The organism is Maritalea mediterranea, assembly GCF_021568695.1.
GTDB lineage: Bacteria > Pseudomonadota > Alphaproteobacteria > Rhizobiales > Devosiaceae > Maritalea > Maritalea mediterranea.
This window is the reverse complement of record NZ_JAKGTI010000002.1, coordinates 1-112,406: the sequence shown is the minus strand read 5'-3', so window position 1 is coordinate 112,406 and position 112,406 is coordinate 1. Positions and strand designations below refer to the sequence as shown.

The following is a 112,406-nucleotide window of genomic DNA, read 5'->3' as shown; positions in this document are numbered from 1 at the left end:
ACTGGATGCATTTAACTTTTAACATGCTTTGGCTCGCTGTTTTCGGCACGCCGATCTCGCGTCGTTATGGGCCACTCGGCTTTGCAGTTGTGTTCGGACTGGGCCTGATTGGCGGGGTCATCGGGTATATGCTGGTGCATCATAACACTACGGGCATATTGATTGGCGCGTCCGGTGCGGTTTCTGCGCTGATGGGGGGCGCGCTGCGCTTTATGTACCAACCGCTTTTAAAGGAAATAGATGAGGAAACCGGTGAGGTGCGCATTCTCGGTCGAAGATTGGCCTCACCATCGGAATTGGTGAAAGACCAGCGGGCTGTAGGGTTCACTGTCGTTTGGATGGGGGTGAACCTGCTGTTCGGTCTGTTCCCACAGCTCATGGGCATGGAAGGCGCGAATGTCGCGTGGGAAGCACATATAGCTGGCTTCGTTGCAGGGTTCTTCGCGGTCGCTTGGCTGGAGCGGCGGTTGTTTTAACCGTTATTTGTATTTTTCTGCCGGGTCGAACAGCGGGTCGATCCCGAGGTTATCGACCACATATCCATCCGCCGTTTTTTCAACCGTCCGGTAGAAGCAGGTTTTGCGGCCCGTGTGGCAGGTGGCGCCTGCGCCGGCAGGGGTGGCGCGAACTTGCAATATGTCCTGGTCGCAATCGACTCTCATCTCCACGAATTCCAGGAGTTCGCCTGATGATTCGCCTTTTTTCCATAAGCTGTTGCGCGAGCGAGAGAAAAAGTGAACGTAGCCGGTCTCGAAAGTCAGGTTGAGCGCTTCTTCGTTCATATAGGCGGCCATTAGAAGGGCATCTGATTCCGCGTCAGTCACAACGGCAAGAATCAGCCCATTTGCGTCCAAACGGGGTGCAAAGGCGGGGCCGGTTTCAAGTTCGGTTTTCGATAGGGATTTGGGATCGGTCATTTTGCTCATAGGCGCTTTATAGGATGCGCCTATGAGGAATTCTATATCGATTTTGATTATTTTTGCAGGGCCAGCAGCTGGAAGAAGCGATCTTGTTCCTTCGGTTCTTCTGCGAATACGCCGGTAAACCGCTGGGTCAACGTTATGGCGCCGTGCTTTTTCACGCCCCGCAGCGACATACACATATGTTCTGCTTCAAGCATAACCGCCGCGCCGCGCGGATTAAGACTGTCATTGATCGCGTCAATAATCTGTTGGGTGAGGTTTTCCTGCGTCTGGAAACGCTTGGCAAACACGTCTGTTACGCGACCAAGCTTGGACAGGCCCACCACACTGTCGGTCGGCAAATAAGCGATGTGTGCCTTGCCGACAAAGGGCACCATATGGTGTTCGCAATGTGAAAAGAACGGAATGTCCTTCACGAGCACGATATCATCATAACCGCCGACATCGCGGAAGGTTTTGTTGAGCACTTCCTCAGCATCGAGGCGATAGCCCTCAAAGAATTCTTCATAGGCTTTAACCACCCGTTTCGGGGTTTCTTGCAACCCTTCGCGGGACACATCTTCGCCAGCCCATGCCAACAATGTGCGCACGGCCTGTTCTGCCTCTTCGCGGGAAGGGCGAACAATTGTTTTGGGCTCAGATATTTCTTTTTTTAGGGGTTTGATGGTCGCATCCATAATCATCTCCTGATGGCGTCGACCTTTTATACGGAGCCAGCGACTGAACGGATTGCCATTTCACACGCCAAAGTGAAATTCCGGGCACTGGCTTGGTTTTGCTTGACCTGCACTATATGATGCTTACCTAAAAAGAAACAAGTAGTCTGGCGCTTAGGCAGGTTCACAATGTCGTTTGGCGATATTTATAATCAAAAAATTCTTGAATATGCGGGCAATCTGCCCGATCTGCCGCGTTTGGATGCACCAGATGCGAGCGCTCGGCGGCATTCGCGGGTGTGTGGTTCGACAATCGAAATTGATATGATTCTGAAAAAGGGCGTGGTTGCCGCCTATGGCCATGAGGTGGCAACCTGTGCGCTGGGCCAAACCGCAGCGTCGATCATGGCGCAGCATATTATTGGTGCGACCCCGGATGAGCTGCGCCTGGTGCGCACACAAATGCAGGCGATGCTGAAGAGCAACGGACCCCCGCCAACGGGCCGGTTTGAAGATTTGAAATATTTGGAGCCGGTGAGAGATTTTCCGCAACGCCATGCATCTGTAATGCTGGTGTTTGAAGCGATCTGCGATGCGCTGGACCAAATTGAGCAGCAAGCCAAAAGCGCATGAAGCTGTTGCATTGGATCGGGCGTATCCTAGATTTTCCCTTTCGCTGGAGTGCTATCGGATTGATCACTCTATACCGTTATACCTTGTCGGCCTTTATGGGGCGCACCTGTCGGCACGCGCCAAGTTGCTCCGAGTTTACCTTGCTCGCAATCAAACAACATGGCTTTTGGCCCGGCGGGTGGATGGGGGCAGCGCGCATCTATCGATGCCGGCCCGGTGGCACGGATGGATTTGATCCTGTACCTGACAATTTGCCAAAAAAGGCAAAATGGTATGCCCCTTGGCGGTTTGGGCGCTGGAAATAATTTCAAAACATGCTAAAGCAAGCCCTTTGACGGACCACAGCGCAATAGTGCGCGTGGCGATTGACGAGATGAAATGGAGAAAGATCATGGTCAATGTGTCGTTTCCTGATGGTGCAATTCGAGAATATCCTCGGGGTACCACCGGCACCACCATCGTTGAGTCCATTTCCAAGTCGTTGGCCAAGAAAACTGTGGCCATGCGTATCGATGGCGAATTGTCCGATTTGTCCGACCCGTTGAATGAAGATTGCGCCATTGAGTTTGTGCAGCGTGATGACGAGGCGGCATTGGAGCTGATCCGTCACGATTGTGCGCACGTGCTGGCGGAAGCGGTGCAGGAATTGTGGCCAGACACTCAGGTGACCATTGGCCCCGTAATCGAGAATGGCTTTTATTACGACTTTGCCCGCGATCAGCATTTTACCGAGCAGGATTTTGAGGCCATTGAGAAAAAGATGGCTCAAATCATAGAGCGCGGCGCTGAGTTCACCAAGGAAGTTTGGGATCGAGAAGAAGCCAAACGGGTTTTTGCGGCCAAGGGCGAAGATTACAAAGTTGAATTGATCGACGCCATTCCCGGCGATGAAGATTTGAAGATTTATAAGCAAGGTCAATGGTTTGACTTGTGCCGTGGTCCACACATGCGCAGCACTAAAGATGTGGGCATGGCGTTTAAGCTGACCAAGGTGGCCGGAGCCTATTGGCGCGGGGACAGCAACAATAAGATGTTGTCGCGCATTTATGGCACCGCCTGGGCCAACCCAAAGCAGCTTAAAGCCTATTTGCACATGATCGAGGAAGCGGAAAAGCGTGACCACCGGAAGTTGGGCAAAGAGCTGGACCTGTTCCATTTGCAGGAAGAGGCGCAGGGCTCAGTGTTCTGGCATCCAAAGGGTTTTAACATCTATAATCAGATGGAAAGCTATATTCGCCGCAAGGTGAACGCTGCAGGCTATAAAGAGATTAAAACCCCGCAGCTGATGGACAGCAAACTTTGGGAAAAGTCAGGCCACTGGAGTAAATTCCGTGAGGACATGTTTGTGGTGCCGGATCTTGAGTTTTCATCTGACGCCGACCAGCTGGAAGTAGACCCCGAAGCCAAATTGATGGCGTTGAAGCCCATGAACTGTCCGGCGCACATTCAGGTGTTCAATCAGGGCATCAAATCCTATCGCGATCTGCCGCTGCGCTTCGCTGAGTTTGGCTGTTGTCACCGGAATGAGGCGCATGGGGCGTTGCACGGGCTGATGCGCGTGCGTCAAATGACTCAGGATGATGGGCACGTATTCTGTCGGGAAGATCAAATCACTTCAGAAACCGAGGCCTTTTGTGCATTGCTCGATTCCATTTATGAGGACATGGGCTTTACCGAGGTGAAAATCCTTTTGGCGACACGCCCTGATACGCGTGCAGGCACCGATGAAACTTGGGATCAGGCTGAGAAAGGGCTAGGTGACGCCCTGCGCCAGACTGGTCGAGAGTTCGAAATCGCCGAGGGTGAGGGCGCCTTTTATGGGCCAAAACTGGAGTTCCATTTGAAGGATGCTATTGGCCGCTCCTGGCAGTGCGGCACCTTGCAGCTCGACTTTGTTTTGCCCGAGCGTTTGGATGCGTCTTACATCGCGGAGGATGGCTCTCGCCAACGGCCCGTGATGCTTCACCGCGCTATTTTGGGTTCGCTTGAGCGCTTTATCGGCATTTTGATCGAGAACCATGCGGGCCGGATGCCCATGTGGCTGGCGCCAGTACAGGCGGTGGTTGCAACCATCATTTCTGACGTTGATCCAGCGGCCATGAAGGTCGTGGAAAAGCTGAAAGCGGCTGGCTTGCGGGTCGAGACGGATTTCCGCAACGAAAAGATCAACTATAAGGTGCGGGAACACTCCACCCAGAAAGTGCCCGCCATTCTGGTGCTTGGCGAGCGGGAAGCCGAAGAGGGGACCGTTTCCATTCGTCGCCTTGGCGAAAAAGGCCAGAAGGTCGTGAGCGTTGATGAAGCGGTTGCTTCTTTAGCGGCGGAAGCCACACCTCCTGACTTGAAATAGATTAAAGAGCGGCGCGTATTTGATTGGCTTTGGCTGATGAATATGCGCCGCTTTGCACGGCCAATACGCGGCCTTGCCGGTCAATGACCACAGCATAGATTTGATTTTTTCCACCTAGTCCTAAATTTTTGCGAAAACGCGTTACATTGGTGTAAAGCGTGAGGGTTTTCGCGCGGGTCGCCTGAGACGGGATGCCCGACCGCATGCCGTTTTCAATTGCACCACCAATCAAGCGCAACGCTGAAGGCAGAACGGGAAGTTCGTAGAATTTGGCTTGCCCCGCATTTTCCAGCTGCTGGGCAAAGGGCAGCCACGTGTTCACCTGAGCCTGTTGTTCCTGTTCGAATGCGATAAACAGGAGCGAGCGGTTGGCATTAAAATCTGCAGGTAGATTGACGCTGCGCCCATTCAGATCTTTGGCGCTGATATTTGGGAACTGCTGAGCAAGAGCGGTATTGGCTGTGATAAATAGCGACAAAAGGGCTGCAAAAGTTAGCGATAAGGTGCGCATAGGTAACTCCATTGTGTTGGGTTATCTACGCGCTTGCTCCTCAATTAGATTAGTTAATTGCGCGGGCCTATTCGGTGATGATCTCGATTTCGCGCGGCAATCCGGGCAATACTTCAAATTCTCGGTTGAAAACGCGATCGCCAAGTTTCGCCAACAAAATATATTCGCCTTGCGCCAACACAGTTGCCGGGAAAGCTGTTGCTTCCTCATAAACGGTTTCACCCGCTAGGGATTTGACAATCCAGCTGGTGTCGGCAATGGCTTCGCCACCCGGCTCGGAGACCAGTTTGAAAGTGACTTGCGCGGCCTTGTGATAGAGAGTGGCTTCTGTGAGTTGCCCGGGGCTAACTTGCAGGTCTGCTTTTGCCGTGGCGTTTACATTGCCGAAATAGGAGGTGACAGAATAGGTGCCTGAGTTGAGGTGCAATGTTTGGTCAGGCTGAACGGCGCGGGCGACCAGCACAGATTGTCCCTCGGCATCGCGGGTGTGCACATTAAAACGGACAAACCGATCCGGGATGTCGATATCGCCTGAGATCGCGGCGTTTAGTTTTAACCCGCCAACATCCAAAATGATGTCCAATTGATTCGGGCCGGGTTCCACGGTGACTGTGTCGGATGCCTGCGCCAGGCCATAGGCAGCATGGACCACATATTGTCCCGGTGAAAGGCTGAAAACAGCTGGGGTTTCGTCCGTTTTGTCGAGCAATTCCAACTCACCCTGTTCGTTGGGTGTTGTGCTAAAGATTCGCCAAATAATGCCTTGCGGGATGATGTCGCCATCCTCGGCCACTTTGGCGGCGATTGTTACCGGCTGTGGTTTGCCAGGGGTCGGCGGTGTGCGGGTTATTGCTGGCGTCGCTTCCTCCGGGTCAACCGAAGTCGCGGGCGCGTTTTCGGGGTTGCCGCCTTGCTCTGGGGGCCGCGGTGGTGGCACGGGGGCGCTTTCCTGCGCGTAAGCGGCAATGCCACCAAGGCTGAGCGAGAGGGCAATAAAAGCTGCCAATAAACGAGACGGGCGATTTGTGATGACCATAGGTGCACTTTAGCTTAGATTTGGTTCAAATTTTGGCAATGCGTATTCAGAATGTGCATTAGCTATGACATAAGTGCAATTGGTTAAATTGGTTAGAAAAAATGCACAATAAAGGACTGACTGATGACGCAACACGACTCGCTCATTGAGTATCTGAAAACCCGCCGTTCTGTAACAGCTCCTTTTCTGTCCAGTCCGGGCCCGACAGTGGCAGAGCTGGATCAGATTATGGAAATTGGTATCCGCGTCCCAGATCACGGCAAAATCGCGCCCTGGCGGATGGTGGTTTATCAGGGTGCAATGCGTGAAACTGTTGGTGAGAAGCTGGCGAAAATTTGGCAGGCCAAACATCCTGAAGCGGATGCAGAAATGCTGGATGTCGAGCGGAAACGCTTTTTGCCCGCACCAGTGACCATCGGCGTGTTGGCGCGGCCTCAGTCCCATCCGAAAGTGCCGGAGCTTGAACAGCTTCTTTCTGCGGGCTGCGTGTGCTTTAACCTGGTACATGCAGCGCACGCGCACGGCTATGCCGCCCATTGGGTTACTCGTTGGTTCAGCTTTGATCACGAGGCGGCAACCATGCTTGGCGCACACGAAGGGGAGCAGTTTGTGGGCTTTGTCCATATCGGTACGCCAGAGGTGCCGCCGCAAGAGCGCGACAGGCCGAAACTGCGCGATGTGGTGAGCTACTGGCATGAATAGTTGGGCAAACGCGTCAAAATTTGCTACTCTAACACCTTAACAATCAAAAAGTTGCGAGGGTTTTGTGCCCACCATCGACCCGAATAGCCTTTCGCCAGAATTGACCCGAGCGCTGACCCGCGCGGGGGACAAAAATGGTGTGGATTTTGGTTATTTGCTGCAAACGGCGATGCGCGAAAGCTCACTAGATCCTGAGGCCAAGGCAGCAACCTCCTCAGCGGTTGGTCTGTTCCAGTTTTTGGAAGGCACCTGGCTGGAGGTGATCAAAGAAGAGGGGCCGAAGTTGGGTTATGGTGATCTGGCCAATAAGATCAGGCGTTCTGATCGTGGCTATGAGGTGATCAACCCGCAGGAAAAATCCCGTATTCTTGCGTTGCGCGAAGACCCGGAGATGGCTGCCGATCTTGCGGCCGCCTTCACCCGCCGCAATGGCGACTATTTAAAGGACAAGTTTGGTCGTATGCCCAGCCCTGGTGAGCTTTATATTGCGCACTTTTTGGGGGCAGGCGGCGCGGAAAAACTGTTTGAATTAGGGCTGGAGCAGCCCAACGCCATAGCCGCAGATCATTTTGGCCCGCAGGCGCGCGCCAATCGATCGATTTTTTATAAAGGGGATCAGCCCCGAACGATTAAAGAGGTGTATCAGGTGTTGGTGCGTCATCATGCGCCGGAAAATGCGGATCAGGCTGCGGCAACCCAGTTCGCGGCGCAACAAATGGCGCTGGATAATAAAGGGCCATTTGCCGTGCGCCAGCCCGCGAGCTTGGTGAATCCATTTGAATCGCTTTATCGGCCGACCGGTGTTCCTTCCAACAGCTATCAAACGGATGACGCGGATAGCGGCGCTAAGAAACAGAGTTTTTTCAGTTCTTTATATAAGAAATGAGTTCGGTCACTCGCCACCCGATTTATGGTGAACGCTTCTTTAATTCTTGCACGCTAGGTTGGTCTCAAGATTTGAGTCACAAGGGTAAATCGCGTGCTTGCTTATCAAGATTATCTTGATCTTTCACAGTCTCCCCATGCTGAAGAGCGCGGGCAGGCGGCGCGTATTGCTGCGCGGGCCTATTTGGATCATGACGGGCCAGCCGATGAACATGCAGCGCTATATGCGGCGGTGTTGAGTTTTCTGGATGATACCAGCGTCAAGGTGCGGGCCGCCCTTGCTTATGAATTGCTGCGCTCGGTGCACGCGCCACGTCCGGTAATGTTTGCTTTGGTGCAGGATGATCCGATAATCGCAACAGCTGTGGTGCAATATTCGCCTGTTTTGCGCGAGGCGGATTTGAACGTTTTGGCGAAGGCCGCGGATGAGCCCGTATTGCTATCAATTGCAGGTCGTCAGGATTTATCGCCAAAACTCACGGCTGCATTGTTGGCCAAGCAGAATAAACAAGTGGATCGGCGTTTGATCGAAAGCCAAGATGCGCATTTGTCTGAAGCAAGTCTGCTGGAACTGTGTGATCGCTGGGCGGATGATTCAGAAATGCGTGGCTTATTGTTGGCCCAACCAGTTCTGCCTGCCGCAGGTCGTTATTTGCTGACTGAGCAGATTGCAGAGGATCTGGCTCGGACACGGTTTGTTAAGGGGGCCATACAACCGGCGCGTTTAAAGCGCATGATGCGAGATTTGGTGGATGATGCCACCACACATATCGGCAACGATTCGCAGGGCCAAAGTGCCCACGCCTATATTGAAGCGCTGATCGAAAGCGAGCGGTTGACGCCGCGCTTGTTGATCAATGCCTATTTGTATGGGCGTCACAGTTTTTTTGCCGCGTGTTTGGGGCAGTTGGCCAAAGTGCCGCAGGTTCGTGTCGCCGCCACGCTGGGCAAAGGCTCTCGCCGGGGCATGCATGCGCTTTTCCACAAAGCCGGATTCGATGCGCCTATCGGCAACCTTATGTGTCGCCTGGTGCTTTTGGCGCGCCCTCATAATCTCGCCATAGATCAAGCGGCACGGCATTTCGTTGTGTCGCAATTGATCTCAGCGCTTATTGATGAGTATGACGGGGATGTGCCTGAGGCGCTGGAGGCGATTTTCGCCTATTTGAATGAAATGAATGTCACTCTCGCCCGCAACGCGGCGAGGGGCGTTATGGCAACGTTCTGCGATCAAGTGCCTCAAGAGGCTCGGTTGTCGGTTACGCAATTGCGCGGTGAAGCACTCGCGTTGCCTGCAGCTTAAATAAAAAAGGCCTAATAGCCGAATTGTTCGTTGAGCACGCGCTCATCCAGGCTGTGACCGGGATCGAATAGCAGTGTGACCTTGTGGGTGCGGTCTTCTTTGATCGAAACTTTCGTGATTTTCTTGAAAGGCTTGCTGTCGGCCACCGCATTTACGGGGCGTTTGTCGACCTCGTGCGGTATAAGCGTCACTTCGGCCCTGTTTGGCAAGATGGCCCCGCGCCAGCGCCGGGGTCGAAAGGGCGAAATGGGCGTGAGGGCAAGAAGCGGTGAATCGATAGGTAGGATAGGGCCGTGCGCTGACAAATTGTAGGCGGTGGATCCAGCAGGCGTCGCTACCAATATGCCATCGCACACCAGTTCATCGAGACGCGTTTTGCCGTCAATTAGAATTTGCAGCTTGGCCGCCTGATAGGATGCACGCAGCAGGGAGACTTCGTTGAGTGCCAGGGCCTCATGTGTTGCCCCGTCCTTATCGACAACCCGCATCCGCAAAGGGTGTATGTCGCTTTGTTCGGCGGCATGTAACCGGTCGCGCAAATCTTCCACGCGATATTCGTTCATCAAAAAACCGATGGAGCCGAAATTCATGCCATAGACCGGTATGCCGCGATCCATCACACGGTGCAGCGTTTCCAGCATTAACCCATCACCGCCAAGGGCAACGATAATGTCGGCCTCATCGAATTCGCAATTGCCATAAAGCACCACAAGCTCTTGCAGCGCTGCCTTGGACTGGTCAGAGCCATTGGAGATAAAGCAAATTTTCTCGAACTTTTTTTGCGGCACGCTTGTTATCCTTGCCAATGCGGTTGGGTATAGATTGCACACTCGGGGCGGGATGTGAAAGCCTCATTCAGAGAAAAAGCCAAGGTTTGTTCAGGTGGTCGGAAATTTTGGGAAATTTTTCAAAAATCAGGCTTGCGCAAAACAAAATTGGGTGCTAGCAAGCGCGCGGAGCCGGCTTAGCTCAGTTGGTAGAGCAACTGATTTGTAATCAGTGGGTCGGGAGTTCAAGTCTCTCAGCCGGCACCAGTTTTTCCCCCTTTAAATGTCCTGCAGTAGTTGAGTGAATCCACTCAGGGATTGCTTGCGATCCGTCGCAACATTGTTGGATTAAGTCCTCAAAAAAAGCTTTTATTGTCAGGCAATTAAGGTGCGCAATTTGGGGTGGCTCCCTCTTAACCTTAACAATCAACTTTTAATGCGTTTCTCGTCATGAAGGTGTAGTTTGTAACTGTGTTATGACACCGACGTGCCTGCATTACGCCACGCTGGAAACCAATTCATTTTTAAATTTGTAATTTGTTTAACCAAATTGTGGCTTAGGTGAAAGTGCGAAAGGTAAGGTGTGCGGGACGTGACAAAGCAAGTATCAAACAATGAGGCCCAGACTCATCGGCGAGTGCTGCTGATTGGCGACGACATGCGTGCCTTTTTGGCTTGCGCCCGATCTTTGGGGCGGCAGGGTGTTGAAGTTCATGCCGCACCATTTGATTGGCACGCGCCAGCTTTGACCTCCAAGTATATTCGAAAAGTCCATTACTTGCCCCGTGTCGGGAGTTGGACGAAGAGCTGGCTCAGCTCGATGCGCGGCCTCAACAAGGCGCATAATTTTGATCTTGTGATCCCGTGTTGCGAACGGTCATTGCTGCCGTTATTTGCCCAGCGTGATCAACTGGAAGGCTTTAAAGTGGCCCATCCCGGTGAAATGGCGATGGCACGTTTTTTCGATAAGATTGAAACCCGTAGCTTGGCCACTGAGCTGGAGGTGGCTGTTGCGCCTGGTGAGGCGGTTGCTCCGGGGGCGGATGCAGACGAATTGATCGCGCGGTATGGATTGCCGCTTATGTTGAAGGCGCGCAGATCATATTCTGTCCAGAGCCTGGAGGTGCGTGGCGATGTTGTGGCGATTGCCACCCGCGAAGCGCTGATCGAAGCTCTGGCCGCTATTGAAGATGAGGACGTCTATTTTGTCGAGCAGGTCTTTCCACAGCAGGGGGCAGCCGAGGGCCTAGGTGTTTCAGTTGCCGCGCGCAATGGTAGCATTCTTGCAGCTTTTCAACATAAACGGCTTACCGAGAAGCCGGGTGGCGGATCGAGCTCAGTCCGTATTAGTGAAGAGCTGGACGAAAAAATGCTTACGGCCGTCACTCGCCTCACGGAGGCTGTGAAGCTAAATGGCGTGGCCATGTATGAATTCCGGCGGTCAGCGGACACCGGCAAATGGGTGCTCTTGGAAGTCAATGCGCGCCCTTGGGGATCAATGCCTTTGCCGCTTGCCTTGGGTGTAGATTTTCCAGCCATGTTGCTCGATGTCCATCTGCCGTCTGGGCGCGGCAGCTTCAAACGTGAATATCGCACAGGTGTTGTGGGCCGAAATCTCATGTTGTCTATGATCCACTATATCGAAGACGACAGTCGGCCTAACCGGTTTTTGCCCTTTTTCGCCATTGGCGAAACGGTCCAGCATTTGGTGCGGTGCATGCGCGGTGTTGAGGTGTCAGACAGTTTTGTTTGGGATGATTTGAAACCGGCATTCCTTGAGTATTTTGCCCTAGGCGGGCGGTTTTTGCGGCGCAATAAATGGTTTAAGCAGGGCAAGCCTGAGCGGCGTGTGCTGCCTTCGCAGCGCGATGACCAACAATATGTCGGGGCGGGAAATGAGCGCGAGCTTGATTCGCAATTTGATCAACGGAACTCAAATGACCGTAAGGTGAGTTAAAGGGCAATTTCTTGGCAATCACGCGCGCCTTCTCGAAGTATAAATCGACGGCTGGTTTTGCCTCCATCGCCACCTTGGCGGTGCGTTTGGGTGGTGCGGGTATCGGCTTTTTGTCACATGTCGTATTGGCGCGTCTGGTTGATCCAGCCCAATATGGCGTTTATGTTTTTGCTTGGACAGTGATCGTGCTTTTGGGCACGTTCTCCGGAATCGGTTTGCCGGTGGCGGCGACGAAGTTTGTGTCCACCTATCAGGATCAGCAAAAGCAGTCTCTATTGCGTCGTTTCATTCTTTATGCCGGCATTGTTGGTTTGCTGGTGGCGTTTGGTGCAGCTTGTGCCATGTTCGCCGTAAGCTTTTTCGCACCTGAATATATTGTGGAACCAATTTTTCGGCCGGCATTGCTTATCGGAGCGTTTTGCATTCCACTGTTCACGCTAACTGAGGTGGGCAAGGGCATTGCGCGGGGCTTTGGCCGAAATGTTGTTGCTTATGCGCCTGCCTTTTTGTTTCGTCCCATCCTCTTGCTCGCAGGCGTCGGTCTCTATCTCATTATGGGATGGACGCTGACAGCGGTGCATATTGTTTATATCACTTTGGTCGCCTTGGTGCTGCCGCTGCTTTGGCAATGGTCTTTTATGCGTGCACCGTTGCGCGCCGGGCAAGAAAATACTGAAGAATCGCCGCGCATGGGCCGGGTCTGGCTGTTTACCGCTTTGCCGTTGACCGCTGTGGAAGCCTACAATTTGTTGTTGGCGAATACGGATATATTGGTGCTCAAGTTTTTCACCAGTCCTGCTGAACTGGCCATTTATTTTGTCGGGACCAAGATCGCGGCTTTACTGAGTTTTGTGACCTTCGCCATCAGCGCAAGCGCCGGCAAACCCATAGCGGCAGCTCATGGCCGGGGTGATGTGGATAAGGTGCGGCGGTTAACTCACCATTTCTCCAATTTGGCTTTTTGGCCAACTCTGGCCGGGTTTGTGGTGTTGTTGCTGGGCGGCACGCTGTTGTTGTCACTTTTTGGCAGCGTTTATCTTGCCGCCTATTTGCCGATGATGATTTTGGCCTTTGGTGTGCTTTTGCAAAGCTATACCGCGGCGGCAAAATTTTGCCTCGCTATGACAGGGGGACAAAAACAGATGTCTGTGGTGCTGTTGGCGACTGTTGTGATCAATGCTGGCCTCAATTTGGTCCTCGTGCCGACATTTGGCATTGTTGGGGCGGCAAGCGCGACGGTTTTGGCCACCATTCTTTCTATCGTGGCTCTGTTGTGGTTGATCAAAAAACAAATGGGGTTTTGGGCCATTGCGACCGGCATTCCCCGGCAGCTCAATCTAAGTGAGCAGGACCCCAATTGACCAATCTTATTCAATATATGAAGATATTCATATAAATGATTGTTAACTCAATTATATTTCTTTTCGGGCGAGATATACGGTTTGGTGAAAAGCTTGACCTGAAATTGGATTGTTGAACTGCACCGGCTCGGCCCAGGCGGCGGCAAAGGTTGTACCGAGGCGGTCGAGAAAGCGTTGGTCCGTTGTCTCGTTTGACCAGAGTCCAAAAATGCCGCCGGGCTTTAGAAATCTTGCCAATTTACCTAAGCCGTCGGGTTGATAAAAGCTATCACTGCGCGCGTCCAGCAGATTGTCTGGCGCATGATCAATGTCGGCCAGGATAGCATCAAATGTGCGTCCATTGTGTGCTGGGTCGAACCCGTCGCCCTTGGCCATGGCGAAGAAATCACCTTCAATCAGGCGGGTGCGCGGATCATTGGCGACCGTGGTGCCCATGGGCAGAATGCCGGATTGATGCCACTCGATGACTGGGGCGAGATAATCGACAACCAACAGATTGGCGACCTTTTGTGCCGCCAAAACAGCCTCTGCGGTATAGCCCAGACCCAACCCGCCGACCACGATATCAAGTTTGTCGCCATTGCAAGCCTTCACGCCCTCTTTGCCCAATGCCACCTCGGAATCGGTGAATAGGCTGGTCATCAGGTAATCGTCGCCGAGCAAGATTTCATAAACATCCTGCTTGAGGGCAGGGTCCAGCCGACGGCGCAGGCTGAGCGGACCGATGGGGGTGGGGCAATAATCGAGTTCTTCAAATAGTTTGTGCATAATGAGGCCGCACTATTCGCGGCCGCCTTTCACTTTGTCGTTACCCTGTTGAGGACCTTATGGTGCGGAAAACAATATTTTTGCCGCTCTGTCTAAAAAATTGCCATCTTGTGCCGGATTGCCGTTTAAGAGGATAACCAGTGTTGCGCGTCGTTCGGGATAATGGCGCTCAAAGGCTTCAAACCCGTCATAGGCACCTGAATGACCATACCAAGTGCCCCACTCATCAGATTGGACACCGACGCCCAATCCATAGGTGGGTTCGTGTCGCGAACCTTGGAGCATTAGGGATAGCATATCCGGTTCCAATATGGAATTTTCCTGAAAAAGCGCGCGCAAAAAGCGACCCAAATCTCCAGCTGTGGTTACCACGGGACCATCACCCAACGTGCTGGCCCATGCCAGCGCGCTGGCATCTTCGCCATCGCGATCATAGCCGCGGGCCAGGTTGGGCGCATTAGCGTTCGCGCCCACAGTGCTCTGTGTCATGTTGGCGGGGGTGAAGATGTGACGGTCAAGAGACTGTGCTAAAGAACCATCGAGTTGCGCCAGCATATGTCCAAGCAAAACATAGTTGGTGTTGGTGTATTCATAGTCCGTGCCTGGCGGGAAAGCGGCAGGCTCGTCATATGCAAAGGAGAGGGCCTCAGCGACCGCCCATTGATGGGTTGGGTCGTCCCAACTGGCAGTATCAAATTCGTCGGACAGATATTCAGCGAGGCCGGAGGTGTGCTGCAGCAATTGTCTTATGGTCACCCGGTCCGCGTTTTCGAGGCGGTCAATGCCCTCAATATTGTTGATGTGCGGCCACGCCAACTCGTCAAGCTCAAGCTGTCCCGAAGCAACGTGATGCAGGATTGCGGCCGCCACCATCATTTTACCGGACGAGGCGATATAAAAGCGGTGCTGAGATGTTGTGGCCATAAATGGGTCACGCTGGACTTGGCCCGCTGCCAACTCAATTTGCTCTCCGTCAAGATCCGCCCAAAACACAGCACCATCGACGTCTGGCACGTTTAGAAACTGCGTGAGCTCGCGCGTGAGGGCATCCGTTTGCGCAAAAGAGGGGACGATGAACAACAAAGGCATCAATAGATACAAAAGTGTTTTGAATCGCATCAGATGCCCCTTTTGTCGCCGATCAGGTGCCCGAAGTCGCCGCGAACAAGGCAATGGCCGCGGCGTTGGAGACGTTGAGCGATTTTATGGGGCCTTTCATCTCCAGTTTGACCATTTGATTGCACAATTCGCGCGTGCGTTGGCGCAAGCCTTTATGTTCGGCCCCCAGCACAATCGCCAGTTTGTCAGATTGCATATGGGCGGTGAGGGCGGTTTCTGCCTCCGAATCAAAGCCTAAGCAGGTGAATCCGTGATTCTTAAGCTCTTCGATGGCGTTGCCGAGATTTTTCACTTCGATCAGCGATGTATAGTCCAGCGCCCCAGAGGCGGATTTGGCCAGAACGCCAGTTTCCTGTGGCGCAAAGCGCATGGTGGTGATCACCGCATCGGCGCCAAAGGCACAGGCTGTGCGCAGAATTGCGCCCACATTGTGCGGGTCGGTGACTTGGTCCAGCACCACAACCAGTGATTTTTCGTGCAAATCCCTTAGTGCGTCTCGCTCAATCGGCTTCACATGCAGGGCTACGCCTTGATGGACGGCATCTGTCCCCAGCATTTCATCCAGTTTTTTTGGCGTGACGTCTTTGACTTTCACACAAATATCTGCGCCGGCGGCTTCCAGTTTTGCCAGCGCATTGGGTGTCGCAAAGAGCGTGTGTTTGAACCGTTGTTTGTTGGCCAGCGCAGCGATAACGGGATGGAGCCCATAGATATAGAGCTGCCCATCGTCAGCGGGTAGGCGCTTGTTGGGACGTTTTTTATAGGTTTTGGGGTCGAAGCGTTTTTTCTGGTTCATAAATATGGCGTAGCGATTTTGTGGCTTTGGGTCCAGCAACAATCGCATAGATTGGGCAGGGGGAAGAAGAAAACTTCACATAAGTGGAAAGAACCACAAAAAAACAACAGATTGGGTGTTGACAGAAGCGGGCTTGGTGACCATAAATCGCGCCGTTGGTTTCGTCACGAAATCGACAAGACTCTTCTTCAAGAGTGCTGAAATGCTTGGAGGGGTGGGTGAGTGGTTAATACCACCAGACTGTAAATCTGGCGCCTTAGGCTACACTGGTTCGAATCCAGTCCCCTCCACCATTCAGCTTGCGTTGCGGGTATAGCACAATGGTAGTGCAGCAGCCTTCCAAGCTGAATATGCGGGTTCGATTCCCGCTACCCGCTCCAACTCCTCCACAGGCCTCTCTTTCCGTTTTGTTGCTGCATGAGTTGCCGCAGATGTGCGCCAAAATCTGTGATAATCCTGCCCTGCATCGTGTGCGCCTCAATCACCTGTGATGCGGCGAGGCTGATGGGACCCTGATCGCGGTTTGAGGCGTGGAACAGGGTTTGGGTTAGGCCATCCTCGTCCGGTTCGACACGAATATTGTGCAACCGCACATGGGCCCGCACCATACAATGATTGCAGTCTTGATAGATGATTCTTGCCCAATCATCGTTGATGTTTGGTGCAGGTAGAAGGTTGAGTTGTTGCAGTATGTGCTTGAGTTGTTGTTTCAACGACAGGTTGTGCCGATGTTGCCAGTTCGTCTCTGATTGAAATTTCATTTTTCCCCCCTGAACTCGCCAACTTTATAAATAGCTATTTGTTAACTCTGTATTTATTTAAGTTACATCTGAGATGGTTGGAAAATACTGCGGCTAAACACTTGTGGGCATCAGTTTCATTAATGCTTTGACAACCAGTTTGCTTAGGTAAAGATCAAGGTTCCCTGCCTATAGTGCGTGCAATTCCGGCTTTGGGGGGGTGACATGAAGCTAAGTAAATTGGTGCATAAAATCAATTTGGCGGTTGGTATCTATGCCATCAGCATTTTGATCGTCATGGCGTTTGCGTTTTCAAATTTTTACATTCTTCACGTTGCAGGTAATGCGGCCAACAATGTGCAATGGGAAGGCGAAAGCAACCTGGTGCGCAATGAGGTGGTGCTGCAAATCCAGCAGAGCGCCTCAGTCCAGTCGGAAGTATCATATTGGGATGAAAGCGTGATCGAGCTTTACGGCGCCGATCCAGACCCGGAATTCATTGAATATGAAATGGCTGATTGGTTCTGGGAAGACAATTTTGTCCGTCATGCGACCGTGATCGACGAAGATGGGGCGCCGCAAATTTCCATTTTTGAAGGAGAGCAGGTTGCGGCAGGCGATATGCAATCTTTTGTTGATGCGCATGCGGATCTTGTTAAAGCAGCAACAGCAAATTATTTCGATCTGCGCAAAGCGCGGGGCGTGGGCTATGCGACTTTTGGAGATCCGATCTATCATCAACAGCCGCTTTATGCTGCTGATTTCAGAACGTTTGAGGGAGAAACCGGTATTGTGGTGGCACAAGCGATTGTGCCGGACTTTGAACTGTCGATACCGGACGGCAACCCTAAAACTCTGTTGACCTTTCATATGTTGGATCAAGAGCTGTTTACGGCTATTTCCGAGCAACTGGGGCTGAAAAATTTCCAGATTTTGCCGTCTAGCGCTGTACCAGACGGTGCGACGACAATGAATGTTGGCGGCACCGCGAATGAGCCCATTTCTGCAAGTTGGACTGTCGCGCAGCCTTCGCAGAATATCTGGGATCAGGTGCTGCCGGTGTTTACACTGATATTTGGCGCCATCGCATTTGGGCTGCTGGTGATTGCCCTATTATATGGCCGGGTTGCAAATCAGGTGCAAAAAAGCGAGGAAAAGAACCGTTTTCTTGCCCAGCATGACGCGCTAACGGGATTGCCCAACCGACTGCAATTCGACAATGAACTCGATAAAATCATCGCCGAGGGCGCGTTGGATCGATGCGCGATCCTGTGCATGGATTTGGACAAGTTCAAGGCCGTCAACGACACCTATGGCCATCAGGCTGGGGATGCGGTGATCCGCACGGTTGCCCAGCGTGTGGCCAAGATTATCGATGATAAGGGCATGGCCGCACGGGTAGGCGGCGACGAATTTATCATTCTATTGCGAGATGGTCTGGACGAAGCAAGTGTGATGATGCTTTGCGACACCATTATCGAAAGCGTGTGTGAGGATGTGGTGTTCGACAATGGTCGTGCCGCAGTGGGTGCAAGCATCGGTGTGGCATGGTGGCCGGACGATGCCATGACTGCCAAAACAGTGATCCGCAGTGCGGACGAAGCACTTTATCGTGCCAAAACCGGTGGGCGCGGGCAAGCATGTCAGGCGATCCCTGAAGTGGACACAAAGGCGGCTTCTGCCTGATCTGGTTCTACTTTAAAGGCTTTGTAACGCGGAAATCACTGCCGGTTTGGTCCGATGGTAGAGCAAACATATTCGACTTGCGGTCAAAAGAAATTGAGCTTGAACGGCTTTTCGATGCTGGCTGCAAATGTGTTAGATTTTATCGATTGGATTTACCCTTAATCGATGAAGTTCGCCTATCCCATGGAGCGCTTTTTGGGGAGATGCTTGGTCGCTTCTGGTTTAAGCGATTGTTTATCGATATGCGATATTTTCCGGGGACGTAGTGGGAGTGGTGTTTCATGAATGCTAAAAATTCGACTCAGATTGAGATCGATACGATCCTTTCCCAAGCTTTGGAACTCGGACAAACAGGTGACTTCAGACAAGCGCTTTCACTTTCGGAACGCGCGTTTGCGCTAGCGGCAGATGGGGCACATGAAGATGCCTTCTGTGATGCTGGCATTCAATGCGGCGCGGCGCTGGGCTGGCTTGGCCGTTCTGAAGAAGCAATTGAATATGTGCAGCGTATTCTACAACGGGTCGTCAAGCGCAACGATCAAGTTCGCGAGGCACGTGCGCGTGCCGTGTATGCCAATATTCTGTTGGAAGTCGGGTTGGACACAGAGTGCTATGAGGAGGCCTCTCGCGCGGCCTCAATGGCGACAAGTCCCGAGCAGGCAGATGTTTTGCTTAAAGCAATGGACCTTCAGGCACTCGTGATGATTTTTGCCGACGATTTTCGTTCTGCCGCTCCTTTGTTGGATGAGGCCGTCATGATTGCCGATCAACATGGCTTCGACCGGGTTTCCGCCATGTTGCTCATGCATATCGGATTGTTGAACACCCGAATTGCTGAAGGCAAGCTGGAGGAAGGGGATCAAAAGAGTCACGACGAATATCTTGAGATCGCGTTGCATCAAACTGAGCAGGCCATTCAAATGGCGCGCGAGTCCGGCAATCGGCGCATCGAATTGGTGGGGTCGGCAAATCTTGCGGAATTTATGTCCGATTTTGGTCGCTTCGATGAGGCATTGGCTTGGCTCGAAAACTGGCAAAAGATGCAGGATATCGCCACGCCTGGCAATTGGGTTCATTATTATTATACGCTTTGTGACTTTGAACTTGAGCGCGGCAATATCGATGCAGCGTTAAAAGCAGGGCACCAAGCGATTGATGCTGCAAAGAATATTTCGTCTGCTGACAATTATGCCAATGCTGTGCGGCGCCTCGGACGCGCTTATGAAGTGGCGGGGGACTATAAGTCAGCACTTGAAATGCATAAATTGTTCCACAATGAATTTCGGCGCCGTACTGCAGAAAAGGGGCGTTGGAAGGGCAAGGTGGACGAACTCAATCAGGAGATGGAGCGCGTCAAAGCGCTCTTGCAGGATGCGTCAAGCGACATGGAGCGGTTGAAAGAAGAGGCTCTGACCGACCCGTTGACCGGGTTGGCCAACCGGCGGGCCTTTGATCAGCATATGGAGCAATTATACCTGCAATGCGGCCATAAATATGCGATCGCAGTGCTGGACCTAGATCATTTTAAGGCCGTGAATGATGCGTTCTCGCATGTTTTGGGAGATAAGGTCTTGCGCAAGGTGGCGGATCAATTAACGAATGGTTGCCGTGGAACAGACTTGATATGTCGTATCGGTGGTGAAGAATTCGCGCTGATATTTAGCGGATCGACGCCAAAGCAAATCCATCAGGTGTGTGAACGGCTACGCACATCAATCGAAATGTATAATTGGACAACGTTGGCTGAAGGGTTGGAAATGACCGCAAGCATTGGCGTGGCTCATGCGACGCCGGGGCACACACCCGCTGAGGTGTTTGCTAAGGCGGACAATCGTTTGTTTTATGCCAAAGCAAAGGGTCGAAACCGGGTCGTGACCGGTATTTCGACGTTCGAACAAGACGAAAGCAAGCTGGCCTCGGTGAAATAAGCGCGATAGCCTTTTTATGATGGTTGATGTTTGACCTTGGATTGATAGGATCGGCGCGTACGATCCCGCAAACCAAGGTTTTTTTATGCCCTATAACAAGACCACGCCAGACGGCAGCTTTTTCCGTCTTACACTTCAATCCAAGGCTTTGGCTGAAAATATGATCGGCGACGCGGATCGTCGTGACGTGCTCGTTTATGTGCCGTTTGGGCATGATGGTAAGGACTTGCCCTTGCTGGTCGATTTGGCCGGGTTCACCGGCAGCGGGCTGGCCCACGCCAATTGGCGCAATTTTGGCGAAAGCCTGCCGCATCGGCTCGACCGCCTGATTGCCGAAGGCACCTTGCCGCCGGTGGTGGTGGCGATGCCTGATGGTTTCACGGGCCTGGGCGGCAATCAATATATCAACTCGATCGCCATGGGGCGGTGGGAAGATTTTCTGATTGAAGACATGTTGCCCGCGATTGAGGAGAAGATCGGCTGTGGGGGTGCCGGACGACGCGGCGTGTTTGGCCGCTCCTCCGGTGGATATGGTGCCATGTATCATGCGTTGAAATATCCGAAAGTCTGGTCTGCGGCCGGGGTGCATTCGGCGGATATGGGCTTTGAATGGGTGTTTTTGCCCGACATGCCAAAAGTGCTTCGCGCCTTGGCACCGCATGATATGAGCTTCGAAAAATTTCTGAAAGCATTTGATGAAGGGCCGCACTATAAGGGCGACGATATACACGCACTGATGCTGTTGGCGATGGGGGCGAGTTTTGATCCAGACCCTGACGCTTATTGCGGGGTGAGCTTGCCCGTTGATCTGCACACCTGCGAGCTGAATGAGGCCAAATGGGCCGCCTGGAAGGCCTATGATCCGATTGTGATGCTGGATCAGTATGGCGACAATCTGAAAAAGCTAAAAATGCTGTGGATTGAGTGTGGGGACAAGGACCGGTTTAATATGGTCTATCCCGCCCGACAAATGCACCAGCAATTGGAAAAACGTGGCATTGAGCATGTGTATGAGGAATTTCCGGACGATCATTTCTCGCTGGATTACAGATATGATCAATCGCTGCCAGCCTTGGTGAATGCGCTAAATAACTAAAATATATGAGATATTTAAAAAGAAGGTCGCGAAAGCGGCCTTCTTTTTTGCATTTTAAAATTTTACCCGGGTAATATTGACTCTTTTAAATTACCCGGGTAAAACCTGTGGACAATGAAAGGAATTGGCTATGTATTATTCGCCTGAACAGCTTTGCGCCGCTTTTGTCGGTCCGCAGCTCATCGCTACTGGACCGCTTGTCGAGGTGGTGAATGAGGTCAAGCGCCATCATGATGCGCATCCGAATGACATGATTTTGATTTTCGACCATGCGCAATCGCGGCCCATTGAGGTGGATTTGCGCGGCAGCATGGAAGATGTGTTTGAGCGGCTGGAGAAACAGCAAAAGCCGCCCGAATCCAAAACCAAGGTCAAAAAGCCGGGTCGCCCCAAATTAGGCGTGGTGAGCAAGGAAGTGACCTTGCTGCCCAAACATTGGGAATGGTTGGCGCAGCAGCGGGGCGGGGCGTCCGTTACGCTACGTCGTCTGGTGGGTGAAGCGATGAAGGCGGCTGATCCGTTGGCGGCCCAACGCACCGCGCAGCAATCCACCTATCGTTTGATGACGGCGGTGGCGGGCGATTTGCCCAATTATGAAGATGCGATCCGAGCGCTTTTCGCTGCGGAAGAAGAGGAATTTATCAATGTTATTGCCGACTGGCCCGAGGGGTTGCGCGCACACATTATTCAGATTTCTGCCGTGGCGTTTGACCCTTCTCTGGTGCCAGAGACTGAGGAAAGTGATTCCAGATGACCGCACAAGTTGTTGAAGGTAATAAATATTTGACCCAGCCGATGGGGAAGCTGTTCCTGTCGACCGCGGCGCCGATCGTGATGATCATGGCGGTGAATGGCCTGTTTAATCTGGTGGATGCCTATTTTCTCGGTGTCTATGTGGGGGCGGCGGCGTTAACCGCTGTCACCATGATGTTTCCGATTCAGATGTTGATCATTGCTTTGAGCAATATGATCTCAAACGGTTTTGCGTCAATTGTCGCCCGGCGCTTTGGGGCGCATGATCTGCATGGGGCAGCGCAAAGCTTTGCTGTCGCCATTTTGCTAGGGATCGGGCTTGCTGCCATCCTTATGGTGTTCTTTATCTTTGGGGGCGCGCAGCTTGTGGCCTGGGTGACCGAAGGCAATGATGAGCTGGCGCGCATGGCGTGGACCTATATGTCCATTCTGATGTTCACGTCGCCCTGGATGTTCCTGCTGTCGATCCAGTTCGATGCCTTGCGCAGCGAGGGCAAGATGGCGGCCATGGCGATTATGTCCACCAGCGTGACCCTGTTTAATATCGGTTTCAATTATGTCTTTATCGGCGTGTTGGGCTGGGGCGTGGCTGGCTCAGCCTGGGGTACGGTTGCGGCGCAATTGCTGGCGCTGGCCCTGTTGATGGGCTATCGGATGCGTGGGCATTCCAAACTGGGCTTTTCTGTGCCACCACGCGGCACCTTTATTGCTCTGGCGAAGGAGAATCTGGCGCTTGGGGCACCTTTGAGCTTGAACTATTTGTTGATCTCGCTGGTCGCGGGCATGGTGGTGGCGACGCTCAAAATGGTCGATGCCAGCCAATATGAGGCCACGGTAGAGGGGCCTATGGCATCATCACCCGCTTGATGACCTTCACCTTTATGCCGCTCTTGGGCGTGTCCATGGCGTTTCAGTCAATTGTGGGCAACAATTATGGTGGCCAATTGCCTTTGCGGGTGAACACCAGCATTCGGGTGGCACTCGGGGTGGCATTTGCCTATGCGCTTTTGATGGAGATTATCTTTGTAACCCAAGCCCGTGCCATTGCCGATATATTCGTGGACGATGCCGAGATGATTGCAGAGACGGCGCGGATTTTACCGGTCCTGGTGATCTTTTTCTTTCTCGGGGCGCCGATCAATGTGATGGCTGGGTATTTTCAGGCCATTGGCGATGCAAAACGGGCAGCAATTCTCAGCCTGTCGCGGAACTATTTGTTCGGTTTGCCCCTGTTGCTGATTGTGCCGCAATTTTTTGGCGAATGGGGAATATGGTTTGCTTCACCACTCGGTGATTTGCTCATGTTTGGTCTGACGGTGATTGTGCTTTTTTCGGTTCAGCGGTCCCGTGGTCTGCGGTTTGGACTGTTCCTACCTGTCGCTGCGCCATAAGCTTTTGACTTGCGCCAGATCAATTTGGCGCAAGGCGTTTGATGCAATATAATAGAGAACCAAATCAGAGGTGATCTATGCGAGATATTGAGACCTACAAACAACGCTTGTTGGACCGGCAAAAGGAATTAGATGTCCGGTTGCACAATATTGAAGACCAATTGGACGATGAGCCGAACCCAGACACAGAAGAGCGTGCGGTTGAGCGCGAGGATGATGAGATGCTGGAGGGCCTAGGCAATGCGGGCAAAGCTGAGTTGCAGCAGATCGAGCACGCCTTGACCCGCATCAAAAACGGCACCTTTGGCACTTGCGTGGAATGTGGTGAAGATATTTCGGATGAACGGCTGAACGCCATACCCTATGCCACAAAGTGCAAGAACTGTATGTGACCGCACATTTTTGTTCACTTGGTCAAATATGAGATTGCGTCATCGTGACCGCTGTCTATGATGGCGCCATCTTTTATTCTCATTGAGTGACATTATGTGTGCTGCAGTTTTAGATAAACGTCCCGTAATTATCGATTGTGATCCTGGTCAAGACGATGCCTTGATGCTGTTTTTGGCCTTGAATGCGCCCGAGCTTGATGTGCTCGGCGTGGTGGCCGTTGGTGGCAATGTGCCGCTTGCTCGCACGGAAATAAACTGTCGCATTCTGGTGGAAATGGCGGGCCGCGGCGATGTGCCGGTTTTTGCTGGCTGTTTAGGGCCGATGGTGGAGCCATTGTTCACCGCTGAATATGTGCATGGCGAAACCGGGATTGACGGGATCGCGTTTTTTGAACCGAGCCTGCCTGAACAGGCACAGCACGGTGTCGACTTTATAATCGAGACCTTGCGGGCCGCGGCCGATGACAGTGTGGAAATGGTGATCACCGGGCCAATGACCAATCTGGGGATGGCGCTGAAAAAGGCGCCGGATATTGCCGGTAAGATCAAGCAGATTGCCATTATGGGCGGGGCCTCCTTTGAGGCGGGCAACGTGACGCCCTCGGCTGAGTTCAACATCTATGTGGATCCGCAAGCGGCCGATATCGTGATGAAATGTGGTCGGCCGATTGCCATGTTTGGGCTGGACGTCACCCACAAGGTGATGACCAGTCCCGAAATTGTTGATCGCCTTAATGCATTGGGCAGTGATGTCGCCAAATCCTGCGCGGGGATGCTTGAGTTTTTCGGCCAGTATGATGCGGCAAAATATAGCGCGGAAGGGGGGCCTTTGCATGATCCATGTACCGTGGCGTGGATGCTGAAGCCGGAGCTGTTTCAACTCAAGCCCTGCCATATTGAAATTGAGACCCGCAGTGAGCTGACGCGGGGGCACACGGCGGTTGATTTTTGGGGGGTGACCGGCAAGCAGGCGAACGCCCAATGGGCCTACGGTGTTGATCGGGATATGTTCTTTGATTTCTTAATTGAGCGGATTGGTCGATACAACTAACAGCAGCAAATTTACCCAAAGTCGGCCGAATAGAAGTTTGCAATGAATAAGATGCAAATTAGGGCTTTTGTCTTTGGAAAATTTGGGTTAATAGACGCATCGAATTCCGGCAGGGGACCTGTCCCGTGTTTAAATAATTAGCCGGATGCTAAGCGAACGGAGATTATACGCATGGCGAAGGAAAAGTTTGAGCGGACGAAACCGCACGTAAACATTGGGACGATTGGTCACGTTGACCATGGTAAGACCACATTGACCGCAGCGATTACGAAAGTATTGTCTGAGGCGACTGGTGGTAAGGGCACAGCTTTTGACGAAATCGACAAGGCGCCTGAAGAGAAAGCCCGCGGCATTACCATTTCAACAGCGCACGTTGAGTATGAGACAGAGAACCGTCACTACGCACACGTTGACTGCCCAGGCCACGCTGACTATGTGAAAAACATGATCACTGGTGCGGCGCAGATGGATGGCGGCATTTTGGTTGTGAACGCAGCTGATGGCCCAATGCCACAGACCCGTGAGCACATTTTGTTGGCCCGTCAGGTTGGTGTGCCAGCGCTTGTTGTGTTCTTGAACAAAGTTGACCAGGTTGACGACGAAGAGTTGTTGGAATTGGTTGAGATGGAAGTGCGTGAGCTTCTTTCTTCTTACGAATTCCCAGGCGACGATATTCCGATTGTAGCCGGTTCTGCTTTGGCGGCGTTGGAAGGCCGTGATGACGAAATTGGCAAGAACAAGATTCTTGAGCTGATGGCTGCTGTTGACGATTATGTGCCAACTCCAGCGCGTCCTAAGGACCAGCCTTTCTTGATGCCAATTGAAGACGTGTTCTCAATTTCTGGCCGTGGTACAGTTGTGACCGGTCGTGTTGAGCGTGGCGTGATCAATGTTGGCGAAGAAGTTGAGATCGTTGGCATTAAAGACACACAGAAAACCACTGTGACTGGCGTTGAAATGTTCCGCAAGCTGCTGGATAGCGGTGAAGCTGGTGACAATATTGGTGCCTTGATCCGTGGTATTGACCGTGAGCAAGTTGAGCGTGGTCAGGTTTTGTGTAAGCCCGGTTCAGTTACCCCGCACACCAAATTTGTTGGTGAGGCGTACATTTTGACCAAAGACGAAGGTGGTCGTCACACACCATTCTTCACCAACTACCGTCCACAGTTCTACTTCCGTACAACTGACGTGACCGGCGTTGTGACTTTGCCAGAAGGTACAGAAATGGTGATGCCTGGTGACCGTGTTGAGGTCAATGTTGAGTTGATCGTGCCGATCGCGATGGAAGAGCAGTTGCGCTTTGCGATCCGCGAAGGCGGCCGCACCGTGGGCGCCGGCGTTGTTGCCAAAATCATCGAGTAGTCTTTTTTAAGAAGACGAATGAAATTAAGGCGGTCCTTTGGGGCCGCCTTTTTTGTTGGTGATCATTGAATGGTGCGTGCGCCAATGCCCCACAAAAAATCTGCACCGGCCTTGCACACATGCGCGTCTCGATCACGTTGAAGGCCAACTGAGAATTGGATGATGAGGTTGAGGGTGAGGCGCACCCCACAAACCATCACGATGATATTCAAACGCGGCTGTTCGCCCATAGCAATCTTAAAACCAAACCTTCTTTGGTTCTCCAGTCAGTCGTCATCCGGAGATTTGCTTCATTTTTTGCAACAGTATGTCATTCTGGGTGGGGCGAAATCGGGGCTTCAGGTAACACATTTTTCACGCCGCACAGGCATCTTTATACCAAATATAACAAATTCTGAATTTAACCGGGAATGCAAAAATGAATGTAGAAGAGCTGCGCGTTAGAGGAACGATTGCGATTTCAGTTGCCTCCATCCTCTTGTTTTTATGCGTTTCAGCGACAGAGTTTCTGGTGCAAGGGGCTTTGGGCATGGGCGCAGGACTTGCCCTTGTCGGGCTGGTGTTTTTGGCAGGTATGTTTTTCTGGAATCGTCGGTCGTCTGCTTTTCGCTATTTGGCGGTGACGGTAATGATGGCGCAAGTGATTGCCTTGTTGATCGCAGCTCAGGGGCATCCGTACCAAATTGATATGCACATGACGTTCTTTGCCGCGCTGGCTCTTTGCGCATTGCTTTATGATTTTCGGGCCATTCTGGTGGGGGCGGCTGTTGTGGCAGTGCACCATTTGGGATTGGGGCTGACCCTGGATTCTCTGGTGTTTTACGGCGGTGGTTCATTTGGCCGGGTCTTGTTGCATGCGGTTGTGCTGATTTTTGAAGCCTTGGCCCTGGTATGGATGACCTGGAACACAACGCGCTTGCTGGACTTTGCGGATACCAAATCTGAAGAAGCGGCGGCGCAGGCAGATCAGGTGCGGGTGATGAGCGAAGAGGATGCACGCAAATCTGAGGCTAACCGGGCAGAGCGCGCGCGGATGCTGGAAGATTTGCAAGAAGAGTTTGGCCGCGTGGTGGCAGCGGCGAGCAAGGGCGACTTTTCTCGCCGTGTTGACCGGGATTTCAATAATGAGGCGCTCAACAATCTTGCACATGACATCAATGCGTTGGTGCAGGAGGTCGATCGCGGTGTGAGCGAAACGGGTCGTGTTTTGTCTGCATTGGCGGATGCGGACCTGACACAACGCATGTCCGGCAACTATCATGGCGCATTCGACCAATTGAAAACCGACACCAACCGGGTGGCCGAAAAACTGACAGATGTGATTGGGCAGCTCAAGCAGACATCTGGCACATTGCGCACGGCGACAAGTGATATTTTGTCTGGCGTGGTCGATTTGAATGCGCGTACGTCGAAGCAAGCGTCGACTTTGGAAGAAACGTCAAATGCCATGTATCAGCTTTCCGAAACCGTTGCTGAAAACTCGAAACGCGCTCAGAATGCGCGGGCTTCGGCGCGGCAGGCCCAGCATACCGCAAATGAAGGGGCTACTGTGATGGCGGATGCCAACGATGCGATGGCCCGCATCACCGAAGCATCTGGCAAGATTTCGGATATTATCTCGCTTATCGATGACATTGCGTTTCAAACCAATTTGCTGGCGTTGAATGCTTCGGTTGAAGCGGCTCGCGCTGGTGAAGCAGGGCAAGGCTTTGCCGTGGTTGCAGTGGAAGTGCGGCGGCTTGCGCAATCTGCGGCGGAGGCCTCTTCAGATGTGAAAAATCTGGTTGAGCAATCCTCCAGCGAAGTGAAAGGTGGCACGCAATTGGTGTCGCAGGCGTCTGAGAGTTTGACCGGGATTGTAAGCGCTGTGCGGGAGATGACCGAACTTATGGAGGCTATTGCCGAGCAAAGTGAAGCTCAGGCCAGTTCAATCGACGGGGTAACCCACTCCATGAAGACATTGGAAGAAATGACCCAGCATAATGCGGCGCTGGTGGAGGAAACCAATGCGGCAATCGAGCAGACGGAAGGTCAAACGGCCGAGCTGGATCAAATTGTTGAGGTCTTCCGGTTGAATGGTTCGACCCAGCGGCAGCAGGGCAGTGCATTCTCTAAAGCATCCTGATGATGTTGCGCACGCTATGAGCGGTCACCAACCAGCTACAAATAAGCGAGCCCATCCCTCGAACAAGGAGGGATGGGTGTTTTTTATCCCGATGGTTGCCTTGATGGTGATCATGATGGGATTTGCGGTTGTCGGTTTGGCCAAAGCACCTGACACCGGTGAAATGGCGGTGGTTTTTTCGCCGTTTGAATCTGAAGAGCGGCAGCTCGCGCGGATCGTATCAGCCGGTGCCTATTATGTTGGTCCTAGTCGCCTTGGGAATGTGCAGGTGGTCATAATCGACAATGCGGATGGGCGCGAAAAGCTGAAGGCGCTGGGAGCTTGGTTTTTTGTTGCCGCCGATGGGTTATGCGCGCCGATTGAGGCAGGTGTGAGAATATAGAAGAAAAAGGCGATCATCACCGATCGCCTTTTTCGTTTTCAGTGTCTATCGCACGCCCAAAAAGACGGGCACCGGACGATATTGGTGGGTTCCGCCCTGAGCATTATCACTGCCCACGGATTTGAAGGTGACACTGCCGTTTGTGAAGATCAGCTGTGATGAGCCTGAACCGTCCAGGGTCAGTGCTGAATAGGCGCCTTTTGAAATGAGGAGATCTGCCAGCCCTTTCAGCGTTGTGCCCCCATCGGGGTAGGAGCCGCCATCATGGCCATTGTTCACGACCGCTATGATCAGCGTTTTGCCATCCCGTGTCAGGCCGATTGCCGCCCGGGCGCGATTGGTCGTCGGCGAGATGCCCTTGGATTGGTCATTATACTGGCCATCAGAGACCAGAGTGAAACCGGACACGGCATTCTGGATGTTGTCACGTTGGGCCGACACGGCGTTGTTGCCCAAAATTTCGGCATATGTGCCCGTGGATTGGGCGTGGGCCGGTGTGAAAAACGCCATGGTTTGCGTGGCGCCATCATGCACTGTTGCATAAGTTGATATTGTTTGTGTGTTGCCGAGGGTCCAGCCAAGTGCCGTTGTACAGGGCGTTACATATGGATTGCCAGCGCCGATGTCGAAGAAATTGGCGTTGATGAACAGCCGGGCTGAATATTGATTGCTCCACGGGCCATAGCCGGTGGCGTTTGCCACAATCGGTTCCACGGGGTTTTTGTAGGTCGGGTTGGTTTCGCAGGTGTCGGGATTATTGGGCGCGTTTAGCACCAGTTGTGCCCGCGGCAGATATGTGCGTCCAATCCAAGCTCCATTTACCTGCTGATTGGGTGGGGTGGAGCCAGTGTCGAGAAAATCAATCTTATCGCAGCAATATAGTGAAGCTGATGGGGAAACATAGACACCGTAATAGCCGTAGCCCGCTGGTTCTGGCCGGCCGTCGCCGTTCACATCCACCAAAAAGCGGGGGCTTTCGCCAACCACCCAGGCCTGATCGGAGCCGAAATCGTTCACCCATTGGGCCGCGCTTGTGTAAGTGACGTCTTGTCCCTGACCTTGGGCGAGGGCAACTTGCATCCCAGGTGCGTTAAATCCAACAATGTCGGCCTTGCGGTCACCATTGATATCGGTCACAAAACGCAAGGTACCGTCAATTGTCCAACCGGAACCATGGCTAAATTGGTTGGTCAGCGTGGCGAATGTCCACGAATTTGCAGTGTTGGTGCCATTCGAATATCCCACATAGGTGGCGCTGTCGCCAAAGCCGACAAGGTCGGCATAACCATCGCCGTTTACGTCGGCCGCGGTGCGAAGATGGGTGGTGTTGTTCCACATTTGGTCAGAGCCGAAATTGGCCACAACAAGGCCGGCGGCATTAAAGGTGTTGTTGGGCTGGGCTAAAGAGACATAGGTGCCCTGAATGCCATAGCCGACAATATCGTCTTTGCCATCGCCATTTACATCCGCGAGCAGCCTGGTGTAGTCCGTCGTGTTCCAAGCTTGGTCTGTGCCATAATTCTGGATCCAGCGGGTGGCATCATCAAATTTGCTGCTCGAGGGATTGCCTAACCCGACATAGACCCCGTCGCTACCAAAGCCGACGGCGTCGGGATGGCCATCGCCATTTACATCGCCGAGCGTGCGGATCCAGTTGCTGTTCGGCCAGACTGAGCTGGCAAATTGGTTTGTCCATTGTGTCGCGGCATTAAATGATGTGCCGGTAGAAAGTGCGACATAGACGCCATCGCTGCCAAAGCCGACCAGATCGTCTTTGCCATCGCCATTCATATCCGCTGTAAAGCGCGGATCGGTATCCACGCGCCAACCATCGCCATATCCAAAATCGGAGACCCAGACACTGGAGTCATGCACGAACGAAGTGCCGTTCGAAATGCCGATATAAACACCGGTTTGCCCAAAGGCCACCACATCTTGCATGCCATCGCCATTCACGTCACCGAACATTCGAGGATATTTAGATGAGACCCAGCCGCCATCTGTGTAGCGACCATAATGATTGAGCCAGACCGCATTTTGCGACCAATTATCATATCGCGAACCATTTGGATCAGCGGCGCTAGCGGCTCCAACAGATCCGGCTAGGAGTAGGGCGGTGCAAAGGCAGCCCCGGGTAAGTATTGGAAGTTTCATTATGTTTCCTAATAATTGTTTGAATTAAAATTTAAAAAATCGGATTTAATATGCAGGCGGATGGTACAGCATGGCCGATCAGATTAATATGTGTTCCTCCCTCTCTATTGATTGCTTGATTCACGGTGCTGGGTAATTGGATGAATTATCTATGTAATCGAGCGGACTCAGTTTAGGTTGGCGCCGTTAAATACGATCTGGGAGGACATAATGGCGACGATCTTGCTTGCTGTGCTGGCGCTTTATTTGGTGCAACTCTTTACACCGGCACTTTTTCGCTTTTCTCAAATCGGGTTACAGCGATATGTCGGCAGTCGGGACGATTTGCCCGAGTTGCCGGTTTCGGGGCAGCGTGCATCGCGCGCCTTGAACAATTTGAAAGAGAGCCTATTTCTCTTCTTGCCGCTGGCGATCCTTGCGATTGTAAACGGCAATGAGGCTGAAGCGATGTTGGGGGCACAGATTTTTCTTGTGGCACGGATTGTTTATGCCGTGTGTTATTTGCTGGCGGTGCCTTGGCTGCGCTCTGTGGTTTGGATCATCGGATTTGTCGGCCTTGTGATGATGGCGCTGCCACTTTTTGGATAAAAAAGTGAAAAAAGCGCATAAATACACTTGAAAGAAAACGCCGTTGGCATTAGACCATGCCAGCGGTATTTATGCCGATTTGCAGGGGTGTAGCTCAGTTGGTAGAGCATCGGTCTCCAAAACCGAGGGTCGTGAGTTCGAGTCTCTCCGCCCCTGCCATTTTTCAACACATCGATAAACCGTTGGTGTAGCGGGTGCAATTGTGGTGGTCGCCGATGTGGCGCACTCAATGCATAGCTAGGATTTTCGGCTTCGGTTTTGCCTCAATAAGGGGTTGCGTTTTGATGGGGATAAAGCTATGTAGGCGCAACCAGCCGTGCGGGACTTTCGCGCGGCTATTTGGTTATGGGTATCTGAATATGTGAAGAAACGCCGATAAGGCATTGATTCTTCACGGTTTGAACAGTCAGGATTAAATATGGCACGGACGAATCCTTTTACATTTTTGCAGCAAGTGCGCTCAGAGGTTGCAAAGGTTGTGTGGCCAACCCGTAACGAGACATTGATTTCGACAGTTATGGTTTTGATTATGATCACGCTGGCCAGCCTGTTTTTTCTGGCGGCGGATCAGATTAATTCATGGATTGTAGGACTTTTGCTCAGCTTGGGCTGAGGTTTAACAAAAAGCGGTAAGGTTTAAACGCATGGCAAAGCGCTGGTACATTGTCCAGGCCTACTCAAATTTTGAGCGTAAGGTAGCGGAATCCATCAAAGAAAAAGTGGCGAGCTCCGGGCTTGACCATTTGTTTGATGAGGTTTTGGTGCCCACGGAAAAAGTGGTGGAAGTGCGCCGCGGACGCAAAGTCGATGCAGAGCGCAAGTTCTTCCCTGGCTATGTTTTGGTCAAAATGGAATTGACCGACGAAACATTTCACCTGATCAAGAACCAGCCTAAAGTCACCGGCTTTTTGGGGTCTGATCACAAGCCGATCCCGATTTCTGAGTCAGAAGCGCAAGCCATTTTGACGCAGGTTCAAGAAGGTGTGGATCGTCCGAAGCCTTCTGTGAGCTTTGAAGTAGGTGAACAGGTTCGCGTGTCCGATGGTCCTTTCGCCAGCTTTAACGGCTTGGTGGAAGAAGTCGATGAAGAACGCGCACGGCTTAAAGTTGAAGTTTCTATTTTCGGTCGGGCTACGCCGGTTGAATTGGAATATGGTCAGGTTGAAAAGCTCTGATCATTTAATGGTGCGGGAGAGGGTGTTGATGTTGCCACATCGATGCACTGAACCTCGTGACCGCACTGTCGTTAAATCGGCCCTGAGATTTCAGGGCCAACTAAATAAAGGCACGACAAATGGCAAAAAAGATTGATGGCTATCTCAAGCTTCAAGTGCCGGCGGGCAGCGCCACGCCGTCACCTCCAATCGGCCCCGCTCTTGGTCAGCGCGGCTTGAACATCATGGAATTCTGTAAGGCGTTCAACGCAGCGTCTCAGGAAATGGATAAAGGCGCACCGGTTCCGGTCGTGATCACCATTTTTGCGGATAAGAGCTTCACTTTCGAGATGAAGATGCCGCCGGTGAGCTATTTCTTGAAGCAAGCATTGAACATCAAGAGCGGTTCACAAACACCTGGACACGCTTCTGCGGGCACGATCTCTCAAGATCAGTTGCGCGACATTGCAGAAAAGAAAATGAAAGACCTGAATGCGGACACAGTTGAAGCGGCAATGGCACAAATTGCTGGTTCTGCCCGTTCAATGGGTCTGGAAGTAGCGGAGTAAGCGAGATGGCCAAACTTGGTAAACGGACTAAAGCTGCCCGCGAAGCAGTTGATCGTAAGAAATTGTACGAATTGGGCGAAGCTGTTGCTTTGGTGAAAAGCAATGCCAGCGCTAAGTTCGACGAAACCATCGAAGTGGCGATGAATTTGGGTGTGGACCCACGTCACGCTGACCAAATGGTGCGTGGTGTTGTGGCATTGCCTAATGGTACAGGCCGTGACGTACGCGTCGCTGTGTTTGCCCGCGATGCGAAGGCTGAAGAAGCCAAGGCTGCGGGTGCAGACATTGTTGGTGCAGAAGACCTTGTTGAAGAAGTTCAAAAAGGCAATATCGACTTTGATCGCTGCATTGCGACACCAGACATGATGCCTTTGGTAGGACGTTTGGGTAAAGTTTTGGGTCCTCGTAACCTGATGCCAAACCCAAAAGTGGGCACAGTGACACCCGACGTGAAAACTGCTGTTGAAGCTGCTAAAGCCGGTTCAGTTGAATTCCGCGTTGAAAAAGCTGGTATTTTGCATGCTGGTGTAGGCAAAGCCTCATTTGATGAAGCCAAATTGGTTGAGAACATCAAGGCCTTTGCTGACGCCGTTTCAAAAGCGAAACCCGCTGGTGCAAAAGGCACTTATATCCGTCGTGTGGCGTTGTCTTCGACAATGGGCCCAGGCGTGCATATTGACGTTTCAAGCGTTCAAGGCTAATTGAACGCGCAATAAAGTTTCAGGCGAAAGTCTGATCATGGGAACCCGAGCAATTGGGTTCCTAAAAGTCCTGTCCGAGACTGTAGGTGCACCATTGGTGCTTAATCAGCGAAAAGCCTGCAATAGATGGGGTGAGAATGAAACAGATTTGGCGCAAGCCATATGTGTTTGGTTCGAACCGGATTGGTTTGGCGTTAAAGCCGCTAATCTACAGGCATTTCACCGTTGCTTGGGGAAGGCTGGTTTCAACCAGCTCTTAAACAAGCAGCAAATCTGCAAAATGTTCGGAAATTTTTCCGGGCTTTATAGTGGAGAGAAGCAGTGGATAAAGCGGAAAAGCGTGAGCTGGTCTCGTCATTGCAGGATGCGTTCAACGCATCGGGCTCTGTCGTAGTCGCTCATTACTCGGGCTTGTCAGTTGCCAAAATGGAAGATCTGCGCGTGCAGATGAAACAGGCAGGTGGTCAGGTCAAGGTTGCAAAAAACCGCCTTGCCAAGCGCGCTCTTGAAAATGCAGAGATTGCGGACTTTAGTGAGTTTCTCACTGGTCCGACTGTTCTGACCTATGCGGAAGACCCTATCACGGCAGCGAAAATCTCTGCCAAATTTGCCAAAGCAAATGACAAATATGTCATTTTGGGCGGCGCGATGGGCGAAACCAAATTGGATGCAGCTGCTGTTGCTGCATTGTCAGAATTGCCATCTCTTGATGAACTTCGTGCGAAAATCGCCGGCATGCTTACACAGCCTGCTGCGAAAATTGCGTCTGTTCTTCAAGCTCCAGGCGGTCAAGTTGCCCGCGTGGTCTCGGCATATTCAGAAAAGGGCGAAGCGGCATAAGGCGCTTCGCAACCACCCACGGTTCGAAACATTTAAACACAAAAGAGGAATACAATGGCTGATCTAGAAAAGCTCGTTGAAGACCTATCTGCCCTTACAGTTCTTGAAGCTTCAGAATTGTCAAAAATGCTTGAAGAAAAATGGGGCGTTTCAGCTGCTGCACCTGTTGCAGTTGCTGCTGCTGCTGGCGGTGACGCTGGTGGTGCTGCTGCAGAAGAAAAAGACGAATTTGACGTCATTCTTGCTGGTGCAGGCGACAAGAAAATCAACGTGATTAAAGAAGTACGCGCAATCACCGGTCTTGGCTTGAAAGAAGCTAAAGACCTGGTTGAAGGTGCACCTAAAGCCGTTAAAGAAGGCGTTGCTAAAGCTGAAGCTGAAGAAATCAAAGCTAAGCTTGAAGCAGCTGGCGCTTCTGTTGAGCTTAAGTAGTTCTTTTTGGGTGGCGGTCCTTGCGGGTCGCCACTCAATTTTGCTGGCGTAATTCAGCATATAGGTCTGATTTTATCAACCAAATCAGACGAAGTTGCGGAAACCTAAAGTAGGGCAGATATCCCGAGCACCGTCGGCTGATTGTCGGTGTTCTGGATACTTGCCCTTCAGGCATTTTAAAAACATAGGAGCGGGCATGGCCACCACCTATAACGGTCGACGTAAGGTACGGAAGTCCTTCGGCAGCATTCGTGAAGTCACGGAGATGCCAAATCTCATTGAAGTTCAAAAAGCTTCGTATGATCAATTTTTGTTGGTAGATCAACCAGAAGGCGGGCGTGCCGATGAAGGTTTGCAATCTGTGTTTAAATCGGTATTTCCGATCACAGATTTTGCCAACACAGCGTCATTGGACTTTGTGTCCTATGACTTTGAACAGCCTAAATATGATGTTGATGAGTGTCGCCAGCGCGACATGACATACGCAGCGCCCCTTAAGGTGACGTTGCGTTTGATCGTGTTTGAAGTTGACGAAGAAACCGGCGCGCGCTCAGTTAAAGACATTAAAGAGCAAGATGTTTATATGGGCGATATGCCGTTCATGACATCTAACGGCACCTTTGTGGTGAACGGCACCGAGCGGGTGATCGTTTCACAAATGCACCGTTCGCCTGGCGTGTTCTTTGACCATGATAAAGGCAAATCTCACTCTTCAGGCAAGTTGCTGTTTGCGGCACGGATCATTCCTTATCGCGGTTCTTGGCTCGATATTGAATTTGATGCCAAGGATATTGTTTACGCCCGCATCGACCGTCGGCGTAAAATTCCAGTGACCTCATTGCTCAAAGCTTTGGGCATGGACGCTGAAGAGATTTTGAACACTTATTACAACACGATCTCTTTTGAACGTACCAAAGGTGGCTGGCGTCAGCCATTTGAGTGGGAGAAATTCCGCGGCACCAAACCTGCTTTTGACTTGGTGGATGCTGACAGCGGCGACGTCGTGCATGAAGCGGGCAAGAAATTGTCTGCACGTGCAGCGAAAAAGCTGGCTGAAGGCGGCATGACCCACATTTTGGTGGATGATGCAGAACTGTTCGGCAGCTATATCGCTGAAGATCTGCTCAATATGGACACGGGCGAAATCTACGCAGAAGCTGGCGATGAGATTGATGCGGATTCGTTGACCAAGCTGGTCGAAGCCGGCCTCACCGAAATTCCGATCTTGGATATTGACCATGTGAATATCGGCGCTTATTTGCGCAACACTTTGGCAATCGACAAGAACGAGAGCCGCGAAGATGCATTGTTCGATATTTATCGTGTGATGCGTCCGGGTGAGCCGCCCACCATCGAAACTGCAGAAGCGATGTTTGAGTCATTGTTCTTTGATTCAGAGCGCTATGATCTGTCGGCCGTTGGTCGTGTGAAAATGAACATGCGCTTGAATGTAGAGTGTGAAGACACTGTACGGACATTGCGCAAAGACGACATTGTTGAAGTTGTTCGCACCTTGGTTGATCTGCGCGATGGTCGCGGTGAGATCGACGATATCGACAATCTAGGCAACCGTCGTGTGCGTTCAGTTGGCGAATTGATGGAAAACCACTACCGTCTTGGTTTGTTGCGCATGGAGCGCGCGATCAAGGAGCGGATGTCTTCTGTCGAGATCGACACTGTGATGCCACAGGATTTGATCAACGCGAAGCCTGCGGCGGCTGCGGTACGAGAGTTCTTTGGCTCGTCACAATTGTCTCAGTTTATGGACCAGACAAACCCATTGTCTGAAATCACCCACAAGCGTCGCTTGTCTGCGCTTGGGCCAGGTGGTTTGACCCGTGAGCGTGCTGGCTTTGAAGTGCGTGACGTGCACCCGACCCACTATGGTCGAATTTGCCCGATTGAAACGCCTGAGGGGCCAAACATTGGTTTGATCAACTCTTTGGCCACATTTGCACGCGTCAACAAATATGGCTTTATCGAAACCCCTTATCGCAAGGTGGAAGACGGTAAAGTGACAGACGATGTTGTTTATCTCTCCGCCATGGAAGAGGCGCGGTACAATATTGCGCAGGCCAACGCTAAGCTGACTGACGACAATGAATTCCAGAATGATCTGGTGACCGGTCGTCGGGCAGGTGAGGTGATGTTGATCCCGCGCGAAAATATCGACCTGATGGACGTTAACCCGAAACAGGTGATTTCAGTTGCGGCGTCGCTTATTCCATTCTTGGAAAATGACGATGCGAACCGCGCCTTGATGGGCTCTAACATGCAGCGTCAGGCTGTGCCATTGCTGCGGTCTCAAGCGCCATTTGTGGGCACAGGCATGGAGCCTGTCGTGGCCCGCGACTCTGGTGCCGCGATTGTGGCAAAGCGTACTGGTATCGTTGATCAAGTGGATGCGACACGTATCGTTATTCGGGCGACTGAAGAAACAGACGCATCGAAAACCGGCGTGGATATCTATACCCTGATGAAGTTCCAACGCTCCAACCAGTCTACCTGCATTAACCAGCGTCCTTTGGTTGTGGTGGGTGACCATGTTGAAGCTGGCGATATTATTGCCGACGGTCCTTCAACCGATCTAGGTGATTTGGCGCTTGGCCGGAACGTGCTCGTCGCGTTTATGCCTTGGAATGGTTACAACTACGAAGACTCTATTCTTCTTTCCGAAAATATCGTGAAGGATGACGTGTTCACCTCAATTCACATTGAGGAATTTGAAGTGATGGCGCGGGACACCAAATTGGGTCCTGAAGAAATCACACGCGACATTCCAAACGTTTCAGAAGAAGCACTGAAGAATTTGGACGAGGCGGGCATTGTGCACATTGGTGCCGATGTTGAAGCTGGTGACATTTTGGTGGGTAAAATCACACCAAAAGGCGAAAGCCCAATGACACCGGAAGAAAAGCTGCTGCGTGCGATCTTTGGTGAGAAAGCGTCTGACGTGCGTGACACATCTTTGCGTGTGCCGCCAGGTGATGCGGGTACTGTTGTTGAAGTACGTGTGTTTAACCGTCACGGCATCGACAAAGATGAACGTGCGATGGCCATTGAGCGTGAAGAAATTGAACGCTTGGCAAAAGACCGCGACGACGAACAGTCAATTCTCGACCGAAACGTGTTTGCACGTTTGAAAGAGATGTTGTTCGGCAAAGAAGCAACTGCAGGGCCAAAAGGCTATGTTGCTGGCACCAAATTGAATGATGCAATTTTTGAAGCGCATCCACGTTCAAAATGGTGGCAGTTTGCGGTTGATGACGACAAGGTCATGTCTGAAATTGAAGCCCTTCAAGGCCAATATGAAGACAGCCGTAAACAGCTTGAGCAGCGCTTTATTGACAAGGTTGATAAGCTACAGCGTGGTGATGAATTGCCACCGGGCGTGATGAAGATGGTGAAAGTCTTTGTTGCGACCAAGCGCAAGATTCAGTCAGGCGATAAAATGGCTGGCCGTCACGGGAACAAGGGTGTGGTGTCCCGCATCATGCCCATCGAGGATATGCCTCACTTGGCCGATGGTACGCCAGTTGATATCGTTTTGAACCCTCTTGGCGTGCCAAGCCGGATGAACGTTGGTCAAATTCTTGAAACGCACCTTGGCTGGGCTTGTGCCGGCATGGGCAAGCGCATTGGTGAAATGTATGACACTTATCGTCGTGCAGAGACCAAAGATGTGACCCCGCTGCGTGAAGAGTTGAACCACGTTTATAAAGGCGATGACTACGTTGAAAATCTTGATGATGACAGCGTTGTTCGCTTGGCAGACTACTTGCAAAACGGCGTCTCCATTTCCACCCCGGTATTTGACGGGGCGAAAGAGCCAGACATCGTGGATATGCTGGAACGGGCAGGGCTTGAAGGCTCTGGTCAGTCCCGCTTGATCGACGGCCGGACCGGTGAAGAATTCCACCGTGACGTGACTGTTGGCTACATCTACATGCTGAAATTGCACCACTTGGTGGACGATAAGATCCACGCGCGGTCAATTGGACCATACTCACTTGTGACTCAGCAGCCATTGGGCGGTAAGGCACAGTTTGGTGGTCAGCGCTTTGGTGAGATGGAAGTTTGGGCGCTTGAGGCTTATGGTGCGGCGTACACCTTGCAAGAAATGCTGACAGTTAAGTCAGACGATGTTGCAGGGCGCACAAAGGTCTATGAAGCGATTGTACGGGGCGATGACACGTTTGAAGCTGGAGTTCCAGAAAGCTTTAACGTGTTGGTCAAAGAAATCCGGTCTCTTGGCCTCAATGTTGAATTGAGCTCAAGCGAAGACGAGGGTGACGATGACGGGGATACGTTGGAGGCCATTGAAGGCTCTTCACAGGATGCTGCGGAATAGCACGTCATTAAACGTAACCTAATCGCTTAATTTTTAGCAGCGGGTTTAGGGATGAGCGGCGATTTCATCCCACCCCTGCATTAAAGGAGACAGGAAAATGAACCATCAAGTTATGGATCTTTTCAATCCGCAGGCCCAGGCCCAAGTGTTTGATCAGGTAAAGATCAACATTGCGAGCCCCGAGAAAATCTTGTCATGGTCCTTTGGTGAAATCAAAAAGCCAGAGACCATCAATTACCGTACGTTTAAGCCTGAGCGGGACGGTTTGTTCTGTGCGCGCACCTTTGGTCCGCAAAAGGACTATGAGTGCTTGTGCGGCAAATATAAGCGCATGAAGTTTAAAGGCGTGATCTGTGAGAAGTGTGGCGTTGAAGTCACCTTGTCTCGCGTGCGCCGTGAACGCATGGGCCATATCGAACTGGCTGCGCCCGTTGCCCACATCTGGTTCTTGAAATCATTGCCATCCCGTATCGCGCTGTTGCTCGATATGACATTGAAAGATGTCGAGCGGATTTTGTATTTCGAAAACTATGTGGTGATCGAGCCGGGGCTCAGCCCGTTTGCTGTGAACCAGTTGATCACGGAAGAAGAATATATCGACGCCCAGGATGAGTATGGTGCCGATGCCTTCACCGCGATGATTGGTGCGGAAGCGGTGCGCGAAATGCTGGCGGCGCTTGATCTTGAAAAGCTGGCCGCTGAGTTGCGCGTTGAGATTGCTGAAGCCACAACCGAATTGAAGCCGAAAAAACTTGGCAAGCGGTTGAAAGTGGTTGAGCACTTCATCGTTTCAGGCAACCGTCCTGAATGGATGATCATGACCGTTATTCCGGTTATCCCGCCTGAACTGCGCCCCTTGGTGCCGCTGGACGGTGGTCGCTTTGCGACATCTGATCTGAACGATCTTTATCGTCGTGTGATCAACCGGAACAACCGGTTGAAGCGGTTGATGGAGCTGCGCGCACCGGACATCATTATCCGGAACGAAAAGCGTATGCTGCAAGAGTCAGTTGATGCGCTGTTCGATAATGGTCGTCGTGGCCGCACCATTACTGGTGCGAACAAGCGTCCGCTGAAATCCTTGTCAGATATGCTCAAGGGTAAGCAAGGCCGTTTCCGTCAGAACTTGCTGGGTAAGCGGGTTGACTATTCCGGCCGTTCGGTGATCACCGTTGGTCCCGAATTGAAGCTGCACCAGTGTGGCTTGCCCAAGAAGATGGCTTTGGAATTGTTCAAGCCGTTCATCTACTCACGTCTTGAAGCCAAAGGTTTGTCTTCAACCGTGAAGCAGGCGAAAAAGCTGGTAGAGAAAGAGCGTCCCGAAGTTTGGGATATTTTGGATGAAGTGATCCGTGAGCACCCGGTTATGCTTAACCGTGCGCCAACACTTCACCGTTTGGGTATCCAAGCTTTCGAACCGACGTTGATCGAAGGTAAAGCTATTCAGCTTCACCCGCTGGTCTGTGCGGCCTTTAACGCTGACTTTGACGGTGACCAAATGGCGGTACACGTGCCATTGTCGCTCGAAGCACAGCTCGAAGCGCGCGTATTGATGATGTCCACCAACAACATCTTGCACCCGGCCAACGGTTCACCCGTGATCGTGCCATCGCAGGATATTGTTCTGGGGCTTTATTACCTCTCATTGATGAATGAAAATGAGCCAGGTGAGGGCATGGCCTTCGGCAATATGGGCGAGATTGAATATGCGCTCGAAAACAAGGTCATCACCTTGCACACCAAAATCAAAGGTCGGTTCAAGACCATTGATGAGGATGGCAATGAGGTAAGCCAGATTCATGAGACCACACCTGGTCGCATGATGATTGCGCAATTGCTGCCGAAAAACCATGCGGTGCCGTTTGAGGCGTGCAACCAGCTGATGACCAAGAAAATGATCTCGAAACTGATCGACACGGTTTACCGTGCGTGCGGTCAGAAGGACACAGTGATCTTCTGTGACCAGATCATGGATCTTGGTTTCCGCTATGCCTGTAAGGCCGGTATTTCCTTTGGTAAGGATGACATGGTTATCCCGGACACCAAAGTGGGTATCGTTGAAACCACCCGCAAGCAGGTTGAAGAGTTTGAACAGCAATATAATGACGGCTTGATCACCCGCGGCGAGAAGTACAACAAAGTTGTTGATGCTTGGGCCAAGTGTGGTGACAAGGTGGCCGACGAGATGATGAGCCGGATTTCTTCGGTTCAGATCGATGAGGAAACCAAACGTCAGACACCGATTAACTCGGTTTATATGATGTCTCACTCAGGTGCGCGTGGTTCGCCAGCGCAGATGAAACAGCTTGCTGGTATGCGTGGTTTGATGGCGCGTCCGGATGGTGGCATCATTGAAACGCCAATTATCTCAAACTTTAAAGAAGGTTTGACCGTGAACGAGTACTTTAACTCGACCCACGGTGCCCGTAAGGGCTTGGCGGATACCGCGATGAAGACAGCGAACTCAGGTTATCTGACTCGTCGTCTGGTTGACGTGGCGCAAGATTGTATCATCACTGGCAAAGATTGCGGTTCAGAAGAAGGCCTGACAATGACCCCTATCATTGATAGTGGTAACGTCATTGCGTCTTTGGGCAGCCGTGTGTTGGGTCGGACCACTGCTGAAGATGTGCTGGATCCGAAAACCGATGAAGTCATCGTTGCAAATGGCGTGATGGTTGAAGAAGCTGACGTCGAGCGCATCGAAGCGGCGAAAGTTCAGTCCATCAAGATCCGTTCAGTGTTGACTTGTAAGCAACGTCAGGGCGTTTGCGGCACATGTTATGGCCGTGACCTTGCCCGCGGTACACCGGTGAATATGGGTGAAGCGGTTGGTGTTATCGCCGCGCAATCCATTGGTGAACCGGGCACACAGTTGACCATGCGGACCTTCCACATTGGCGGTACAGCGCAGGTCGTGGACAGCTCCTTTATTGAAGCGAACCACGAAGGTGTTGTGTCTGTGAAGTCGGGTCAGGTGGCCGAAGACAGTGACGGGCGTACGGTGAATATGAGCCGGAACCTGGTGCTGGCCATTTCTGATGAAGACGGCAATGAGCGCGGGACCCACAAAGTGCCATATGGCGCGTTGTTGCGGGTCAAGATTGGCGAAACCGTCAAGGCCGGTCAGCGGATTGCTGAATGGGACCCATATGTACGTCCTGTTCTGGCAGAAGTTGAAGGTGAGATCGCCTTTGAAGATTTGGTGGAAGGTGCGTCTGTTTCTGAACAAACTGACGAGAGCACCGGCTTTACCAAACGCTTGGTGATCGACTGGCGTTCAAACCCACGTGGCGAGCATTTGAAGCCTGCTCTGGCCATCACCGGCAAAGATGGCAAAGCCATCAAGCTGGATCGTGGCGGCGAAGCCCGTTATCTGCTTTCTGTTGATGCGGTGATTGCGGTTGATCCGGGCACGAAGGTGAACCCTGGTGACGTTATTGCACGTACGCCATTGGAGAGCGCGAAAACAAAAGACATTACCGGTGGTCTGCCACGGGTAGCGGAATTGTTTGAAGCGCGTCGGCCTAAAGATCATGCGATTATCGCAGAGATCGATGGGACCATCCGCTTTGGCCGTGACTATAAGAACAAGCGTCGCATTGTGATCGAGCCGCATGAAGAAGGCGGGGAGCCAGTGGAATATCTCATTCCAAAAGGCAAGCCGTTCCACTTGCAAGAAGGCGACACCATTGAGCGTGGTGAGTATCTGTTGGACGGCAACCCCGCGCCACACGATATTCTGGCGATTAAGGGCGTGGAAGAATTGGCCAAATATCTGGTCAATGAAATCCAGGAAGTTTATCGCTTGCAAGGTGTGGGCATTAACGACAAGCACATCGAAGTGATTGTACGTCAAATGCTGCAAAAGGTTGAAATCACCGATCCAGGTGATTCAGGCTTGATCAAAGAAGAGCATATTGACCATATCGACTTTGATGAGTTGAACCAGCGTCTCGAGGCGGATGGCCGCAAACCAGCACAGGCTGTGCCGGTTCTGTTGGGCATCACCAAAGCATCGCTGCAAACACGGTCGTTCTTCTCTGCCGCGTCGTTCCAGGAAACAACGCGCGTATTGACCGAAGCTGCTGTGAGTGGCAAGGCCGATCCGCTGGAAGGCTTGAAGGAAAACATCATTGTGGGCCGACTGATCCCAGTGGGCACCGGTGCCTTTACCGCATCTACACAAAAGATTGCGGCGAAGCGTGATGATTTGATCTTGGCGGAACGCCAGCGTCAAGCTGATGAAGAGCTGGCCGCACGAAATGCCTTGCGCATTGAAGCTGCGTCAAGCGACTCTTCGGACCAAGCCGGCGAATAGTTTGCTCGTATATTAAGCATTGGGAGAGGGCGTCCATTTGGGCGCCCTTTCTTTTTTGGGGAATCGATTCTGATTTCAGTGCAAAACGGAATCAGCCTCTTGAACTTAAGATCATTTGCGCCAAATATTGGCTTGTATTTTAAGAGAAGTGATCTGATATGAGGTCGGATTTGTCCTCGAGATCAAAATCCGTCTCTTAAGACGGTCTTAAAGCCGGATTTTTTCGCCTTTATAGAAAAAAACCGCGATAACCCTTGACGTAGAGCCCGGTTCGATTTAGTAACGCCCTACCTTCGCGGTAGGTCGTGGAGCATTTGACCCGTCTCGGTTAACAAAAAAACCCAGACACATATGCTTCAAACACACCGTCGGGTAACAGACGCGACAATAGCGAGACACAAGATCTCTAGGTCAATAGCCTGGCGATCCTCTGTTTTTAAATGGTGCCGCCGAGCCTTTGGGCCGATGGGGAGCGCCATTTGATTGTTGTGATCTGATGAATTGAGTTTTGAACGGATGGAAAGAAGGTTCGAGCAATATGCCGACCATTAATCAGCTGATCCGCAAGCCTCGGCAGGCGAAGCCAAAGCGGAACAAAGTTCCGGCTATGGAAGCAAACCCGCAAAAGCGTGGTGTTTGCACACGTGTGTACACAACGACCCCTAAGAAGCCCAACTCCGCGTTGCGTAAAGTGGCCAAAGTGCGCCTTACAAACCAGCGGGAAGTGATTTCTTATATTCCGGGTGAAGGCCACAATCTGCAAGAACACTCTGTTGTTCTTATTCGTGGCGGTCGTGTCCGTGACCTTCCTGGTGTGCGGTATCATATTTTGCGGGGCGTTTTGGATACCCAAAGCGTCAAGGATCGTAAGCAGCGTCGTTCTAAATACGGCGCTAAGCGGCCTAAGTAAGGAGTTTACGTTCAATGTCACGTCGGCATCGCGCGGAAAAACGTGAGATCAACCCGGATCCGAAGTTCGGTGATCTCGTTGTTACGAAATTCATGAATTCGCTCATGGTAGACGGTAAGAAGTCCGTCGCTGAGCGTATTGTATATGGTGCATTTGACGCGGTTGAAGCACGTACGAAGCAAGACCCTGTAGAGGTGTTCCATCAGGCCCTCGACAATGTGCGTCCTGCGGTTGAAGTACGTTCTCGTCGTGTTGGTGGTGCAACCTACCAGGTTCCTGTTGAAGTGCGCTCTGAGCGTCAGCAAGCATTGGCCATTCGTTGGTTAATCGGTGCTGCACGGAACCGTGGTGAGAACACAATGGTCGACCGTTTGTCAGGTGAGTTGCTCGATGCACTCAATGGTCGCGGTCAGGCTGTTAAGAAGCGTGAAGATACGCACCGGATGGCAGACGCCAACCGTGCTTTCTCACATTACCGCTGGTAAGTTTTTAAAGGTATCACGATCATGGCTCGCGATTACAAGATCGAAGACTATCGCAATTTCGGCATTATGGCGCACATTGATGCGGGTAAAACCACAACAACTGAGCGCATTTTGTTCTATACAGGCAAAAGCCACAAAATCGGTGAAGTTCATGATGGTGCTGCCACCATGGACTGGATGGAGCAAGAGCAAGAGCGGGGGATTACAATTACCTCTGCGGCCACAACAACCTTCTGGGAAGGTCGTGATGGCAAAAAGCGTCGCTTCAACATCATTGATACACCTGGCCACGTAGACTTCACGATTGAAGTTGAGCGGTCTTTGCGTGTGCTTGACGGTGCAGTTGCGCTGCTGGACGCCAATGCTGGCGTTGAGCCGCAAACAGAAACCGTTTGGCGTCAGGCTGACAAGTACGAAGTGCCTCGTATGATCTTTGTCAACAAAATGGACAAGATTGGCGCTGACTTCTACAACTCAGTCGACATGATCAAAAAGCGTTTGGGTGCTACACCTGTTGTTATCCAGTTGCCAATTGGTGCGGAAAACGAATTTGCTGGTGTTGTCGATCTGATAGAGATGAAAGCTTATGTGTGGCAGGGTGAAAACCTTGGCGCCGAGTGGGACATCGTCGACATTCCTGCCGATCTGAAGGATCGTGCTGAAGAATATCGTGAGCTGTTGATCGAGACTGTCGTTGAAGCTGACGAAGCTGCAATGGAAGCTTATTTGGAAGGCGATATGCCTGACAATGATAAGATCCGTGAATTGATCCGTAAGGGTACAATTAATGTGGAGTTCTTCCCAGTTCTTTGCGGTTCTGCTTTTAAAAACAAGGGCGTACAGCCGCTTCTTGATGCAGTGGTTGACTTCCTGCCGTCTCCGATCGATATTCCAGCGATCCGCGGTATCGATGTGGCAACCGAGCAAGAAGTTTCTCGCAAGGCTGATGACAATGAGCCATTGTCTATGTTGGCCTTTAAGATTGCTAACGACCCTCACATGGGTTCATTGACTTTCTGCCGCATCTATTCAGGCGTGCTTGAAGCTGGTGCATCTTTGGAGAATACGGTTAAAGAGAAAAAAGAGCGCGTTGGTCGTATGTTCCAAATGCACTCAAACAGCCGTGAACAAATCCAGGAGGCTTATGCAGGCGATATCGTTGCTATCGTTGGTTTGAAGCAAACCACGACTGGTGACACACTCTGCGCCCCGAACTCAAAAGTTATTCTTGAGCGCATGGAATTTCCTGATCCGGTTATTGAGATTGCGGTTGAGCCAAAATCTAAAGCTGACCAAGAAAAGATGGGTCTGGCCCTGAACCGTTTGGCGGCAGAAGATCCAAGCTTCCGTGTAAAATCTGACGAAGAGAGCGGTCAGACCATTATTGCGGGCATGGGTGAATTGCACCTCGACATTCTTGTCGATCGCATGAAGCGTGAATTTAAAGTGGAAGCGAATATCGGTCAGCCGCAGGTTGCCTATCGCGAAACCATTACTAAAGCCGTTGATCATGACTATACCCACAAGAAACAATCTGGTGGTTCTGGTCAGTTCGCGCGGATTAAATTCACCATCGAACCTGGTGAAGCTGGTTCTGGTCTGGACTTCTCCGATACCGTTGTTGGCGGTAACGTGCCGAAGGAATATATTCCAGGCGTTCAAAAAGGTGTTGAATCTGTGATGACTGCAGGCCCATTGGCCGGCTTCCCATTGGTTGATGTGAAGTTTGTGCTGAATGATGGTGCTTATCACGATGTTGACTCCTCTGTGATGGCCTTTGAGATTGCCGGTCGTGCCGGTTTCCGTGAGGCGATCCGCCAGGCTGGCCCGAAACTTCTTGAGCCGATCATGAAGGTTGAAGTGGTGAGCCCAGAAGAATACACCGGCTCTATCATCGGTGATTTGACCTCCCGTCGCGGGCAGGTGCAAGGCCAAGACGTGCGCGGCAATGCGACCGTGATCGACGCCTTCGTGCCTTTGGCGAACATGTTTGGTTATGTGAACTCTTTGCGCTCTATGAGCCAGGGACGAGCAAACTTCACCATGGTGTTTGGCCATTACGAGCAAGTGCCACAAAACGTGGCTGATGAAGTCATGGCGAAACACGCCGGTTAATTTGAATTGAAACGCCAGCACTACGCTGAACGAAATACGGAGAGAGCGATATGGCGAAGGAAAAGTTTGAGCGGACGAAACCGCACGTAAACATTGGGACGATTGGTCACGTTGACCATGGTAAGACCACATTGACCGCAGCGATTACGAAAGTATTGTCTGAGGCATCTGGTGGTAAGGGCACAGCTTTTGACGAGATCGACAAGGCGCCTGAAGAGAAAGCCCGCGGCATTACCATTTCAACAGCGCACGTTGAGTATGAGACAGAAAACCGTCACTACGCACACGTTGACTGCCCAGGCCACGCTGACTATGTGAAAAACATGATCACTGGTGCGGCGCAGATGGATGGCGGCATTTTGGTTGTGAACGCAGCTGATGGCCCAATGCCACAGACCCGTGAGCACATTTTGTTGGCCCGTCAGGTTGGTGTGCCAGCGCTTGTTGTGTTCTTGAACAAAGTTGACCAGGTTGACGACGAAGAGTTGTTGGAATTGGTTGAGATGGAAGTGCGTGAGCTTCTTTCTTCTTACGAGTTCCCAGGCGACGATATTCCGATTGTAGCCGGTTCAGCTTTGGCGGCGTTGGAAGGCCGTGATGACGAAATCGGCAAGAACAAGATTCTTGAGCTGATGGCTGCTGTTGACGATTATGTGCCAACCCCAGCGCGTCCTAAGGACCAGCCTTTCTTGATGCCAATTGAAGACGTGTTCTCAATTTCTGGCCGTGGTACAGTTGTGACCGGTCGTGTTGAGCGTGGCGTGATCAATGTTGGCGAAGAAGTTGAGATCGTTGGCATTAAAGACACACAGAAAACCACTGTGACTGGCGTTGAAATGTTCCGCAAGCTGCTGGATAGCGGTGAAGCTGGTGACAATATTGGTGCCTTGATCCGTGGTATTGACCGTGAGCAAGTTGAGCGTGGTCAGGTTTTGTGTAAGCCCGGTTCAGTTACCCCGCACACCAAATTTGTTGGTGAGGCGTACATTTTGACCAAAGACGAAGGTGGTCGTCACACACCATTCTTCACCAACTACCGTCCCCAGTTCTACTTCCGTACAACTGACGTGACTGGCGTTGTGACTTTGCCAGAAGGTACAGAAATGGTGATGCCTGGTGACCGTGTTGAGGTCAATGTTGAGTTGATCGTGCCGATCGCGATGGAAGAGCAGTTGCGCTTTGCGATCCGCGAAGGCGGCCGCACCGTGGGCGCCGGCGTTGTTGCCAAAATCATCGAGTAGTAAATTTTACAAGCGCTGTGCGGCGTTCTTATAGAGCGCCGCAGCGTCTTTTTCGGGAAACATCGACATGAATGGTCAAAACATTCGTATTCGGCTGAAAGCGTTCGATCATCGAGTCCTCGATAGCTCAACGCATGAGATTGTGAACACAGCCAAGCGCACAGGCGCTCAGGTTCGTGGCCCAATCCCTTTGCCTACACGAATTGAGAAATACACTGTCAACCGTTCGCCGCACGTCAATAAGAAGAGCCGCGAACAATTTGAAATTCGGACTCACAAGCGTCTTTTGGACATTGTGGAGCCTACTCCACAGACAGTGGATGCGCTTATGAAGTTGGACTTGGCGGCCGGTGTGGACGTCGAGATCAAACTTTAGAACTTTAGAAAAGGTGTAAACCGATGCGTTCAGGTGTGATCGCACAGAAGCTGGGCATGACCCGGATCTTTACAGAAGAGGGCAGAGATGTCCCTGTAACGGTTCTTGGTCTTCAGAACTGCCAAGTTGTCGCTCAGCGGACGGCGGACAAAAATGGTTATACAGCACTCCAATTGGGTGCGGGTACAGCCAAAGTGAAGAATGTAAGCAAAGCAGCCCGTGGGCACTTTGCCGTTGCAAAAGTTGAACCCAAACGGAAAGTTGCGGAATTCCGCGTTTCCGAAGACAACATGATTGAAGTTGGCGCCGAAATGCTGGCTGATCACTTCCATGTTGGCCAATTTGTGGATGTTTCAGGCACATCTATCGGTAAAGGTTTTGCCGGTGCTATGAAGCGTCACAATTTTGGCGGTATGCGCGCCACTCACGGTGTGTCTATCTCTCACCGTGCACACGGTTCAACCGGTCAGTGTCAGGATCCAGGTAAAGTCTTCAAAGGTAAGAAGATGGCTGGTCACATGGGCGCTGTTCGGACAACAACTCAGAACCTCAAGGTTGTGAAAGTTGATGTTGAGCGTGGCTTGATCATGGTTCAGGGTTCTGTGCCAGGTTCAAAAGGTGGTTGGATTATGGTTCGCGATGCGGTGAAGAAGCCAGCATCTGCAGACGCTCCAACACCGGGTTCATTCAAGGTTGCTTCAGGCGAAGCCGTTGTGGAAGGGAGTGCTGAATAATGGAACTTTCAGTTGTATCTCTTGATGGCAAATCTGCCGGCAAAGTGACTTTGTCAGATGACGTATTCGGTCTTGAGCCGCGTCAGGACATTTTGCACCGCATGGTGCGTTACCAGCAATTGAAGAAAATGGCTGGCACGCATGATGTGAAAAACCGCGCTGAAATCCGCGGCACCACAAAGAAATTTGTGCGCCAAAAAGGTTCAGGCGGCGCACGTCACGGTAACCGCAAGGTTCCAATTTTCCGTGGTGGTGGTCGTGCATTCGGCCCAACTCCTCGCTCACATGCGATTGAGTTGCCGAAGAAGATGCGGGCTTTGGCCTTGAAACATGCATTGTCTTCAAAAGCGAAATCTGGCGATTTGGTCATTTTGGACAAAGCCGAAAGCAAAGACGGCAAGACATCTGCTTTGAAAAAGGCATTTGGCGAGTTGGGCTTGGACAATGCGCTTATTATTGGCGGTTCTGAGTTGGATCAAAATTTTGCGCTTGCAGCGCGGAACATTGGTCACATCGACGTGCTGCCAGCCCAGGGCATCAATGTTTATGACATTTTGCGTCGCACTAAACTGGTGTTGACCAAAGCTGCTTTGGAAAGCTTGGAGGCTCGTTTCTCATGAGCATGGTGAAAGCATACGATATTATTCGCAATCCGGTTGTGACTGAAAAGTCCACCTATGCGTCTGAGCACAACCAAGTTGTGTTTGACGTTGCGATTGATGCGACCAAGCCTGAAATCAAGGCAGCGGTTGAAGGTTTGTTCTCTGTAAAGGTGAAAGCCGTCAACACATTGGTCCGCAAAGGCAAGGAAAAGCGTTTCCGCGGCCGTATCGGTCAGCGCAAAGACGTGAAGAAAGCAATTGTGACATTGGCTGAAGGTCAGTCAATTGACATTGCGACCGGACTATAGGCAGGAAAGATTAGAAAATGGCTTTGAAGCAATATAATCCAACCTCGCCAGGCCAACGTGCGCTGATCGGTGTGAACCGTTCAGGACTTTGGAAGGGCGGTCCAGTCAAGAAATTGACTGAAGGTCTGACAAGCAAGGGCGGTCGCAACAATTCTGGCCGTATTACTATGCGTCGTCAGGGCGGTGGTGTGAAGCGTGCCTACCGGATGATCGACTTTAAGCGTCGCAAATATGACGTTGTCGGTACGGTAGAGCGTTTGGAATATGATCCAAACCGCACGGCGTTCATCGCACTTGTAAATTATGATGATGGCGAGCAAGCCTACATCTTGGCGCCACAGCGTTTGGCTGCCGGTGACCAGGTTGTGGCCTCACGCAACAATGTTGATGTGAAGCCAGGCAATGCGATGCCATTGGAAAAAATGCCAGTGGGTACCATTGTGCACAACGTTGAGATGAAGCCTTTGAAAGGCGGTCAGATTGCACGTTCTGCCGGTACTTATGTTCAATATGTTGGACGTGACCAGGGCATGGCGATCTTGCGGTTGAACTCAGGTGAAACCCGTTTGGTGCCAGGTTCTTGCATGGCCACTGTTGGCGCCGTTTCCAACGCAGACCACTCAAACACCAATTTGGGTAAAGCTGGTCGTAAGCGTTGGTTGGGCAAGCGTCCTCAGGTTCGTGGTGTGGCCATGAACCCGATTGACCACCCCCATGGTGGTGGTGAGGGCCGGACCTCTGGTGGTCGTCACCCAGTGACACCTTGGGGTAAGCCAACTAAGGGCAAGCGTACACGCTCTAATAAACAAACGGACAAATTTATTGTTCGTTCACGTCATCAGAAAAAGGGCAGGTAGGTCACTATGGCACGTTCTGTTTGGAAAGGTCCGTTTGTTGACGGATATCTGATCAAAAAAGCGGAGAAAGTCCGTGAGTCCGGCCGTCACGAAGTGATCAAAATCTGGAGCCGTCGCTCAACGATTTTGCCACAGTTTGTGGGCCTCAACTTTGGTGTTTACAACGGCCAGAAGCACGTACCAGTTCTCGTAACTGAGGAAATGATCGGTCACAAGTTTGGTGAATTCGCACCATCTCGTACCTATTATGGCCACGGCGCCGACAAAAAGGCGAAGAGGAAGTAACAATGGGTAAGCCAAAGCGTGAGCGTACGCTTAAAGACAATGAGGCGCGGGCCGTGTTGCGCATGTTGCGCACGAGCCCTCAGAAATTGAACCTTGTTGCAAGCGCTATCCGGGGTAAAAAGGTTGAGAAGGCTTTGGCTGAACTCACCTTTTCTCAAAAGCGCATTGCAAAAGATGTGAAAAAGACGTTGGAAAGCGCCATTGCCAATGCTGAGAACAATCACGGTCTGGACACAGACTCACTGGTTGTTGCTGAAGCTTATGTCGGCAAATCATTGGTCATGAAGCGTTTCCGTCCGCGGGCTCGTGGCCGTGTGGGTAAGATTTTGAAGCCTTTCTCACATTTGACCATCGTAGTTCGTGAAGTCGAGGAGGCCGCATAATGGGTCACAAGATTAATCCAATCGGTTTCCGTCTTGGTGTTAACCGGACATGGGACAGCCGCTGGTTCGCCAACAAAGGTGAATATGGTAGCTTGTTGCAGGAAGATTTGAAGATCCGTAAGATGCTTGAAAAAGATCTCAAGCAAGCTGCGGTTTCTAAAATCGTCATTGAGCGCCCCCACCGTAAATGCCGCGTGTCTATTCACACAGCGCGTCCTGGCATTGTGATCGGTAAAAAAGGTGCGGACATTGAAAAGCTGCGCAACAAAATTCGCCGTTTCACTGACTCAGAAGTACACATCAACATTGTTGAAGTACGTAAGCCTGAGACAGATGCGAACCTTGTTGCTCAGGGTATTGCGCAACAGCTTGAGCGTCGTGTTTCCTTCCGTCGTGCCATGAAGCGTGCAGTGCAAACTGCGATGCGCATGGGCGCCGAGGGCATCCGGGTGAACGTTGCGGGTCGTTTGGGCGGCGCAGATATTGCGCGGACTGAATGGTACCGTGAGGGCCGTGTGTCTTTGCACACTTTGCGTGCTGACATTGATTACGGCACCGCGGAAGCTGAAACTACATTCGGGATCATCGGGATCAAGGTTTGGATTTCCAAAGGCGAAATTCTGGAACATGACCCAATGGCACACGAGCGTCGTGCGATTGAAGCTAGCGGTGGTGGCGATAAAAAGCCTCAGCGTCAGCGTCGTCAGCAGGCTGCAGGCTAAGGAGTTAACTTATCATGCTGCAACCTAAACGTACAAAATTCCGTAAAATGCACAAAGGCCGCATCCATGGTGCAGCCAAGGGTGGTTTTACATTGAACTTTGGGTCTCATGGCCTTAAAGCTCAAGAGCCTGAGCGTATTACATCACGTCAGATCGAAGCTGCACGTCGTGCAATGACCCGTCACATGAAGCGTGCCGGTCGTGTTTGGATCCGTGTATTCCCAGACGTACCTGTCAGCTCCAAGCCGACAGAAGTTCGGATGGGTAAAGGTAAAGGCTCACCAGATTATTGGGCCGCTCGGGTTAAGCCTGGTCGGGTGATGTTTGAAATTGATGGTGTGTCGGACGAAGTTGCACGCGAAGCCTTGCGCTTGGCAGCAATGAAATTGCCGATCAAAACACGGGTTGTTACCCGTATTGCGGACTAAGGGGCACGTCTCATGAATGCGAGTGAAGTGCGGACAAAAACCGCAGACGAGCTAAAGCAAGAGTTGGTTGATTTGAAAAAAGAGCAGTTCAATCTGCGTTTTCAACGCGCAACCCAGCAGCTTGAAAATACCGCGCGTGTTCGGCAAGTTCGCCGCGACATTGCACGGATTAAGACCATCCTGCGCGAAAAAAGCGTAGCAGGCCAGTAGGAGCGTTTTGATGCCAAAGCGTATATTGCAAGGGACTGTGGTCTCTGACAAGAACGAGAAAACTGTTGTGGTACGTGTTGAACGCCGTTTTACGCACCCACTTTTGAAAAAGACAGTTCGTCGTTCAAAAAAATATCAGGCGCATGACGAAGCGAATGCGGCCAAAATTGGTGATATCGTTCAAATTCAGGAATGTGCACCAATTTCAAAGAATAAAAGATGGGCCGTTATTCAAGCTTCGTAAAGAGCTTTTGAATATCGGAATGAATGTTGAAAATCGGTTGTGTAGAATCAACCAAAGTATAGAAGGCAACCAGTCATGATTCAGATGCAGACGAATCTCGATGTCGCGGATAATTCCGGCGCACGTCGTGTTATGTGCATCAAGGTGCTGGGCGGTTCCAAGCGTAAGTACGCTTCTGTGGGCGACATCATTGTTGTGTCCGTGAAAGAAGCTATTCCGCGTGGCCGCGTTAAGAAGGGTCAAGTGATGCGCGCAGTAGTTGTGCGTACAGCGAAAGATATTCGCCGCCCTGATGGTACCGTGATCCGTTTTGACCGCAACGCAGCGGTTTTGGTGAACAACAATAAAGAGCCAATCGGCACACGTATCTTTGGACCAGTTCCTCGTGAATTGCGCTCAAAGAGCCACATGAAGATTGTCTCACTTGCGCCGGAGGTGCTGTAACCATGGCTGCCAAAATTAAAAAGGGCGACAAGGTTATCGTGTTGACTGGCCGCGACAAAGGCAAGACTGGTGAAGTTTTGCGCGTTGCGCCAGCTGAGAACCGCGCCGTTGTTCAAGGTGTGAATTTGGTGAAACGTCATCAACGTGCAAGCCAAACAAGTGAAGGCGGCATCTTAAACAAAGAAGCGCCAATTCATTTGTCAAACATTGCATTGGTTGACCCGAAAGAAAACAAGCCAACTCGCGTTGGTTTTGTGGTCAAGGATGGCGAGAAGAAGCGCGTTGCTAAGCGCTCAGGAGATGTGATCGATGGCTGAGAATTACGTCCCACGTCTGCGCACACATTATAATGATGTGGTGCGCGCTGGCCTGACTGACCAGTTTAATTACCAGAACCACTTGCAAGTTCCAAAGTTGGAAAAAGTGGTATTGAACATGGGTGTTGGCGAAGCTGTTAATGACACCAAGAAGGTTAAATCCGCCTTGGCTGACATGGAAGCAATCGCTGGTCAAAAGCCTGTTATTACGTATGCGAAAAAGTCTATTGCGGGCTTTAAAGTTCGTGAAGAAATGCCTTTGGGCGTGAAAGTGACTTTGCGCAAGACACGTATGTACGAATTTGTTGATCGTTTGGTGAACATTGCTTTGCCTCGCGTTCGGGACTTTCGTGGCTTGAACCCAAAAAGCTTTGACGGCCGCGGCAATTTTGCAATGGGCATTAAAGAACACATCGTTTTCCCTGAGATCAATTATGACCAAGTTGATCAAATGTGGGGGATGGACATTATTGTGTGCACCACTGCAAATACCGATGAAGAAGCCCTGGCGCTTCTTAAAGGCTTTAACTTCCCGTTCCGTCAGTAGTGACGAACGAGACGATCGAATAAGGATCAAAGAAGATGGCAAAGAAAAGCGCCGTAGAAAATAATGAGAAAAAGCGTCGGCTGGCAGATAAATATGCCGCTAAGCGTGCTTCTCTGAAGGCGATTGTTGACGATCGTTCTCTTCCTATTGAAGAACGTTTCGCTGCAACATTGAAGTTGGCTGAATTGCCACGCAACAGTGCAGCTGTTCGTGTACGCAATCGTTGTGAAGTTACAGGTCGGCCACGTGGCTATTACCGGAAACTCAAAATGTCACGTATTTCGTTACGTGAATTGGGTAACCAAGGTAAGATTCCTGGCCTCGTCAAGTCGAGCTGGTAAGGAGACATAAGCGATGAGTTTTACTGATCCGCTTGGTGATATGTTGACACGTATCCGGAATGCCCAAATGCGCAACCGGACAAGTGTAACAACACCTGCATCTAAATTGCGGGCACGTGTTTTGGACGTTTTGAAGTCTGAGGGCTTTATTCGCGGCTATAGCGTGACCGAATTTGAAAACGGCTCTGCTGAGTATAATGTTGAGTTGAAATATCTCGACAATCAACCAGTGATCCGCGAAATCCAACGTGTTTCGAAGCCAGGTCGTCGTGTGTACGCTTCTGTGAAGAACATTCCACAAGTTGCGAACGGCCTCGGGGTTTCCATTGTTTCAACACCTAAAGGTGTGATGGCTGATCATGAAGCACGTCAAAATAACGTTGGTGGTGAAGTGTTGTGTCGCGTCTTTTAAGGCGTTAAACACACTGATCTCACTATTAAGCTACGGTTTGAACCGAAAAGGCAAAAGAACATGTCGCGTATTGGCAAGAAACCAGTCGCCCTTTTAGATGGCGTGACGGTCACAATCGACGGCCAGACTGTTAAGGCAAAGGGCCCTAAGGGCGAATTGTCTGTTGATTTGGTTGACTTGGTGACAGTTAAACAGACCGACGAGGGTGTCCAGGTCGACCCTGTGAACGATAGCAAAGAAGCGCGTTCTGCTTGGGGTATGTCACGCACATTGGTGAACAATATCGTCACTGGTGTGAAAGAGGGCTTTTCGAAGAAGCTGACAATCAACGGTGTTGGTTTTCGTGCACAGATGCAAGGCAATGACCTGAAATTGGCTCTTGGCTTTTCACATGATGTGATTGTCAAGGCACCTGAAGGCATTAAATTCGAAGCACCACAACCCACTGAAGTGATTGTGTCAGGCATTGATAAACAAGCGGTTGGGCAGGTTGCTGCCAATATCCGTGAGTTCCGGCCACCAGAGCCTTACAAAGGCAAAGGTATCCGTTACGAGGACGAATATATCTTCCGCAAAGAAGGTAAGAAGAAGTAAGGGCGCAAGAGAATGGCGAATATGTCTAGCAAAGACCGCCGCAAGGCGAGAGTACGTCGCGCAATTCGTTTGCGCGCAAACGGTCGTCCGCGTTTGTCGGTTTTCCGTTCGGGCAAGAATATCTATGCTCAAGTCATCGATGACACGACCGGCCACACACTGGCTGCCGCGTCAACTTTGGACAAAGATCTGAAGATTGAAAATGGCAGCAACCAACAAGCTGCACAGGAAGTTGGCAAACTTGTTGCCGAGCGCGCTGTGAAAGCTGGTGTTGGTGAAGTGATTTTCGATCGTGGTGAATATCTTTATCACGGCCGCGTGAAAGCATTGGCAGATGCTGCACGTGAGGGCGGGCTGCGCTTCTAGATGAACGCGATGGCCAAAACAAAACAGAATCTAAAGAGAACTGGTTGAGACGATGAGAGACAATCAAGAGCGCGATAGCGAATTTGTTGATCGCCTGGTCCACATCAATCGCGTGGCGAAAGTGGTGAAAGGCGGCCGTCGTTTCGGCTTTGCTGCACTTGTTGTGGTTGGTGATCAAAAGGGCCGTGTTGGTTTCGGTCATGGTAAGGCGCGTGAAGTGCCTGAAGCGATCCGTAAGGCAACTGAGCAAGCCAAACGTCAAATGATCCGCGTACCATTGCGCGAAGCACGTACATTGCACCACGATGTGGCCGGTCGCCACGGCGCGGGTAAAGTGTTCCTGCGGGCGGCACCTGCCGGTACAGGTATCATTGCTGGTGGTCCAATGCGTGCAGTGTTTGAAACATTGGGCATTGCGGACATTGTGGCCAAGTCACAAGGCTCAGCAAACCCATATAACATGGTTCGGGCAACATTTGATGCTTTGAAAAATCTGGATAGCCCCCGCTCAGTTGCTGCGCGTCGTGGTTTGAAGGTTTCTGAAATTCAAGGTCGTCGCCGTGAATCTGACGTTGGCGAACAGGTGAGTGCGTAACTCGCGCCACTGACCGTTTACGGAGTTGAGAAATGGCTGAAAAAACAGTAACTGTTGAGCAGATTGGTAGCCCGATCCGCCGGACTCAAGATCAACGTGCCACGCTTGTTGGTCTTGGTTTGAACAAGATGCATCGTCGCCGCACCCTGGAAGATACTCCAGCTGTGCGTGGGATGATCAAAAAAGTTTCGCATCTCGTGCGCGTTGTCGACGAGAAGTAATAAAAGGGTTTTGTCATGCGACTGAATGAGTTGGCCGACAATAAAGGTGCCACAAAGAACCGCACACGCATTGGTCGTGGTATTGGTTCTGGTAAAGGCAAAACCGGTGGCCGCGGTGTAAAGGGTCAGAAGTCACGCTCAGGTGTATCCGTTAACGGGTTCCGTGGTGAGCAGACCAACCTGATCCAGCAAATGCCTAAGCGCGGGTTTAACAATCCGTTCGCGAAAAAGTTCAATGCCGTTCGTCTTGATCGCATTCAATCAGCGATTGATTCTGGCAAACTTGACGCAAAAGGCGTGATCGACGCAAAAGCACTCGTTGAAGCCGGCGTTATTCGCCGTGCGAAAGATGGTGTACGTTTGATTGCTGGCGGCGAATTTAAAGCGTCCAAAGTGACCTTTAAAGTTGACCATGCGTCAAAAGGTGCCCAAGCAGCTGTTGAAGCTGCTGGCGGCAAAATCGATCTTCCAGCGGCGGCGGAATAATTCGCCGCTACTTCTCATTTATTGAGGATTAAGGTTTATGGCTTCGGCAGCAGAACAACTTGCCCGAAATTTGAATTTTTCGACCTTTGCCAAGGCAAAAGACCTTCAACAGCGCATCCTGTTTACCCTGGGTGCGCTTTTGGTCTATCGGTTCGGTACATTTATTCCAATTCCAGGTATTGATGGGGACGCTTTCGCGGCCACCTTTGACCGGGCGCAAAACGGCATTTTCGGCATGTTCAACATGTTTGCCGGGGGCGCGGTTGAGCGGATGGCGATTTTCGCGCTGAACCTTATTCCTTACATTACCGCCTCGATTGTGATTCAGGTGCTGTCCACCGCGTCGACTCGTCTTGAGCAACTCAAGAAAGAGGGCGAGCAGGGGCGCCGCAAGATCAATCAATATACCCGGTATCTGGCCGTGGTATTTTGTGCGTTGCAAGCCTACGGTATCGCCGTTGGGTTGGAGGCCAGTGAAGGCGTTGTAACCGATCCAGGTTGGTTCTTCCGCCTGTCTACCGTGATCACCCTTGTTGGTGGCACCATGTTCCTGATGTGGTTGGGCGAGCAGGTGACGGCACGTGGCGTTGGCAACGGCATTTCGTTGATCATTTTCGCCGGCATTGTGGCCACATTGCCCACTGCGATTGCGCAGACCCTTGAATTGAGCCGTACTGGTGCATTGCCGACTGTTGGCGTTGTCGGTCTGCTGGTGTTGGCGATTGTCGTGATTGGCATCATTGTGTTCTTTGAACGGGCACAACGGCGGCTATTGGTGCAATATCCAAAGCGCCAGGTTGGCAATAAGATGTTCCAGGGTGATACATCGCATTTGCCACTGAAGCTGAACACGGCTGGTGTTATTCCGGTGATCTTTGCCTCATCTTTGCTGCTGCTGCCAGCCACGATGGCCGGGTTTGCTGCGCAGGGTAACGCGCCGACGTGGTTGACCACCATGTCTGCGGTGCTGGGCCGGGGGCAGCCACTATATCTGGGCCTGTTTGCCTTTTTGATTTTCTTCTTTGCGTTCTATTATACCTCGATCGTGTTTAACCCGACTGATACCGCCGAGAACTTGAAAAAATCTGGTGGCTTTATCCCGGGGATCCGTCCGGGTGAGCGGACTGCCCAGCACATTGACTATGTGTTGACGCGGGTTACGTTGGTGGGCGCAACCTATTTGACCTTGGTTGCCTTGATTCCGGAAGTTTTGGTGTCCAGCCTCGGTGTTTCTGCCTTCCTGGGTGGTACATCACTGCTGATTATGGTGACTGTGACACTGGATACGATTTCACAAGTTCAAAGCCATTTGGTTGCACAGCAATATGAGGGCTTGGTGAAGAAATCTCGTTTGGGAGGACGTCGGAAAAGATGAGGCTGATTTTGTTGGGCCCGCCAGGTGCGGGGAAGGGGACGCAAGCGCAATTTTTGGTCGAGAAATTCGGCATTCCGCAATTGTCTACTGGTGATATGTTGCGGGCAGCTATTGCCGCTGAAACTGAGCTGGGTTTGCAGGTTAAAGACATGATCGCACGTGGCGATCTTGTGCCTGATGAAATCGTGGTGGGGATTATCTCAGATCGTATCGATCAAGAGGATTGTGCCAACGGCTTTATTCTTGACGGGTTCCCCCGCACAACGGGTCAGGCCGAAGCGCTTGATGAATTGTTGGCGGATAAGGGGATTGCCCTGGATGCGGTTGTCGAGATTCGCGCTGACGCCGATATTCTGGTGGACCGCATTCTGAAACGGGCTCAGGAAAATGGCGGCGCGCGCGCTGATGACAACGAAGAAGTGTTGCGCAACCGTCTTGAAGTCTATGAAGAATTGACGGCGCCGCTGGTGGAGTATTATTCCGCCAAAGGCTTGTTGAAAAGTGTTGACGGGATGGCCGGAATCGATGAAGTCACGGCCTCAATAATGTCCGCACTTAACGCTGACTAAAATTTGGAGCTTTTGGGCCGACAAGCGTGTTGACTTATAGCCCAAAACTCGGTTATGAACCGCGCTTAGTCATACGCAATGCGAAAGACTGGGTTCGGTTTCTTGAAAAAAGCAAGGGATCGGGGTCCGGTCGTTTGTTGTTGTTTGGGCGCAAATTGCAAAAATGACAATTTGCATTAACTAAGGAGATCAGGGACGTGGCTCGTATTGCTGGCGTCAATATCCCAACGAACAAGCGTGTAGAAATTGCGCTTCAGTATATTCATGGGATTGGTGCATCAAAAGCGTCTGAAATCTGTGGCAAAGTTGGTATCGCGGCCGAGCGTCGTGTGAACGAACTTTCTGATGCCGAAGTGATTCAGATTCGTGAAACAATTGACAGTGACTACATTGTAGAAGGTGACTTGCGTCGCTCTGTTGCTATGAACATCAAGCGTTTGATGGATTTGGGCAACTATCGCGGGTTGCGTCACCGTCGTGGTCTTCCCGTACGTGGTCAAAATACGCACAATAATGCGCGTACACGTAAGGGCCCTGCAAAACCGATTGCAGGTAAGAAAAAGTAAGTTTGAAAGGCGCTTCATCATGAAGTGCCTTTTGTTCGGTGGAGCCACCGCTTGAACGTGCAGTGGCGTTGAGATCGCATTAAGGAAAAAGAATGGCTAAAGAAGCTCGTGTTCGCCGTCGCGAACGAAAAAATATTACTTCCGGTGTTGCACACGTAAATTCTACTTTTAACAACACCATGATTACCATCACAGATGTGCAAGGCAACGCCATTGCTTGGTCATCTGCAGGTACCATGGGCTTTAAAGGCTCACGTAAATCAACTCCATATGCCGCACAGGTTGCATCTGAAGATGCTGCCAAGAAAGCTCAAGAGCACGGCATGAAGACATTGGAAGTTGAAGTTTGTGGCCCCGGTTCAGGTCGTGAATCAGCGCTGCGTGCGTTGCAGGCTGCTGGTTTTACGGTCACAAGCATTCGTGACGTAACCTCCATTCCGCACAACGGCTGTCGTCCACGCAAACGGCGTCGCGTGTAGTTTATTGGGATTTGCCCATTTTGGCCAATTAATCGATTGGGCAACTCAATAGGTTCTTACATTTCAATGCGAGCATTGGCGGATGTATCGCATAGGGAAAGGGTTAAACTATAATGATCCAGAAAAACTGGCAGGAATTGATTAAGCCGACGAAGCTGGACATTGTACCGGGAAATGATCCGGCGCGCGTTGCCACCATTGTGGCTGAGCCTTTGGAAAGAGGTTTCGGTCTGACATTGGGCAATGCTTTGCGTCGTGTTTTGCTGTCTTCGCTGCAAGGTGCTGCGGTAACAGCCATCCAGATTGATGGCGTGTTGCACGAGTTCTCTTCAGTCGCCGGTGTGCGCGAAGATGTGACCGATATGGTGCTCAATGTGAAAGACATTGCGATCCGGATGGAAGATGAAGGGCCTAAGCGTCTTTCATTGTCCAAAAAAGGTCCGGGTGCAGTGCTTGCTGGTGATATCGAAACCACTGGCGATATTGAGATTTTGAACCCAGAATTGGTTTTGTGCCACCTCGATGATGGTGCAGATATCAATATGGAATTCACTGTGGGTACTGGCAAGGGCTATGTGCCGGCTGATCGCAATCGTCCAGAGGATGCGCCGATCGGTCATGTGGCAGTGGATGCTTTGTTCTCGCCCATTAAGCGTGTGTCCTACAAAGTAGAAAACACACGTGAAGGCCAGGTGCTTGACTATGACAAGCTGAACCTGACCGTGGAAACAAATGGTGCGGTGACGCCTGAAGATGCGGTGGCGTTTGCTGCACGTATCCTTCAGGATCAACTGAATGTGTTTGTGAACTTCGAAGAGCCCGAAAAAGAGGTTGTTGAAGATGCCATCCCAGAATTGGCATTCAACCCAGCCTTGCTCAAGAAGGTTGACGAACTTGAATTGTCTGTTCGTTCAGCAAACTGTCTGAAGAACGACAACATCGTTTACATTGGTGATTTGATCCAGAAGTCGGAAGCGGAAATGTTGCGCACACCGAACTTTGGTCGTAAATCACTGAATGAAATTAAAGAAGTTCTGGCGCAAATGGGCTTGCATCTGGGTATGGATGTAGCCAACTGGCCGCCTGAAAACATTGAAGACCTCGCGAAGCGTTTTGAAGATCATTATTGATCTGAAACCATCGCACTGAGTTGACAGGAGAATAGAATGCGCCACCGTAAAGCTGGTCGCAAGTTGAACCGGACAGCGAGCCATCGTAAAGCGATGTTCGCCAACATGGCTGCCGCGCTGATTAAGCACGAGCAGATCGTTACAACTTTGCCCAAAGCCAAAGACCTTCGTCCAATCGTTGAAAAACTGATCACATTGGCCAAAAAAGGCGACTTGAACTCACGTCGTCTTGCCGCTTCTCGCATTGGTGATGAAGCCATGGCCAAGAAATTGTTCGACGTTTTGGGTCCTCGTTATCAAGAGCGTCAGGGTGGTTACACCCGCGTGTTGAAAGCTGGTTTCCGTCATGGCGATAATGCGCCTGTGGCTGTAATCGAGCTTGTTGATCGCGATCCTTCAGCAAAAGGTGCCGATTCTGGCCCAACAGCTGAGCGCGACGAAGCGGAAAGCGCCGACGCAGCGTAAGCTTTCGCTTGATTGCAAGAGATTTGAAAAGCGCTCCCATTTTGGGGGCGCTTTTTCTGTTTGGACCTGTTTTCAGGTGAACAATGATCTTATATCTGCCCTAATACGTTTTAATATTGATACCAGTTTTGTCCAAACGAGGAGGAGCCCTATGCCGGTTATTCGCTCCCTGATGATATTGATAGCCGCTTTTGTGGTTGTTCAGCCCGTACTGGCGCAACAGGTGCGGACGGTGCCGCAAGATCGCACGCAAATTCAGCTTAGCTATGCGCCCGTGGTGCAAAAGGCGTCGCCCTCGGTGGTCAATGTCTACGCCACCAAGATGACGGTGCAACGGGACTCGATGTTTGATGACCCTTTCTTTCAGCGGTTCTTTGGCGAGGATAGTCCGTTTTTTGAGCGGCGTCCGCGCAGAAGCCAGTCGCTCGGGTCCGGTGTGGTGGTGCAGTCTGATGGCATGATTCTCACCAATTTCCATGTGGTCGACGGTGCGGACGATATCCGGGTGAGCTTTGCCGATGGACGTGAATATCATACGGAACTGATGCTGGCGGACAAAAAGACCGACTTGGCAGTATTGCGGATCAAGGATGCCAATGGGCGCCGGTTTGACGCGCTCGAATTTGCGGATTCTGATAGCCTTTTGGTGGGCGATCTGGTGCTGGCCATCGGGAACCCCTTCGGTGTGGGCCAAACGGTGACCAGTGGGATTGTGTCGGCATTGGCCAGGACTGGCGTCGGCGTCAGCGATTATCAGTTCTTTATTCAGACCGACGCAGCGATTAACCCCGGCAATTCCGGCGGCGCACTGGTGGATATGGATGGTAAGCTGGTAGGCATCAATACGGCGATCTTCTCGCGCTCTGGTGGCTCCAATGGCATTGGCTTTGCGATCCCGGCCAGCATGGCCCAGTTTATTCTGGATGCGGCGCAAAATGGCGGTGAGTTGGTGCGGCCCTGGCTCGGTGCACGTTTGCAGGAAGTGACTGGCGATATTGCCCGCTCCATCGGCCTGTCGCGCATTCGGGGGGCGTTGGTCACCGAGATCTATCCCAATGGACCAGCAGAGAAGGCTGGATTGCGCGAAGGCGATCTGATTTTGATGTTGGATGACCGCATGGTGGAAGACCCCGAAGCCTTTGATTTCCGCCTCTCCACCAAACCGGTGGGCGGCGAGGCCAACTTGCTGGTCTTGCGCCGGGGCCAAGAGGTCGAACTGGTGCTGCCGCTGGAAGAAGTCAGCCGCGATGCTGAAATCCGACAAATCACGGTGAAAGGCAATTCGCGCTTTACTGGCGCCACGCTGGTTCAACTGAATGGCTATTATCGTGACGAGCTGGATTTGCCGTCTAGTGTCGAGGGCGTGCTGGTGTTGCAAGTTCAGCGTGGCTCCCCGGCGCAACGGATGGGCTTGCGCCCTGGCGATGTGATCCGCGCGCTTAATGGTGAGCGGAGCCTGACCCTTGATCGCTTTCAAGAGCTTGTGGGCGAAGGTGCGCGTGGCTGGCGTTTGACCATTCAGCGTGGTAATCGAGTTATAAACTCGTTCATCAGCGGATAGGCTATGTCAGATTTATTCGGCACGGATGCGCCGGCTGCCGTGCCCCATGAGCAATTTGAAGATCGACCCTTGGCGGATCGGTTGCGTCCCAAAACTCTTGATGAGGTGGTGGGGCAAGATCATTTGCTGGGGCAAGAAGGTGTGCTCACCCGCATGATCAATTCAGGGCGGTTGGGCTCGCTGATCTTTTGGGGGCCGCCCGGTTCGGGCAAAACCACGGTGGCGCGGCTGCTGGCGGATCAGGTGGATTATCATTTTCACCAGATTTCGGCGATCTTTTCGGGCGTGGCTGATCTTAAAAAGACGTTTGAGATGGCCCGGCAAATGCGCGCCAATGGCAAAAAGACCTTGTTGTTTGTGGATGAAATCCATCGGTTCAACCGAGCGCAACAAGACAGTTTTTTGCCGGTAATGGAAGATGGCACCATCGTGCTGGTGGGCGCGACCACCGAAAACCCATCCTTTGAACTGAACGCGGCGCTCTTGTCGCGGGCGCAGGTGCTCAGCTTCAAATCTCATGATCGGGACGCAGCCGAGCAATTGATTGACCGGGCGGCGGAGCTGGAAGGCCGTAAAACGCCGCTGGACGACGATGCGCGGCGCGCCCTTCATGAGATGGCGGATGGAGACGGCAGGGCGCTCCTGGGGCTATTGGAAGAGGTGTATGCCGCGACAAAGGATAATGAGGTGCTGGATCAGAAGGCGCTTGAAGCGTTGGTGCAGCGGCGGGCGCCGGTTTATGACAAAGGGCAGGACGGGCACTACAATCTGATCTCGGCGCTGCACAAGACCATTCGGGGCTCTGATCCGGATGCGGCGCTTTATTATTTGGCGCGGATGCTGGTGGCGGGGGAAGACCCGATGTTTATCGCCCGGCGGCTGATCCGCATGGCCTCTGAAGATATCGGCCTGGCCGATCCGCAGGCACTGCCGCACTGTATCGCCGCGCGCGACGCCTATCAGATGCTGGGTTCGCCCGAAGGCGAATTGGCGTTGGGGCAGGCCGCCGTTTATCTGGCGCTGGCGCCCAAATCCAACGCTGCTTACAACGCTTTCAACGCGGCAATGCGGGTGGCCAGGGAAACCGGGTCGCCAACGCCGCCCAAAGTGATCTTGAATGCGCCGACCAAGCTGATGAAATCAGAAGGCTATGGTGATGGCTATCAGTATGACCATGATGCGCCGGACGCCTTTTCGGGGCAAGAATATTTCCCGGAGAAGTTGGGGCGGCAGACTTTTTATGAGCCGGTGGAGCGCGGCTTTGAGCGGGACTTGCAAAAGCGGATTGATTATTTCAAACGCTTGCGTTTGAAGCGACAAACGGGCAAAAGCTAGCTCTACAGTTTTTTGAAGCGGGAAGGACAGTCATGTCCTACATTTTGGTTGGTTTAGGTGGTGCTTTCGGCGCCATGGGACGTTTTGGCATTGGTCAGTTGATTATGCGTTTCGGCCTGACCGGATGGCCCTATGCAACCTTGGCGGTGAATATTATTGGCTCCTTTATCATGGGGCTGGTGATTGCACTGTTGGCACGTCACACGCCGGAGTGGTCAAACTCAGCGCGTTTGTTGCTGGCGACGGGGTTTTGCGGCGGGTTCACCACCTTTTCGGCCTTCTCGCTGGATTTTATCAGCCTTTATGAGCGGGGGCAGACAATGTCTGCGCTGCTCTATGTGGGCTTGTCAGTTGTTTTGTCCATCGCGGCATTATTTGCGGCGATGACGTTGGTGCGCGGGAGTGCAATATGAGTGGTGTTCAACATCGAAAAGTGACACAGGAAGAAGATGGCATGCGGTTGGACCGCTGGTTTTCCATCCATTTTCCCGATTTGCCGTTTTCGCGTCTAAACCGGATTATCCGCAAAGGTGAAGTGCGGGTGGATAAGGGGCGCGTGAAGGCCAATCAGCGGCTGGAAACAGGGCAGACCGTGCGAGTACCTCCGATTGCCGACGCCGGGGTAAAGCCGAGCAAACCCAAGCCGATCAATGAAAAAGACGTGCAATTTTTGCGCGATATCACGCTTTATGAAGATGATCAGATTTTGGTGTTGAACAAGCCGCATGGGCTTGCGGTGCAAGGCGGCACGGGCACCAAACGGCATTTGGACAAGATGCTGGAGAGCATTCCCAACAAAAAGGGTGAAAAGCCACGCTTGGTCCACCGATTGGACCGGGACACCTCCGGCTGTTTGTTGGTGGCGAAAACCCGTTCGGCAGCCTCACACTTTGGCAAGATTTTCCGTTCGCGGTCGGCCCGAAAGATTTACTGGGCGGTCACTGCGCATATGCCGACGCCGAAGCAGGGCAAGATCTCCTGTTTTCTGGCGCGGCGCGCCACGGAAGATGGTGAGCAAATGCATGTGGTGGAGCAAGGCGAAGAGGGCGCGCAGCACTCTATCACCCACTATTCAGTGACCGATGATGCGGCGACGCGCGTGGCTTGGGTCACTTTGAAGCCGGTAACCGGCCGGACGCACCAATTGCGGGTGCATATGGCGCAAATGAAATCGCCGATCATTAATGACCCGCGCTATTTCTCCATTGAGAACTGGGAAAAGCCGGATGGCATGGGTGAGGGATTGCATTTGCATGCCCGTCGGTTGGCGCTGCCGCTGCCGAATGGCCATCGCCTGGACATCACCGCGCCGCTGCCGGCGCATATGCAGCAGACATTTGATCTGTTTGGCTTTAACGCAGCACAATATGACCCGAATGACGAAGAATTGGACGAAGATTGATGCGCCTTGTTGTTTTTGATGTGGACGGCACTATTGTCGATAGTGCCCATATTATTATTGATGCGGCGCACTATGCCTTTGACCGGGAAAAGCTGAAGCTGCCCACAGCCGAAGATGTGCGCCACGGCATTGGCCTTAAGCTGGAAACAGCGATCGGGCATTTGCTGGAAGAGCATGATGATATTCTGGTGGACCGGTTGGCCGGGCATTATCGCGACTATTTCTTTGGCAAGGTGACCGACGAGCCGCATATTGAGCATATTTATGACGGTGCTTATGACGCGATCCACCGATTGGGCGCGCAGGATACGACCTTGTTGGGAATCGCCACCGGCAAGCATTTGCGCGGCGTGCATCGCCTGTTCGACAATCATGATTTCGGCCATCATTTTGTGACGCTGCAGGCGGCGGACAATAACCCGTCAAAGCCGCATCCGGGCATGTTGCACAATGCGATCAATGAAACGGGCGTTGAGGCGGGCCGCACTGTGATGGTGGGCGACACGCGCTTTGACATGCAAATGGCCAAGGCGGCCAATGTGAAGGCGATTGGCGTGGCGTGGGGTTATCACGACAAGGCAGATTTGCTAGAGCATGGCGCGGATGTCGTGATCGACAAATATGAGCATATTGACGACGCAATTGATGGGTTAGTGGGCTAATGCGGGAAATTCTCAAAGAAGCGGAAGCACATATACAGGATGGCTATGGACGCGCGCAGGAACATGCGAAGCAGCCCTTGCCCAAACGGTTTTACAAAGAGGTCTCCACTGACGAGGTAGGGGGCAAGCACCGTGTGTTGCTTGATGGCAAGCCGATCAAGACACCGGGGAAAAAGACAGTTGAGTTTCCGGACCCAAAGCTGGCACAATTAGTGGCAGATGAGTGGGCTGCGGCGGAAGAAAAGATCGATCCCTCCAAAATGCCGCTGACGCGCCTTTGCAATACGATTGTTGAGAGCGGGGAAGAGCATTTGCAGCCGGTGCGCGCTGAACTGCTTAAATATGCCGGCAGTGATTTGCTGTTTTATCGGGCAGACGGCCCGGACAGCCTTGTTGCCTTGCAGCGCCAGCATTGGGATGCGCCGCTCGAAATGTTTGAGCGCGAATATGGTGCGAAATTTGAACTGGTCGGCGGCGTGATGCATGTGATGCAGCCGCAGGAAAGCCTCGATAAAATCGACGCGCTGGTTCAGCGCTATGGCTTATTCTCCGCTTTCGCCGCCATGTCGATCACTTCAATCACCGGTTCGGCCCTGCTGGCCATCGGCCTGCGCGAAGGGCACTTTGAGTCTGAACAGGTTTGGACTGCCGCCTATGTGGATGAGAATTATCAGGCCAGCCAATGGGGCGAAGACGAACAGGCCATGGCCGCCCGCGCCTTCAAGCGCCAGGACTATGATGCCGCGGTGCGCCTGTTTGAACTTTTGAATCCGGAAGTCTGATTAAGTCTTTGATTTCGTGAGTGCTTGATCTTTAGGAAATCGGCCCCGGATCAAGTCCGGGGCGGCCACTGTTTTGGCTAATGAGCTACCGCACACGAGGCCATCCCGGCCTTGAGCCGGGATCACGCTCACGGCCCAGATTCCGCAACGCAAGTCACCACCACCACCGCGTCATTGCAAGACTTGATCTTGCAATCCATTTGAGCGTTCCGCGTGTAGAAACGCATGTGATGAGATCCGCAGCGCTTCCGCGAGTGGACACGTGCATTGGCCCCCCAAGATCAAGTCTTGGGGTGACGGTGGAGGACTTAGCGATGCAAACTAAAATAGTGATTCCAAAAAATGAGCTAAGTATATGACCTAGCTTTGTGAATTCGAAGCCTGATCGCGCAGCCATTGCACGATGGCGGGTTCGATTTCTTCCAACGGGTCGGTCACGAAGCTGCGTTCATGGGCGTAGGGATGCGGGATGGTCAGCCGGTCGGTTTTGATCACTTTGCGGCCGTAGGCGATCACGTCGATGTCGATGAGGCGTGGGCCCCACTTCTCGTCGCGTTTGCGGCCCATGGCCTCTTCAATCATCAGGCCAGCTTCTAGCAACCCTTCAGCGCCCAAAGAGGTTTCGATCTCAATCGCCATGTTTAAAAACGGGTTCTGGTCGGTTTTGCCCCAGGGATCGGTTTCGATGATGGTCGATTTTTTGATGATGTGAATATCCGGGTGGGCATCCAGCCGGCGCAGCGCCTCTTTCAGTTGGGCGCGCGGGCGACCAATATTTGCCCCGAGGGCCAGCCAAGCACGCGCCATTATGCTGTCTCCCGGTCTCGAATGATTTCTATGGCAAACTCGCCTGACACAACAGGAATAGGGGCTTCCGGCTTGCGCACGCGGACTTTGATCCATTCAATCGTCGGAAACGCCTCAAACAGCCGATCAACAATATGCTGACCTAGAGCTTCGATCAATTTGAAGCGCGTTTCGGTGATGGCTTCGTGCAGCAGCTCAAAAATGTCGGCATAGGAGATGGTGGTTTCCACATCATCACTTTTGCCTGGCTCGCGTAGGTCCACACCGCACTCCAGGTCAATACGAAAGCGTTGACCTAGGGTGTTTTCTTCCAACATCACCCCATGATAGCCATAAAAAGCGAGATCTGAGAGAATGATCTTATCTTCGACACGGTCCGTGCGAGCCATAATTAAACGTCCTTTGGCGGTGGCGGGCCATAAAGCATTGCCTTGGCGACTTGCAGTGCATCGCGATTCTCGCGCACATCATGCACGCGGAATATATGCGCGCCTTTTCCATATGCAAGTACCGTAGAGGCGGCGGTGGCCGCAACCCGTTCTTTTGGGGTATTGCCCAGCAATTTGCCAAACATGGATTTGCGGGAGGTGCCAATTAGCAGCGGATAGCCAAGGGCATGCAGTTCGTCGACCCGACGCAGCAATTCGTAGTTCTCATCAAAGTTTTTGGCAAAGCCAAAGCCGGGGTCCAAGGCGATTTGAGATTTGGAAATGCCTGCGTTTTCAGCGATTTGCAGACTCTTCTCAAAGAACCGATTCATCTCGTCGATCAAATCTTTTTCGCGGTCGCGGTCTGGATCCCAGTGCATCAATATGGCCGGGCAGCTATAATGGGCTGCGACGTCAGCCAGTTCCGGGTCGCGCTGAAAGCCCCACACATCATTGATGATTTCAGCTCCGGCTTCCATGGCCTGTTGACCGACAATGGCCTTGTAGCTGTCAATAGAGATGGGGGCTGTGATGCCTGATTCTTTGAGGGCATCGATGGCGGGCAAGACGCGATCGAGCTCTTCTTGGGCCGCCACAGCTTCGGAGCCGGGGCGGGTGCTTTCGCCGCCAATGTCCAAAATATGCGCACCTTCGGCGACCATCTTTTGCGCCTGCGCGATAATCTTATCGCGGTCGGTGAAGTCACCCCCGTCAGAAAAGCTGTCGGGCGTGACATTGAGAATGCCCATCACAAGGGGATCGCGCCCCAGTGTGATTTCACCAGACTTGAGCTGCCATTTGAACTCCTGATGCATCATTCTGCAGCGGGTTTGGCCACAAATTCAGGCTGTGCAGGCTCGCCATAAAGGTCATATTCGTCGCTATCGACCAGTTTAACCTTCACCATGTCGCCGGGTTTTACGCCTTGCACATCGTCGATAAACACTTGCCCATCAATATCTGGCGCGTCCCATTGGCTACGGCCGAGTGCACGGTTGTCTTCGGGGGCCACATCGTCGATCAACACATCAATCTCGCGTCCGACTTTCTGGCGCAACCGTTCGGCGGAGATGGCCTGCGCTTTGATCATCAAACGATCATAGCGGTCCTGCTTGATCTCGTCGGGCACTTCGCCTTCAATTTCATTGGCCACCGCGCCGGTCACGGGCTCATATTGAAACGCGCCCAAGCGGTCGATTTGGGTTTCGTCCAGCCAATCGAGCAATTGCTGGAAGTCGTCTTCTGTTTCACCCGGGAAGCCCACGATGAAGGTAGAGCGGATGGCCAGATCCGGGCAGATGTCGCGCCAATGTTTGATGCGATCGGCGGTTTTGACCTGATTGGCCGGGCGGCGCATGGCTTTAAGCACATTTGGCGCTGCGTGTTGGAATGGAATGTCGAGGTACGGCAAGATTTTGCCTTCAGCCATCAGCGGGATGGTCTTGTCGACATGCGGGTAGGGGTAAACATAGTGCAAGCGCACCCATGCATCCAATTCGCCCAGCTCTTCACAAAGATTGTGGAACCGTGCTTCCACATCGCGCTTGTGAAAGCGGGACGTAGCATATTTGATGTCTTGGCCGTAAGCGCTTGTGTCTTGCGAAATCACCATGATTTCTTTCACGCCCGCCTTCACCAGCCGTTCGGCTTCATAAAGCACGCTGGCCACGGGGCGCGACTGCAAATCACCGCGGATGGACGGGATGATGCAGAATGTGCAGCGGTTGGAACAGCCTTCGGAAATTTTCAGATAGGCGTAGTGGCGTGGCGTTAGGCGCAATCCATCGGCAGGCACTAGATCTTCAAATGGCTTATGTACGGGCGGCAGATTTTCATGAACCGCTTCCACCACCGCTTCATATTGATGCGGGCCGGACACGGCGAGCACTTTTGGGTGCGTGTCGCGGATCAATTGCTCTTCGGTGCCCAGACAGCCAGTAACGACCACTTTGCCATTTTCATTGATGGCTTCGCCAATGGCCTCAAGGCTTTCAGCTTTGGCGCTGTCCAAAAATCCGCATGTATTGACGATCACCAAATCCGCGCCCTCATAGGAGTGCGAGAAATTGTAGCCCTGCGCGCGCAAAGTGGTCAAAATGCGTTCTGAATCGACAAGCGCCTTGGGGCAGCCAAGGCTGACAAGTCCGATGGTTGGGTTCTGGTTCATCCGTTCGGCCTTTAATAGGATTTGAATGGGCTTTCTAACGCACTCAAATCCTACGTCAAGCACAAGTGCTGTGGCTTAGGAGAATGTGCTAATCACCTCATCCAACTGGTCGCACAGAAAATCGGCATTTTCGCGGCTAAACACCATAGGCGGCTTGAATTTCAGCACATTGTCCAGCGGACCATCGGTTGAGAGTAGAATGGAGCGGTCGCGCATGGCATTTACAATGGCGCTGGCTTTCTCCGTTGCCGGGGTCAATTGCTCATCTTCAACCAGCTCCATGCCGAGAAACAGGCCGTGGCCGCGTACGTCGCCCACCAGATCATATTTGTCTTTGATCGTTTGCCAGCGGCCTAAAATGTAATTGCCCAATTCTTTGGCATGGGCCTGCAGGCCCTCATTTTCAATCACATCCATCACCGCCATGCCCACAGCCATCGATACAGGGTTGCCGCCGAAGCTGTTGAAATATTCCATGCCGGTGTTGAACTTGTCGGCCAGTTCCTTGGTGGTGACCACCGCGGCGAGGGGGTGGCCGTTGCCAATGGGTTTGCCCATCACCACAATGTCCGGCACCACATCTTGCAGTTCATAGGCCCAGAAATGCTCGCCCACACGGCCAAAGCCGCATTGTACTTCGTCAGCAATGCACACGCCGCCTTCGGCACGTACGGCTTCGTAAACAGCTTTGAAATAGCCTTCCGGATATGCAACCTGACCGCCGACACCTGAAATGCTTTCAGCGATAAAGGTGGCGGCGCCATTGCCCGTTTTGGCTTTGATTTCCGCGATGCGCCGTTTCACATCCTCCGCATATTTCGCTCCCGCATCATTGTCGCCATAGCGATAGGGCCCGCGGAATGGATCGGGGAATTCGGCGATATGGGTAAAGTCGGGCTGTGGAAAGCCGCCTTTGCGTTTGAATTTATAGGGGCTGACATCAACAGCACCTTGCGAGTTGCCGTGATAGGCCCAATCCAGCACGATTGTGTCTTTCTGGCCCGTAGCCTGCCGCGCAATGCGCAGCGCCAGTTCATTGGCCTCGGTGCCTGAATTGACAAAATAGGCGACCGACAAATGCTCCGGCATTTTTGAGGTGAGGCGTTCGGCAAAGTCGAGCACCAACTCGCTCAAATAGCGGGTATTGGTGTTGAGGATTGCGGCTTGTCGCGAAATCGCCTCCACCAAATGGGGGTGGCAATGGCCGATATGGGTGATGTTGTTGACGCAATCCACGAAGGCCCGGCCTGTGTGATCATAAAGATGCACGCCTTTGCCAGACACCATTTTGAGCTTTTTATTATAGGAAACGCTCAGTGACGGGCCGAGCAGATTGGCGCGGCGCTGAATTAGCTTGTCTGGTGTTTGATCATCAATTTCAAAGGTTTGTGGAGCCTGGTTCATCAAAAGATTCGGGTTGGGGCAGATTTGCTGCCACACATCCCACATGCTTTTGTGCGCCACGCCGTTGAAATTGGTGGACTGGCTCAACATTGAGGTCATGATTTGGACATGAAGATGCGGATACCAGCCGCCATTCACGTCCCAATCGCCAATATGGCCGATCAATTGGCCTTTTTCGATTTTGTCGCCCACATGGTGCAAATCAAAGATAGAGCGGGAGAGGTGGCCGTAAAGCGAGTAGAATGGCACGCCCTTATCCGTTTCATGCTTTAGAATCAGTGTGGGGCCATAATCCAGCTCAAACGCATTGTCATGCACGGCATAGACTTCGCCCGCCATTGGCGCGTGCAAGGGCTCGTCGGCATGGACAAACACGTCCACGCCCATATGGATGGTGCGGCGTTCTTTTGATAGTTTGGAGGCGAAGGCATCGGTTTGATAGACCGTGCGGTCTTCGCCGTAGCGGCCAATGCCGAAGCGGGCTTCTTCTTTGGCACATTTGTCATCGAACCAGGCGTTAAAAGCCTTGTCGCTGAAGGGCGGAACCGTCGTGTCGCTGCCGTCAGCAGGTATGACAAACCGGGCTTCATATTTGAAATCAGGCTTGAACAGTGAGGCGGTATTGGGCTGATTTCGCTCAAGAAACTCAATGATGTGGCTTGTGTGATCCACAGCGTCCAGTCCCGCTGCATGGCGGAACAGCGCCGTCATAAATTGCGGGTCAACATCATCAAGCCGATCAAGTAGCTCGAGTGCTGGCTTTTGTGAGACCAGCAAATATTCATTTTCTGGATGAGCCTTGATCTGGTGCGAGGACATCGCCACGCTGACGGTGAGGCGCATGCGGATCAAATCAAACAGCACATCTAGTTCTTCCGCAAACAGCGGAAATTCAGCGCAATATTTACTGACCAGCGCTTTCGACGCCGCAAACAGATCATCTTGACCCATCAGGGCATAGGCCATCGTCACGGCCAGCTCGTTGATTTGTCGCCCATGGCACATATCGCCAAAATCAATCAGTCCTGTGACCTTGCTTTCATCACTTGGATCGATCACCAGATTATTGTCGTTTGCGTCCTGATGGATTACCGCCATGCGCAAATGTTGCAGTTTGGGCGCGGTCTCCGCACGATAATGCGCAAATAATTGCTCGGCACGTTCACGATGGGACGGGTTAGCGATCGAAGGAAAAAAATCCTCGGCGGCCAAGGCGTTGTCCAAATTCCAGATGAAATCTGGCCGATGCGCAGCGGGGTGATAAAAGCCACTGAATGCTGTTGAGAATTTGCCCATAAAGCGCCCTAGATCGGCCAGACGGTCCAGTGATACCGGTTTTTGCGAGTAAAGGTCGCCTTCTAAAAAGGTCAGTAGCCGCACTTGATGTTCATTGTCGGTTTTTTGCGCTACGAACATCTGTTCGCCCTCACTGGTTCGCACCAGTTCTGGGCATCCATCAAAACCGGCTTTTTTTAAGAAAGTCAGGCTATCATTCTGCAGGTGCAGAAAATCGACATCTTCGCCAGCATTGGCGATTTTAAACACAAACCTTCCCTGGTCAGTAGAGACCGCGAAATTTTGATCCCGCTCGCTGTCCAGTGTTTGTATCTTTCCCTCTAGCCCATATTTAGCGGCGAGCAATTCGGCGACATCTTGTTCGGTAAATTGCGGCGGGGCAAATTCAAAAGCTGACATAGGCGCTTGATCTCTTTATGGAATGGTTTTGGCTATATTATCCAAAATGAGGGTCAATTGGACCCCCAAACAGCGCATGAAAATGCGATAAATAAAAATGGGTTCATGCCAGAAAAGCATGAACCCAAGACAAGGTATAAGTCACTGATGCGCTGCGGATTATTCTTTGGTGGTGCTAGAATTTCGAGCAGCGGCTGGGCGTTTGGCCGTGGTTTTGCGTTTTGCGGGTGTTTTACGGGGCGCAGCTTTCGTGGTCGTTGTGCGCTTAGCAGCACTTGCCTTTGTCGTGGTCTTACGGGGACTTGCAGCGCTGGCTTTAGCTTTAGGTTGTGCCGGTGTCGCTGGTTCCTTTGCACGTGCCGGTGCATCCTCATCATCCTCGGCGAGTTCTTCCAAAGCGTCCTTCACATCATCGAAGATGGATAGGGCAGGACGCACAGGTTGCTGAATTTCCATCAGCTTTTCGTTTTTCTTGAAGAACACCAACAAAGTTTCGCACAAAACGCGCAACGCCACAAAAGCACCGAGCCCAAAAATGCCGACTTCCAAAATGCCCCACAGACCAGAGCCGAAGGAATCGGCAAAGGTTGCGAATAAGTGATTGATGGACCAGAGCACAATGGTGCCCAGACCAAGCAAATAAAGCAGCTTGATGATTTTTGGCGCAATCATGCGGTCCAGATTGAAGATGGTGCCGCTTGTGGCCAATCTCTTGATGTCTTCGGTGTTCATTTTGTCACCTTTGGCTGGGTGGTTGTCCTATCGCCCTTAAGCTTTAGCACAATTTGGGGAAATATGGCCAGCATACAAGGGGTTAAACCCTGGTTGTCGGACCAAATATACGTTCAAAATTCTTTCTAAGGGCGCTATCCAGTTCCGGCATGGAAACCAATTGTCCCAAATCCTCAAAACTGGTGACGCCTTGATCGCTGATGCCGCACGGCACGATGCCACGATAATCATCGAGGTCCGGATTGAGATTGATCGAAATCCCGTGAAAACTCACCCAGCGGGACACACGTACGCCAATCGCAGCGATCTTGTCTTCTTTATTGAAGCCCTTTTCGGGCCGTCTAACCCAAACGCCAACCCGACCATCGCGTTGCTCGCCGTCAATATTGAAATCAGCCAGTGTGTCAATCACCAATTGTTCCATCGCCCGCACGAAAGCGCGTACATCGCGGCCGCGTTGCTTGAGATCCAGCATCAAATAAACCACGCGCTGGCCTGGGCCATGATAGGTATATTGCCCACCACGGCCCGCGTCGAATACGGGCAGCATGTTCGGGTCAGTCAAATCGTCAGCTTTAGCCGATGTGCCGGCTGTGTAAAGCGGCGGATGCTCCAAAAGCCAGGCGAGTTCCTCCGCTTCGCCGCGCACCAGTTTTTCTACATGCGCCTTCATGCGCGCCAAGGCATCTGGATAGTCCACCTGATGGTCTGAGATCTTCCAGTGTGTGGGGCGCTGATCAGGGCGCAGAATTGTAGGATTTTGAGACATAATGTGCGGTAAATTTGGGTTTTGTTAAGACTTCGATAACCATGGGCGGTGCAAGGTCAATTGCATCGCCTCTGGTTTATGCCATATAGCTTTGAGGTGCAATGACATGATTCTGTTGCTTGAGGCCGAACTGCATGGACGCGTTAAAATCCATTGATGTAGATATTACTGTTGAGTTGGGCGCAACCAAAATGCCGGTGCATCACCTGCTGCGCATGGGCCGTGGCGCGGTGATCGAGCTGGACGCGACGGAGTTTGATCCGCTCAAAATCTATGCCAACAAAACCTTGGTCGCCACTGGGGAGATCAAGATTGATGATGGGCAACTCTCAATTGAAGTGCTGGAAAAGATCACAAAACAGCCTTAGGTTCGCCTCAGCCATAAAAAGTTATAAATAGAGCTTGTGTGCAACATGACCATTTGATAAATGGTGGCGCGCTTAAGACGATTATGCGGTCGTGGCGGAATTGGTAGACGCGCAGCGTTGAGGTCGCTGTGGGGTAACACCCGTGGAAGTTCGAGTCTTCTCGACCGCACCATTGTTAGAGGAAATGCTGTTTTAAATTAACGGCTTAAGGTTGTGTGTGTAGGTTTCTTACACACCTCCTTACACAGTTTGCGTGGCGGTGGGACGCAGATTCAGTGATAATGCGGATATCTGCACAAACCGACGTTTTGTTCATTTTTTGTGGCTTAATTTAGTTTTTGCACCGTCTCAGGAAAAGCCTAATCAATGTCTCCTGATTTTATGCTTTTTCGATCTGGCCGCCAAATGAACATTTCTCTCGTGGACTCGAATTATTGGACTTGCGGTGGCTATCGTGTTTGTGGGCTTTCGAGTTGAAAATATAGTGTGTTGTTCGGTATTCGGATTCCGCGATCGTATTCCCATTCGTCATATTTTGAAAACAATGTCGTCCTTGAGGCTTCATCTTCAGCTTGGACCTAATTCATATTCAAGAAAGCAAATGCCCCGCTATGTTCAATCGGATTGATGACGGGATTGTTGCTGGGTAGGTCAACTTCTGCGGTAAGGCCGTTGAATCTATCGGCGTAATGCGACCAGAGCAAATGCGACTGAAAATCAACTTATAGAGGGCAGATTTTAAATCGACTTCTTTTCGGAGCCAACGTCTTTGACGATACATTGTGCTTCATTCCTATGTCTGCTCTATGAATGAGCAAATATACCCTCCATTGGATTATTCAGGCTCGTCCTATCCGCACAATAAGGTCGGTTGCTCGGAACAATATCTAGTGTAAATTCATTGTTCTTCGCTGATCGATACCTATATGCTCGCATTCTCAATCCCCTCATTGCTGAGAAATTCTCCGTCAGAATTCTTACTGACAAGGCCACATTGTGCGGAGAGGGAAAGAAGCATCGCGAGGCGATCCTCCGTAACCGTCGGTTTCCACGGAGAGCTTACGAGGGCTGTCAGTCCGGTTTCTTCAATGGCAAGCCTCAAGCGTTGGTTGCGGCCGTCAAAACGGTTTACAGCCGTTGAGAAGTGCTGGCTGATTACCGTGGCCTCCATAATGTACTCAAAGGCTTCCGCGATGTTGACATTTTCGAGACCGGTCAATCTGTTTCGAAGTACAATAAGAGATAAGCGCGGCGCAGTGCCGAGTTGTATCATGTCCGCTGGGGCGTTTTCCGCTCCTGCAAACGAAGCACACTGGAGAAGCCCGAAGAAGCACGAGGCTGCAGCATCTGGGTCACGCAGCCGAGACTTATCGGTGATTTCTGCCATGATCGAAAAGGGATCAGGAAGATCATGTTTGTTGATGGCTCCAATGAAATTCTCAACTGAGTTGGACTTGGCATCCAGTTCGTTGATCAGTTCTGCAAGGGTTCTGTCTTCGCCGAGACCGAAATCGGTGGGTGTCCATAAGGTTTTGAATTGCGAAGCCATCGCCGACGGATCGACGACGTCGTGGCGAAGTATCTGATCTTCGCACCAGCCGAGTAGCGTTTCCAAGGCAAGTCGTTGTAGTTGTCGCATTTGAAGCGTGAGCCATTTTCGGCGGCATTTCTCCAGCACGGCTGGGATATCATACGTGGAGCCATCGGTACGAATGGAGAAGCACATACCTCGTCTGATCTCTGGAATGCTCTGTGGAGTGCCCGCCTCTTGCAAATGATGGCGCGCGAGAGAGAGGGTCGTGCTGCGCTTGCTGAGCAATGTATCGTTCAAACCAACAGCCTCTTCAGTCATCAGGGCGCTTGAGAATATCGCCATTTCTTTGTGTTCAACCGTTTCGGGAGACCAAAGTGACCATAAGGCGATGGCATCGCCTTTGTTTGCCTCGACGGGATCAAGCGTTGCCAACAGACGATCATACCGCCCTCCATCCTCACGAAGTTTCTTGTCCAATGATTGTGCCAAAGCTGCGCCTGCGCTTGATACCCTAAAGAATCCTCTGCGTCCTGGAATGGGCGATAGAAATCCTAGTCCTGTTACCGTTTTTAGCGCAGGTCCGTACCAAAGAGCGGCAATCAAACTTGTACTGCTCTGCACGCGGCCCCAAGCGTCAAAGCTTAGCGGTTTTACGCCATCCTTGTCTGGCGGAGGCGTGGCCCAAATGCCTGGAATACGCTCGGATGTTTCGTGGTGGCTCGCACCCCATGTGAACAGCACTTCTATTCTTTCGCGGAAAAGCTTCAGATCATCACTGTTTGCTTCTTCAATTCCAGCTTCTTCGCAGAGGTCGTGAAACTTCCAGTAAACCCACGACATAAGCGAGAATGGACGAATATAAGAGGTCACGTTGTTGATAGAGGGGATCATCTCTCCCATCATGTCAAGATTAGCTTGGCGCAGACCCAAAAAATCAACACCGCTGTTTTCGCGATCAAGCGGAGCAAGAAAAAAAGGCTTCTGTGGAAGTTCTATATTCATGGCTCTAGATCCAATGAGTATTTTTGACACTGGATGCAGTGACCAATCCTCTGACGTCGGAGCTGATTGAGTTCATGCACCGGGTAACTGCACCAACAGTGGCTACATGCGTGATAATTCGGAATGGCACGCTTTACCTGCTGCTTCCAGTTAGGTTTTGACAGTTTGGCATGGAGGGATCGACCGATGGGTGAAGCAAATACCTCCCAGTTTTTGGGAATGACTTTTCTTCGCTCTGCAAGGTAAAGCGCATCTTCAAGCTGGCGGCGACGTGTTTTTGTCGTCAACACGTCTATGAGCGCGGCTTTCAGTGCGTGTGTATCAAGCTCGGGTAGGAGCGTGGATGCGAATCCTGTTTTCGGATCGGATACGAGACTTCCAATGGCCAGCTCTTTACCAACGGCACGAGAACAGAATCTCTCCAATGCATCGTGCAGGGCGACCAACTGTGCGGCGTCGGCTGGGCTATCGGCGAATGCGGAAAGGATCGCAGCGGTTGTGAAGATGTGCTGCGTCAAAGCAGACACGCTATCTTCATTGGCTAGGCCGCGTTTGCTCGCATTGATGAACCATTGACCCAAGAACTCGCGCGCTCCATCAAAATCATCTAGGCGGTGAAGACGCATCCACATGCCAACTTCAAGTTGGATCACCAGCAGAGCTTTGAGCGATTCGGGGCTATCCGCGGCATCATTGATCATGTGATCGAGTGACCTCTCGAAGTCATCTAGTCCAAGTATATAAGCATCATCGTCAGCTGTTCTTTCGCGCTCCCCAACATCCTCGTCCTCAGCGACGACGGCATCTGGACTTGTCTTTGCCGTTCTTAAAAATATATAGCGCCCGCGCTCCAAGAGGGTTTTTAAGTCCAGGTGCCATGCCGCCATTCTCGTGACTATATTTGGCCAGATGGGGTTCCCGTTTGATCATTTCCGCAGGCGGTGTCCATGTCGGCCATTTTCGTTTCCACTGAACCAAAGCGCGGCCGGACCAAGAAAAACCGGCCCGCCCCAAACCGACACCATATCGAATGGCTTTGTTGTCCGGCTGCACAAGATAGAGGAAAAAAGAAGACGTATCGACAATGATTGTGCCAACGGGTTCCTTAGTACGGTACCGCACGGTTTGGCGATAATATTGCGGGTCGATCTTTTCCACAGGCAGCGCGGCGATTGGGAAGCGCTCTTTGGGCAAGGGCCCATAAAGAGCTTTTGCCGCGCTTAAATCTGGTGCTTCACCGGCTGTTGTTGTGCACCCGGCGAGCACACTGGTCAGCGCGAAGGCGCCAGCGGCTTTAAGCATATGTCGCCGTTCTGGCGAGAATTGAGATGAGTTCATTTTTACCACATATATAAATAGGCCGTGCGCGAAGTGCCCTTTGGTAGGAGCATAAACAGCGCAGGCTTTCCGACATCAAAAGGTGACTTTAAATGCGGTTTAATATGGGTGGGGGGCCGTTTGGCCACTCCTGAATAGGGCGCATTGCGCCCAAAAACGGCGTGTTGGCTTCAACCGGGCTTGGGGAAAGCATCAAAGCCAACTCACCTAATATGGCATGCACACAATCGCTCGCGTAGTCTTTCGCATCAAGAGCCGCCTTGGCGTCGTCGCAACAACCATGGGCCTTTTCCACCCCTTGCTCCAGCACGCTTGCCAACGCAAAGCCTTTGCCTTGCGCTGCACTTGTTGCCATGCTGAGCTGGCCCAACAACAATATAGCTGTGACCATAAGGGTAAAGGTGCGTAGCATAACGATAATCTAACCGCCACGGACTCGCATTTCCAGTGAAATCATAAGTGCTTCTTAGCCTTCCACCTGAAACCAGGCATTCATGCCCGAGGCAGCATGTTCCAACATGTGGCAATGGAAAAGCCATTTGCCCGGATTATCCGCTACAAAGGCAATTTGGGTCGATTGTTGGGTGCCAATGAGAAATGTGTCGCGCCACAAGGGGTCAAACTCGACACCATTGCCATCGCGGTCTTCAACCAGAAAGTGATGCCCATGCACGTGCATCGCATGCATAAAGGCGGTTTCATTGATCACATTCAACTCTACGGCTTCACCCTGCTTCACCGTGAAGAGCGGTTCTTCTGCTAAATTGGCCACATTGTTAAACGCCCAGAATTGCTTGGTGCGCTGAAAATCACCGCGCTGCATTTTTTCGCCCTGATAGACAATATCGCCAAGTCGTCCCATTGCCCCGCCGGTCATGCGCAGGTCAAACTTGAAGCGGTTGGCCTTGGCAGGCACGGGCAGCGGATTGGGCCTTGGCGGCACAAAGGGCGCGACGTTTTCACATGGCGTGGTCACGTCAAAAAAACAGAACGCGAAGGGCTCGCGCGACAGTTCTTCCAGCGTGAAGCTTTCTTGTGGCTCCACCAAAATATCCACCCGCTGTGCCGGCCCCAGCAAGAGGGGCTTATATCCCAATGCTGTTGGCGCATTTGGTAGGGCCTGGCCATCAAAGCTGATGATCTTGCCGCCAAATCTTTCCGGGTCTATTTCCATGATGCGGGAGTTGCTGGCATTGACCAGGCGCAACAGGTGCGATGCGCCCTTGCAAAGAGAAAAGCGCGGCAGGCTTTCACCATTGACCGTGAGCCAATTGCCCAAGCGCCCGTCATGGCTCCAATCCATCGGCGCGCCCAAACTGGCCGCATCGAAACGGCCAGTTTCATTCAAACGCCAATCATCCATAATCACTAAATGATCTTGCGTCTCTGGCAAAATCTCACCTTCCGCCGGATCAATGATCAGGCCACCGTAAAGCCCACGCGCCACTTGTTCCCAGCTTTTGTGATGCGCGTGATACCAATAGGTGCCCGCATCCGGCGCGACGAACTCATAGGTGAAGCTTTCGCCCGGTTGCACAGGTTCCTGCGTGAGGCCGGACACACCGTCCATGGCGTTGGCGATGCGCAAACCGTGCCAGTGAATGGATGTGGGTTCCGGCAGATTGTTGGTGAAGTGAATGGTCACTTTCTCCCCTTGCCGGAATCGCAAAGTTGGCCCGGTCACCTGCCCATCATACCCCCACAGGGTGGAGGCTTGCGCTTCGGGGGCATGATGCAGCTTGTGCATCACAGGGGCGGCTTCCAGCTCAATCTCGGTGCCGGTGGCAGCCCGCGCGAAAAGCGCAGGCTGGCCCAAGGCAAGTGAGGTGGTCGCACCCATCCATTTTAACATTTGCCGTCTATTGAGCTGCATCGTCATTTGCTCCTACCAGATAAGTGGCGATGGCCTCTAAGTCCTGCGGCGTTAAAAAGGACGTGCCATCGCGCACGACCTCCACCATTGATCCGCCAAACACATCCCCGTCTGGCTTGATGCCACTTTTAAGGGCATAGGCAAGCGTCGACTGGGTCCATCCCTTTTCCTTCAATGCAAAGCTATGAATGGACGGTGATTTTCCGCCGTCGGGCAGTTTGTCGGCGCCCTGAAACTTGAAGCTGGCTTCTCGCGCACCGGCAAAATTGCGGGGTGTGTGACAGGCGCCGCAATGGGCCGGGCCTTCAACGATATATTTGCCGCGATTCCAGGCCTTGGATTGCGATGGATCTGGCTCAAAGGGTTTCGGATTCAGAAAAGCGGCACGCCACACTTTGAGGCCCGCCCGCATATTATATGGAAACCTCATCTGGTGCGGTTTTGACGGCTCATCCACACCCGGCACCGTTTGAAAAGCCGCCCAAAGATCAGCAATGTCCTGATCGGTCAGCTTGGCATAGAACGGATAGGGGAATGACGGATAATAGGGCTCGCCATCGGGCGAGACCCCTTGGCGAACGGCTTTGGCAAACATCTCAATTGTCCACTCCCCCATGCCGTGCTGTGCAGACATGGTGAGGTTGGGGGAATAAAAGGTGCCGAATTCGGTCGCCAACTCCACGCCCCCTGCCAACGGAGCGCCGCCATTTTCGGCATCCGTGTGGCAGGCGATACAGCCCGACATGCGTGCCAGATAAGCACCGCGCTGGGCGTTGCCTTCAAGCGTTTCAAGTTGCGGTTCTTTGCCGATGGGCCAGAGCATCACGGCAAGGGCAGACACGACGGCAAAAGCCGCCGCGCCTGCAAAAAACACAATTGTTTTCTTGCGCATTATTTTTGCTCTGCCCGATATTTGGCATGGCAGCTGGCGCAGGTTTGCGCCAACATATTGAACACTCCGTCAGCGGGCATTTCGGCCAATTGTTCGGGGGCCATCATGGGTCGATTGCCCATCATGCCAGAGCCACTCATCATCCCATTATCGTTCCCCATCATGTCGCTGCTCTCCATCATGGAGGAGCCACTCATCATGCCGGATCCGCCCATCATGTCCGTTTGGTCCTGCTCTTGCATCATCAGGCCATTAGGGGCCGCGGCCTGCAGGGCAACGGCATAGGTTTTGAGTTGGGTCGCCAGTGCTTCAAATTCGGCCGGCTCTGACCAGATCTCCGGTTTGGCCTCAGACGGCGCGCCGTCACTGCCTTCTGGAAACAGGCTGACCAATGCTTCCCCCCCATGAGCCTCAATGGTTTGCGCATGTGATTTAACGGCGGCTTCGTCATAGTCGACATCACCGCGCATCATAGAGGACAGCGATTTTACCGCTTTGCCCATCGCCATCATGCCGTCCATACGCTCTTTTACAATGCCGGTGGCCCCGCCATGCGCCAGCGCCGCGCCGGTGATCGCAAGCGAAAACACCGCGCCAATCGTCAGTTCAATTTTGTTCATTTTGTCCTCTTTAAATCGAATAGCGTTTAAATGTGCTGCTCGATCAGAGGCGGGGTGGAGGCGTGTCTTGCGCGATGGCACGAGCCATCAAAATAGGTGATTTTTGTTTGATAAAAGTGGGCCCGGTCGGCACGATCAGGCTGGGAAACCCCATATTGCCGATCGCAATTTTTGCCCCGCAATGCAGGCTGGAGCGATCATCGCACCCTATTTCATAGCCGGTGGCGGGCGCATGTTCATGGGCCTCAGCCGTAAATGTTGTCTGGTGCTCATGCTCACCATAGATCAACATCTCACCATTGGAGGGTAATGCAGTGGCCAGCGTCAGCAGCATTGCCAGGGCCAGAAAAAGTCCATTTGCCCATCCAAAATATTTGCGGCTGTTGATACTCAATGCAGCTTACCACCTGTCAGGTCTGAATCGTTGCCCGATTGCCAATAGTCCGCCCAATATCAAACAGGGCGATTTTCGTGTCAATCTATCCATCAGGTCTTCGCCCTGCTTTTGCAGCAGCAATGGGGTGAAAAAAGGGCAGATATTGCACAGAATTGGCATTGAACCATTGGTTTTTCATCATAAGCCGGCTTCGCGCGGCCACAATAGCTTGACCTTCCAGTGCTGGAAGGTTGCATGGTGGTGGCGTATATTGACAGGGACGAAGGATTTTGATCATGCACGATGACCGACGCCAAGGTGACTATAAAGCCAACTCCCTTTCTCTCAGTGGCACGGTGGCCATGGGCACCGGCGTGATGATCGGTGCCGGCATTTTTGCCCTTACCGGACAAATGGCCGAGCTGGCAGGCAATTTATTTCCGCTTGCCTTCATCATCGGGGCCATCGTCACCCTTTTCAGCGCCTATAGTTACATCAAAATGTCCAACGCCTGGCCGTCAGCAGGCGGCATCGGCATGATCTTGCAAAAATGCTATGGCGCGGGCGGCATTGCGGCAGGGGCAGCTGTTTTGATGGCCTTGAGCATGGTAATCGCAGAGAGTCTAGTGGCCCGCACATTTGCCACCTATGTGCTGCGGTTTTTTGACATTTCCGGCGGCATTTTGGTGCCCATACTGGCCGTCGGGGTGATCATATTCGCCTTTATCGTCAATATTGCCGGCAACCGGTCTGTGGGCATGATCTCAATCGTCATGGCCGCCTTTAAAATTGCCGGGATCGCGCTATTTGGCTTCGCCGCGCTATGGGCCAGCGGGTTTGACTTTGCAATCGTGAAACAACCCACCCAAACAAGTGCATTTGGCTTTGTTGCCTCCGTTGCTTTTGGTATTTTGGCCTTTAAGGGGTTTACCACCATCACCAATAGCGGCGCCGAAGTTGAAGACCCGCACAAAAATGTCGGCCGAGCCATTTTTATCTCAATCATGATCTGTGTCGCGGCCTATTTGCTCGTCGCATTTGGAGTGAATGCCAGCCTGCCAATTGATCGGATCATTGAGGCGAAAGACTATGCGCTGGCCGAAGCTGCAGAGCCCGCCTTGGGGCAGGTCGGGTTTATCTTAACGATCTTGCTGGCGGTTATCGCGACGGTCTCAGGCGTGATTGCCAGTATTTTTGCTGTCTCCCGCATGTTGGCCATGCTCACCGATATGAAAATGATCCCCCACAGCCATTTCGGCATGAGCGGCACGATCCAACGCCATACGCTGGTTTATACAGTGGTCACCGCGTCCTTTTTGGCCATGTTTTTTGATTTGAGCCGTATTGCGTCACTCGGCGCCTTTTTCTATCTGGTGATGGATATGGCGGTTCATTGGGGCGTTTTCCGCTATCGGCGAAAAGAAATCGGCGCTTCGTCAATCATCCTGCTGTGTGCCCTCACATTTGATGCCGTTGTGCTGGCCGCCTTCACGTTGGTGAAACTGGAAATGGACCCCACAATTGTGGTGATTGCTTGGGTCGCCATCGCCGCTGTTTTTGTGTTTGAACGCTTCTATCTCGGCAAGTGGCTGGCTGATCCGGGGCAGCATGAACATCACGCTTAATCGCCCGCAATCTCTTAATCACCATCAAAGCCCTTATCACTATAGTCGGGCTGCAATGGGTGGCCTGGTACTATTCCTAGGAAGAGCGATTTAGGAGGCATGTCCATGATGTCCGAAGCAAGTTCGAGCTTGCGGCATAAATGCCCTATCTCCAATGTCCGCTTTTGGGATATTGACTAATTGCAGCCAGGCTCCCAATGTCGGCGAAGAGCCGCGAGCGCTTGAAGGCGAAACTATAGGCTCAGTAAGAGCGAACTTCTCTCGAGAGTCCTAATTGGCCAATGGATCGCCTGCTAAGGGAGTATGAACATTTGCCTCGATAGTTGGACCTCCTTGGTTTGATTCGAAGTCTTGTGCTCCGACCGCCGACCAGCATATCCATTGGCGGCATGGTCCGTCGTGGCTAGGCCATTTCAAACGGAGAGCTGCCCATCCGCCGATGCCGGTCGCTAGCTCACACTTTGACGCAAACCAGTTCCACCCCGTGCGCATGGATTTTGTCCCGGTCTTTTGCCGGGAGGCCGTAATCGGTGATGATCATGTGGATTTCGCTGAGTTCTGTAATGCGGTAGAGCGCCCGTGCATTGAAACGGCTGCTGTCTGCCAGAAGGATGGTCTTTTGCGCGGCCTGCATCATAGTGCGCTTCAATTCGACCAGTTCGAGAACCGTGTCGGATGCGCACTCAAAATCCACTGCCTGCGCTGACATGAAATACAAATCGCATTTCACATCATTCAAGAAGCTGATGCCCGGCTCGCCAAGGAGGCTATAGGCACCAAACCGGTTGGAACCGCCCGGCACAACTAGTTTTAACGGCGGCTTGTAGGTCAGGGCATGGGCGACATAGAGATCATTGGTGATGACCGTGAGCGGGTCTGTCCTCGTGGCAATAGCATCTGCCAACAGGTGTGAAATGGCACCAGTATCGATCAAGATGCTTTGGTCGGCATTGATGTGCTTGAGCGCTTCGGAGACGATGGCATTTTTTTCTTCGACCGCAGTGCGGCGCGCCAGATCGGTGCTTGGCTCATAGGTGGATTGTTGACGCATGCGCACCGCGCCGCCATGGGTGCGGCTAAGATAGCCTTCCTTGGCCAGAAAATCTAGATCGCGTCGGATGGTTGAAACTGAGATATTGAACCGGTCGGCCAGATCCTGGCTGGACCCCGCAAAGTTGATGTCAAACCAGTCGATCAGGCGTTGGCGCCGTTCTGCCGGCAACATCTCTTCAGAATTATTCTCCTGCGAATCGTCCATGACGTCCTCCATACGCGCGTGTCGACACATCTATTTGCACAAAATATCCAATAATACCAAGCACAAACACACTCAACCCGATGCTGCGCGTTATCGTCTCCTATAGCAAACCGGGAAGCCAAAGGGCCAATTGTGGAAAAATCACTAGCAAGGCGGTTCCTAAGCACAGCAGTAGAAAGAAGGGCAGGGCGGCCCACACGGTTCGGCCCAGTCCAACAGTGGTCAAGCCCTGCAAAATATAAAGGTTTAGTCCCACGGGCGGTGTCAATGCGCTCAACTCGATCATGATGACGAGGAAGACGCCAAACCAAATGGGATCAAAGCCTGCCTGAATAATCAGGGGCACTGCAATAGGCACGGTCATGACGGTCATTGACGTGCCGTCGATGAACATGCCCAGCACGATATAGAGCAAGGCGAGAATGACCAGAACGCCGATGGGGGACAGGTTCATGTTGGCAATGGCCTCGGTGATCTGCACGGGAAGGTGCATAAAGGCAAAGGCGGCCGACAAAAAAGACGCAGCAGCAATCAAAAGGCAGATCATTGCTGAAATCCGGATTGTGGTCATCAGCGAGTCCACAATCATCTTGATGGAAAACTGCCCCGTAAACACCGTGATCAGGATGGCAACGGCGACGCCAACGGCTGCTGCCTCTGATGGTGTGGCAAGGCCTGAATAGATTGACCCCAGAACCAGGAGCATCAAAACGAGTATGGGCACGAGGTCCCAGACACCGCGCAGCATCTGCCTGAAGCTGGCCTTCTCGACGTTTGCAGGTTCCGCACCGGGTTTGATGAAAGACACGACAATAATGTAACCGGAATACAAAAAGGCCATCAGCAGGCCGGGCACGAGGCCAGCGGCAAAGAGCTTGACGATCGAGACTTCGGCGAGAACTCCATAAATGATCATCGCAATCGAAGGCGGGATGAGCAGGCCGAATGTTCCGGCGCCAGCCAGTGAGCCGGACGCCAGATTCAGGTCATAGCCACGTTTTAAAAGTTCCGGAATGGTGATCTTGCCTACAGTCGCGGTTGTGGCATTGCTGGAGCCGCTGATCGCGGCAAAGATCGTGCAGCCAATTACATTGGTGTGCAGTAAGCCGCCAGGAATGCGGGATACGATCGGCGACAGCCCGCGAAACAGCCTTTGGGAAATGTCGGTGCGGAAAATGATGTCGCCCATCCAGATGAAAACTGGAATGGCGGCAAGTTCCCACGACACTGCACTGGAGGAAACCACCTTTGTGGCGATCGTGCCGATGCGGATCAGGTCAAAATCGAGCACAATATACAAAGCACCGACCCCCACCATGATCAGGCCGGCAAAAATCCAGACCCCAGCGCCCAGAAACAGGGCCATCATCAACAAAACTACGATTGAGGCTGCAACGAGTGACATGGCGTTCTATTCCCGTTTTACTAGAGTTTGAGCAGAGAGTTTTCGTCGTAGCCGTGACTGATCAGGCGCGCGCCACGAACTAAGATTTGCAAGCCGAGTAGAGCCAGCCCCACAAGGAAGATTGCAGCAGGAATCCAGAGAGGGATTGGCAGATAATGCTCGGTAGTGGAGCCGCGGGCCCAAAGCTTGCCTACGGTGCGCCATTCGAAATACATCAGCCAGACAATGAGGATCTCGACACTCACAATACAGAACGCTTCCGTGGCCCAGCGGACCCGTCCGCGCAATACCTGCGTGACTGCGGAAATGCGGATCATGCTGCCTTCTTCAAGGGCCCATGCCGCGGCCAGAAATGTAATGGCCGCAACACCATGACCGACAAGAACGTCAGTCATGAAAGTGGACAGCGAGAAAAACCTGAGGACGATTTCCACCAGAATCAGACCGACCATGAGCACCAACAGGATCGCGGAAATACCAGCCGCAATCCTGTTGAGCCGGGAGGAAATCATTTCCAGAACGCTAACCCATTTTGGGGTGGGGCGCTTGATAGACTGATCTTCTTGTGTGTTGTTATCGGTCATTCTCGACCCCACCCAGCTTTAGCGTTTAGGTTTATTGCATCTTTGCTTTTTCAAAGGCATCAAGCAATGCGGCACCGCGCTCGCCGGTCTTTTCAAGCCAGTCTTTATGCACTTCGCTTGCCGCCTCTCTCAGATGGTCAAACACTTCCTGGGGCACTTCATCATCGGTTGTGATTGTCATGCCATTTTCGCGCATCGTTTCATACGGACTTGTCATAGCCTTCTGCATGACTTCCCAGTTGAATGCGTCACAATCGTCAATCGTGACGGTCAAGGCGGTCTGGGCGGCTGGGGTCAAACGATCGAATGCATCTGCATTTACGTGCGCCACAAAGATGCCCATGGCATAATTGACTTCTGTGAAGTCACTTAGATAATCCCAAATGGAGATTTGCTTGCCGCCATCGGCTGAGGTTAGCACGGCATCCACGCCGCCTGTGGAAAGCTGCGGCACGAGGTCTGACCATGCAATTTGCAAGGGAGCCGCGCCGGCGCGCTTTAGGGTTTCTGTTCCGTTGACGTCATAGGTGCGAATGCGCAGACCCGTGATCGCATCAACCGAGGTGATCGGCTTTTTAGCATGAATGCCGCTTGGCGCATTTGGAACAGCCCAAAGCAGTTTCATGCCATTTTCTTCGAATACTTTTTCATATTCGGGACGGGCAACCTGCCACAACAAATATGCCTGCTCGGGCGTGTTGGCGAGGAACGGCAATGAGCTGAGACTAAAGATAGGATCAACACCACTGAGCTGTGTCAAGAGTGTAACGGCTGCCTGAACACTTCCGTCCTGTACGGCATCAAAGTGATCTGCTGAACTGAAACCAAGTGCGCCGCTGCCCTGATAGGTAATGTCGATGTCATCGCCTGCGATTTTTTCAACTTCCGCAATGCAGTGTTTTGCAGCCTGCCCAGTAAAGCCGGACAGATCGTACTCATCCGAAAAATCCCACTTTACAGGTTCGGCCATCGCTGCACTCGATGCGCAAGCAACGCTCAACGCAACTACGGAGCTAACAATACTTCTATTCCATTTAAATGACATGTTCGTCCTCCCATTGATTGAATTCTATCGTTCTATCTTCCCCAAAACCATGGTTTCGGGTGTTGTTGCAGCGCACTTCCATTCCGCACAATCTCGCAACGTCACGCAGTTATGCACAAACAGTCATATTCTGTCAAGAAGCTTCATAAAAAATGAGAGAATTGCCATATATATGTAGAATATTGCTATTTTGTGGAAATTATCGTGCATGCACCTCTTGATCAACACGCATAACTCTCATATAACGTCACAAGCGAGCATGCGGTGAATGCTATGTGCTCAATGATAACCCAACGCAGGATATATAGAGGGTAACTGATGCATGAGCATGTGAAACGCGGAGCGGTTCCGTCGCTCAATAGAGTGGACAGCGCGCCGTCAATTCCGGCGCAGTCCGATGTGGTGATAGTGGGGGGGGGTATAGCGGGAATTTCAACTGCTCTCTTTCTTGCGGAAAAAGGCATAAGCGTTTGTGTGTGTGAGAAAGGGGAGGTTGCCGCTGAGCAGTCTTCAAGGAACTGGGGCTGGACGCGACAGATGGGGCGTGACCCGCTAGAGATGCCGCTCACAATACAAAGTCTCAACCTTTGGCGGTCGCTGAAATCGCGATTTGGTATCAAGGCCGGCTACAGGGAAACCGGGATTGCATATGTGTGCCAGAAAAAATGGGAAATCGAGCAGGCACAAAGCTGGGCAAAAACGGGCCAGGAGCATGGCTTGCCGCTCAAGATGCTGAATGGTGCTGAAATTGAGGCGTTGCTCCCTGGCATTTCATCCGGCCATAGTTTCGGCTTGCACACCTCATCAGATGGTCGTGCGGAACCGGCACTAGCGGTGCCGGCTTTTGCGAAAGCCGCTCAAGAGCGTGGTGCTGTGATCGTGACTAATTGTGCGGTGCGCGGTATCGAGCGCACTGCAGGGGCCGTATCTGGGGTCGTGACGGAGCATGGTTCGATCAAATGTTCGAATGTGGTAGTGGCCGGTGGTGTCTGGTCAAGGTTATTCCTGGGCAATGCGGGTATTCATTTGCCGCAGCTCAACCTCGTGGCCACAGCAGCCCGCATTGAGGGTGACGTCGAAGGGCCGGATTTGCCCGTTGGTGGCGCGACCTATGGCATTCGCAAGCGCCTTGATGGCGGTTATACGCTCGGGCCGCGCAATATCAACATTGCACCCATCGTGCCCGACAGCTTCAGGCTGCTATTGGACTATCTGCCTGTATTCATGAATAGCTGGCGTGAACTGCGACTGACGTTCGGTCACGAATTCTTCTCTGAACTCAAACAACGTCGGTTTTGGTCCAATGATGCTCGTACAGAATTCGAGGAAAAGCGCACACTAAATCCGCCACCACCCGACTGGATGATTGAATCGGCTTTTAAGGGATTGAAAGCCGCATTCCCAGCGTTCAGGAATGCGCGCATAACGCATACCTGGGGCGGGGTAATTGATGCATCCCCGGATGGTGTGCCCATCATCGATGCGGTAGACTATGCGCCCGGCGTATACATAGCATCGGGCCTATCGGGGCATGGATTCGGAGCGGGCCCAGCGGTCGGCCAACTAATGGCAGAAATCATATCAGGTGACAAAACTACCGTTGATCCTCAACCATTCAGATTGGATCGTTTCCGTTCGACACGGAAACGCAAATCACAGGGTTTTGTCATTCAAGCAGAAGGAGAATAACATATGGCCTGGCGTGTTGGCGTGGATTCTGGCGGTACATTTACAGACATCTGCCTCTTCGAAGAGGAAACGGGGCGTATTGAAATCTGGAAAACACAGTCGACCCCGGACGATCCTTCGCGTGGAATCGCAGAAGTAGTCAAGCAAGGACTAGAACGTGTTGGTGAAGATCTCTCAACCATTACGTTTTTTGGTCATGGCACGACGGTGGCAACGAATGCTTTAATCGAATTGCGGGGCGTTAAAACAGCATTGATTACGACAGACGGGTTTCGCGACCTTCTGGAAATTGGCAGGCAAAAGCGCCCAAGCCTATATGACATGTTCGCTGAAAAGCCCGAAATTCTGGTTCCGCGCAATTTACGATTCAATATCAGTGAGCGACTGCGGCCCGATGGGAGCGTGGAACAGAACCTCGATCAGGAGCAACTGCGCACTGTACTCAGGGAACTCGCGAGCCAAGACATCAAGGCACTTGCGGTGTGCTTTCTCTATAGCTTTATGAACGATACTCATGAGCAGGCCGTGCTGGCTGATACTCGCGAAGAATTGGGAGACATATTCGTTTCACTTTCAAGCGAGGTTGCACCCGAGTTCCGCGAGTACGAACGTTTGTCGACAACGGTAGTCAACGCCTTTTTGGGCCCCGTAATGGAGCGATATATTCAGCGCTTGGAAGCCCGCCTTGTTGAAGCCGGTTTGCAAACATCGCCACACCTGACTCAGTCAAATGGCGGCGTAATTGGCTTTGAAGCAGCTGCACAGTTTCCCGTGCGTACTCTGTTGTCCGGACCGTCCACAGGGGTCGTGGCGGCGCAGGTAATCGCGGGGCTAGCAGGTTTTGACAATGTTATTACCTTCGATGTCGGCGGCACCTCGTCGGACGTTGCCTTGCTGGAAAATCGCGCCTGCAAGAAAACCGGCGAAGCTGAGGTACATGGCTATCCGATCAAAGCACCCATGCTCGACATTCACACCGTTGGTGCTGGTGGTGGCTCTATCGCCCATGTCGACAATGGCGGGCTTTTGAAGGTTGGTCCGGAAAGCGCGGGCGCAAATCCCGGACCGGTTTGCTATGATCTGGGCGGCGAGCGCCCCACGCTCACAGATGCCAACGTGGTGCTGCAGATTCTGAATCCGGTTGAAATGCTTGGTGGTCGCATGAAGGTCAATAAGGCCAAGGCTGAGAAGGCAATCCGCAAACTGGCAAAGTCGCTCAAGCTCGAATTGCTGGAAACAGCACAAGGCATTATCTCGGTCGCAACCGCCAACATGGCCAAGGCTATACGCGTCATTTCGGTGCAGCGCGGTCATGATCCGCGCGACTATGCTTTGATGGCATTTGGTGGCGGTGGCCCGCTTCATGCAGCCAGATTGGCGCGCGAACTGGATATTAAAACGGTCATTGTACCTTTAACACCGGGAGCTTTGTGCGCAGTTGGCCTACTGATGACAGACCTCAAAGCGGATTTTGCGCAAAGCTTTCTGACTAATCTTTCCGCGATCGAGCCGGGCCAATTGGTCGAGCGATTTGAACAAATCGAGGCACAGGCCTTGGATTGGTTCAACCGTGAACAGATCGAACCTGAAAGCCGTCTGTATTTGCGGACAGTCGATCTGCGTTACGTGGGGCAGAATTACGAACTGCAAGTATCATTCCCAGAGGGCGAAATAACAAAAGACACGTTGGCAAAACTGCGTGAAGATTTTGAGGCGGCCCACGCTCAGCGTTATGGGTTCTCGCCTGAGGGCGAGGCTGTTGAACTTGTCACTTTGCGTACCGAGGCTGTGGGGGTCGTAAAGAAAGCCAGTATTCAGGCGAAGATGGACAAAGCCTCGTCACTACCGCAACCGGTGGGTACGCGAGAAGTTTGGATGCCTGAAGCAGAGGGACTGGTCACCAGTCCGGTCTATCAGAGAGATGATCTGCAGTTTGGGCATGAATTTCAAGGCCCGGCGGTTGTTGAGCAAATGGACACAACGACACTGATCCTTCCCGGAATGCGTGCGCGGGTGGATGCATATTTGAATCTGATTTTGGAGGATCGCGCATGACGAATCTTGATCCAATCACAATCGAAGTCATTGGCAGCGCCATGACTTCGATTGTTGAAGAGATGGGCGAAGCCTTGGTGCGCTCAAGCTATTCAACCAACATTAAAGAGCGCCGGGATTGCTCAACCGCGCTGTTCGATCATCGCGGTAACATGCTGTGTCAGGCGGAACATATTCCCATGCATCTGGGAAGCTTTATCGGGATCATCGCCCACATCCTTGATCGGCATGCTGTGAATGATATCCGGCCTGGCGATGTATTTATCGGCAATGATGCTTATGTGGGCGGCGCAACGCACCTCCCGGACATCGTTTTGGCTGAGCCGATCTATTTTGACGACCAGATCGTTGCTTGGTCCATCAATACCGCACATCACTCGGATTTCGCAGATCGCGGACATTCGCACATCTATCAAGAAGGCATTCGGATTCCGCCAGTGCGACTTTATCGGGCCGGTGAACTGCAAACGGATGTTCAGGATATTTTCCTGCTGAACTGTCAGGTGCCACGCGAGCGTCTCTCCGATCTCCGCGCGCAAATGTCGGCGAACCGGCTGGGTGTGCAACGTGTGCAAGGGCTTTGCGAGAAATATGGCAGCGAACGTGTGTTGGCGGCAGGCGATGCTTTGCAGGATTATGCCGAGCGGAAAATGCGGGCTGGTATCGCCGCGATCCCGGATGGTGTTTATCGATTCTCCGATACGTTTGATAGCAATCAATTCACACAAGCAATGGAGCTGAGCGTCGCCATCACGATATCGGGCGATTCAATGGCGCTAGATTTCACAGCACCACCGCAAGTCCGGGCAGGGCTGAACATGGTTTACACGGCTCTTTTGGCCTCGTGCTATTACGCAGTCAAATCAGCAATTGACCCCACCATTCTGCCTAATGCCGGTCTGGCGCGGCCTCTGTCGGTGACGGCGCCTGTGGGGTCCATTCTCAATTGCCAGCATCCCGCAGCAGTGGATGGACGCATTGCACCCAGCCAGCGTGTGGCTGACCTTATTCTGGGGGCAATGGCTGAGGCGCGGCCCGGCCAAATTGCAGCAGCTGGCAACGGCTGTTGCACCGGCGCGACCTTCTCCGGAACGCACGAGAACGGCGACATATGGGTTTATCTTGAAACAATTGGTGGTGGCGGTGGTGCGCGGCCAACCGCAGATGGGCTAAGCGGTATTCAGGTGCACATGACGAATACGTCAAACCTGCCTGTTGAGGGGCTGGAACGTGAATACCCGCTCACCTTGCTGCGTTATGAACTCGTGGATGGGTCTGGCGGTGACGGCGAATTCCGTGGCGGCATGGGTTTGCGCCGGGTTTACCGGGTTGAGCGTGCCTGCCAGCTATCCATTGATACGTCGCGCCTTTTATCCGCTCCATGGGGGCTGGAAGGCGGTGGTTCTGCCATGGGCAGCAAACTCGATTTCGGTGACGGCCGAACGGATTTCCGCGGTATTATCGATCTTGTTGAAGGTCAAATCATTGAAATCTCAACACCAGGTGGAGGCGGTTATGGAACCCCCTCGGATTGCGATCCGAACGGGGTTGTCAGGACCTTCAATAGGGACACCTCGGCGTAACAGGCCGGTTGCGCCAATAGCTGTTCGCCTCCAATTCCCGAGTCAGTGCGCGTGCCTTCAATCCTTGAGATGAGGGCACGGGTGCGACCACAATACTAGGAAAGTGACACATGTCTTATCAACCCAGCGCTGAACGATATGCCAAAATGACCTACAATCACGTAGGCAATAGTGGGCTGAAATTGCCTGCCATTTCACTTGGCCTCTGGCACAATTTTGGCCATTCGACCTCCAATGAAGTCAAATCATCTATTTGTCGAACGGCATTTGATTTGGGTATTACCCATTTTGATCTGGCGAATAATTATGGCCCGCCTGCAGGCAGTGCCGAAGAGGCCTTTGGTGAAATCCTGAGAACAGATTTTGCCAGTCATCGGGACGAGTTAATCATTTCCTCAAAGGCGGGTTGGGATATGTGGGAGGGCCCCTATGGTGATGGGGGCAGCAGAAAATACCTGATGGCCTCTTGTGACCAGAGCCTCAAACGTCTTGGTGTCGACTATGTCGATATTTTCTATTCGCACCGGTTTGATGCCAACACTCCGTTGGAAGAAACCATGGGCGCGCTTGATCAAATCGTCAGATCCGGCAAAGCGCTCTATGTGGGGATATCGTCGTATAATTCCGAGCGCACACGCGAGGCCGCAAAAATCCTAAAGAATCTCGGTACGCCTTGTCTCATCCATCAGCCCAGCTACAACATGCTCAACCGGTGGATCGAACGCGACGGCCTCAAGGATACATTGCAAGAGTTGGGTATCGGTTCGATCGTTTTTACGCCCCTGGCTCAAGGCATGCTGACGGACAAATACCTGAAGGGCGTACCCAAAGACAGCCGGGCCAGCCAAAATGACACGCTGAGCAAAAGCTTCCTGTCTGAGGAGGCCATGGAGAATATCCGGCAGTTGAACGCCATCGCAAAAAATCGCGGGCAAACACTCGCTCAAATGGCCATTGCATGGGTTTTAAGGGATGGTGGCGTGAACTCTGCATTGATCGGAGCGTCAAAACCACAACAGGTCATTGACTGTGTAGGAGCGCTCGAAAACCTCTCATTTACAACTGCCGAGCTTGACGAAATAGATCGTTATGCCGTCGAGGCCGATATCAATTTATGGGCAGGTTCCTCAAGCTAGAAGCTTTGGGTTAACACGGTGTAAGGGGCGACGGAAGATCGGCGATCATCCGCCGCTTTTTTTATGTGATGCATGTTGCCGTATTGCCAAATCAGGGGAGGGGGAGAGGAGTAAAAGTGCAACGACCATGATGCCTCCCAAACCTCCTATACAGATACTTCGAAAACCCCTTCGTCGAAACAACGCAATGCCGACAAAAAATCATTGTATTGTTCAGGATTGTCTCAAATAGGTCGAGCCGAAGGGCGATTATGTCCCGCATATCCGCCTTTAATTCAAATCCTGGCAAGGCATCCGATGAAGATCTGCTTAGGGGGACGCAATGGAAGCGGTCCCAATGTCGGCTTTTGGGATAGCGCTCTCTCGGAGACTGGTACGCGTCATAAATCTGGTGTGTGGACGCGGACATTATTTCAATTAAGGTGGATTCGTCAGGGCGTTTGGGAGGCCATTTTTTGCGGAAAACCGCCCGGGTGGCCGCAGGTGAGGGCGGCCCAGTCTCGGCCTTGTTCCAGCGATTGTTGCAGGTTTTTGCCTTTGTGCAGGGCGGCGATGACGCCTGCGGCGAAGCTGTCGCCGGCGCCCGTTGTGTCGACCACGTTGACGGGGGTGCTATTGGTTTCGGCCCAATCATGGCCGTCAAATCCGACGCTGCCCTTGGCGCCACAACTGACAATAGCGCATTTTGCGCCCTTCTTTATCAAGTCTATAGCGCGTGTGCGGGCCACGGACTTATCATCACCAGCAGAATCAAATGCGAGCGAGAGATCCTGAGGGTCTTTATCAATTGGCGCGGCATTCACGCCCAAATCCTGAGAGACAAATACATTGTGACCGCGCAAAAAGCGTTTGGTGGTGCCGCCATCTTTGAGCCAGCCGATATGCACATGGCGCATCTTTTTTAAAATGTCTAAATCAGCACAGCTGGGACGATAGAGGCCGCTGGCGCCAAATTCTTCAAAGTCAATTATGCGATCACCGGCAGGGGTGAAGGAAAGGTTTGTATAAGCGGTTGGGGCGTCAAGACGTTGAGTATGGACGTTGGACACGTTGTTTTGATTTAACGTCTTGATGGTTACATCACCATCTATATCCCGGCCAACTGCGCCGAAATAGGCTGACTTCTCTCCGTGTCGGGCCAATTGAACCGCAACATTCAGTGCATTGCCGCCCACCAGCATTTGGTGAAGGGGTGCGCCAAATCTATCGATACAATTGTCGCCGACACAAGCAAAATCAAATGATGGCATTAAACTGCCCCAACCTTAAAGATGTCGGCCGAAGACGACATCAATTCAATTAATAGGCCACGCGCTTATAATAGCGACGTGTGGTCAATGGATGATTGCGCAGGCTTTCCAAGTGTGCGCTCATGCGCTCCATCATGGTGGCCAGGGCAATCGGCGACGCATAGGCACGCGCGGTGGGAGACAGGTCGCTCATATCAAACTTTGCCGTATCAAAAATGATCAACTCATTGGTATATTGCTTGGCAAAGTTTTCAACGCGTTCCACAAGAGGCCGGTAGGCATCTTCGCCCTTGTACAACAACACACTCACATCCTTTTCCAAAATCTCTAGCGTGCCGTGGAAAAAATGTGAGGCGTGCACAGGCCGCGTGCGGATCCACTGCATTTCCTCCAAAATGCACATGCCATAATAATGCGCTTCTGGCCATGTGTTTCCGGCGCCAGCAATGATGTGATAATCCATATTTTGAATATGGGTGGCAATCTGCGCCGCCTCGGATTCAAATTGCTGCTTTACTGAGAGCAGCACTTGCGGCAATTGATCAAGCTCTTGATAAAGAGCCTGTGCATTCTCCAGCTCGCCGCGCGCCGCCATAATAGCGTGGGCAATAGCATAGGACTGAATGTAAAAGCTTTCGCACGATGTATCATCTTCAGCAAAATTGACAAACGCCTTGTCTGCTTTTTGCGCCAAGGGCGTGTTGGCATGGCCGGTCAAAACGATCACGTGGGCGCCAGCCTTTTGCGCTGTTTCCAGCAATTCGATGCTTTCCTTGGTGGTCCCTGAAAGGGACGGGATGACCACAATGGAATTACTGCCCAAATGGACTGAGCCATCGATGTTCAATTCGGCAGTGAATTCTGTGAATACGGGAAAGGCAGAGCGCTTGCGCAAGAGATCTGCCGCGGGTTCCATCAAAATCGCTGCGCCGCCTGTGCCCAGCAGAAAAATGTTTTGCGCCCCATTTTCAACTAGGCCGGCGATGTGCGGGCGCAGGGCCTGCGCCTGCGCAACCGCCCCATCCTGGATTCGCAAAAAACGCTCTGCATCAAAATTAAACATGGCTCCCCCTTCGTGAGCTAAAGTTCAAACAACTTGTATAGGTTGTATGACAACATGCATGAGAAAATATTTTTGTCAAGCTGGCTCAAATTGACTAAAATAGATGATCACTACACGTGATGCTCACCTATAAAATACTGTGATTTCAACATATTGGTATATATATCCCCTAAACTTTAGGGTGCATATCCGCGGTTCTTTATGGTCCGCAATTATTTTCTTTTTCATATATTGACAGGTGAATAAGTGCATGCAACGATTAGTTGTCATACAACATTAGGTGGTGTGGGTCGGCACGCATCGCTGATGTTTTACAAAAGGGAGTAGACAATTGAACAATGTTATTAAATTCGCGGTGGCAGGCGCATTGGCGCTGTCGACCACGCAGGCGATGGCCGGCGAAACCCTGGATCGGGTGATGGACCGTGGTGAAATGGTTGTGGCCACAAATTCGGGCTGGCCTCCACAAAGCTTTCTCAATGACGATAATGAAATGGTGGGCTTTGATATTGATGTGGCCACAGAGATTGCCAATCGCCTGGGCGTAGAGGTGCGGTTTGAAACACCTGATTGGGCCACAATGACCGGCGGTCGCTGGAAAGGGCGCTACGATTTGGGCGTTGGGTCTGTGACCCCCACCAAAGCTCGAGCGCAAGTGATCGACTTTCCGGGCACCTATTATTATAGCCCCTATGTGTGGGTGGTGCATGAAGATGCCGACATTCAAACGGTGGACGATTTGAATGGCAAGGTAATCGGTGTGGAAACCGCAACCACGTCAGAAGATTATATTCGTCGGCAATTGGATATTGCAGCGCCAGACCAGCCGCCAATCGAATATAAGGTTGAGCCTGGCGATATCCGCACCTATGCAGAATCCATGTTGCCTTTTGATGATTTGCGCCTTGGCCAAGGTGTACGGGTTGATGCGGTGATTGCACCAGAGCAAACCGCAGGGCAAGCCATTGAAAATGGCTATCCATTGCGGATCATCGAAGATGAATATGCGTTCCGTGAGCCCTTGGTGGTGATCACCGAAAAGGGTGATGAAGAATGGAACAATAAGATCACTGAAACCCTCAATGCCATGAAAGAGGAAGGCGTGATCGCAGAGTTCAGCACCAAATGGTACGGCAAAAACTACGCCGCTGAATAAGTGTAATGTGCCGGCCCTTAGGGTCGGCGCATTTTCTCACCTTTGCCCCATCTCTCGGGAACCAAGACCATGAATTACGTTGACAGCTATTATGCCCGCACTGTGGTGGACCAAAAGGAGCGGTCTGCTCTTGCAGGACAGGAAGCGGCACAAATCTGCATTATTGGTGCAGGCTATGCCGGCCTCACTGCTGCGCTTGAATTGGCAAAGGCCGGCAATAAAGTCATCGTGCTTGAGGCAGATATGGTGGGGTGGGGCGCATCTGGTCGCAATGGCGGATTTGTCAGCCCCGGCTATGCAGTAGGTGAGGCGCAAATTGCAAAAAAGATTGGCAATGCTGACGCCCGCACGCTGCACAATATGTCGATTGAAGGCATGGAAATTGTGCGCGACAATATTCAGCAATATGACATTTCATCAGCGGAACCGATTACCGGAATCACCGGGGTAACGCGATATGATAGTGGCGAAGATCTGAAAATTGCTGCAGCGCAAAGCTTGCGAGACTATGATTATCCGCTTGAGTTTTTGGACCGCGACGCTGTTCAGGATCGGCTCAAGTCCAGTTGCTATCATCAAGGCTTGCGCGACAAGAATGCGTTTCATATTCATCCGCTCAATTATGCGCGAGGCCTTGCCGCTGCGGTGGAAGCAAACGGCGGCATAATCTTTGAACAATCTGCTGCCCAGCGCATCGAAAAAAGTGCGGACAGCGTGTTGATACACACAAAGAATGGTCGGGTGAAAGCTGATCAAGTGTTGGTGACCACCGGTGGCTATACCGGCAACCTATTGCCCAAATTAAAGCGCGCCTTTTTGCCAATTGCCACCTATGTGTTGATCACCGAGGCCGCGCCAGAGCAACTGGCACATGTGATTAAGACCCGCGATGCGATTGGCGATGATCGCCGTGCGGCGGATTATTATCGGTTGGTCGAGGGCGGCAAACGTCTCATGTGGGGTGGGCGGATCACCACCATGCCCGCCAAATCAGAACATGTGGCCCAGATTTTACGCAAACAAATGGTAGGGACATTTCCTGAACTTGCGACGCTCAAGGTTGAACTGGCCTGGTCAGGTCTCATGGCATATGCCCGCCATCAAATGCCGCAAATTGGCAAATTAAACAATCAGATTTGGTATTGCACCGCGTTTGGTGGCCATGGGCTGAACACCACAGCGATTGGTGGCACCATAGTGGCCGAAGCCCTTTTAGGCACCTCAAATCGATATGAATTATTTGCGCCATATGGCCTGAGCTGGACCGGCGGGCCCGTGGGCAAAGCTGCGGCGCAGATGACCTATTGGGGGTTGCAGGCCATGGACTGGTGGAAAGAACGTGGCTAAGCGCCACACAGCATTGGGGGGACTATGCTCAGAGAAATATTGATCAAATATCCAGAAGCCACCAAACAGGTGGGACTAAGCGTTTTGTTTGTTGCGCTCACCGCTGCATTTTACTTTGTGGGGTTGCGCGAAAACACATTTCTGGCCTTTGTTCCCGGCCTTGCACCCACGGCAGAACAGAGCCCCATTATTGTAGGCATCTTCAGCGCCACATTGGTGGCGGTACTGTTCTTTTTGAACTGGAAATTGATCAGCAAATTTGGCCGCGTACAGCAAATGCTGGTGGTGTGGGCTGAGCTTTTAGTTCTCTTGCTGATCTTTTTCTATTCATTTGATCTCAGTTTTGAATTCATTCTGCGCAAGATTGGATTTTTGGTCACGCGTGGGGTGATGACCACCCTATATATCTCTGCTGTTTCCATCGCCATTGCCACCGTCATCGCGCTTGTGGGGGCCATTGCCAAACTCTCCAAAAATGGCGCAATTTATGGCTTGGCGACGTTCTACACCTCCCTGTTTCGTGGTTTGCCACTTTTGATGCAGGTCTATTTGATTTATCTCGGATTGCCACAGCTTGGCTTTATTATCGATGCCATTCCAGCGGGGATCACCGCGTTATCGCTTTGCTATGGCGCTTATATGACTGAAATTTTTCGCGCTGGCATTCAATCCATTCCCAAAGGGCAATCTGAGGGCGCGCAAGCGTTGGGCCTCAATCACTTGCAGACCATGTGGTTGGTGATTTTGCCACAAGCCATGCGGGTGATCGTGCCGCCAACCGGCAGCCAGTTTATTGCCATGCTCAAGGATTCCTCTTTGGTGTCAGTTGTGGGCGTTTGGGAGTTGACCTACCTGTCACGCACATTGGGTCAAACCGAATTCAGACATATTGAGATGCTGATCACCGCTTCGTTGATTTATTGGCTGCTGTCCATCGGCTTGGAGTCCATCCAAGCGCGCATTGAAAACCGTTATGAACGCTCTTACCGGCGATAAATCTCCCGTGCCGGATCACCCCTCCGGCGCGCCATTAGGCATGTTGCAATGAAAATCAGTTCTGCCATCGCGCCCGCAAGCTTAGTGTGGGCGCCAGCGGCATTTGCCGTTTTGTCGTTGTGTGACGCCATGGTGAAATATCTGACCAGCCATTATTCTGTGGCACAAACTTCGATCATGGTGAGTGTGGTCGGTCTTGGCTTTACCGTGGCGCATGCCTTCATTCAAAAACGACCCAAAGCGCTCTGGCCCCTACATCCAAAAATTGCGGTTCTTCGGGCGGTGTTTTTGGGTATCGATACGGTGTTGATCTATATTGCATTTGATCTGTTGCCGCTGGCCGAAGCCTATGTGTTGGCATTTCTCACGCCCATATTGGTGGCGTTTTTCTCAGCCATTCTGTTCAAAGAAGTGTTGACCCGCAAACAATCCTTTGCGGTGATGCTTGGATTTGTGGGTGTTATCATAGTGTTGCGTCCCGGTATCTCCGTGATCGGTTGGGGGCATGTGGCGGCCCTGGGCTCAGCTTTTGTGTTCGCCGCTTCCATGTTGGTCATGCGAAATTTGAAAGCCAGTGAAACGGACTTGGCGCTGGTCAGTACCGTGTTGATTGGCCTGATTTGCTGCGCGGGATTTTTGTTACCATTCTCCGAGGTGCGTCCGCTTACAACTGATTTTGCGTTGCCATTGCTGGCCGCTGGTTTTTGCTTTTATTGTGGACACCGCTTATTGGTGCGTGCTTTACGATCGCGGGCGGCTAATCTGGTGGCCCCGTTCCAATATAGCCAGATTATTTGGGGCGTGATTTACGGGGCATTGCTGTTTGCTGCCCCAATCGAACCGATTGTGCTTTTGGGGGCCGCCATCATCATATGCGCCGGTATATTGACCTGGCAGCGCTATTAAGAGCGCACAAAACTAAATTCAAATGCATCGCCGCGATGGTAATCTTCTGCATAAACGATTGGTTCGCCGGCGGCGGTGTAAACCGTTTCGACAATGCGGAAAGCCGGGCCAAACTCTTCCAAATTATTGGCGGCAACCACGTCATCGGGTAGCATCACAGCGGCGGCTGTGGCGCTCGACATAGTGGCCTTGTGTCCGTAGCTTTCCAAAAGGGCGATCAGCGAGCCTGACCATTCCACATCGTAGATTTTGTCATTGATCAGCTGTCGTGGCACGTAATCCACACAATACATCAACACATCATCGCGATGCATGCGGATGCGCTCTAACCGCAACACCCGGTCGGAGGGCGCTATTTTTAGCGCTTCGGAAATATGCGCAGGCGCTTGTTGCTCGGCAATAGACAGTACTTTATTGGTGGGGTCATACCCATTGCCACGGGTAAGGGCGGTAACGCTTTCAAAAAGTGTGATCGGCCGCTCGACTTTGAGTTCTGCAATACCCCCAACATATCGCCCTTTGCCGTGATGCACATAAATGGTGCCGTTTTGCTCTAATAGCTTTAGGGCTTCACGCAGTGCAGTGCGCGACACGCCATATTTCGCCGTTAGCGCCGCCTCAGTGGGCAGCTTGTCACCCGCTTTAAAGCCACCATTGGCAATGAATGCGGCCAATTTGTCTCTAAGTTCCAATACAATTGTGCGCGCTGTTCCCATTATGATCAAAGTTCTCCGTCAAGCTTAATCACTCATCATACAAGTATCGACTACAAGTAAGTTTAACAAGTTTTAAGCCCAAATTCGCACGTGGATAAGAGCTCTATAATCGTCAGGGAGCTCGCGTTAGATCGAGCACAGCGTAAACATATGCATTAAATTCGCCGTGGAGGCAAAGCAGTGTTTGCGCGGCGCAAGTTGAAAACTATCCGGGAACCGAATGTCTGCTTTTGGGATTTTGGACCAAGAACGAGGCCCAGGTGCCAAATGACAGTTTCGAGCCCATAGTGCTAGTTGGACAAGTGCATCAAACGACTGAATCTTATTCGTAACTTATCGGTTGTTCTTAGGATTAAGACGGGCGCTTTTTCTCACAGCTTTACTTTTTTCGATTTTGCAAATAAATTAAAAAACATTTTAAAATTAGATAATGATTTTGCGGCAATCCATAGGGAGCCACGAATGTACTTTAAATTACTGATAATAGGTGTAAGACGCCTGTCTATTGCTTTGACCCTGCTGGCTTCTTTCTCTACTACGGGTTTTGCTCAAGAAGGACTATTGCCTGCAAATGAAAGATCGGCGGTCCGATGTGTCCAAGCTGCTTTAAACCTTCGGGGGTTTAAGGCTGGTGGCGTTGATGGCCTTGATGGGCCTGGCACCCAGCGGGCACTTGGAAAGTATCTCGGTCAGGCTGGGATTGAGCTAGACGATACAAGCTTGAAGAGCGGAACTGCAGTCGATCTCTGCGCGTCGTTTATTTCCGGCGAGTATCAAGAATCCAAACTGACCTTAGCGCCCGCATACTCACATAAGCAATTACTAACGCGGAAGGGTATTTCAATTCTGGTTTCATCGCAAAGCGGGGATCAAATTGGACGAAAAGTAACGGGCATGAATACACCTAAGATTGTGTCTTGGCTTTCCGACCTGGCGACCCGTGACAAGGGCTATTATCGGCCATCAAACAAAGACAAAGGTGTAGTATATGCGCTTTGGGCCGGAATAGACGTCGGTGACATAGTTGAAATGCACTGGAATTTTCGGCGTGCGCCGGATGAGCTTTGGTATACGCAACAATTCCGCTACGAAATAGGCGAGGACGCGCTTGAGTTTCCAATTATCGTTGCCAATAACGCGTTTGCAAGCGTTCAAGGGGAATTTTTGTTTCAGGTCTATGTGAACGATGAATTGCGGTATCAGCGATTTGTGCCTGTCTATTGAGAAAGGTTTGAAAATTGACCAAATTCAACAAAGTGTCGGTTTTGTGTTCCGCCCTTCTAGCGATATTACTGGTAACGACCAATGCTTCGACAGTGCAGGCCGGAGGCTCTGAGGGGCCTGGGCTAATCAAAAGACTTCTGACTAGCGAGGAAGTAAGGGCGGAACGAACAGCAATCGCTATGGAGTACGCGTTGGAAAACGAGGTGTTCCTTGCGGAGCTAGAGAATGTGGTTGTCAAGTACAGCGCTATGGCTGTTGGAGTTCCCCCGGATTTCTCCGATGTCTATTTGGGTATCAAAAGTCAGCTTGAAAGAGACAAAAAGGCAATAAAGAGCGGGAAAGATCTGCAATACTGGCGAGAGAGCTTACTAGGTGCCGTCGAATTAATTTTGCCAGATACGGTGGGGATGCTAGGTGTTGCCAAAATGACCACGGCTTTTTCAACGGCATTTGTCTACGGTTATTTCTGGGGAATTTAAAGGTATTCGACCTTTGGTATTTTAATGATATCTCGTGTGCGATCTGGAAGCCGCAGTTGCGCCTTATGACAGTTTTGTCCGCATTGCTGACTGCCACTGTGAACCCTCATTGTTGTGCACCAATAACGTCACGACCAAACCGAAGTGAAGTCTCATCTAGACGGCGTCCGCAATTCTCTGATGAAAAGACATTTTGCGGTGGGCGATGTTTAGAAATTGCGGAGGGCCCGTGGGATTGCCGCCCCGGCCAAATTGAGACAAACTAACAAAATGTCGCGACTAGATTTCGAGAGCACCGCTTCCGTAAGACTGCTTCACCCTGACCGTGGGGAAGCAGTTTTTTCGGCCATTTTTGAGCGAGACCCCCACTTCCTGCACTGGAACCGGATGTCACTCGTCGGAAATGACGATGATTACCGGCGCTTCCTACCAATCAGTAATATTTCGCAATTGAAGTGGGAGCTCTACGATAACCCTGACTGGCCGAAACGGGATGATAGTCAACCAGAACATCGAACATACGGAACGGCCATTTTGAATACACGTGGAAGGGCAAATGGTAGCTCAATAGCACGCGACAGCATTCAGAAATTCGCAAGTTTTGCAATCAACGTACATGTCGAAACAATCACAATAACTGACGCCAAAATGTCTGCCGTGTACGCATTTCTTCAGCGACCACCGGCGTGGGACGCTTATCCAAGGCGGTTGACCGAATCTCTATCAGTGCGCGGGGAGTGGCGAAGCGCGCCTTCGCTCGGGTTAAAGTTACGGTTGCTCACGAACAGATACAGGCGGAACGAAGCAAGAATTTCGCAGGAAATCGAATTGATTGAGATTCCTTGCGTCGAAGTTCAACCCATTGCAGATATATCAGCTGAGGCTTTTGTCGCAGCAGCTGGGGATTTGTGGTTTAGTATTCGTGTCCTTCTGATGTATTGGTTCCGGCAGTTCGTAACACCACTTTCGGAGCAGGTCATTACACCGAATGAAATCACAACAACTTGGCGCAGCGTAGAAGTCGAGCCGAGGCAGGAAACCCGCCACCTCGACCTTGTTGACTTCTTCGGACGCTTCGATGATTTCATTGTTCAAGCGGCTCCAAACTTGGCAATCTACCAAGATCAAAGCAGTCAACTCCACGCGGCTGTTTGGGGTTACGCTGCCTCCTTTAGTACGCCTGTGCTGGAAGTTCAACTGACTGACCGCGTCGAGGCACTTGAGCGGCTTGTAACTGTCTACGAAAGAGCCGCTAGCCTCGATCGGGACCGTGTCAGTCGTCAAAAGTGGAAACCGATTAAATCGGCTCTCAAGCGAACAATTGACAATTTGGACCTTGATGAGGAACTGGCGGGTCAACTAAAGCGCGGTTTTGCCTCTTCGCCCACATTGACTCTCCACGAACGCATAGAACGAATGGCGACTATATACGCCGATCAGTGGGAACAGGCAGATCAGAACCTACTTAAAGGACTCGCCAGTATGATAGCCGCACGGAATTCCATCGTGCATGGGCGGCTGGTCGACAACATTGACCGGCTCGCAATGGAAGGACTGAGGGCACAAGCGATTTTCGACAAACTCTTCTTGTCTTTCATTGGTTGCCTCGAGTTCCACTCCTCGGGCTATGCAAGGGAGTCAATCTACTTCCACGAGCGGCGGCTAGAAGGCCATGACTAGGGATAGAAGCTAAGGGGCGCATGCAGCAAAGGATGTCGTTTCCCTATCGGCCCTCAAATCTGCCATTTGTACCTGCGGCGAATGAAGGCTCTTCGCCCATTGTACCTATTTGGTGATCTCGCTGAAGGTCAGATCTGTCCGCAAAGTCGACGACCGCAGTGAGTCCAACACGAAATTGAAAATAGGTCCCACGAACCGTGATTCTTTGTTCTAGTAGGTCATTTTGGCAGTGGTCATCGCCTCCATCAGTGGTTTGTGGAGTGCAGCAATGTCTTTTCCGAGCTGTGCCAACTCATTATCTGCGCGTTTAATTTTGGCTCCTGCATTCTTCCCTCGATGCACTACAACTAGCTCTGCAGCGGGGTTGTCGGGGTCGGAAAATCGATGCCCGTGAACTGCTTGATTTCGTCGCTCAATTATTCGGGACGCCTGCAGTTCTTTGCGTACGTTCTTCAACTCATTGATGACGCTATCGGGTTTGCCTCGCTCCTCGCAAATTTCGACTGCCAATTTTGCCCTTGCTTCAATATCCAGTCTGCCGGTCACGCTGAGACCTGCCTTCTCTGTTAAATCAAGTGCGGACCAAATTGCCTGCGCAAGAAGAAGTTCGAGGTGCGTGAACTGTATGCAGATATTGCCGATTTGAACATTTCTGTTGTTCATATGTGTTTGAATTGTCGTGTTCATTTTGGTTCCTTGAAATCAGTTGGCATTTTCCAATGAGAATCATAGATGCAGGGCGATTGCGTTGAAGGATATCAGTGTCAGCGGCTTTACAGTGGCCATTGGGATTTTCCGTTAGGCTAGTCGACCGATTATACCGAGTACTGCAGCAACTTAATCCTCGTTCTAACCCTTGTCTTCAAAACACAGCCTCTCTTAGCGATCGGCGGAACGCCTGCAAGCACACTTTTATCTGCGCATCCTTTTGGTTTTAAGAGTAGAACATGGGATCACATCACTGTTTGTAGTGTTTAAGAAATGCTCGCATATGCAGCTTACAATTATCGGGTAAACTATATAAATGATTGACGATTTATCCAAAAATTACAGAGCACATGTTGGACTTAATAAATGGAATTTCGTCGTAGGAATGCAAGGCTCAGAATAGTCTTTTTATGCAGGGGCAATTGTCTTTAAAGGGGGTGTAAATTTTTGAATGATTGGAGCGCGAATGCCAATTTTCAGTTGATGCATACTCTCTCTGTCTTAAAACGGTTCTCCCAAAATGGCAGTCAATTAGTCCGCAAAGCCGCCCTTAATCTCATTTCAGGCAACGCAGCTGATGAATGTCTGCTTTGAGGAAATCAAATGAAGTGGCCCCAATGTCGGCTATATGGGATCTACGGACTTCCCAATAATGGAGGCCTTAACAAGTGCTCCAGGCTCTTCAAATAAAACGACCTGACAAGACAATAAGCGCGCGCTTCGATTGTGCCGGTTCATTTGCACTGGTGATCACGCCAGTACCGGCTCCATTTTGCGGCCCATCCACCGCGCACCATTTCACAATTAACGTCGCCACTCTTTGGTGAATTACACCATGCAGCAGTGCGGTTGCCGCCTGCGGAACCATCTGAAAGGCATTTCATTGAAGGTCCGGTAACAAGAATATGGCCATGGCGCCCAGTCCCTCTAGCAGTGCCCAATAGCGCAACGAGAGCGTCTCTCGACACAATTGCGCCAGTAGAAGGGCAGGGGTGCCCTTGATTGCATGTTCCACCTATCTCTCTTGCCGCAATACCTGCTAGCCGAACTCGCGGCCCCTCCTCGCACCAGATTGGACCGTCGCCATCCCATACATGGGTAGGAGTACACACAAAAATTGAACCAGCCGGGAGGACAGGAGCTCCTGCAACAGCAGAAAACGTAAAAGTGTTCAATAAGATCAAAATCGTGGCGCATAATTTAGGCAAGTGCTAGATTTCCTTTTAATTCAGGGCCTCATGCTTATCACGATCTGAGGCCCACTGGTATGCCGTGAAAACATTTACATGCATCTTGTTTGCCTGGAACAAGGTTACCGAAATCAGCCCGCTCAACTTCACATTTGGGTTATTCGGTGGCATATAGGCTGAATATTTTGCTCACACTTTGGTTTTTATATGAATCCGCAATTGCCAAAAAACATCCCACGCGAACAACTCGAGCTTCTTTTTCTTATTGGCCAGCGTTCAAGCACCGACGAAATCTATATCCGTTCTGCAATGACTATTGAACGTCAGAGATTAGTATTGGGGAAGCTGATTGGACGGTTTCAGTTCGAAACCATTCAAGAAATTAGATCATTCCATAAAGAGCACCAGGAAGAGATCTACAATCGTCTTAAAAAAATGGGTAGCTTTGCGCTCAATCCTTGTGTAGGGCCCGATGGAGAAGATCTTCAGCCGGTCCTGAGTGAGCAAGATAATCAGGACTGCGCCGAAATCCTCCGTCGGTTGGACGCTGCCGGCAATAGTCCAAGGTGAATTTAGGCATCACAAGTTGTGGGAGCGGACAAAGGTGCAGTTCGCGGGCCATGTTCTTTGCGACAGTTTCTGGTATATCTTGCTGCAACAACCTTTGAGAAAAAAACTTTGATTGAGTGAGGAAAAACAGGAATGAATGCTGTTGAGATCGAGGAAGCCATATCGGCATTGGCTGAGCAGCCGTTCAATGCAAAAGAGTTCCCGTTCGCCTTTCTCGAAGCCTTCGGCAACAAGGCGACTACGATTAAACGCCTGCGTAGCGGTTCTTCGAACAAGTCCGACCAAGACGGTGTTCTTCAGACAAACAATATTCATTTGAAGGTTTGTGGGGCAGGGGAGGTCACGACGACACTGGCGCAGCTCAAAGCCAGCCCCGCTACCACCAAAGCTAAAGCGAAATTCGTCCTGGCTACCGATGGCGTCGATCTTGAAGCAGAGGACCTGGCCACAGGCGAGACGATCGCCTGTGCTTATGTGGACTTCCCCGATCATTTCGGTTTTTTTCTCCCGCTTGCAGGCATCAGTACGGTCAAACAAATCCGAGAGAGCGCCTTCGACATCAAGGCGACCGGCCGCCTCAATCGGCTCTATGTCGAGCTGTTGAAGGACAACCCCGAATGGGGCACGGCCGCACGACACCACGATATGAACCATTTCATGGCGCGGCTGATTTTTTGCTTCTTTGCCGAAGACACTGATATTTTCACTCAACCAGATCAGTTTACCGGCACGATCGAGCGGATGAGCGAGAAAGATAGCTCGAACACCCACGAGGTGATCAGCGAACTTTTCCGCGCCATGAACACCATGGCTGACGATCGCGCGGCGGCAGGCATCGCCCGTTGGGCGAACATTTTTCCTTATGTGAACGGTGGATTGTTTTCGGGCGGAACGGACGTACCGCGCTTTTCCAAGATCGCGCGCTCGTACCTGCTGCATATAGGCAGCCTCGACTGGACAAAGATTAACCCCGACATTTTCGGGTCGATGATCCAGGCCGTTGCCGATGACGAGGAACGCGGCGCACTGGGGATGCACTATACATCGGTGCCGAACATCTTGAAGGTGCTCAATCCGCTCTTCCTCGATGACCTGCGCGATAAGTTGGAAGAGGCAGGCGAGAACCCGCGCAAGCTTTTGAACCTGCGTAACCGTATGGCGAAGATCAGGGTCTTCGACCCCGCCTGCGGATCGGGCAACTTCCTGGTCATCGCCTACAAGGAGATGCGGGCGATTGAGGCCGAGATCAACAAGCGGCGCGGCGAGGCTGACCGGCGCACCGACATCCCGCTGACTAATTTTCGTGGTATCGAGCTGCGCGACTTCCCCGCCGAGATCGCGCGGCTGGCGCTGATCATCGCCGAATATCAGTGCGACGTGACCTATCGCGGCCAGAAGGAGGCGCTTGCCGAGTTTCTGCCGCTGGATGCCATGAACTGGATCACCTGCGGCAACGCCCTTCGGCTCGACTGGCTGAGCATCTGTCCGCCCACGGGCACGGGGGTGAAGCACCATGCCGATGACCTGTTCATGTCCCCCGTCGATCAGGCTGAGATCGACTTTGAGAACGAAGGTGGAGAGACCTACATCTGTGGGAACCCGCCTTATCTGGGATCGACGTGGCAATCATCCGAGCAGAAGTCTGACCTCGAAGCTATCTTCGGACATCGCACCAAGAGCTGGAAATCGCTCGATTATGTGGCGGGCTGGTTCATGAAGGCGACTGACTTCGGGATGCATACGAAAAGCAGCGCGGCGTTCGTGTCCACCAACTCGATCTGTCAGGGGCAGCTTGTGCCTATCCTGTGGCCGCTGATTTTTCAGACAGGGCACGAAATCGCCTTTGCTCACACAAGCTTCAAATGGGCGAACCTCGCTAGCCACAACGCAGGGGTCACTGTAGCGATTGTCGGGATATCCAATCATCCAGGTCAGTCACGAGAGCTGTATTCTTTGGCAGATGATGGTGAAACAGTCGTTCGCGAAGCTACAAACATCAACCCATATTTAGCTGCTGCGCCAAATATCATTGTCCAGAAGGCCAGTAGGCCAATCTCAAACCGATCAAAAATGGATTACGGCAATAAGCCGACAGATAGTGGAGCGTTGATTCTATCCCGAGCGGAGGCAGATAAGTTATCGTCTGAAGGAAAGACCTTCAGCACATTCGTTAGGCGTTTCATAGGCTCAAGTGATTCCATAGACGGCAGCTCCCGCTACTGTTTGTGGATAGCTGATGAACAGGTTGCTGAGGCGACGGAAAGCGAGTTTCTGGCGGAAAGATTAGATCGCGTCCGTGAGTTCCGTAAGAAAAGCAGCAAGCGTGCTGGACTTGTCTTAAAAAAGTGGACACGACCATGCTCTTTTTAAGCCGCTAGTTTTTCGTACGCCATTGGACTGATGT

General features: G+C 51.9%; 114 protein-coding genes, 5 tRNA genes and 1 pseudogene (1 of these 120 running past the window's edge). 86 read left to right on the top strand and 34 right to left on the bottom strand.

From position 1 onward, the window contains the following. Positions 1-476: the 3' portion of a rhomboid family intramembrane serine protease gene (locus L1I42_RS09545; RefSeq protein WP_236114300.1), read on the top strand. Its footprint begins 265 nt before the window's first position; only the last 476 of its 741 coding nucleotides appear in the window; its start codon lies off the left edge, out of view; the stop codon is at positions 474-476. A 3-nt stretch (positions 477-479) separates the two neighbouring features. Here the strand turns inward: L1I42_RS09545 and hisI are convergent, their stop codons facing one another. Then, positions 480-926 (bottom strand): phosphoribosyl-AMP cyclohydrolase, encoded by a 447-nt coding sequence (gene hisI, locus L1I42_RS09540; RefSeq protein WP_236114299.1) that lies wholly within the window; start codon positions 924-926, stop codon positions 480-482. Positions 927-973: 47 nt separating this feature from the next. Then, positions 974-1,600: a GTP cyclohydrolase I FolE gene (folE, locus tag L1I42_RS09535; protein ID WP_236114298.1), complete on the bottom strand. Its 627-nt coding sequence runs from the start codon at positions 1,598-1,600 to the stop codon at positions 974-976. Positions 1,601-1,768: 168 nt separating this feature from the next. Between folE and L1I42_RS09530 the strand changes: the two genes are divergently transcribed. From L1I42_RS09530 to thrS, 3 genes are all read left to right on the top strand, one after another. Next, the gene (locus L1I42_RS09530) at positions 1,769-2,212 is read left to right on the top strand and encodes an iron-sulfur cluster assembly scaffold protein (protein WP_236114297.1); all 444 of its coding nucleotides are present in this window, start codon (positions 1,769-1,771) and stop codon (positions 2,210-2,212) included. Beyond that, positions 2,209-2,517, top strand: a complete 309-nt coding sequence (gene yidD / locus L1I42_RS09525; protein WP_236114296.1) for a membrane protein insertion efficiency factor YidD — start codon at positions 2,209-2,211, stop codon at positions 2,515-2,517. Before L1I42_RS09530 ends, yidD begins: the two co-directional genes overlap by 4 nt. An 86-nt stretch (positions 2,518-2,603) precedes the next feature. Continuing rightward, on the top strand, positions 2,604-4,562 hold the full coding sequence (thrS, locus tag L1I42_RS09520; RefSeq protein ID WP_236115029.1) for a threonine--tRNA ligase: 1,959 nt from the start codon (positions 2,604-2,606) through the stop codon (positions 4,560-4,562). 1 nt (position 4,563) lies between these two features. On the opposite strand, the gene L1I42_RS09515 is transcribed toward thrS, so the two are convergent. Continuing rightward, the gene (locus tag L1I42_RS09515) at positions 4,564-5,073 is read right to left on the bottom strand and encodes a hypothetical protein (protein ID WP_236114295.1); all 510 of its coding nucleotides are present in this window, start codon (positions 5,071-5,073) and stop codon (positions 4,564-4,566) included. Positions 5,074-5,140: 67 nt separating this feature from the next. Then, a complete protein-coding gene (locus tag L1I42_RS09510) occupies positions 5,141-6,109 on the bottom strand; it encodes an RgsD C-terminal domain-containing protein (RefSeq protein ID WP_236114294.1) in 969 nt (322 codons plus the stop codon). Positions 6,110-6,232: 123 nt separating this feature from the next. Here L1I42_RS09510 and L1I42_RS09505 point away from each other — a divergent pair, with 123 nt between their 5' ends. The 3 genes from L1I42_RS09505 to L1I42_RS09495 all read left to right on the top strand — a co-directional run bounded on the left by L1I42_RS09505 (position 6,233) and on the right by L1I42_RS09495 (position 8,999). Next, positions 6,233-6,811, top strand: a complete 579-nt coding sequence (locus tag L1I42_RS09505) for a nitroreductase family protein (protein ID WP_236114293.1) — start codon at positions 6,233-6,235, stop codon at positions 6,809-6,811. A 64-nt stretch (positions 6,812-6,875) separates the two neighbouring features. After that, on the top strand, positions 6,876-7,697 hold the full coding sequence (locus L1I42_RS09500) for a hypothetical protein (RefSeq protein WP_236114292.1): 822 nt from the start codon (positions 6,876-6,878) through the stop codon (positions 7,695-7,697). Between the two features lie 93 nt (positions 7,698-7,790). Beyond that, entirely contained in the window at positions 7,791-8,999 is a 1,209-nt protein-coding gene (locus L1I42_RS09495) for a DUF2336 domain-containing protein (protein WP_236114291.1), read from the top strand. Between the two features lie 11 nt (positions 9,000-9,010). Here the strand turns inward: L1I42_RS09495 and L1I42_RS09490 are convergent, their stop codons facing one another. Next, a complete protein-coding gene (locus tag L1I42_RS09490; protein ID WP_236114290.1) occupies positions 9,011-9,787 on the bottom strand; it encodes an NAD kinase in 777 nt (258 codons plus the stop codon). 170 nt (positions 9,788-9,957) lie between these two features. Between L1I42_RS09490 and L1I42_RS09485 the strand changes: the two genes are divergently transcribed. The 3 genes from L1I42_RS09485 (at position 9,958) to L1I42_RS09475 (ending at position 13,084) form a co-directional block, all read left to right on the top strand. Beyond that, positions 9,958-10,033: transfer RNA gene (locus tag L1I42_RS09485), tRNA-Thr, on the top strand. A gap of 325 nt (positions 10,034-10,358) precedes the next feature. Beyond that, positions 10,359-11,723, top strand: coding sequence for a carboxylate--amine ligase (locus L1I42_RS16385; RefSeq protein ID WP_236114289.1), 1,365 nt, complete (start codon positions 10,359-10,361; stop codon positions 11,721-11,723). A gap of 11 nt (positions 11,724-11,734) precedes the next feature. Beyond that, positions 11,735-13,084 carry a lipopolysaccharide biosynthesis protein gene (locus L1I42_RS09475; RefSeq protein ID WP_236114288.1) on the top strand — a complete coding sequence of 450 codons (1,350 nt, stop codon included), beginning with the start codon at positions 11,735-11,737 and terminating at the stop codon, positions 13,082-13,084. 51 nt (positions 13,085-13,135) lie between these two features. Here L1I42_RS09475 and L1I42_RS09470 read toward each other — a convergent pair whose 3' ends face one another. From L1I42_RS09470 to rlmB, 3 genes are read right to left on the bottom strand one after another with little or no spacing between them, the layout of a single operon-like run. Continuing rightward, positions 13,136-13,852 carry a polyamine aminopropyltransferase gene (locus L1I42_RS09470; RefSeq protein WP_236114287.1) on the bottom strand — a complete coding sequence of 239 codons (717 nt, stop codon included), beginning with the start codon at positions 13,850-13,852 and terminating at the stop codon, positions 13,136-13,138. A 57-nt stretch (positions 13,853-13,909) separates the two neighbouring features. Beyond that, positions 13,910-14,971 carry a serine hydrolase domain-containing protein gene (locus L1I42_RS09465; RefSeq protein WP_236114286.1) on the bottom strand — a complete coding sequence of 354 codons (1,062 nt, stop codon included), beginning with the start codon at positions 14,969-14,971 and terminating at the stop codon, positions 13,910-13,912. Between the two features lie 22 nt (positions 14,972-14,993). Further along, a complete protein-coding gene (gene rlmB, locus L1I42_RS09460) occupies positions 14,994-15,767 on the bottom strand; it encodes a 23S rRNA (guanosine(2251)-2'-O)-methyltransferase RlmB (protein WP_236114285.1) in 774 nt (257 codons plus the stop codon). A 208-nt stretch (positions 15,768-15,975) separates the two neighbouring features. On the opposite strand from rlmB, the gene L1I42_RS09455 reads away from it, so the two are divergent. Together L1I42_RS09455 and L1I42_RS09450 are read left to right on the top strand one after the other, a co-directional pair. Further along, positions 15,976-16,060 (top strand) — tRNA-Tyr (locus tag L1I42_RS09455). A 13-nt stretch (positions 16,061-16,073) separates the two neighbouring features. After that, a tRNA-Gly gene (locus tag L1I42_RS09450) sits at positions 16,074-16,147 on the top strand. On the opposite strand, the gene L1I42_RS09445 is transcribed toward L1I42_RS09450, so the two are convergent. Further along, on the bottom strand, positions 16,136-16,528 hold the full coding sequence (locus tag L1I42_RS09445; protein WP_236114284.1) for a hypothetical protein: 393 nt from the start codon (positions 16,526-16,528) through the stop codon (positions 16,136-16,138). The two genes, L1I42_RS09450 and L1I42_RS09445, sit on opposite strands and share 12 nt — an antisense overlap. 204 nt (positions 16,529-16,732) lie before the next feature. Here L1I42_RS09445 and L1I42_RS09440 point away from each other — a divergent pair, with 204 nt between their 5' ends. From L1I42_RS09440 to tuf (L1I42_RS09400), 9 genes are all read left to right on the top strand, one after another. Next, positions 16,733-18,193: a sensor domain-containing diguanylate cyclase gene (locus L1I42_RS09440; RefSeq protein WP_236114283.1), complete on the top strand. Its 1,461-nt coding sequence runs from the start codon at positions 16,733-16,735 to the stop codon at positions 18,191-18,193. 281 nt (positions 18,194-18,474) lie between these two features. Further along, positions 18,475-20,121 carry a sensor domain-containing diguanylate cyclase gene (locus tag L1I42_RS09435; protein ID WP_236114282.1) on the top strand — a complete coding sequence of 549 codons (1,647 nt, stop codon included), beginning with the start codon at positions 18,475-18,477 and terminating at the stop codon, positions 20,119-20,121. An 85-nt stretch (positions 20,122-20,206) separates the two neighbouring features. Further along, the gene (locus L1I42_RS09430) at positions 20,207-21,217 is read left to right on the top strand and encodes an alpha/beta hydrolase (protein WP_236114281.1); all 1,011 of its coding nucleotides are present in this window, start codon (positions 20,207-20,209) and stop codon (positions 21,215-21,217) included. A 130-nt stretch (positions 21,218-21,347) separates the two neighbouring features. Beyond that, positions 21,348-21,971: a DUF2239 family protein gene (locus L1I42_RS09425; RefSeq protein ID WP_236114280.1), complete on the top strand. Its 624-nt coding sequence runs from the start codon at positions 21,348-21,350 to the stop codon at positions 21,969-21,971. Beyond that, positions 21,968-22,837, top strand: a complete 870-nt coding sequence (locus L1I42_RS09420; RefSeq protein ID WP_236114279.1) for an MATE family efflux transporter — start codon at positions 21,968-21,970, stop codon at positions 22,835-22,837. The genes L1I42_RS09425 and L1I42_RS09420 overlap by 4 nt, the downstream gene beginning before the upstream one ends. Continuing rightward, positions 22,837-23,361: an MATE family efflux transporter gene (locus L1I42_RS09415; protein ID WP_500796433.1), complete on the top strand. Its 525-nt coding sequence runs from the start codon at positions 22,837-22,839 to the stop codon at positions 23,359-23,361. Before L1I42_RS09420 ends, L1I42_RS09415 begins: the two co-directional genes overlap by 1 nt. 77 nt (positions 23,362-23,438) lie before the next feature. Beyond that, positions 23,439-23,753, top strand: a complete 315-nt coding sequence (locus L1I42_RS09410; RefSeq protein ID WP_236114278.1) for a TraR/DksA family transcriptional regulator — start codon at positions 23,439-23,441, stop codon at positions 23,751-23,753. A 94-nt stretch (positions 23,754-23,847) separates the two neighbouring features. After that, positions 23,848-24,804, top strand: a complete 957-nt coding sequence (locus L1I42_RS09405; RefSeq protein WP_236114277.1) for a nucleoside hydrolase — start codon at positions 23,848-23,850, stop codon at positions 24,802-24,804. A 171-nt stretch (positions 24,805-24,975) separates the two neighbouring features. Further along, positions 24,976-26,166, top strand: coding sequence for an elongation factor Tu (gene tuf, locus L1I42_RS09400; protein WP_236114276.1), 1,191 nt, complete (start codon positions 24,976-24,978; stop codon positions 26,164-26,166). 62 nt (positions 26,167-26,228) lie between these two features. On the opposite strand, the gene L1I42_RS09395 is transcribed toward tuf (L1I42_RS09400), so the two are convergent. Continuing rightward, the gene (locus L1I42_RS09395; RefSeq protein WP_236114275.1) at positions 26,229-26,396 is read right to left on the bottom strand and encodes a hypothetical protein; all 168 of its coding nucleotides are present in this window, start codon (positions 26,394-26,396) and stop codon (positions 26,229-26,231) included. 188 nt (positions 26,397-26,584) lie between these two features. Between L1I42_RS09395 and L1I42_RS09390 the strand changes: the two genes are divergently transcribed. Both L1I42_RS09390 and L1I42_RS09385 read left to right on the top strand, forming a co-directional pair. Beyond that, positions 26,585-28,291, top strand: a complete 1,707-nt coding sequence (locus tag L1I42_RS09390; RefSeq protein ID WP_236114274.1) for a methyl-accepting chemotaxis protein — start codon at positions 26,585-26,587, stop codon at positions 28,289-28,291. A 76-nt stretch (positions 28,292-28,367) separates the two neighbouring features. Next, positions 28,368-28,673 carry a hypothetical protein gene (locus L1I42_RS09385; RefSeq protein ID WP_236114273.1) on the top strand — a complete coding sequence of 102 codons (306 nt, stop codon included), beginning with the start codon at positions 28,368-28,370 and terminating at the stop codon, positions 28,671-28,673. A 45-nt stretch (positions 28,674-28,718) separates the two neighbouring features. Here the strand turns inward: L1I42_RS09385 and L1I42_RS09380 are convergent, their stop codons facing one another. Beyond that, the gene (locus L1I42_RS09380) at positions 28,719-30,827 is read right to left on the bottom strand and encodes an FG-GAP-like repeat-containing protein (RefSeq protein WP_236114272.1); all 2,109 of its coding nucleotides are present in this window, start codon (positions 30,825-30,827) and stop codon (positions 28,719-28,721) included. 210 nt (positions 30,828-31,037) lie between these two features. Here L1I42_RS09380 and L1I42_RS09375 point away from each other — a divergent pair, with 210 nt between their 5' ends. The 47 genes from L1I42_RS09375 to L1I42_RS09145 all read left to right on the top strand — a co-directional run bounded on the left by L1I42_RS09375 (position 31,038) and on the right by L1I42_RS09145 (position 68,332). After that, positions 31,038-31,415 carry an MAPEG family protein gene (locus L1I42_RS09375; protein ID WP_236114271.1) on the top strand — a complete coding sequence of 126 codons (378 nt, stop codon included), beginning with the start codon at positions 31,038-31,040 and terminating at the stop codon, positions 31,413-31,415. An 83-nt stretch (positions 31,416-31,498) separates the two neighbouring features. Continuing rightward, a tRNA-Trp gene (locus L1I42_RS09370) sits at positions 31,499-31,574 on the top strand. A gap of 259 nt (positions 31,575-31,833) precedes the next feature. Further along, the gene (gene secE / locus L1I42_RS09365) at positions 31,834-32,028 is read left to right on the top strand and encodes a preprotein translocase subunit SecE (RefSeq protein ID WP_236114270.1); all 195 of its coding nucleotides are present in this window, start codon (positions 31,834-31,836) and stop codon (positions 32,026-32,028) included. 31 nt (positions 32,029-32,059) lie between these two features. Then, positions 32,060-32,590 (top strand): transcription termination/antitermination protein NusG, encoded by a 531-nt coding sequence (gene nusG, locus L1I42_RS09360; protein WP_236114269.1) that lies wholly within the window; start codon positions 32,060-32,062, stop codon positions 32,588-32,590. A 119-nt stretch (positions 32,591-32,709) separates the two neighbouring features. After that, on the top strand, positions 32,710-33,138 hold the full coding sequence (rplK, locus tag L1I42_RS09355; RefSeq protein ID WP_236114268.1) for a 50S ribosomal protein L11: 429 nt from the start codon (positions 32,710-32,712) through the stop codon (positions 33,136-33,138). A gap of 5 nt (positions 33,139-33,143) precedes the next feature. Next, the gene (rplA, locus tag L1I42_RS09350; RefSeq protein WP_236114267.1) at positions 33,144-33,839 is read left to right on the top strand and encodes a 50S ribosomal protein L1; all 696 of its coding nucleotides are present in this window, start codon (positions 33,144-33,146) and stop codon (positions 33,837-33,839) included. Between the two features lie 321 nt (positions 33,840-34,160). Continuing rightward, complete coding sequence (rplJ, locus tag L1I42_RS09345; RefSeq protein WP_236114266.1) at positions 34,161-34,679, top strand: 50S ribosomal protein L10; 519 nt, start codon at positions 34,161-34,163, stop codon at positions 34,677-34,679. Positions 34,680-34,733: 54 nt separating this feature from the next. Then, the gene (gene rplL / locus L1I42_RS09340) at positions 34,734-35,111 is read left to right on the top strand and encodes a 50S ribosomal protein L7/L12 (protein WP_236114265.1); all 378 of its coding nucleotides are present in this window, start codon (positions 34,734-34,736) and stop codon (positions 35,109-35,111) included. Between the two features lie 196 nt (positions 35,112-35,307). Beyond that, positions 35,308-39,462, top strand: a complete 4,155-nt coding sequence (gene rpoB / locus L1I42_RS09335) for a DNA-directed RNA polymerase subunit beta (RefSeq protein WP_236114264.1) — start codon at positions 35,308-35,310, stop codon at positions 39,460-39,462. A gap of 97 nt (positions 39,463-39,559) precedes the next feature. Then, positions 39,560-43,783 carry a DNA-directed RNA polymerase subunit beta' gene (gene rpoC, locus L1I42_RS09330; protein ID WP_236114263.1) on the top strand — a complete coding sequence of 1,408 codons (4,224 nt, stop codon included), beginning with the start codon at positions 39,560-39,562 and terminating at the stop codon, positions 43,781-43,783. Positions 43,784-44,321: 538 nt separating this feature from the next. Further along, on the top strand, positions 44,322-44,693 hold the full coding sequence (rpsL, locus tag L1I42_RS09325; protein WP_027836110.1) for a 30S ribosomal protein S12: 372 nt from the start codon (positions 44,322-44,324) through the stop codon (positions 44,691-44,693). A 14-nt stretch (positions 44,694-44,707) separates the two neighbouring features. Further along, positions 44,708-45,178 carry a 30S ribosomal protein S7 gene (gene rpsG, locus L1I42_RS09320; protein WP_133574002.1) on the top strand — a complete coding sequence of 157 codons (471 nt, stop codon included), beginning with the start codon at positions 44,708-44,710 and terminating at the stop codon, positions 45,176-45,178. A gap of 21 nt (positions 45,179-45,199) precedes the next feature. After that, positions 45,200-47,293, top strand: coding sequence for an elongation factor G (gene fusA, locus L1I42_RS09315; RefSeq protein WP_236114262.1), 2,094 nt, complete (start codon positions 45,200-45,202; stop codon positions 47,291-47,293). 50 nt (positions 47,294-47,343) lie between these two features. Continuing rightward, positions 47,344-48,534 carry an elongation factor Tu gene (tuf, locus tag L1I42_RS09310; protein ID WP_236114261.1) on the top strand — a complete coding sequence of 397 codons (1,191 nt, stop codon included), beginning with the start codon at positions 47,344-47,346 and terminating at the stop codon, positions 48,532-48,534. Positions 48,535-48,601: 67 nt separating this feature from the next. Next, a complete protein-coding gene (gene rpsJ, locus L1I42_RS09305) occupies positions 48,602-48,910 on the top strand; it encodes a 30S ribosomal protein S10 (protein WP_027835105.1) in 309 nt (102 codons plus the stop codon). A gap of 23 nt (positions 48,911-48,933) precedes the next feature. Then, positions 48,934-49,644, top strand: coding sequence for a 50S ribosomal protein L3 (gene rplC / locus L1I42_RS09300; protein ID WP_236114260.1), 711 nt, complete (start codon positions 48,934-48,936; stop codon positions 49,642-49,644). Beyond that, positions 49,644-50,264, top strand: a complete 621-nt coding sequence (rplD, locus tag L1I42_RS09295; protein ID WP_236114259.1) for a 50S ribosomal protein L4 — start codon at positions 49,644-49,646, stop codon at positions 50,262-50,264. Before rplC ends, rplD begins: the two co-directional genes overlap by 1 nt. Further along, a complete protein-coding gene (locus tag L1I42_RS09290) occupies positions 50,261-50,554 on the top strand; it encodes a 50S ribosomal protein L23 (protein ID WP_133571236.1) in 294 nt (97 codons plus the stop codon). Before rplD ends, L1I42_RS09290 begins: the two co-directional genes overlap by 4 nt. A gap of 17 nt (positions 50,555-50,571) precedes the next feature. Continuing rightward, positions 50,572-51,411: a 50S ribosomal protein L2 gene (gene rplB / locus L1I42_RS09285; RefSeq protein WP_236114258.1), complete on the top strand. Its 840-nt coding sequence runs from the start codon at positions 50,572-50,574 to the stop codon at positions 51,409-51,411. 6 nt (positions 51,412-51,417) lie between these two features. Then, positions 51,418-51,696 (top strand): 30S ribosomal protein S19, encoded by a 279-nt coding sequence (gene rpsS, locus L1I42_RS09280; protein WP_027835109.1) that lies wholly within the window; start codon positions 51,418-51,420, stop codon positions 51,694-51,696. A gap of 2 nt (positions 51,697-51,698) precedes the next feature. Further along, positions 51,699-52,079 (top strand): 50S ribosomal protein L22, encoded by a 381-nt coding sequence (gene rplV, locus L1I42_RS09275; RefSeq protein ID WP_236114257.1) that lies wholly within the window; start codon positions 51,699-51,701, stop codon positions 52,077-52,079. Next, positions 52,079-52,801, top strand: a complete 723-nt coding sequence (gene rpsC / locus L1I42_RS09270) for a 30S ribosomal protein S3 (RefSeq protein ID WP_236114256.1) — start codon at positions 52,079-52,081, stop codon at positions 52,799-52,801. The genes rplV and rpsC overlap by 1 nt, the downstream gene beginning before the upstream one ends. Before the next feature lie 14 nt (positions 52,802-52,815). Further along, positions 52,816-53,229, top strand: coding sequence for a 50S ribosomal protein L16 (rplP, locus tag L1I42_RS09265; protein WP_133571231.1), 414 nt, complete (start codon positions 52,816-52,818; stop codon positions 53,227-53,229). Positions 53,230-53,241: 12 nt separating this feature from the next. Beyond that, complete coding sequence (gene rpmC, locus L1I42_RS09260; protein WP_236114255.1) at positions 53,242-53,439, top strand: 50S ribosomal protein L29; 198 nt, start codon at positions 53,242-53,244, stop codon at positions 53,437-53,439. A 10-nt stretch (positions 53,440-53,449) separates the two neighbouring features. Beyond that, positions 53,450-53,683 (top strand): 30S ribosomal protein S17, encoded by a 234-nt coding sequence (rpsQ, locus tag L1I42_RS09255; protein WP_133571229.1) that lies wholly within the window; start codon positions 53,450-53,452, stop codon positions 53,681-53,683. Positions 53,684-53,758: 75 nt separating this feature from the next. Continuing rightward, positions 53,759-54,127, top strand: coding sequence for a 50S ribosomal protein L14 (rplN, locus tag L1I42_RS09250; RefSeq protein ID WP_236114254.1), 369 nt, complete (start codon positions 53,759-53,761; stop codon positions 54,125-54,127). A gap of 2 nt (positions 54,128-54,129) precedes the next feature. Continuing rightward, the gene (gene rplX, locus L1I42_RS09245) at positions 54,130-54,444 is read left to right on the top strand and encodes a 50S ribosomal protein L24 (RefSeq protein WP_236114253.1); all 315 of its coding nucleotides are present in this window, start codon (positions 54,130-54,132) and stop codon (positions 54,442-54,444) included. Next, complete coding sequence (gene rplE, locus L1I42_RS09240; protein ID WP_236114252.1) at positions 54,437-54,991, top strand: 50S ribosomal protein L5; 555 nt, start codon at positions 54,437-54,439, stop codon at positions 54,989-54,991. Before rplX ends, rplE begins: the two co-directional genes overlap by 8 nt. A gap of 35 nt (positions 54,992-55,026) precedes the next feature. After that, positions 55,027-55,332, top strand: a complete 306-nt coding sequence (gene rpsN, locus L1I42_RS09235; RefSeq protein WP_236114251.1) for a 30S ribosomal protein S14 — start codon at positions 55,027-55,029, stop codon at positions 55,330-55,332. 13 nt (positions 55,333-55,345) lie between these two features. Then, on the top strand, positions 55,346-55,744 hold the full coding sequence (gene rpsH / locus L1I42_RS09230; protein WP_236114250.1) for a 30S ribosomal protein S8: 399 nt from the start codon (positions 55,346-55,348) through the stop codon (positions 55,742-55,744). A gap of 60 nt (positions 55,745-55,804) precedes the next feature. Beyond that, positions 55,805-56,338 (top strand): 50S ribosomal protein L6, encoded by a 534-nt coding sequence (gene rplF / locus L1I42_RS09225; RefSeq protein WP_236114249.1) that lies wholly within the window; start codon positions 55,805-55,807, stop codon positions 56,336-56,338. A 12-nt stretch (positions 56,339-56,350) separates the two neighbouring features. Beyond that, positions 56,351-56,704, top strand: coding sequence for a 50S ribosomal protein L18 (gene rplR / locus L1I42_RS09220; protein WP_439651491.1), 354 nt, complete (start codon positions 56,351-56,353; stop codon positions 56,702-56,704). 52 nt (positions 56,705-56,756) lie between these two features. Then, positions 56,757-57,299, top strand: a complete 543-nt coding sequence (rpsE, locus tag L1I42_RS09215; protein ID WP_133571221.1) for a 30S ribosomal protein S5 — start codon at positions 56,757-56,759, stop codon at positions 57,297-57,299. A gap of 32 nt (positions 57,300-57,331) precedes the next feature. After that, positions 57,332-57,520, top strand: coding sequence for a 50S ribosomal protein L30 (rpmD, locus tag L1I42_RS09210; RefSeq protein ID WP_027835123.1), 189 nt, complete (start codon positions 57,332-57,334; stop codon positions 57,518-57,520). Positions 57,521-57,535: 15 nt separating this feature from the next. Then, entirely contained in the window at positions 57,536-58,006 is a 471-nt protein-coding gene (gene rplO, locus L1I42_RS09205) for a 50S ribosomal protein L15 (protein ID WP_236114247.1), read from the top strand. A gap of 37 nt (positions 58,007-58,043) precedes the next feature. Further along, positions 58,044-59,381, top strand: a complete 1,338-nt coding sequence (gene secY, locus L1I42_RS09200; RefSeq protein ID WP_236114246.1) for a preprotein translocase subunit SecY — start codon at positions 58,044-58,046, stop codon at positions 59,379-59,381. Then, positions 59,378-59,950 carry an adenylate kinase gene (locus tag L1I42_RS09195; protein ID WP_236114245.1) on the top strand — a complete coding sequence of 191 codons (573 nt, stop codon included), beginning with the start codon at positions 59,378-59,380 and terminating at the stop codon, positions 59,948-59,950. The genes secY and L1I42_RS09195 overlap by 4 nt, the downstream gene beginning before the upstream one ends. 197 nt (positions 59,951-60,147) lie before the next feature. Beyond that, on the top strand, positions 60,148-60,516 hold the full coding sequence (gene rpsM, locus L1I42_RS09190; protein ID WP_236114244.1) for a 30S ribosomal protein S13: 369 nt from the start codon (positions 60,148-60,150) through the stop codon (positions 60,514-60,516). 92 nt (positions 60,517-60,608) lie between these two features. Next, positions 60,609-60,995 carry a 30S ribosomal protein S11 gene (gene rpsK, locus L1I42_RS09185; protein WP_236114243.1) on the top strand — a complete coding sequence of 129 codons (387 nt, stop codon included), beginning with the start codon at positions 60,609-60,611 and terminating at the stop codon, positions 60,993-60,995. Positions 60,996-61,108: 113 nt separating this feature from the next. Next, the gene (locus L1I42_RS09180) at positions 61,109-62,125 is read left to right on the top strand and encodes a DNA-directed RNA polymerase subunit alpha (protein WP_236114242.1); all 1,017 of its coding nucleotides are present in this window, start codon (positions 61,109-61,111) and stop codon (positions 62,123-62,125) included. Positions 62,126-62,161: 36 nt separating this feature from the next. Further along, entirely contained in the window at positions 62,162-62,590 is a 429-nt protein-coding gene (gene rplQ / locus L1I42_RS09175) for a 50S ribosomal protein L17 (RefSeq protein WP_236114241.1), read from the top strand. Positions 62,591-62,741: 151 nt separating this feature from the next. Beyond that, positions 62,742-64,151 (top strand): Do family serine endopeptidase, encoded by a 1,410-nt coding sequence (locus L1I42_RS09170; RefSeq protein WP_236114240.1) that lies wholly within the window; start codon positions 62,742-62,744, stop codon positions 64,149-64,151. A 3-nt stretch (positions 64,152-64,154) separates the two neighbouring features. Further along, positions 64,155-65,486, top strand: coding sequence for a replication-associated recombination protein A (locus L1I42_RS09165; protein ID WP_236114239.1), 1,332 nt, complete (start codon positions 64,155-64,157; stop codon positions 65,484-65,486). A 32-nt stretch (positions 65,487-65,518) separates the two neighbouring features. Continuing rightward, the gene (crcB, locus tag L1I42_RS09160) at positions 65,519-65,899 is read left to right on the top strand and encodes a fluoride efflux transporter CrcB (protein ID WP_236114238.1); all 381 of its coding nucleotides are present in this window, start codon (positions 65,519-65,521) and stop codon (positions 65,897-65,899) included. Then, a complete protein-coding gene (locus tag L1I42_RS09155; protein ID WP_236114237.1) occupies positions 65,896-66,888 on the top strand; it encodes an RluA family pseudouridine synthase in 993 nt (330 codons plus the stop codon). The genes crcB and L1I42_RS09155 overlap by 4 nt, the downstream gene beginning before the upstream one ends. Then, complete coding sequence (locus tag L1I42_RS09150) at positions 66,888-67,550, top strand: HAD-IA family hydrolase (protein ID WP_236114236.1); 663 nt, start codon at positions 66,888-66,890, stop codon at positions 67,548-67,550. Before L1I42_RS09155 ends, L1I42_RS09150 begins: the two co-directional genes overlap by 1 nt. After that, entirely contained in the window at positions 67,550-68,332 is a 783-nt protein-coding gene (locus L1I42_RS09145) for an ATP12 family chaperone protein (RefSeq protein WP_236114235.1), read from the top strand. Before L1I42_RS09150 ends, L1I42_RS09145 begins: the two co-directional genes overlap by 1 nt. 360 nt (positions 68,333-68,692) lie before the next feature. Here the strand turns inward: L1I42_RS09145 and folK are convergent, their stop codons facing one another. The 7 genes from folK to lipB form a co-directional block, all read right to left on the bottom strand. Further along, a complete protein-coding gene (gene folK, locus L1I42_RS09140; protein WP_236114234.1) occupies positions 68,693-69,139 on the bottom strand; it encodes a 2-amino-4-hydroxy-6-hydroxymethyldihydropteridine diphosphokinase in 447 nt (148 codons plus the stop codon). After that, a complete protein-coding gene (gene folB, locus L1I42_RS09135; RefSeq protein ID WP_236114233.1) occupies positions 69,139-69,528 on the bottom strand; it encodes a dihydroneopterin aldolase in 390 nt (129 codons plus the stop codon). Before folB ends, folK begins: the two co-directional genes overlap by 1 nt. 2 nt (positions 69,529-69,530) lie before the next feature. Next, the gene (gene folP / locus L1I42_RS09130; protein WP_236114232.1) at positions 69,531-70,385 is read right to left on the bottom strand and encodes a dihydropteroate synthase; all 855 of its coding nucleotides are present in this window, start codon (positions 70,383-70,385) and stop codon (positions 69,531-69,533) included. After that, on the bottom strand, positions 70,382-71,734 hold the full coding sequence (rimO, locus tag L1I42_RS09125; protein ID WP_236114231.1) for a 30S ribosomal protein S12 methylthiotransferase RimO: 1,353 nt from the start codon (positions 71,732-71,734) through the stop codon (positions 70,382-70,384). Before rimO ends, folP begins: the two co-directional genes overlap by 4 nt. 75 nt (positions 71,735-71,809) lie before the next feature. Next, the gene (locus L1I42_RS09120; protein WP_236114230.1) at positions 71,810-74,833 is read right to left on the bottom strand and encodes an aminotransferase class III-fold pyridoxal phosphate-dependent enzyme; all 3,024 of its coding nucleotides are present in this window, start codon (positions 74,831-74,833) and stop codon (positions 71,810-71,812) included. Between the two features lie 159 nt (positions 74,834-74,992). Further along, the gene (locus L1I42_RS09115; protein ID WP_236114229.1) at positions 74,993-75,565 is read right to left on the bottom strand and encodes a DUF4282 domain-containing protein; all 573 of its coding nucleotides are present in this window, start codon (positions 75,563-75,565) and stop codon (positions 74,993-74,995) included. Positions 75,566-75,647: 82 nt separating this feature from the next. After that, entirely contained in the window at positions 75,648-76,334 is a 687-nt protein-coding gene (gene lipB, locus L1I42_RS09110; protein WP_236114228.1) for a lipoyl(octanoyl) transferase LipB, read from the bottom strand. A 134-nt stretch (positions 76,335-76,468) separates the two neighbouring features. Between lipB and L1I42_RS09105 the strand changes: the two genes are divergently transcribed. Then, positions 76,469-76,702: a FliM/FliN family flagellar motor switch protein gene (locus L1I42_RS09105; protein ID WP_236114227.1), complete on the top strand. Its 234-nt coding sequence runs from the start codon at positions 76,469-76,471 to the stop codon at positions 76,700-76,702. Between the two features lie 85 nt (positions 76,703-76,787). Continuing rightward, a tRNA-Leu gene (locus L1I42_RS09100) sits at positions 76,788-76,874 on the top strand. Positions 76,875-77,624: 750 nt separating this feature from the next. Here the strand turns inward: L1I42_RS09100 and L1I42_RS09095 are convergent. From L1I42_RS09095 to L1I42_RS09060, 8 genes are all read right to left on the bottom strand, one after another. Beyond that, positions 77,625-79,238, bottom strand: a complete 1,614-nt coding sequence (locus L1I42_RS09095) for a hypothetical protein (protein WP_236114226.1) — start codon at positions 79,236-79,238, stop codon at positions 77,625-77,627. Next, positions 79,235-79,939 (bottom strand): hypothetical protein, encoded by a 705-nt coding sequence (locus L1I42_RS09090; protein WP_236114225.1) that lies wholly within the window; start codon positions 79,937-79,939, stop codon positions 79,235-79,237. Before L1I42_RS09090 ends, L1I42_RS09095 begins: the two co-directional genes overlap by 4 nt. A gap of 88 nt (positions 79,940-80,027) precedes the next feature. Further along, the gene (locus tag L1I42_RS09085; RefSeq protein WP_236114224.1) at positions 80,028-80,576 is read right to left on the bottom strand and encodes a L,D-transpeptidase; all 549 of its coding nucleotides are present in this window, start codon (positions 80,574-80,576) and stop codon (positions 80,028-80,030) included. Positions 80,577-80,664: 88 nt separating this feature from the next. Next, entirely contained in the window at positions 80,665-80,988 is a 324-nt protein-coding gene (locus tag L1I42_RS09080; protein ID WP_236114223.1) for a hypothetical protein, read from the bottom strand. 54 nt (positions 80,989-81,042) lie between these two features. Then, positions 81,043-82,449 (bottom strand): multicopper oxidase family protein, encoded by a 1,407-nt coding sequence (locus L1I42_RS09075; RefSeq protein WP_236114222.1) that lies wholly within the window; start codon positions 82,447-82,449, stop codon positions 81,043-81,045. Then, positions 82,436-83,341, bottom strand: coding sequence for a c-type cytochrome (locus L1I42_RS09070; RefSeq protein ID WP_236114221.1), 906 nt, complete (start codon positions 83,339-83,341; stop codon positions 82,436-82,438). Before L1I42_RS09070 ends, L1I42_RS09075 begins: the two co-directional genes overlap by 14 nt. Next, a complete protein-coding gene (locus L1I42_RS09065) occupies positions 83,341-83,961 on the bottom strand; it encodes a c-type cytochrome (RefSeq protein ID WP_236114220.1) in 621 nt (206 codons plus the stop codon). The genes L1I42_RS09070 and L1I42_RS09065 overlap by 1 nt, the downstream gene beginning before the upstream one ends. A gap of 43 nt (positions 83,962-84,004) precedes the next feature. Continuing rightward, positions 84,005-84,355, bottom strand: coding sequence for a hypothetical protein (locus L1I42_RS09060; protein ID WP_236114219.1), 351 nt, complete (start codon positions 84,353-84,355; stop codon positions 84,005-84,007). A gap of 278 nt (positions 84,356-84,633) precedes the next feature. Between L1I42_RS09060 and L1I42_RS09055 the strand changes: the two genes are divergently transcribed. Beyond that, a complete protein-coding gene (locus L1I42_RS09055; RefSeq protein WP_236114218.1) occupies positions 84,634-85,962 on the top strand; it encodes an APC family permease in 1,329 nt (442 codons plus the stop codon). Positions 85,963-86,416: 454 nt separating this feature from the next. On the opposite strand, the gene L1I42_RS09050 is transcribed toward L1I42_RS09055, so the two are convergent. The 4 genes from L1I42_RS09050 to L1I42_RS09035 form a co-directional block, all read right to left on the bottom strand. Beyond that, a complete protein-coding gene (locus tag L1I42_RS09050; RefSeq protein ID WP_236114217.1) occupies positions 86,417-87,220 on the bottom strand; it encodes a DeoR/GlpR family DNA-binding transcription regulator in 804 nt (267 codons plus the stop codon). A gap of 100 nt (positions 87,221-87,320) precedes the next feature. Then, positions 87,321-88,625, bottom strand: coding sequence for a TRAP transporter large permease (locus L1I42_RS09045; protein WP_236114216.1), 1,305 nt, complete (start codon positions 88,623-88,625; stop codon positions 87,321-87,323). Positions 88,626-88,645: 20 nt separating this feature from the next. Then, complete coding sequence (locus tag L1I42_RS09040; RefSeq protein ID WP_236114215.1) at positions 88,646-89,209, bottom strand: TRAP transporter small permease; 564 nt, start codon at positions 89,207-89,209, stop codon at positions 88,646-88,648. A 31-nt stretch (positions 89,210-89,240) separates the two neighbouring features. Next, positions 89,241-90,254 (bottom strand): TRAP transporter substrate-binding protein, encoded by a 1,014-nt coding sequence (locus L1I42_RS09035; protein WP_236114214.1) that lies wholly within the window; start codon positions 90,252-90,254, stop codon positions 89,241-89,243. 318 nt (positions 90,255-90,572) lie between these two features. Here L1I42_RS09035 and L1I42_RS09030 point away from each other — a divergent pair, with 318 nt between their 5' ends. The 4 genes from L1I42_RS09030 to mgrA all read left to right on the top strand — a co-directional run bounded on the left by L1I42_RS09030 (position 90,573) and on the right by mgrA (position 96,717). After that, a complete protein-coding gene (locus tag L1I42_RS09030; protein ID WP_236114213.1) occupies positions 90,573-91,943 on the top strand; it encodes an NAD(P)/FAD-dependent oxidoreductase in 1,371 nt (456 codons plus the stop codon). A gap of 3 nt (positions 91,944-91,946) precedes the next feature. Beyond that, positions 91,947-93,998 (top strand): hydantoinase/oxoprolinase family protein, encoded by a 2,052-nt coding sequence (locus tag L1I42_RS09025; protein ID WP_236114212.1) that lies wholly within the window; start codon positions 91,947-91,949, stop codon positions 93,996-93,998. Continuing rightward, positions 93,995-95,581 carry a hydantoinase B/oxoprolinase family protein gene (locus L1I42_RS09020; RefSeq protein ID WP_236114211.1) on the top strand — a complete coding sequence of 529 codons (1,587 nt, stop codon included), beginning with the start codon at positions 93,995-93,997 and terminating at the stop codon, positions 95,579-95,581. Before L1I42_RS09025 ends, L1I42_RS09020 begins: the two co-directional genes overlap by 4 nt. A 110-nt stretch (positions 95,582-95,691) precedes the next feature. Then, positions 95,692-96,717 (top strand): L-glyceraldehyde 3-phosphate reductase, encoded by a 1,026-nt coding sequence (mgrA, locus tag L1I42_RS09015; RefSeq protein ID WP_236114210.1) that lies wholly within the window; start codon positions 95,692-95,694, stop codon positions 96,715-96,717. A gap of 431 nt (positions 96,718-97,148) precedes the next feature. Here the strand turns inward: mgrA and L1I42_RS09010 are convergent, their stop codons facing one another. Both L1I42_RS09010 and L1I42_RS09005 read right to left on the bottom strand, forming a co-directional pair. Beyond that, on the bottom strand, positions 97,149-97,967 hold the full coding sequence (locus tag L1I42_RS09010) for a PfkB family carbohydrate kinase (protein WP_236114209.1): 819 nt from the start codon (positions 97,965-97,967) through the stop codon (positions 97,149-97,151). 49 nt (positions 97,968-98,016) lie between these two features. Beyond that, on the bottom strand, positions 98,017-99,030 hold the full coding sequence (locus L1I42_RS09005; RefSeq protein WP_236114208.1) for an SIS domain-containing protein: 1,014 nt from the start codon (positions 99,028-99,030) through the stop codon (positions 98,017-98,019). Positions 99,031-99,421: 391 nt separating this feature from the next. On the opposite strand from L1I42_RS09005, the gene L1I42_RS09000 reads away from it, so the two are divergent. The 4 genes from L1I42_RS09000 to L1I42_RS08985 all read left to right on the top strand — a co-directional run bounded on the left by L1I42_RS09000 (position 99,422) and on the right by L1I42_RS08985 (position 103,435). Beyond that, on the top strand, positions 99,422-100,186 hold the full coding sequence (locus L1I42_RS09000) for a transporter substrate-binding domain-containing protein (RefSeq protein ID WP_236115025.1): 765 nt from the start codon (positions 99,422-99,424) through the stop codon (positions 100,184-100,186). Positions 100,187-100,255: 69 nt separating this feature from the next. Further along, on the top strand, positions 100,256-101,533 hold the full coding sequence (locus L1I42_RS08995) for an NAD(P)/FAD-dependent oxidoreductase (protein WP_236114207.1): 1,278 nt from the start codon (positions 100,256-100,258) through the stop codon (positions 101,531-101,533). 24 nt (positions 101,534-101,557) lie between these two features. Continuing rightward, positions 101,558-102,529, top strand: coding sequence for an amino acid ABC transporter permease (locus tag L1I42_RS08990; protein ID WP_236114206.1), 972 nt, complete (start codon positions 101,558-101,560; stop codon positions 102,527-102,529). Between the two features lie 48 nt (positions 102,530-102,577). Then, positions 102,578-103,435, top strand: coding sequence for a DMT family transporter (locus tag L1I42_RS08985; protein WP_236114205.1), 858 nt, complete (start codon positions 102,578-102,580; stop codon positions 103,433-103,435). Here the strand turns inward: L1I42_RS08985 and L1I42_RS08980 are convergent. Continuing rightward, positions 103,432-104,151 carry a GntR family transcriptional regulator gene (locus L1I42_RS08980; protein ID WP_255768982.1) on the bottom strand — a complete coding sequence of 240 codons (720 nt, stop codon included), beginning with the start codon at positions 104,149-104,151 and terminating at the stop codon, positions 103,432-103,434. The genes L1I42_RS08985 and L1I42_RS08980 overlap by 4 nt on opposite strands. A 294-nt stretch (positions 104,152-104,445) precedes the next feature. Between L1I42_RS08980 and L1I42_RS08975 the strand changes: the two genes are divergently transcribed. The 3 genes from L1I42_RS08975 (at position 104,446) to L1I42_RS08965 (ending at position 107,534) form a co-directional block, all read left to right on the top strand. Beyond that, on the top strand, positions 104,446-105,375 hold the full coding sequence (locus L1I42_RS08975) for a hypothetical protein (protein WP_236114203.1): 930 nt from the start codon (positions 104,446-104,448) through the stop codon (positions 105,373-105,375). A 14-nt stretch (positions 105,376-105,389) separates the two neighbouring features. Continuing rightward, on the top strand, positions 105,390-105,854 hold the full coding sequence (locus tag L1I42_RS08970) for a hypothetical protein (RefSeq protein WP_236114202.1): 465 nt from the start codon (positions 105,390-105,392) through the stop codon (positions 105,852-105,854). A 270-nt stretch (positions 105,855-106,124) separates the two neighbouring features. Continuing rightward, complete coding sequence (locus tag L1I42_RS08965) at positions 106,125-107,534, top strand: hypothetical protein (protein ID WP_236114201.1); 1,410 nt, start codon at positions 106,125-106,127, stop codon at positions 107,532-107,534. Between the two features lie 210 nt (positions 107,535-107,744). On the opposite strand, the gene L1I42_RS08960 is transcribed toward L1I42_RS08965, so the two are convergent. Next, positions 107,745-108,221 carry a hypothetical protein gene (locus L1I42_RS08960; RefSeq protein WP_236114200.1) on the bottom strand — a complete coding sequence of 159 codons (477 nt, stop codon included), beginning with the start codon at positions 108,219-108,221 and terminating at the stop codon, positions 107,745-107,747. Between the two features lie 1,418 nt (positions 108,222-109,639). Here L1I42_RS08960 and L1I42_RS08955 point away from each other — a divergent pair. Together L1I42_RS08955 and L1I42_RS08950 are read left to right on the top strand one after the other, a co-directional pair. After that, on the top strand, positions 109,640-110,002 hold the full coding sequence (locus L1I42_RS08955) for a hypothetical protein (protein ID WP_236114199.1): 363 nt from the start codon (positions 109,640-109,642) through the stop codon (positions 110,000-110,002). Between the two features lie 132 nt (positions 110,003-110,134). Then, positions 110,135-112,336 (top strand): annotated as a pseudogene (locus tag L1I42_RS08950) (class I SAM-dependent DNA methyltransferase); the annotation flags it as partial. Positions 112,337-112,406 lie beyond the last annotated feature (70 nt).

Excerpts from the sequence above, each read along its gene's own strand:
- rplD (WP_236114259.1), top strand. The coding sequence starts at position 49,644 with ATGGAACTTTCAGTTGTATCTCTTGATGGCAAATCTGCCGGCAAAGTG.
- rpsQ (WP_133571229.1), top strand. The coding sequence starts at position 53,450 with ATGCCAAAGCGTATATTGCAAGGGACTGTGGTCTCTGACAAGAACGAG.
- L1I42_RS09425 (WP_236114280.1), top strand. The coding sequence starts at position 21,348 with ATGTATTATTCGCCTGAACAGCTTTGCGCCGCTTTTGTCGGTCCGCAG.
- crcB (WP_236114238.1), top strand. The coding sequence starts at position 65,519 with ATGTCCTACATTTTGGTTGGTTTAGGTGGTGCTTTCGGCGCCATGGGA.
- rplB (WP_236114258.1), top strand. The coding sequence starts at position 50,572 with ATGGCTTTGAAGCAATATAATCCAACCTCGCCAGGCCAACGTGCGCTG.
- L1I42_RS09045 (WP_236114216.1), bottom strand. The coding sequence starts at position 88,625 with ATGTCACTCGTTGCAGCCTCAATCGTAGTTTTGTTGATGATGGCCCTG.
- lipB (WP_236114228.1), bottom strand. The coding sequence starts at position 76,334 with ATGTCTCAAAATCCTACAATTCTGCGCCCTGATCAGCGCCCCACACAC.
- L1I42_RS09075 (WP_236114222.1), bottom strand. The coding sequence starts at position 82,449 with ATGCAGCTCAATAGACGGCAAATGTTAAAATGGATGGGTGCGACCACC.
- L1I42_RS09005 (WP_236114208.1), bottom strand. The coding sequence starts at position 99,030 with ATGTTTAATTTTGATGCAGAGCGTTTTTTGCGAATCCAGGATGGGGCG.
- L1I42_RS09415 (WP_500796433.1), top strand. The coding sequence starts at position 22,837 with ATGACCTTCACCTTTATGCCGCTCTTGGGCGTGTCCATGGCGTTTCAG.
- hisI (WP_236114299.1), bottom strand. The coding sequence starts at position 926 with ATGAGCAAAATGACCGATCCCAAATCCCTATCGAAAACCGAACTTGAA.
- L1I42_RS09085 (WP_236114224.1), bottom strand. The coding sequence starts at position 80,576 with ATGAACTCATCTCAATTCTCGCCAGAACGGCGACATATGCTTAAAGCC.
- L1I42_RS08995 (WP_236114207.1), top strand. The coding sequence starts at position 100,256 with ATGAATTACGTTGACAGCTATTATGCCCGCACTGTGGTGGACCAAAAG.
- L1I42_RS09290 (WP_133571236.1), top strand. The coding sequence starts at position 50,261 with ATGAGCATGGTGAAAGCATACGATATTATTCGCAATCCGGTTGTGACT.
- yidD (WP_236114296.1), top strand. The coding sequence starts at position 2,209 with ATGAAGCTGTTGCATTGGATCGGGCGTATCCTAGATTTTCCCTTTCGC.
- L1I42_RS09510 (WP_236114294.1), bottom strand. The coding sequence starts at position 6,109 with ATGGTCATCACAAATCGCCCGTCTCGTTTATTGGCAGCTTTTATTGCC.
- rpmD (WP_027835123.1), top strand. The coding sequence starts at position 57,332 with ATGGCTGAAAAAACAGTAACTGTTGAGCAGATTGGTAGCCCGATCCGC.
- rplX (WP_236114253.1), top strand. The coding sequence starts at position 54,130 with ATGGCTGCCAAAATTAAAAAGGGCGACAAGGTTATCGTGTTGACTGGC.
- folK (WP_236114234.1), bottom strand. The coding sequence starts at position 69,139 with ATGGCGCGTGCTTGGCTGGCCCTCGGGGCAAATATTGGTCGCCCGCGC.
- thrS (WP_236115029.1), top strand. The coding sequence starts at position 2,604 with ATGGTCAATGTGTCGTTTCCTGATGGTGCAATTCGAGAATATCCTCGG.
- rplQ (WP_236114241.1), top strand. The coding sequence starts at position 62,162 with ATGCGCCACCGTAAAGCTGGTCGCAAGTTGAACCGGACAGCGAGCCAT.
- L1I42_RS09020 (WP_236114211.1), top strand. The coding sequence starts at position 93,995 with ATGACGAATCTTGATCCAATCACAATCGAAGTCATTGGCAGCGCCATG.
- L1I42_RS09010 (WP_236114209.1), bottom strand. The coding sequence starts at position 97,967 with ATGCCATCATTTGATTTTGCTTGTGTCGGCGACAATTGTATCGATAGA.
- L1I42_RS08990 (WP_236114206.1), top strand. The coding sequence starts at position 101,558 with ATGCTCAGAGAAATATTGATCAAATATCCAGAAGCCACCAAACAGGTG.
- rplN (WP_236114254.1), top strand. The coding sequence starts at position 53,759 with ATGATTCAGATGCAGACGAATCTCGATGTCGCGGATAATTCCGGCGCA.
- L1I42_RS09170 (WP_236114240.1), top strand. The coding sequence starts at position 62,742 with ATGCCGGTTATTCGCTCCCTGATGATATTGATAGCCGCTTTTGTGGTT.
- L1I42_RS09470 (WP_236114287.1), bottom strand. The coding sequence starts at position 13,852 with ATGCACAAACTATTTGAAGAACTCGATTATTGCCCCACCCCCATCGGT.
- rimO (WP_236114231.1), bottom strand. The coding sequence starts at position 71,734 with ATGAACCAGAACCCAACCATCGGACTTGTCAGCCTTGGCTGCCCCAAG.
- L1I42_RS09180 (WP_236114242.1), top strand. The coding sequence starts at position 61,109 with ATGATCCAGAAAAACTGGCAGGAATTGATTAAGCCGACGAAGCTGGAC.
- L1I42_RS09115 (WP_236114229.1), bottom strand. The coding sequence starts at position 75,565 with ATGAACACCGAAGACATCAAGAGATTGGCCACAAGCGGCACCATCTTC.
- rplC (WP_236114260.1), top strand. The coding sequence starts at position 48,934 with ATGCGTTCAGGTGTGATCGCACAGAAGCTGGGCATGACCCGGATCTTT.
- L1I42_RS09405 (WP_236114277.1), top strand. The coding sequence starts at position 23,848 with ATGTGTGCTGCAGTTTTAGATAAACGTCCCGTAATTATCGATTGTGAT.
- L1I42_RS09120 (WP_236114230.1), bottom strand. The coding sequence starts at position 74,833 with ATGTCAGCTTTTGAATTTGCCCCGCCGCAATTTACCGAACAAGATGTC.
- mgrA (WP_236114210.1), top strand. The coding sequence starts at position 95,692 with ATGTCTTATCAACCCAGCGCTGAACGATATGCCAAAATGACCTACAAT.
- secY (WP_236114246.1), top strand. The coding sequence starts at position 58,044 with ATGGCTTCGGCAGCAGAACAACTTGCCCGAAATTTGAATTTTTCGACC.
- L1I42_RS09465 (WP_236114286.1), bottom strand. The coding sequence starts at position 14,971 with ATGCGATTCAAAACACTTTTGTATCTATTGATGCCTTTGTTGTTCATC.
- rpoB (WP_236114264.1), top strand. The coding sequence starts at position 35,308 with ATGGCCACCACCTATAACGGTCGACGTAAGGTACGGAAGTCCTTCGGC.
- folB (WP_236114233.1), bottom strand. The coding sequence starts at position 69,528 with ATGGCTCGCACGGACCGTGTCGAAGATAAGATCATTCTCTCAGATCTC.
- L1I42_RS09025 (WP_236114212.1), top strand. The coding sequence starts at position 91,947 with ATGGCCTGGCGTGTTGGCGTGGATTCTGGCGGTACATTTACAGACATC.
- L1I42_RS09095 (WP_236114226.1), bottom strand. The coding sequence starts at position 79,238 with ATGAATATAGAACTTCCACAGAAGCCTTTTTTTCTTGCTCCGCTTGAT.
- rplO (WP_236114247.1), top strand. The coding sequence starts at position 57,536 with ATGCGACTGAATGAGTTGGCCGACAATAAAGGTGCCACAAAGAACCGC.
- nusG (WP_236114269.1), top strand. The coding sequence starts at position 32,060 with ATGGCAAAGCGCTGGTACATTGTCCAGGCCTACTCAAATTTTGAGCGT.
- rpmC (WP_236114255.1), top strand. The coding sequence starts at position 53,242 with ATGAATGCGAGTGAAGTGCGGACAAAAACCGCAGACGAGCTAAAGCAA.
- L1I42_RS08960 (WP_236114200.1), bottom strand. The coding sequence starts at position 108,221 with ATGAACACGACAATTCAAACACATATGAACAACAGAAATGTTCAAATC.
- L1I42_RS09150 (WP_236114236.1), top strand. The coding sequence starts at position 66,888 with ATGCGCCTTGTTGTTTTTGATGTGGACGGCACTATTGTCGATAGTGCC.
- L1I42_RS09435 (WP_236114282.1), top strand. The coding sequence starts at position 18,475 with ATGAATGCTAAAAATTCGACTCAGATTGAGATCGATACGATCCTTTCC.
- L1I42_RS09445 (WP_236114284.1), bottom strand. The coding sequence starts at position 16,528 with ATGAAATTTCAATCAGAGACGAACTGGCAACATCGGCACAACCTGTCG.
- rpsG (WP_133574002.1), top strand. The coding sequence starts at position 44,708 with ATGTCACGTCGGCATCGCGCGGAAAAACGTGAGATCAACCCGGATCCG.
- L1I42_RS08965 (WP_236114201.1), top strand. The coding sequence starts at position 106,125 with ATGTCGCGACTAGATTTCGAGAGCACCGCTTCCGTAAGACTGCTTCAC.
- L1I42_RS09065 (WP_236114220.1), bottom strand. The coding sequence starts at position 83,961 with ATGAACAAAATTGAACTGACGATTGGCGCGGTGTTTTCGCTTGCGATC.
- rpsH (WP_236114250.1), top strand. The coding sequence starts at position 55,346 with ATGAGTTTTACTGATCCGCTTGGTGATATGTTGACACGTATCCGGAAT.
- rplR (WP_439651491.1), top strand. The coding sequence starts at position 56,351 with ATGGCGAATATGTCTAGCAAAGACCGCCGCAAGGCGAGAGTACGTCGC.
- tuf (WP_236114261.1), top strand. The coding sequence starts at position 47,344 with ATGGCGAAGGAAAAGTTTGAGCGGACGAAACCGCACGTAAACATTGGG.
- L1I42_RS09165 (WP_236114239.1), top strand. The coding sequence starts at position 64,155 with ATGTCAGATTTATTCGGCACGGATGCGCCGGCTGCCGTGCCCCATGAG.
- rplL (WP_236114265.1), top strand. The coding sequence starts at position 34,734 with ATGGCTGATCTAGAAAAGCTCGTTGAAGACCTATCTGCCCTTACAGTT.
- rplA (WP_236114267.1), top strand. The coding sequence starts at position 33,144 with ATGGCCAAACTTGGTAAACGGACTAAAGCTGCCCGCGAAGCAGTTGAT.
- L1I42_RS08980 (WP_255768982.1), bottom strand. The coding sequence starts at position 104,151 with ATGGGAACAGCGCGCACAATTGTATTGGAACTTAGAGACAAATTGGCC.
- tuf (WP_236114276.1), top strand. The coding sequence starts at position 24,976 with ATGGCGAAGGAAAAGTTTGAGCGGACGAAACCGCACGTAAACATTGGG.
- L1I42_RS09530 (WP_236114297.1), top strand. The coding sequence starts at position 1,769 with ATGTCGTTTGGCGATATTTATAATCAAAAAATTCTTGAATATGCGGGC.
- L1I42_RS09055 (WP_236114218.1), top strand. The coding sequence starts at position 84,634 with ATGCACGATGACCGACGCCAAGGTGACTATAAAGCCAACTCCCTTTCT.
- L1I42_RS09155 (WP_236114237.1), top strand. The coding sequence starts at position 65,896 with ATGAGTGGTGTTCAACATCGAAAAGTGACACAGGAAGAAGATGGCATG.
- L1I42_RS09035 (WP_236114214.1), bottom strand. The coding sequence starts at position 90,254 with ATGTCATTTAAATGGAATAGAAGTATTGTTAGCTCCGTAGTTGCGTTG.
- L1I42_RS09375 (WP_236114271.1), top strand. The coding sequence starts at position 31,038 with ATGGCGACGATCTTGCTTGCTGTGCTGGCGCTTTATTTGGTGCAACTC.
- L1I42_RS09440 (WP_236114283.1), top strand. The coding sequence starts at position 16,733 with ATGAAGCTAAGTAAATTGGTGCATAAAATCAATTTGGCGGTTGGTATC.
- L1I42_RS09105 (WP_236114227.1), top strand. The coding sequence starts at position 76,469 with ATGGACGCGTTAAAATCCATTGATGTAGATATTACTGTTGAGTTGGGC.
- folP (WP_236114232.1), bottom strand. The coding sequence starts at position 70,385 with ATGATGCATCAGGAGTTCAAATGGCAGCTCAAGTCTGGTGAAATCACA.
- rlmB (WP_236114285.1), bottom strand. The coding sequence starts at position 15,767 with ATGAACCAGAAAAAACGCTTCGACCCCAAAACCTATAAAAAACGTCCC.
- L1I42_RS09380 (WP_236114272.1), bottom strand. The coding sequence starts at position 30,827 with ATGAAACTTCCAATACTTACCCGGGGCTGCCTTTGCACCGCCCTACTC.
- rplF (WP_236114249.1), top strand. The coding sequence starts at position 55,805 with ATGTCGCGTATTGGCAAGAAACCAGTCGCCCTTTTAGATGGCGTGACG.
- L1I42_RS09040 (WP_236114215.1), bottom strand. The coding sequence starts at position 89,209 with ATGACCGATAACAACACACAAGAAGATCAGTCTATCAAGCGCCCCACC.
- L1I42_RS09430 (WP_236114281.1), top strand. The coding sequence starts at position 20,207 with ATGCCCTATAACAAGACCACGCCAGACGGCAGCTTTTTCCGTCTTACA.
- L1I42_RS09515 (WP_236114295.1), bottom strand. The coding sequence starts at position 5,073 with ATGCGCACCTTATCGCTAACTTTTGCAGCCCTTTTGTCGCTATTTATC.
- rpsN (WP_236114251.1), top strand. The coding sequence starts at position 55,027 with ATGGCAAAGAAAAGCGCCGTAGAAAATAATGAGAAAAAGCGTCGGCTG.
- L1I42_RS09050 (WP_236114217.1), bottom strand. The coding sequence starts at position 87,220 with ATGGACGATTCGCAGGAGAATAATTCTGAAGAGATGTTGCCGGCAGAA.
- rpsS (WP_027835109.1), top strand. The coding sequence starts at position 51,418 with ATGGCACGTTCTGTTTGGAAAGGTCCGTTTGTTGACGGATATCTGATC.
- L1I42_RS09390 (WP_236114274.1), top strand. The coding sequence starts at position 26,585 with ATGAATGTAGAAGAGCTGCGCGTTAGAGGAACGATTGCGATTTCAGTT.
- rpsL (WP_027836110.1), top strand. The coding sequence starts at position 44,322 with ATGCCGACCATTAATCAGCTGATCCGCAAGCCTCGGCAGGCGAAGCCA.
- secE (WP_236114270.1), top strand. The coding sequence starts at position 31,834 with ATGGCACGGACGAATCCTTTTACATTTTTGCAGCAAGTGCGCTCAGAG.
- L1I42_RS08955 (WP_236114199.1), top strand. The coding sequence starts at position 109,640 with ATGAATCCGCAATTGCCAAAAAACATCCCACGCGAACAACTCGAGCTT.
- rplE (WP_236114252.1), top strand. The coding sequence starts at position 54,437 with ATGGCTGAGAATTACGTCCCACGTCTGCGCACACATTATAATGATGTG.
- L1I42_RS09090 (WP_236114225.1), bottom strand. The coding sequence starts at position 79,939 with ATGATCAATGATGCCGCGGATAGCCCCGAATCGCTCAAAGCTCTGCTG.
- rplV (WP_236114257.1), top strand. The coding sequence starts at position 51,699 with ATGGGTAAGCCAAAGCGTGAGCGTACGCTTAAAGACAATGAGGCGCGG.
- L1I42_RS09505 (WP_236114293.1), top strand. The coding sequence starts at position 6,233 with ATGACGCAACACGACTCGCTCATTGAGTATCTGAAAACCCGCCGTTCT.
- L1I42_RS09070 (WP_236114221.1), bottom strand. The coding sequence starts at position 83,341 with ATGCGCAAGAAAACAATTGTGTTTTTTGCAGGCGCGGCGGCTTTTGCC.
- rpsE (WP_133571221.1), top strand. The coding sequence starts at position 56,757 with ATGAGAGACAATCAAGAGCGCGATAGCGAATTTGTTGATCGCCTGGTC.
- rpsK (WP_236114243.1), top strand. The coding sequence starts at position 60,609 with ATGGCTAAAGAAGCTCGTGTTCGCCGTCGCGAACGAAAAAATATTACT.
- rplK (WP_236114268.1), top strand. The coding sequence starts at position 32,710 with ATGGCAAAAAAGATTGATGGCTATCTCAAGCTTCAAGTGCCGGCGGGC.
- L1I42_RS09030 (WP_236114213.1), top strand. The coding sequence starts at position 90,573 with ATGCATGAGCATGTGAAACGCGGAGCGGTTCCGTCGCTCAATAGAGTG.
- rpsJ (WP_027835105.1), top strand. The coding sequence starts at position 48,602 with ATGAATGGTCAAAACATTCGTATTCGGCTGAAAGCGTTCGATCATCGA.
- L1I42_RS09420 (WP_236114279.1), top strand. The coding sequence starts at position 21,968 with ATGACCGCACAAGTTGTTGAAGGTAATAAATATTTGACCCAGCCGATG.
- L1I42_RS09395 (WP_236114275.1), bottom strand. The coding sequence starts at position 26,396 with ATGGGCGAACAGCCGCGTTTGAATATCATCGTGATGGTTTGTGGGGTG.
- rpsC (WP_236114256.1), top strand. The coding sequence starts at position 52,079 with ATGGGTCACAAGATTAATCCAATCGGTTTCCGTCTTGGTGTTAACCGG.
- L1I42_RS09000 (WP_236115025.1), top strand. The coding sequence starts at position 99,422 with ATGGCCGGCGAAACCCTGGATCGGGTGATGGACCGTGGTGAAATGGTT.
- rpoC (WP_236114263.1), top strand. The coding sequence starts at position 39,560 with ATGAACCATCAAGTTATGGATCTTTTCAATCCGCAGGCCCAGGCCCAA.
- L1I42_RS09195 (WP_236114245.1), top strand. The coding sequence starts at position 59,378 with ATGAGGCTGATTTTGTTGGGCCCGCCAGGTGCGGGGAAGGGGACGCAA.
- L1I42_RS09080 (WP_236114223.1), bottom strand. The coding sequence starts at position 80,988 with ATGCTACGCACCTTTACCCTTATGGTCACAGCTATATTGTTGTTGGGC.
- rplP (WP_133571231.1), top strand. The coding sequence starts at position 52,816 with ATGCTGCAACCTAAACGTACAAAATTCCGTAAAATGCACAAAGGCCGC.
- folE (WP_236114298.1), bottom strand. The coding sequence starts at position 1,600 with ATGGATGCGACCATCAAACCCCTAAAAAAAGAAATATCTGAGCCCAAA.
- L1I42_RS09410 (WP_236114278.1), top strand. The coding sequence starts at position 23,439 with ATGCGAGATATTGAGACCTACAAACAACGCTTGTTGGACCGGCAAAAG.
- L1I42_RS08985 (WP_236114205.1), top strand. The coding sequence starts at position 102,578 with ATGAAAATCAGTTCTGCCATCGCGCCCGCAAGCTTAGTGTGGGCGCCA.
- fusA (WP_236114262.1), top strand. The coding sequence starts at position 45,200 with ATGGCTCGCGATTACAAGATCGAAGACTATCGCAATTTCGGCATTATG.
- L1I42_RS09145 (WP_236114235.1), top strand. The coding sequence starts at position 67,550 with ATGCGGGAAATTCTCAAAGAAGCGGAAGCACATATACAGGATGGCTAT.